General features: G+C 72.4%; 104 protein-coding genes, 1 tRNA gene and 1 pseudogene (2 of these 106 running past the window's edge). 65 read left to right on the forward strand and 41 right to left on the reverse strand.

Annotated elements, in window-relative coordinates; translation table 11 throughout:
* The 3 genes from GA0070608_RS18870 to GA0070608_RS18880 form a co-directional block, all read right to left on the reverse strand.
* A protein-coding gene (locus GA0070608_RS18870) for a pyridoxal-dependent decarboxylase (RefSeq protein ID WP_245715832.1) crosses the window boundary here: on the reverse strand, nt 1-258 show its 5' end (the start). The gene continues 1176 nt to the left of window position 1, outside the view; only the first 258 of its 1434 coding nucleotides appear in the window; it begins with the start codon at nt 256-258; its stop codon lies off the left edge, out of view.
* A 200-nt stretch (nt 259-458) separates the two neighbouring features.
* Nucleotides 459-1469: an LLM class flavin-dependent oxidoreductase gene (locus GA0070608_RS18875; RefSeq protein ID WP_411970840.1), complete on the reverse strand. Its 1011-nt coding sequence runs from the start codon at nt 1467-1469 to the stop codon at nt 459-461.
* Nucleotides 1470-1647: 178 nt separating this feature from the next.
* Nucleotides 1648-2127: an Lrp/AsnC family transcriptional regulator gene (locus GA0070608_RS18880; RefSeq protein ID WP_091629876.1), complete on the reverse strand. Its 480-nt coding sequence runs from the start codon at nt 2125-2127 to the stop codon at nt 1648-1650.
* A gap of 82 nt (nt 2128-2209) precedes the next feature.
* Here GA0070608_RS18880 and GA0070608_RS18885 point away from each other — a divergent pair, with 82 nt between their 5' ends.
* Nucleotides 2210-3388: a trans-sulfuration enzyme family protein gene (locus tag GA0070608_RS18885; protein WP_091629878.1), complete on the forward strand. Its 1179-nt coding sequence runs from the start codon at nt 2210-2212 to the stop codon at nt 3386-3388.
* A gap of 22 nt (nt 3389-3410) precedes the next feature.
* Here GA0070608_RS18885 and GA0070608_RS33510 read toward each other — a convergent pair whose 3' ends face one another.
* The 3 genes from GA0070608_RS33510 to GA0070608_RS18895 all read right to left on the reverse strand — a co-directional run bounded on the left by GA0070608_RS33510 (nt 3411) and on the right by GA0070608_RS18895 (nt 4282).
* Nucleotides 3411-3605, reverse strand: a complete 195-nt coding sequence (locus GA0070608_RS33510; protein WP_245715833.1) for a hypothetical protein — start codon at nt 3603-3605, stop codon at nt 3411-3413.
* A 106-nt stretch (nt 3606-3711) separates the two neighbouring features.
* On the reverse strand, nt 3712-4026 hold the full coding sequence (locus GA0070608_RS33515; RefSeq protein ID WP_245715834.1) for a hypothetical protein: 315 nt from the start codon (nt 4024-4026) through the stop codon (nt 3712-3714).
* Between the two features lie 173 nt (nt 4027-4199).
* Nucleotides 4200-4282, reverse strand: a tRNA-Leu gene (locus GA0070608_RS18895).
* Nucleotides 4283-4363: 81 nt separating this feature from the next.
* On the opposite strand from GA0070608_RS18895, the gene GA0070608_RS18900 reads away from it, so the two are divergent.
* The 11 genes from GA0070608_RS18900 to polA all read left to right on the forward strand — a co-directional run bounded on the left by GA0070608_RS18900 (nt 4364) and on the right by polA (nt 16908).
* Nucleotides 4364-4984, forward strand: a complete 621-nt coding sequence (locus GA0070608_RS18900) for an ANTAR domain-containing response regulator (protein ID WP_091629880.1) — start codon at nt 4364-4366, stop codon at nt 4982-4984.
* Nucleotides 4985-5065: 81 nt separating this feature from the next.
* Nucleotides 5066-6232 (forward strand): hypothetical protein, encoded by a 1167-nt coding sequence (locus tag GA0070608_RS18905; protein WP_091629882.1) that lies wholly within the window; start codon nt 5066-5068, stop codon nt 6230-6232.
* A gap of 260 nt (nt 6233-6492) precedes the next feature.
* Complete coding sequence (locus tag GA0070608_RS18910; RefSeq protein WP_091629885.1) at nt 6493-7650, forward strand: branched-chain amino acid ABC transporter substrate-binding protein; 1158 nt, start codon at nt 6493-6495, stop codon at nt 7648-7650.
* Nucleotides 7651-7758: 108 nt separating this feature from the next.
* Nucleotides 7759-8709 (forward strand): branched-chain amino acid ABC transporter permease, encoded by a 951-nt coding sequence (locus GA0070608_RS18915; protein WP_091629888.1) that lies wholly within the window; start codon nt 7759-7761, stop codon nt 8707-8709.
* Complete coding sequence (locus tag GA0070608_RS18920) at nt 8706-9815, forward strand: branched-chain amino acid ABC transporter permease (RefSeq protein WP_091629891.1); 1110 nt, start codon at nt 8706-8708, stop codon at nt 9813-9815. The genes GA0070608_RS18915 and GA0070608_RS18920 overlap by 4 nt, the downstream gene beginning before the upstream one ends.
* On the forward strand, nt 9808-10653 hold the full coding sequence (locus GA0070608_RS18925) for an ABC transporter ATP-binding protein (RefSeq protein WP_091629893.1): 846 nt from the start codon (nt 9808-9810) through the stop codon (nt 10651-10653). Before GA0070608_RS18920 ends, GA0070608_RS18925 begins: the two co-directional genes overlap by 8 nt.
* Nucleotides 10643-11353, forward strand: coding sequence for an ABC transporter ATP-binding protein (locus GA0070608_RS18930; protein WP_091629896.1), 711 nt, complete (start codon nt 10643-10645; stop codon nt 11351-11353). Before GA0070608_RS18925 ends, GA0070608_RS18930 begins: the two co-directional genes overlap by 11 nt.
* A 33-nt stretch (nt 11354-11386) precedes the next feature.
* Nucleotides 11387-12298: an ABC transporter substrate-binding protein gene (locus tag GA0070608_RS18935; RefSeq protein ID WP_091629899.1), complete on the forward strand. Its 912-nt coding sequence runs from the start codon at nt 11387-11389 to the stop codon at nt 12296-12298.
* A gap of 2 nt (nt 12299-12300) precedes the next feature.
* Nucleotides 12301-13281 (forward strand): amino acid ABC transporter permease, encoded by a 981-nt coding sequence (locus tag GA0070608_RS18940; protein WP_091629901.1) that lies wholly within the window; start codon nt 12301-12303, stop codon nt 13279-13281.
* Nucleotides 13278-14087 (forward strand): amino acid ABC transporter ATP-binding protein, encoded by an 810-nt coding sequence (locus GA0070608_RS18945; RefSeq protein WP_091629903.1) that lies wholly within the window; start codon nt 13278-13280, stop codon nt 14085-14087. The genes GA0070608_RS18940 and GA0070608_RS18945 overlap by 4 nt, the downstream gene beginning before the upstream one ends.
* Nucleotides 14088-14208: 121 nt before the next feature.
* A complete protein-coding gene (gene polA / locus GA0070608_RS18950; protein WP_091629906.1) occupies nt 14209-16908 on the forward strand; it encodes a DNA polymerase I in 2700 nt (899 codons plus the stop codon).
* A gap of 205 nt (nt 16909-17113) precedes the next feature.
* Here the strand turns inward: polA and GA0070608_RS18955 are convergent.
* From GA0070608_RS18955 to GA0070608_RS18965, 3 genes and pseudogenes are all read right to left on the reverse strand, one after another.
* Nucleotides 17114-17458, reverse strand: a pseudogene (locus GA0070608_RS18955) (DUF3140 domain-containing protein); the annotation flags it as partial.
* On the reverse strand, nt 17445-17666 hold the full coding sequence (locus GA0070608_RS18960; protein WP_091629910.1) for a hypervirulence associated TUDOR domain-containing protein: 222 nt from the start codon (nt 17664-17666) through the stop codon (nt 17445-17447). The gene GA0070608_RS18960 and the pseudogene GA0070608_RS18955, both read right to left, overlap by 14 nt.
* A 57-nt stretch (nt 17667-17723) precedes the next feature.
* Nucleotides 17724-18527 (reverse strand): class I SAM-dependent methyltransferase, encoded by an 804-nt coding sequence (locus GA0070608_RS18965; protein ID WP_091629913.1) that lies wholly within the window; start codon nt 18525-18527, stop codon nt 17724-17726.
* A gap of 402 nt (nt 18528-18929) precedes the next feature.
* On the opposite strand from GA0070608_RS18965, the gene rpsA reads away from it, so the two are divergent.
* Nucleotides 18930-20423, forward strand: a complete 1494-nt coding sequence (gene rpsA, locus GA0070608_RS18970) for a 30S ribosomal protein S1 (RefSeq protein WP_091629915.1) — start codon at nt 18930-18932, stop codon at nt 20421-20423.
* 88 nt (nt 20424-20511) lie between these two features.
* On the opposite strand, the gene GA0070608_RS18975 is transcribed toward rpsA, so the two are convergent.
* Both GA0070608_RS18975 and GA0070608_RS18980 read right to left on the reverse strand, forming a co-directional pair.
* Nucleotides 20512-21147 (reverse strand): GyrI-like domain-containing protein, encoded by a 636-nt coding sequence (locus GA0070608_RS18975; protein WP_091629919.1) that lies wholly within the window; start codon nt 21145-21147, stop codon nt 20512-20514.
* Nucleotides 21131-21664, reverse strand: coding sequence for a PadR family transcriptional regulator (locus GA0070608_RS18980; protein ID WP_091629922.1), 534 nt, complete (start codon nt 21662-21664; stop codon nt 21131-21133). Before GA0070608_RS18980 ends, GA0070608_RS18975 begins: the two co-directional genes overlap by 17 nt.
* Before the next feature lie 235 nt (nt 21665-21899).
* Here GA0070608_RS18980 and coaE point away from each other — a divergent pair, with 235 nt between their 5' ends.
* Nucleotides 21900-23081: a dephospho-CoA kinase gene (coaE, locus tag GA0070608_RS18985; RefSeq protein ID WP_091635490.1), complete on the forward strand. Its 1182-nt coding sequence runs from the start codon at nt 21900-21902 to the stop codon at nt 23079-23081.
* Nucleotides 23082-23085: 4 nt separating this feature from the next.
* Here coaE and GA0070608_RS18990 read toward each other — a convergent pair whose 3' ends face one another.
* Nucleotides 23086-24546 (reverse strand): hypothetical protein, encoded by a 1461-nt coding sequence (locus GA0070608_RS18990; RefSeq protein ID WP_245715835.1) that lies wholly within the window; start codon nt 24544-24546, stop codon nt 23086-23088.
* Between the two features lie 299 nt (nt 24547-24845).
* Between GA0070608_RS18990 and uvrB the strand changes: the two genes are divergently transcribed.
* Nucleotides 24846-26954: an excinuclease ABC subunit UvrB gene (uvrB, locus tag GA0070608_RS18995; protein WP_091629924.1), complete on the forward strand. Its 2109-nt coding sequence runs from the start codon at nt 24846-24848 to the stop codon at nt 26952-26954.
* Between the two features lie 143 nt (nt 26955-27097).
* Nucleotides 27098-27961 carry a helix-turn-helix domain-containing protein gene (locus GA0070608_RS19000; RefSeq protein WP_091629926.1) on the forward strand — a complete coding sequence of 288 codons (864 nt, stop codon included), beginning with the start codon at nt 27098-27100 and terminating at the stop codon, nt 27959-27961.
* A gap of 256 nt (nt 27962-28217) precedes the next feature.
* Here the strand turns inward: GA0070608_RS19000 and GA0070608_RS19005 are convergent, their stop codons facing one another.
* Complete coding sequence (locus tag GA0070608_RS19005; RefSeq protein ID WP_091629929.1) at nt 28218-28511, reverse strand: antibiotic biosynthesis monooxygenase family protein; 294 nt, start codon at nt 28509-28511, stop codon at nt 28218-28220.
* 390 nt (nt 28512-28901) lie between these two features.
* On the opposite strand from GA0070608_RS19005, the gene GA0070608_RS19010 reads away from it, so the two are divergent.
* Nucleotides 28902-29903: a TerC family protein gene (locus tag GA0070608_RS19010; RefSeq protein ID WP_091629931.1), complete on the forward strand. Its 1002-nt coding sequence runs from the start codon at nt 28902-28904 to the stop codon at nt 29901-29903.
* A gap of 63 nt (nt 29904-29966) precedes the next feature.
* Here GA0070608_RS19010 and GA0070608_RS19015 read toward each other — a convergent pair whose 3' ends face one another.
* Nucleotides 29967-30941: a C40 family peptidase gene (locus tag GA0070608_RS19015; protein ID WP_245715836.1), complete on the reverse strand. Its 975-nt coding sequence runs from the start codon at nt 30939-30941 to the stop codon at nt 29967-29969.
* Nucleotides 30941-32038, reverse strand: coding sequence for a mandelate racemase/muconate lactonizing enzyme family protein (locus tag GA0070608_RS19020; RefSeq protein ID WP_091629933.1), 1098 nt, complete (start codon nt 32036-32038; stop codon nt 30941-30943). Before GA0070608_RS19020 ends, GA0070608_RS19015 begins: the two co-directional genes overlap by 1 nt.
* 119 nt (nt 32039-32157) lie before the next feature.
* On the opposite strand from GA0070608_RS19020, the gene GA0070608_RS19025 reads away from it, so the two are divergent.
* The gene (locus tag GA0070608_RS19025) at nt 32158-32955 is read left to right on the forward strand and encodes a tyrosine-protein phosphatase (RefSeq protein WP_091629934.1); all 798 of its coding nucleotides are present in this window, start codon (nt 32158-32160) and stop codon (nt 32953-32955) included.
* A 12-nt stretch (nt 32956-32967) separates the two neighbouring features.
* Here the strand turns inward: GA0070608_RS19025 and GA0070608_RS19030 are convergent, their stop codons facing one another.
* On the reverse strand, nt 32968-33825 hold the full coding sequence (locus GA0070608_RS19030; protein ID WP_091629935.1) for a serine hydrolase: 858 nt from the start codon (nt 33823-33825) through the stop codon (nt 32968-32970).
* A 65-nt stretch (nt 33826-33890) separates the two neighbouring features.
* Here GA0070608_RS19030 and GA0070608_RS19035 point away from each other — a divergent pair, with 65 nt between their 5' ends.
* Nucleotides 33891-34556, forward strand: coding sequence for a class I SAM-dependent methyltransferase (locus GA0070608_RS19035; RefSeq protein WP_091629936.1), 666 nt, complete (start codon nt 33891-33893; stop codon nt 34554-34556).
* Nucleotides 34557-34627: 71 nt separating this feature from the next.
* Here GA0070608_RS19035 and typA read toward each other — a convergent pair whose 3' ends face one another.
* The gene (gene typA, locus GA0070608_RS19040) at nt 34628-36496 is read right to left on the reverse strand and encodes a translational GTPase TypA (protein WP_091629937.1); all 1869 of its coding nucleotides are present in this window, start codon (nt 36494-36496) and stop codon (nt 34628-34630) included.
* Nucleotides 36497-36631: 135 nt separating this feature from the next.
* Here typA and GA0070608_RS19045 point away from each other — a divergent pair, with 135 nt between their 5' ends.
* The gene (locus GA0070608_RS19045) at nt 36632-38029 is read left to right on the forward strand and encodes a DedA family protein (protein WP_091629938.1); all 1398 of its coding nucleotides are present in this window, start codon (nt 36632-36634) and stop codon (nt 38027-38029) included.
* A gap of 225 nt (nt 38030-38254) precedes the next feature.
* Here the strand turns inward: GA0070608_RS19045 and GA0070608_RS19050 are convergent, their stop codons facing one another.
* Nucleotides 38255-40390, reverse strand: a complete 2136-nt coding sequence (locus GA0070608_RS19050) for an MMPL family transporter (RefSeq protein ID WP_091629939.1) — start codon at nt 40388-40390, stop codon at nt 38255-38257.
* 166 nt (nt 40391-40556) lie between these two features.
* Between GA0070608_RS19050 and GA0070608_RS19055 the strand changes: the two genes are divergently transcribed.
* The 5 genes from GA0070608_RS19055 (at nt 40557) to GA0070608_RS19075 (ending at nt 45758) form a co-directional block, all read left to right on the forward strand.
* Nucleotides 40557-41072 (forward strand): MarR family winged helix-turn-helix transcriptional regulator, encoded by a 516-nt coding sequence (locus tag GA0070608_RS19055; protein WP_091629940.1) that lies wholly within the window; start codon nt 40557-40559, stop codon nt 41070-41072.
* A gap of 4 nt (nt 41073-41076) precedes the next feature.
* Nucleotides 41077-42771 (forward strand): CocE/NonD family hydrolase, encoded by a 1695-nt coding sequence (locus GA0070608_RS19060; protein WP_091635499.1) that lies wholly within the window; start codon nt 41077-41079, stop codon nt 42769-42771.
* 146 nt (nt 42772-42917) lie between these two features.
* Nucleotides 42918-43784 carry a hypothetical protein gene (locus tag GA0070608_RS19065; RefSeq protein WP_091629941.1) on the forward strand — a complete coding sequence of 289 codons (867 nt, stop codon included), beginning with the start codon at nt 42918-42920 and terminating at the stop codon, nt 43782-43784.
* Nucleotides 43785-43875: 91 nt separating this feature from the next.
* Nucleotides 43876-44451 carry an ArsR/SmtB family transcription factor gene (locus GA0070608_RS19070; RefSeq protein ID WP_091629942.1) on the forward strand — a complete coding sequence of 192 codons (576 nt, stop codon included), beginning with the start codon at nt 43876-43878 and terminating at the stop codon, nt 44449-44451.
* The gene (locus GA0070608_RS19075) at nt 44448-45758 is read left to right on the forward strand and encodes an MFS transporter (protein WP_218107526.1); all 1311 of its coding nucleotides are present in this window, start codon (nt 44448-44450) and stop codon (nt 45756-45758) included. Before GA0070608_RS19070 ends, GA0070608_RS19075 begins: the two co-directional genes overlap by 4 nt.
* A 49-nt stretch (nt 45759-45807) precedes the next feature.
* Here the strand turns inward: GA0070608_RS19075 and GA0070608_RS19080 are convergent, their stop codons facing one another.
* Entirely contained in the window at nt 45808-46011 is a 204-nt protein-coding gene (locus GA0070608_RS19080; protein ID WP_088961229.1) for a cold-shock protein, read from the reverse strand.
* A gap of 186 nt (nt 46012-46197) precedes the next feature.
* On the opposite strand from GA0070608_RS19080, the gene GA0070608_RS19085 reads away from it, so the two are divergent.
* Both GA0070608_RS19085 and GA0070608_RS19090 read left to right on the forward strand, forming a co-directional pair.
* On the forward strand, nt 46198-46881 hold the full coding sequence (locus GA0070608_RS19085) for a class I SAM-dependent methyltransferase (RefSeq protein WP_411970717.1): 684 nt from the start codon (nt 46198-46200) through the stop codon (nt 46879-46881).
* A 99-nt stretch (nt 46882-46980) separates the two neighbouring features.
* Nucleotides 46981-47592: a DedA family protein gene (locus GA0070608_RS19090; RefSeq protein ID WP_091629944.1), complete on the forward strand. Its 612-nt coding sequence runs from the start codon at nt 46981-46983 to the stop codon at nt 47590-47592.
* 68 nt (nt 47593-47660) lie between these two features.
* Here GA0070608_RS19090 and GA0070608_RS19095 read toward each other — a convergent pair whose 3' ends face one another.
* Both GA0070608_RS19095 and GA0070608_RS19100 read right to left on the reverse strand, forming a co-directional pair.
* Nucleotides 47661-48314 (reverse strand): MBL fold metallo-hydrolase, encoded by a 654-nt coding sequence (locus GA0070608_RS19095; protein ID WP_091629945.1) that lies wholly within the window; start codon nt 48312-48314, stop codon nt 47661-47663.
* 8 nt (nt 48315-48322) lie between these two features.
* On the reverse strand, nt 48323-49039 hold the full coding sequence (locus GA0070608_RS19100) for a maleylpyruvate isomerase family mycothiol-dependent enzyme (RefSeq protein ID WP_091629946.1): 717 nt from the start codon (nt 49037-49039) through the stop codon (nt 48323-48325).
* 171 nt (nt 49040-49210) lie between these two features.
* Here GA0070608_RS19100 and rsgA point away from each other — a divergent pair, with 171 nt between their 5' ends.
* The 3 genes from rsgA (at nt 49211) to GA0070608_RS19115 (ending at nt 54120) form a co-directional block, all read left to right on the forward strand.
* Complete coding sequence (gene rsgA / locus GA0070608_RS19105; protein WP_091629947.1) at nt 49211-50263, forward strand: ribosome small subunit-dependent GTPase A; 1053 nt, start codon at nt 49211-49213, stop codon at nt 50261-50263.
* Nucleotides 50264-50514: 251 nt separating this feature from the next.
* A complete protein-coding gene (gene uvrA / locus GA0070608_RS19110) occupies nt 50515-53454 on the forward strand; it encodes an excinuclease ABC subunit UvrA (protein WP_091629948.1) in 2940 nt (979 codons plus the stop codon).
* 183 nt (nt 53455-53637) lie between these two features.
* Nucleotides 53638-54120 (forward strand): Rieske (2Fe-2S) protein, encoded by a 483-nt coding sequence (locus tag GA0070608_RS19115; protein WP_091629949.1) that lies wholly within the window; start codon nt 53638-53640, stop codon nt 54118-54120.
* A gap of 74 nt (nt 54121-54194) precedes the next feature.
* On the opposite strand, the gene GA0070608_RS19120 is transcribed toward GA0070608_RS19115, so the two are convergent.
* Complete coding sequence (locus GA0070608_RS19120) at nt 54195-55472, reverse strand: MFS transporter (protein ID WP_218107527.1); 1278 nt, start codon at nt 55470-55472, stop codon at nt 54195-54197.
* A gap of 152 nt (nt 55473-55624) precedes the next feature.
* Between GA0070608_RS19120 and uvrC the strand changes: the two genes are divergently transcribed.
* Nucleotides 55625-57703 (forward strand): excinuclease ABC subunit UvrC, encoded by a 2079-nt coding sequence (gene uvrC / locus GA0070608_RS19125; RefSeq protein WP_091629950.1) that lies wholly within the window; start codon nt 55625-55627, stop codon nt 57701-57703.
* Between the two features lie 48 nt (nt 57704-57751).
* On the opposite strand, the gene recQ is transcribed toward uvrC, so the two are convergent.
* Nucleotides 57752-59590 carry a DNA helicase RecQ gene (recQ, locus tag GA0070608_RS19130; RefSeq protein WP_091629951.1) on the reverse strand — a complete coding sequence of 613 codons (1839 nt, stop codon included), beginning with the start codon at nt 59588-59590 and terminating at the stop codon, nt 57752-57754.
* A gap of 135 nt (nt 59591-59725) precedes the next feature.
* Here recQ and GA0070608_RS19135 point away from each other — a divergent pair, with 135 nt between their 5' ends.
* The 9 genes from GA0070608_RS19135 (at nt 59726) to GA0070608_RS19175 (ending at nt 67892) form a co-directional block, all read left to right on the forward strand.
* Nucleotides 59726-60541: an inositol monophosphatase family protein gene (locus tag GA0070608_RS19135; protein WP_091629952.1), complete on the forward strand. Its 816-nt coding sequence runs from the start codon at nt 59726-59728 to the stop codon at nt 60539-60541.
* A gap of 160 nt (nt 60542-60701) precedes the next feature.
* Nucleotides 60702-61619, forward strand: coding sequence for an RNase adapter RapZ (gene rapZ / locus GA0070608_RS19140; protein WP_091629953.1), 918 nt, complete (start codon nt 60702-60704; stop codon nt 61617-61619).
* Nucleotides 61616-62722 carry a gluconeogenesis factor YvcK family protein gene (locus GA0070608_RS19145; protein WP_091629954.1) on the forward strand — a complete coding sequence of 369 codons (1107 nt, stop codon included), beginning with the start codon at nt 61616-61618 and terminating at the stop codon, nt 62720-62722. Before rapZ ends, GA0070608_RS19145 begins: the two co-directional genes overlap by 4 nt.
* A gap of 54 nt (nt 62723-62776) precedes the next feature.
* Entirely contained in the window at nt 62777-63757 is a 981-nt protein-coding gene (gene whiA, locus GA0070608_RS19150; RefSeq protein WP_088999356.1) for a DNA-binding protein WhiA, read from the forward strand.
* Between the two features lie 264 nt (nt 63758-64021).
* Nucleotides 64022-65026 (forward strand): type I glyceraldehyde-3-phosphate dehydrogenase, encoded by a 1005-nt coding sequence (gap, locus tag GA0070608_RS19155; RefSeq protein WP_091629955.1) that lies wholly within the window; start codon nt 64022-64024, stop codon nt 65024-65026.
* A 35-nt stretch (nt 65027-65061) separates the two neighbouring features.
* Nucleotides 65062-66261, forward strand: a complete 1200-nt coding sequence (locus GA0070608_RS19160) for a phosphoglycerate kinase (protein WP_091629956.1) — start codon at nt 65062-65064, stop codon at nt 66259-66261.
* Nucleotides 66261-67052: a triose-phosphate isomerase gene (gene tpiA / locus GA0070608_RS19165; RefSeq protein ID WP_091629957.1), complete on the forward strand. Its 792-nt coding sequence runs from the start codon at nt 66261-66263 to the stop codon at nt 67050-67052. Before GA0070608_RS19160 ends, tpiA begins: the two co-directional genes overlap by 1 nt.
* Before the next feature lie 95 nt (nt 67053-67147).
* Complete coding sequence (gene secG, locus GA0070608_RS19170; RefSeq protein WP_091629958.1) at nt 67148-67411, forward strand: preprotein translocase subunit SecG; 264 nt, start codon at nt 67148-67150, stop codon at nt 67409-67411.
* A 130-nt stretch (nt 67412-67541) separates the two neighbouring features.
* Complete coding sequence (locus GA0070608_RS19175) at nt 67542-67892, forward strand: RNA polymerase-binding protein RbpA (protein ID WP_091629959.1); 351 nt, start codon at nt 67542-67544, stop codon at nt 67890-67892.
* A gap of 70 nt (nt 67893-67962) precedes the next feature.
* Here GA0070608_RS19175 and pgl read toward each other — a convergent pair whose 3' ends face one another.
* The 6 genes from pgl to tkt all read right to left on the reverse strand — a co-directional run bounded on the left by pgl (nt 67963) and on the right by tkt (nt 76460).
* Nucleotides 67963-68733 (reverse strand): 6-phosphogluconolactonase, encoded by a 771-nt coding sequence (pgl, locus tag GA0070608_RS19180; protein ID WP_091629960.1) that lies wholly within the window; start codon nt 68731-68733, stop codon nt 67963-67965.
* Between the two features lie 69 nt (nt 68734-68802).
* Nucleotides 68803-69819: a glucose-6-phosphate dehydrogenase assembly protein OpcA gene (locus GA0070608_RS19185; protein WP_091629961.1), complete on the reverse strand. Its 1017-nt coding sequence runs from the start codon at nt 69817-69819 to the stop codon at nt 68803-68805.
* A 31-nt stretch (nt 69820-69850) separates the two neighbouring features.
* Nucleotides 69851-71392, reverse strand: a complete 1542-nt coding sequence (zwf, locus tag GA0070608_RS19190) for a glucose-6-phosphate dehydrogenase (protein WP_411970718.1) — start codon at nt 71390-71392, stop codon at nt 69851-69853.
* Between the two features lie 11 nt (nt 71393-71403).
* The gene (locus tag GA0070608_RS19195) at nt 71404-73053 is read right to left on the reverse strand and encodes a glucose-6-phosphate isomerase (RefSeq protein ID WP_091629963.1); all 1650 of its coding nucleotides are present in this window, start codon (nt 73051-73053) and stop codon (nt 71404-71406) included.
* 73 nt (nt 73054-73126) lie between these two features.
* On the reverse strand, nt 73127-74305 hold the full coding sequence (gene tal, locus GA0070608_RS19200; RefSeq protein WP_091629964.1) for a transaldolase: 1179 nt from the start codon (nt 74303-74305) through the stop codon (nt 73127-73129).
* Nucleotides 74306-74321: 16 nt separating this feature from the next.
* Complete coding sequence (gene tkt, locus GA0070608_RS19205; RefSeq protein WP_091629965.1) at nt 74322-76460, reverse strand: transketolase; 2139 nt, start codon at nt 76458-76460, stop codon at nt 74322-74324.
* Nucleotides 76461-76725: 265 nt separating this feature from the next.
* On the opposite strand from tkt, the gene GA0070608_RS19210 reads away from it, so the two are divergent.
* The 3 genes from GA0070608_RS19210 to GA0070608_RS19220 all read left to right on the forward strand — a co-directional run bounded on the left by GA0070608_RS19210 (nt 76726) and on the right by GA0070608_RS19220 (nt 79247).
* On the forward strand, nt 76726-77682 hold the full coding sequence (locus tag GA0070608_RS19210; RefSeq protein WP_091629966.1) for a heme o synthase: 957 nt from the start codon (nt 76726-76728) through the stop codon (nt 77680-77682).
* Between the two features lie 302 nt (nt 77683-77984).
* Nucleotides 77985-78317 (forward strand): hypothetical protein, encoded by a 333-nt coding sequence (locus GA0070608_RS19215; protein WP_091629967.1) that lies wholly within the window; start codon nt 77985-77987, stop codon nt 78315-78317.
* A gap of 6 nt (nt 78318-78323) precedes the next feature.
* Entirely contained in the window at nt 78324-79247 is a 924-nt protein-coding gene (locus GA0070608_RS19220) for an ATP-grasp domain-containing protein (RefSeq protein WP_091629968.1), read from the forward strand.
* 89 nt (nt 79248-79336) lie between these two features.
* On the opposite strand, the gene GA0070608_RS19225 is transcribed toward GA0070608_RS19220, so the two are convergent.
* A complete protein-coding gene (locus GA0070608_RS19225; RefSeq protein WP_091629969.1) occupies nt 79337-80299 on the reverse strand; it encodes a COX15/CtaA family protein in 963 nt (320 codons plus the stop codon).
* 98 nt (nt 80300-80397) lie between these two features.
* On the opposite strand from GA0070608_RS19225, the gene GA0070608_RS19230 reads away from it, so the two are divergent.
* From GA0070608_RS19230 to GA0070608_RS19280, 11 genes are all read left to right on the forward strand, one after another.
* Nucleotides 80398-81156 carry a helix-turn-helix transcriptional regulator gene (locus GA0070608_RS19230; RefSeq protein ID WP_091629970.1) on the forward strand — a complete coding sequence of 253 codons (759 nt, stop codon included), beginning with the start codon at nt 80398-80400 and terminating at the stop codon, nt 81154-81156.
* Entirely contained in the window at nt 81153-82583 is a 1431-nt protein-coding gene (sufB, locus tag GA0070608_RS19235) for a Fe-S cluster assembly protein SufB (protein ID WP_091629971.1), read from the forward strand. Before GA0070608_RS19230 ends, sufB begins: the two co-directional genes overlap by 4 nt.
* Before the next feature lie 95 nt (nt 82584-82678).
* Complete coding sequence (gene sufD, locus GA0070608_RS19240) at nt 82679-83827, forward strand: Fe-S cluster assembly protein SufD (protein ID WP_091629972.1); 1149 nt, start codon at nt 82679-82681, stop codon at nt 83825-83827.
* Entirely contained in the window at nt 83827-84171 is a 345-nt protein-coding gene (locus GA0070608_RS19245; protein WP_091629973.1) for a non-heme iron oxygenase ferredoxin subunit, read from the forward strand. Before sufD ends, GA0070608_RS19245 begins: the two co-directional genes overlap by 1 nt.
* Nucleotides 84171-84944, forward strand: coding sequence for a Fe-S cluster assembly ATPase SufC (gene sufC / locus GA0070608_RS19250; protein ID WP_091629974.1), 774 nt, complete (start codon nt 84171-84173; stop codon nt 84942-84944). The genes GA0070608_RS19245 and sufC overlap by 1 nt, the downstream gene beginning before the upstream one ends.
* Nucleotides 84945-84975: 31 nt before the next feature.
* Nucleotides 84976-86310 carry a cysteine desulfurase gene (locus GA0070608_RS19255; RefSeq protein ID WP_091635509.1) on the forward strand — a complete coding sequence of 445 codons (1335 nt, stop codon included), beginning with the start codon at nt 84976-84978 and terminating at the stop codon, nt 86308-86310.
* 42 nt (nt 86311-86352) lie between these two features.
* Nucleotides 86353-86829, forward strand: coding sequence for a Fe-S cluster assembly sulfur transfer protein SufU (sufU, locus tag GA0070608_RS19260; protein WP_091629975.1), 477 nt, complete (start codon nt 86353-86355; stop codon nt 86827-86829).
* Nucleotides 86826-87290, forward strand: coding sequence for a metal-sulfur cluster assembly factor (locus GA0070608_RS19265; RefSeq protein ID WP_091629976.1), 465 nt, complete (start codon nt 86826-86828; stop codon nt 87288-87290). Before sufU ends, GA0070608_RS19265 begins: the two co-directional genes overlap by 4 nt.
* 255 nt (nt 87291-87545) lie before the next feature.
* Entirely contained in the window at nt 87546-88199 is a 654-nt protein-coding gene (locus tag GA0070608_RS19270) for an acVLRF1 family peptidyl-tRNA hydrolase (RefSeq protein WP_091629977.1), read from the forward strand.
* Nucleotides 88200-88298: 99 nt separating this feature from the next.
* Nucleotides 88299-89687: a helix-turn-helix domain-containing protein gene (locus GA0070608_RS19275; RefSeq protein WP_176733760.1), complete on the forward strand. Its 1389-nt coding sequence runs from the start codon at nt 88299-88301 to the stop codon at nt 89685-89687.
* Nucleotides 89684-91042 carry a helix-turn-helix domain-containing protein gene (locus tag GA0070608_RS19280; RefSeq protein WP_091629979.1) on the forward strand — a complete coding sequence of 453 codons (1359 nt, stop codon included), beginning with the start codon at nt 89684-89686 and terminating at the stop codon, nt 91040-91042. Before GA0070608_RS19275 ends, GA0070608_RS19280 begins: the two co-directional genes overlap by 4 nt.
* Nucleotides 91043-91184: 142 nt before the next feature.
* On the opposite strand, the gene GA0070608_RS19285 is transcribed toward GA0070608_RS19280, so the two are convergent.
* A complete protein-coding gene (locus tag GA0070608_RS19285) occupies nt 91185-92024 on the reverse strand; it encodes a dioxygenase family protein (protein WP_091629980.1) in 840 nt (279 codons plus the stop codon).
* 100 nt (nt 92025-92124) lie between these two features.
* Nucleotides 92125-93105: a helix-turn-helix domain-containing protein gene (locus GA0070608_RS19290; RefSeq protein WP_218107528.1), complete on the reverse strand. Its 981-nt coding sequence runs from the start codon at nt 93103-93105 to the stop codon at nt 92125-92127.
* Between the two features lie 215 nt (nt 93106-93320).
* Between GA0070608_RS19290 and GA0070608_RS19295 the strand changes: the two genes are divergently transcribed.
* Entirely contained in the window at nt 93321-94661 is a 1341-nt protein-coding gene (locus tag GA0070608_RS19295) for a carbohydrate-binding protein (RefSeq protein WP_091629981.1), read from the forward strand.
* A 105-nt stretch (nt 94662-94766) separates the two neighbouring features.
* Here the strand turns inward: GA0070608_RS19295 and ypfJ are convergent, their stop codons facing one another.
* Entirely contained in the window at nt 94767-95684 is a 918-nt protein-coding gene (gene ypfJ, locus GA0070608_RS19300) for a KPN_02809 family neutral zinc metallopeptidase (RefSeq protein ID WP_091635517.1), read from the reverse strand.
* Between the two features lie 244 nt (nt 95685-95928).
* On the opposite strand from ypfJ, the gene GA0070608_RS19305 reads away from it, so the two are divergent.
* Complete coding sequence (locus GA0070608_RS19305) at nt 95929-97533, forward strand: ABC-F family ATP-binding cassette domain-containing protein (RefSeq protein ID WP_091629982.1); 1605 nt, start codon at nt 95929-95931, stop codon at nt 97531-97533.
* A gap of 70 nt (nt 97534-97603) precedes the next feature.
* Here the strand turns inward: GA0070608_RS19305 and GA0070608_RS19310 are convergent, their stop codons facing one another.
* Nucleotides 97604-98203, reverse strand: coding sequence for a cadmium resistance transporter (locus tag GA0070608_RS19310; protein ID WP_091629983.1), 600 nt, complete (start codon nt 98201-98203; stop codon nt 97604-97606).
* Between the two features lie 210 nt (nt 98204-98413).
* On the opposite strand from GA0070608_RS19310, the gene GA0070608_RS19315 reads away from it, so the two are divergent.
* The 3 genes from GA0070608_RS19315 to GA0070608_RS19325 all read left to right on the forward strand — a co-directional run bounded on the left by GA0070608_RS19315 (nt 98414) and on the right by GA0070608_RS19325 (nt 101547).
* Nucleotides 98414-98641: a helix-turn-helix domain-containing protein gene (locus tag GA0070608_RS19315; protein WP_007462679.1), complete on the forward strand. Its 228-nt coding sequence runs from the start codon at nt 98414-98416 to the stop codon at nt 98639-98641.
* Between the two features lie 46 nt (nt 98642-98687).
* The gene (locus GA0070608_RS19320) at nt 98688-99455 is read left to right on the forward strand and encodes an enoyl-CoA hydratase/isomerase family protein (RefSeq protein ID WP_091629984.1); all 768 of its coding nucleotides are present in this window, start codon (nt 98688-98690) and stop codon (nt 99453-99455) included.
* A gap of 112 nt (nt 99456-99567) precedes the next feature.
* Complete coding sequence (locus tag GA0070608_RS19325) at nt 99568-101547, forward strand: ABC transporter ATP-binding protein (RefSeq protein ID WP_091635521.1); 1980 nt, start codon at nt 99568-99570, stop codon at nt 101545-101547.
* Nucleotides 101548-101551: 4 nt separating this feature from the next.
* Here GA0070608_RS19325 and mug read toward each other — a convergent pair whose 3' ends face one another.
* The 6 genes from mug to GA0070608_RS19355 form a co-directional block, all read right to left on the reverse strand.
* Nucleotides 101552-102148, reverse strand: a complete 597-nt coding sequence (gene mug, locus GA0070608_RS19330) for a G/U mismatch-specific DNA glycosylase (protein ID WP_091629985.1) — start codon at nt 102146-102148, stop codon at nt 101552-101554.
* Nucleotides 102149-102231: 83 nt separating this feature from the next.
* On the reverse strand, nt 102232-102999 hold the full coding sequence (locus GA0070608_RS19335) for an SDR family oxidoreductase (protein ID WP_091629986.1): 768 nt from the start codon (nt 102997-102999) through the stop codon (nt 102232-102234).
* Nucleotides 103000-103170: 171 nt separating this feature from the next.
* Nucleotides 103171-103617, reverse strand: a complete 447-nt coding sequence (locus GA0070608_RS19340; RefSeq protein ID WP_091629987.1) for an SCO6045 C-terminal-like domain-containing protein — start codon at nt 103615-103617, stop codon at nt 103171-103173.
* The gene (locus GA0070608_RS19345; protein ID WP_091635524.1) at nt 103614-104432 is read right to left on the reverse strand and encodes an MbnB/TglH/ChrH family RiPP precursor modification enzyme; all 819 of its coding nucleotides are present in this window, start codon (nt 104430-104432) and stop codon (nt 103614-103616) included. Before GA0070608_RS19345 ends, GA0070608_RS19340 begins: the two co-directional genes overlap by 4 nt.
* The gene (locus GA0070608_RS19350; protein WP_091629988.1) at nt 104429-105358 is read right to left on the reverse strand and encodes a TIGR04222 domain-containing membrane protein; all 930 of its coding nucleotides are present in this window, start codon (nt 105356-105358) and stop codon (nt 104429-104431) included. Before GA0070608_RS19350 ends, GA0070608_RS19345 begins: the two co-directional genes overlap by 4 nt.
* 99 nt (nt 105359-105457) lie before the next feature.
* Nucleotides 105458-106030 (reverse strand): TetR/AcrR family transcriptional regulator, encoded by a 573-nt coding sequence (locus GA0070608_RS19355; RefSeq protein WP_091629989.1) that lies wholly within the window; start codon nt 106028-106030, stop codon nt 105458-105460.
* A 106-nt stretch (nt 106031-106136) separates the two neighbouring features.
* On the opposite strand from GA0070608_RS19355, the gene GA0070608_RS19360 reads away from it, so the two are divergent.
* The 3 genes from GA0070608_RS19360 (at nt 106137) to GA0070608_RS19370 (ending at nt 109015) form a co-directional block, all read left to right on the forward strand.
* On the forward strand, nt 106137-107006 hold the full coding sequence (locus GA0070608_RS19360; protein ID WP_091629990.1) for a carbon-nitrogen hydrolase family protein: 870 nt from the start codon (nt 106137-106139) through the stop codon (nt 107004-107006).
* 61 nt (nt 107007-107067) lie between these two features.
* Nucleotides 107068-107712 carry an HAD family hydrolase gene (locus GA0070608_RS19365; RefSeq protein ID WP_091629991.1) on the forward strand — a complete coding sequence of 215 codons (645 nt, stop codon included), beginning with the start codon at nt 107068-107070 and terminating at the stop codon, nt 107710-107712.
* A gap of 367 nt (nt 107713-108079) precedes the next feature.
* Complete coding sequence (locus tag GA0070608_RS19370) at nt 108080-109015, forward strand: serine protein kinase RIO (protein WP_091629992.1); 936 nt, start codon at nt 108080-108082, stop codon at nt 109013-109015.
* 45 nt (nt 109016-109060) lie between these two features.
* On the opposite strand, the gene GA0070608_RS19375 is transcribed toward GA0070608_RS19370, so the two are convergent.
* The gene (locus tag GA0070608_RS19375; protein WP_091629993.1) at nt 109061-109309 is read right to left on the reverse strand and encodes a DUF2630 family protein; all 249 of its coding nucleotides are present in this window, start codon (nt 109307-109309) and stop codon (nt 109061-109063) included.
* Nucleotides 109310-109410: 101 nt separating this feature from the next.
* Here GA0070608_RS19375 and GA0070608_RS34330 point away from each other — a divergent pair, with 101 nt between their 5' ends.
* From GA0070608_RS34330 to GA0070608_RS19390, 3 genes are all read left to right on the forward strand, one after another.
* Nucleotides 109411-109842 (forward strand): GNAT family N-acetyltransferase, encoded by a 432-nt coding sequence (locus tag GA0070608_RS34330; RefSeq protein ID WP_425413253.1) that lies wholly within the window; start codon nt 109411-109413, stop codon nt 109840-109842.
* A gap of 141 nt (nt 109843-109983) precedes the next feature.
* Nucleotides 109984-111372 carry a cytochrome P450 gene (locus tag GA0070608_RS19385; protein WP_091629994.1) on the forward strand — a complete coding sequence of 463 codons (1389 nt, stop codon included), beginning with the start codon at nt 109984-109986 and terminating at the stop codon, nt 111370-111372.
* A protein-coding gene (locus tag GA0070608_RS19390) for a terpene synthase family protein (RefSeq protein ID WP_245715837.1) crosses the window boundary here: on the forward strand, nt 111369-112271 show its 5' portion. The gene runs 45 nt beyond the window's last position; only the first 903 of its 948 coding nucleotides appear in the window; its start codon is at nt 111369-111371; its stop codon lies off the right edge, out of view. Before GA0070608_RS19385 ends, GA0070608_RS19390 begins: the two co-directional genes overlap by 4 nt.

Raw genomic sequence — 112271 nt, forward strand, 5'->3', positions numbered from 1 at the left:
GGCCGGAAAGAACCCGAAGAAGCCCGGATGCTGCCAGTGGGTCAGCCCCGGGGTGATCAGGGTGTCCAGGTCGGCGAGGACCGCCTCCACCGGCTCGCCGTGCTCCGGTGGGCCGGCCGGCAGCCTGGCGGCCACCGCCCCGGGCGGATCCTGCGAGGTCACCGGTCGCTGCCCCACCGTCGCCCAGTAGTCGGCGATCCAGTCCACCACGGCGTGCCCGGCGCGTCGGAACTCGTCGGGGGTCATGTGCTCAGCCACGCCCAGAGTCGATCAAGAATCCGGGTGGGGGGCAAGGGGACAGGCACCGGGCCGCAGCCGCGGAATCCGCACAGCTCCGGCCCGGTGCCCCACACCGCGGCATCCCCGACCCGTCCCGACCGGGAATGCCGTACCACCACCGAGGACAAAACTAGGCGGGCCACGCGTCGCCCCGGTGACGCCGACGTGAAGATCGTGTTTCAGCTCTTCCGGTGCAGGCCACCGACCACCTGATCGGCGATCAGCTCGTACGAGCGCACCCGGTCGGCCACGTCGTACACCAGCGTGGTCAGCATCAGCTCGTCCGCGCCGGTACGCGCCAGCAGCTCGCCGAGCTGCCGCCGTACCGTCTCCGGTGAGCCCGTCGCCTGCCCGTCCCGGCGCTGCCGCACGAACTCCCGCTCGGCTTCCGTGTACGGATACGCCGCCGCCTCGTCCGGCGTCGCCAGGGGCTCCGGCCGACCCGAGCGCAGCCGCAGGAACGACAGCGCCGCCGGCCCCGCCAGCCACTCCGCCCGCTCGTCGGTGTCCGCACAGACGGCGTTGACGGCCACCATCGCGTACGGCTCGTCCAGCCACTTCGACGGCCGGAAGTGCTGCCGGTACAGCGCCAGCGCGGGCACCGTGTTCTGCGAGCTGAAGTGGTGCGCGAAGGAGAACGGCAGGCCCAGCAGCCCGGCCAGTTGGGCGCTGAACCCGCTGGAGCCGAGCAGCCAGACCGCCGGCTGCTCGCCGAGACCGGGAGTGGCCGTGATCGGCCCCGGCCGCTCGCCGCTGAAGAAGTTCATCAGGTCCGCCAGCTCCCGGGGGAAGCCCTCCGCCGACAGCCCTTCCATCGTCCGGCGCAGGGCCAGCGCGGTCACCTGGTCGGTGCCCGGGGCGCGGCCGATGCCCAGGTCGATCCGGCCCGGGTGCAGCGCCTCCAGCGTGCCGAACTGCTCGGCCACCACCAGTGGAGCGTGGTTGGGCAGCATCACCCCGCCCGAGCCCAGCCGGATCGTCGACGTGTGCGCCGCCAGGTGCGCGAGCAGCACGGCCGGAGCGGAACTCGCGATCGCCGGCATGTTGTGGTGCTCGGCCACCCAGAACCGGCGGTACCCGAGTTCCTCGGTGCGCCGGGCCAGCTCGGTGGTGTGCCGCAGGGCCGCGCCGGCGGTGGCGCCGGCCGCGACCGGGGCAAGATCGAGAACAGACAGCGGTACGTTGATCACACGGTTGACCAACCCCGCCCACCTCGGGTTTGTTCCCCTGGAGCACCGTGCGGTCGACCTCATCGCCCGGCGGTCCCGGCTACGTGAGGTGATCGAGCTACTGCGGGCGAGCGCACGCCGGGCCGCGACCGGCCGCACGGTGCGCCCACCCCGTGCCGGCTGCCGTGGCCTGCCGGGCTCAGCCCATGCCGCGCGCCTGCTCGAAGATCAGACTCGTCTGGGTGTGCAGCACGGCCGGGTCCACGGCCAGGTGGTCCAGCACGAAGTCCCGCAGCGCGTCCGCCGAGGCGGCCCGTACGTGCAACACGTAGTCCTCCGCGCCCGCCACGTGGAACACCGCCACCACCCCCGGCAGCCGCACCGACCGGGCCCGGAACGCGTCCACCGCCGCCCGCTCGTGCGCGGTCAACCGCACCGACACCAGCGCCTGCAACGGCAGCCCCACCGCAGCCGGATCCACCTCCGCGTGGAACCCGCGGATCGCCCCGCACTCGCGCAGGGCCCGGGTGCGGGTCAGGCATGTCGAGGGGGCCACGCCGACCCGCTCGGCGAGGGCGTTGTTCGGCAGCCGCCCGTCGGCGGTCAGTTCCGACAGGATCGCCCGGTCGGTGTCGTCCAGCTCGGCGAACCGCCGCACATTCTTCGTCGCAAGGGGCATGGAGGCATCCTCCACCGAATTGTTCGCGTTGCAAAGGGTATTGTCCGAATTATCTTCGGAACTATTGCTTGAGGGCCGCGCTATGTTCGATCCTTCCCGCATGACGACCGTGGACACCAGAGCCGTGCACGCCGGCCGCGCCGACCTCGCCGCCCTCGGCGTCCACGTGCCGCCGATCGACTTCTCCACCACCAACCCGCTGCCGTCGGTCGACGCCGGCGGCGACGCGTACGAGACCCTGGCCACCGGAGGCACCCTCCCCGCCGGCGGCAGCGCCGTCTACCAGCGCCTGTGGAACCCCACCGTGGCCCGCTTCGAGACCGCCCTCGCCGACCTCGAAGACACCACCGACGCCGTCGCCTTCGCCAGCGGCATGGCCGCCCTCACCGCCGTCCTGCTCGCCGCCACCCGGGACGGCAAGCGGCACCTCGTCGCCGTCCGCCCGCTCTACGGCGGCACCGACCACGTGCTCGCCACCGGCCTGCTCGGCACCACCGTCACCTGGGCCCGAGCCGACGAGGTCGCCGCCGCCGTCCGACCCGACACCGCCCTGGTGATCGCCGAGACCCCGGCCAACCCCACCCTCGACCTGGTCGACATCGCCGCCCTCGCCCGGGCCGCCGGCGAGGTGCCGCTGCTCGTCGACAACACCGTCGCCACCCCCGTGCTCCAACAGCCCACCCGGCACGGCGCCGCACTCGTCCTGCACAGCGCCACCAAGAGCATCGGCGGGCACGGCGACGTCCTCGCCGGCGTCATCGCCTGCGACGCCGACTGGGCCGCCCGACTGCGCCAGGTCCGCGCGCTCACCGGTGCGATCCTGCACCCCCTCGGCGCGTACCTGCTGCACCGCGGCCTGCAGACCCTGCCGGTGCGGGTCCGTGCCCAGCAGGCCGGCGCCGAGAAGCTCGCCGGCTGGCTCGCCACCCACCCGGCCGTCGCGCGGGTGCACCACCCGTCGCTGCACGATCCCGCCGGGCTCGTCGGACGGCAGATGAGCGGCCCCGGCAGCCTTCTCGCCTTCGAGGTACGCGGCGGCGCGTCTGCCGCGGCCGCCGTGGCGAACGCCTGCCGGCTGATCACCCACGCGGTCTCGCTGGGCGGCGTCGACACCCTCATCCAGCACCCCGCCTCGCTGACCCACCGGCCCGTCGAGGGGGAAGCCAAGCCGTGCGGCGGCCTGCTGCGCGTCTCCGTCGGTCTGGAGGACCCGGAGGACCTACGCGCGGACCTGGCCCAGGCCCTCGCCGAACTCGGCTGATCTGGCAGTTCCACCCGTCGGGTCAGGATTTCGGGCCGACGTGGCGGTCGAGAGCGAGGACGGCTTCCCGGCGGGCCACCGAGAGGGAGTTGCGGCGGTTCATCCGCCAGGCGATGCCGAGCAGGTCCAGCGCCCACTGGCAGAGCCCCATGATGTCAGCCGACTCGTTGACGAACATGTAGCGCGGGTAGCCGTACTTCCTGCCGCGGACAGTCACCCGGTTGGTGACCCGACACCCGTCGGAGTGGAACAGGCCCCGCAGCAGGCCGCCGGGGTGCGATGTGACGATCTTTCTCTGCCAGTCGGAGAGGACGATCGGCCGCTCATGCTTCTTGCCCGGCCCGTGCTGCGGAAGCAGAGCACGGCCAATGCTTGCCCGTGCTCTGCACCGCCACGCAGCCCTTCTTCTGTATCCGCTGGACCTTGTTCGGGAGCACGGCCTTCATCGCGGCGTCGCAGAGGTCAACCAGATGAGGCCACGCATCGGAGCAGTAGATCCGCAGGACCGGCACCCTGTCGGTGGTGACCAGATGCCCGTCGCCGAGGTAGAGGCCCAGCAGGTAGGAGTAGGCCGCCGGATCGGTCGGATAGTCGACATCGGGCGAGCAGCGGAAGCAGCGTGCGGCGGTGCCGGTCATCAGCGGTTCGGGCCGGTCGACGCACCAGTGCCAGACGGTGGTGTAGGGCAGTCACAGCGCGCGGGCAACCGACCGGATGTCGTTGCCTCGGGCGCGCAGGGCGCGGGCACGGGCACGGGCACGCATCTCGGGTGGGTGCACCCGTACATCATGGAACAGGTGTATGACAGGGGTGCCGGGAGCGGGATTCGAACCCGCAAGCCCTTTCGGGCAGAAGTGTTTGAGACTTCCGTGTATGCCGTTCCACCATCCCGGCGAGTGCGGCTTACTGTACCCGACTACGCTCGTGCGGGAGCATGGGTGGTAGCCGTGCCGGGAACAATGGTGGGAGTGGCTCGTGGCCGAGACGCAGACGGACGTCGAGCGCAGGCGCGTTCTGATCGCCGAGGACGAGGCGCTCATCCGGCTGGACCTCGCCGAGATGCTCGTCGAGGAGGGGTACGAGGTCGTCGGGGAGGCCGGTGACGGGGAGACCGCCGTCCGGCTCGCCGAGGAGCTCAAACCGGACCTGGTCATCCTCGACATCAAGATGCCGATCATGGACGGGCTGGCCGCCGCTGAGCGGATCGCGGGGGCCCGGATCGCCCCGGTGATCATCCTGACCGCGTTCAGCCAACGTGACCTGGTGGAGCGGGCCCGGGCGGCCGGCGCGATGGCGTACCTCGTGAAGCCCTTCCAGAAGAGCGACCTGGTGCCGGCGGTGGAGATCGCGCTGTCGCGCTACTCGGAGATCGCCGCCCTGGAGGCGGAGGTCGCGGGGCTGACCGACCGGCTGGAGATCCGCAAGACGGTCGAGCGCGCCAAGGGCGCGCTGATGATGACGTACGGGATGACCGAGCCGCAGGCGTTCAAGTGGATCCAGCGCACGGCGATGGACCACCGGATGACCATGAAGGAGGTCGCCGAGCGGATCCTCGCCGAGACCGCCGGCGGCGAGGTGGCGCAGCCCGCCTCCTGACGCGCCACCGGGACGACGCGACACGCCGGAGACCGCTGGCGGGGCTCCACGCGGGACCAGTTGATCGATAACATCTGATCCATGTGGACCCGGCGGCTGGGGGCGGTGCTCGGGGTCCTCGCGGTGCTGGCGGCCGGCTGTGATCGGGTCCCGGCGGAGCCCGCCGACAAGCCGCTGCGTCCGCGGTGGCAGTCGCTGACCCTGCCGGCGCCGCCGGGAGTCCCCGGCCGGCCGCTGCTGCGCGCCGCCGTGGCCTGTGCCGGGCGGTGGTACGTGGTCGGCGGGCTCGCCGACGCGGCGGGGGAGACCCGTCCGGCGGCCTGGGGCAGTGGGGACGGCGTGTCGTGGGCGGCGCTGCCGGTGTCGCCGTCGAGCTTCTACGGCCGCCAGCACGTGCTCTACGCGGCGGCCTGCCGGGACGGCCGGCTGGCGGCGCTCGGGGCGAAGAACGGCGGCGCGCACGGCAACCCCCGCACGGGCACCTGGTCGCAGTCGCCGGGCGGGGAGCTCCGGGAGGCGCCGGCGCCCTTCGAGCTGTACGCCGGGCCGCGCGCGGTGAGCGTGGCGCGGCTGGCGGCGGGCCCGGCCGGTTGGCTGGTCGCGGGGGCGCGGGTTGACGGGGCGGCGGTCTGGACGTCGCCGGACGGTGAGCGGTTCACGATCCGGGAGGGTGCGCCGGAACTCGCCGGTGACGGGCGCGGCCGGACGGTCGCGTACGACGCGGTGGCCGCGCCGACCGGCTGGTGGGTGGTGGGGGCGGTGCTGCCGCCCGGCACGACGGCGCTGGCGCCCCTGGCCTGGAGTTCCGCCGACGGGCGGGCCTGGCGGCGGGTGGCGCTGCCGGCGCCGGACGGGCGTGGCCAGGCGCAGCGGGTGGCGTCGGTCGACGGCGCGGTGGTGGCGGTCGGGCCGGTGCGCGACGGTTTCGGGGCCTGGCGGCTGGCGGGCGACGAGTGGCGGCGGGTCGGTGGGTTCGGCGCGGCCGGCCCGGGGGTGTCCTCGGTCGACGGTCTGGTGCCGGCCGGGCGGGAGTTGGTCGCGGTCACGGCGGACGGCGGCGGTCACGGACTGTGGCTCTCGGTCGATTCGGGAGATTCATGGCGGGTGATGGCAATGCCGGGTGCCGTGCCGGATGGTGGGAACACCGCCGTGGCGGTGGCGTCGCAGGGTGATCGACTGCTGTTGGTGTCGGACGACGGTGAGACGTCCCGTGCCTGGTCAGTCGGGTTGCCGGCCGTCGGTCGGTAGGGGGTAGATGGCCTTCGACCCGTTACCGACGAAACGAAGGTGAAAAGGTTTCGTGGCCGACGGTTCTTACAGCGATCGTTTCCAATCCGCCACGGCGTGTAACGGTTCGGTCAACCCGCTCCCCTGGGGCTTTCGTCACAGCTCAAAGGTGGGATAGCGTCCGGCCCCAGACCGGCGACGACGGTCTGGTTCGTCCGCCCCCGCAAGGGCCAATCGGCAGCGGGTGGTTCGGACCATGGGACGGAGGAGGGGTTCGGGCCTTGAGGCAGAAGCTCGCGCGCGTTATCGGTGGGGTTGCCATGCTGGCGCTCGTCGCCGGCGGCACCGCATGCTCCAGCAGCGACGACACGGCGTCCGGTGGTGACGCCTGCGGCAACAAGATCGCATTCTTCGGCGCGCTGACCGGTCCCTCGGCGGCGCTCGGCATCAACGAGAACAACGGCGTCAAGCTGGCCGTCGACAAGTACAACAAGGAGAACACCGACTGCAAGGTCGAGTTGGTTCCCCTGGACTCGCAGGGCAGCCCGGACCAGGCCCCGCAGCTGGCCCAGAAGGCCATCGACGACACCAAGATCCTCGGCATCATCGGCCCGGCCTACTCGGGTGAGTCGGAGGCCGCCGGACCGCTGTTCAACGAGGCCGGCCTGGTGACCATCACCCCCTCCGCGACCCGCCCGAGCCTCTCGGAGCAGAAGTGGAAGACCTTCTTCCGCGCGGTCGGCAACGACTTCAGCCAGGGCCCGGCGGCCGGCAACTACATCAAGAACGTGCTGAAGGCCGACACGGTCTTCGTCATCGACGACCAGTCCGCGTACGGCGCCGGCCTGGCTGACGAGGTCAAGAAGGTGCTCGGCCCGTCGGTCGTCGGCTCGGACAAGGTCCAGGGCGATGGCAAGCAGGTCGAGTTCTCCGCCGTCGTCACCAAGGTCAAGGCCGCGAACGCCAAGGCGATCTTCTACGGCGGCTACTACCAGGAGGCCGGCCTGATCCGCAAGCAGCTCACCGCTGCCGGGATCACCGCTCCGTTGGTCGCCGGCGACGGCGTCAACGACGGCGCCTACATCACCTCCGCGGGTGCGGCGGCGGCCGAGGGCACCATCCTCACCTGCCCGTGCCAGCCGGCCGCCGAGGCGCGCGGCACCTTCGTCCAGGAGTACAAGGCCCTCAACGGCACTGACCCGGGCACCTACAGCGACACCGCCTACGACGCGGCGAACATCCTGCTCGCCGGCATCAAGGCGGGCAAGACCAGCCGCGAGGGCCTGCTGGAGTTCGTGAAGGGCTACAGCGGCGAGGGCGTCGCGGCGAAGTACAAGTTCGTCGAGGGTGGCGAGCTCGACCCGGCGGAGGTCAAGGTCTGGGCCTTCAAGGTCGTCGGCGGCAAGGTCGTTCCGGACCAGGAGATCCCCAAGTCCTGACGTCAGTCGCTGCTACGGCGATTGAGTGGTGATCGCGGGCGCGGCCGGGAGCTGTGCTCCCGGCCGCGCCCCACTTTTCTCTCCAGACCCTGATGGAGTGTCCCTTCATTGAACTTCGACGACCTGTTCTCCAACTTCGGGACATACACGACGACCGGCCTGACCCAGGGTGCGATCTACGCCCTGGTCGCGCTCGGCTACACGCTGGTCTACGGCGTGCTGAGACTCATCAACTTCGCCCACTCCGAGGTCTTCATCGCCGGCGCGTTCGCGGCGATCTGGACCTGGAACGGCTTCGGGCTCGACCAGAACTCGCAGGTCAGCGGCATCGGGTCGATCATGTTCTACCTGCTGGTTGCGATGATCGTCGCGGCGATCGCCTCCGCCGGCACGGCCACCGTGATCGAGCGGGTGGCGTACCGGCCGCTGCGTAGGCGAAACGCGCCGCCGCTGGCCTTCCTCATCACCGCGATCGGCGCGTCCATCGCCATCTCCGAGGCGTTCGGCATCTGGACCCGCCGCCGCCCCGAGGGCGCCCCGATCCTGGTCAGCCAGGATCCGCTGTTCCACATCTTCGGCGTGCCGATCGACGCGGTGCAGCTGCTCACCCTCGGCTCCGCGCTGGTGATGATGATCGCGCTGGACCTGTTCATCAACCGCAGCCGGGTCGGCCGCGGCATCCGGGCGGTCGCCCAGGACTCCAACACCGCCGCGCTGATGGGCGTGAACAAGGACCGGATCATCCTGATCGTCTTCATCGCCGGCGGCAGCATGGCCGGTGTCGCCGGCCTGCTCTACGACGTGCGGATCCAGACCCTCACCTACAGCGTCGGCTTCCTGCTCGGCCTCAAGGCGTTCACCGCCGCCGTGCTCGGCGGCATCGGCAACCTGCGGGGCGCGCTGGTCGGCGGCCTGTTGCTGGGCTTGATCGAGAACTACGCCTCCGGCCTGTTCGGCAGCCAGTGGAAGGACTTTGCCGCCTTCGCGCTGCTGGTGGTGCTGCTGATGTTCCGGCCGACTGGTCTGCTGGGTGAGTCGCTGGGGAGGGCACGGGCATGACGAACGTCCTGGAGAAGGTGCGCTCCGGCCGCGAGGCGGCCGGGGAACGGTGGCGCGGTGCCCCGCGCTGGGTGCGTTGGGCGCTGCTGATCGCGGTGATCGCGTTCTTCTACGCGCTGCCGAACAAGGAGTTCTACCAGTACCTCGGGCCGATCCCGACCCCCGGTGCGAACTTCACCCAGGTGATGTTCACCGTCTCGATCTACGTGCTGCTGGCCGTCGGTCTGAACATCGTGGTCGGCTTTGCCGGCCTGCTCGACCTCGGCTACTTCGGCTTCTTCGCCGTCGGCGCGTACACCGTGGCGGTGCTGACCTCGCCGAGCAGTGACCTCAAGACGCTGTGGCCGTGGCTGCTGGCGGTGCCGGTGGCGATCGCCCTGACGATGGTCTCCGGCGTGATGCTCGGTACGCCGACCCTGCGGCTGCGGGGCGACTACCTGGCGCTGGTGACGCTCGGCTTCGCCGAGATGATCCGGATCGGTGCGGTCAGCTCGGAGTTCCTCAAGGGCCAGCGCGGCTTCAACCAGATCCCGCACCCGCCGGGCGAGTACGCCGACGGCAAGCCGTTCTTCGGCGTGCTCGACGCCCGGCCGTACTACTGGCTGGTGCTCACGGTGATCATCCTGGTGGTGATCGGGGTGCGGAACCTGACCAACAGCCGGGTCGGGCGGGCCTGGATCTCCATCCGGGAGGACGAGGACGCCGCGCAGCTGATGGGCGTGCCGACGTTCAAGTTCAAGTTGTGGGCGTTCGCCGCGGGCGCCGCGATCGCCGGCCTGGCCGGCGCGTTGTTCGCGGGCAAGCAGAACTTCGTCAACTCGCAGAACTTCGAGCTGCTGAACTCGATCATCATCCTGGCCGCGGTCATCTTCGGTGGCTCCGGCAACATCGTCGGCGCGATCGTCGGCGGCGGCCTGGTGGCGTACATGATCGAGCGGTTCCGTGGCATCGAGCTGCTCGGCGTCGAGCTGTACGAGTACCGGTTCCTGTTCTTCGGCCTGGTGCTGGTGGTCATGATGATCTTCCGGCCGGAGGGTCTGATACCCAACCGACGACGTGCGGCGGAGTTCAAGGATCGCCGCAAGGAGGTGACCGTCGGTGAGTGACACCGAACAGACGCCGGCCATTCCGGCGCAGGCCGGCGCGCCGGCCGTGGAGGCGGTGCCCACCCGGGAGCCGCTGCTGGAGGTCGACAAGGTCACGCTGCGCTTCGGCGGCGTGGTCGCGCTGAACGAGGTGGACTTCACCCTCTACAAGGGGGAGATCCTCGGTCTGATCGGCCCGAACGGTGCCGGCAAGACCACCTGCTTCAACGCCATGACCGGCATCTACCAGCCCACCGAGGGGCAGATCCGGTTCCGCGGCCAGAAGATCAGCGGCAAGAAGCGGCACCAGATCACCAAGATGGGCATGGCGCGGACGTTCCAGAACATCCGCCTCTTCCCTGAGATGACGGCGCTGGAGAACGTCCTGGTCGGCACGGACGCGCACAACAAGACCAGCGTCATCTCCGCGCTGTTCCGCCTGCCGCGGTACTGGAAGGAAGAGCGCGAGAGCCGGGAGAAGGCCGAGCGCCTGCTGGAGTTCGTCGGCATCCGCGGGCGGCTGCACGAGTTCGCCCGCAACCTCTCCTACGGCGAGCAGCGGCGGCTGGAGATCGCCCGCGCGCTGGCCACCGACCCTGCGCTGCTCTGCCTGGACGAGCCGGCTGCCGGCTTCAACCCGGCGGAGAAGGAGGAACTGCTCCAGCTCATCCGGCAGATCCGGGACACCGGCGTGACCGTGCTGCTCATCGAGCACGACATGCGCCTGGTCATGGGGGTCACCGACCGGATCGTGGTGCTGGAGTTCGGAAAGAAGATCGCCGAAGGGCTGCCCGCCGAGGTGCGGGACAACCCGAAGGTGATCGCGGCGTACCTGGGGGTGCCGGACGATGCTGCTTGAGATCGACGATGTGAGCCTGCTCTACGGGCGGATCCAGGCGCTGCACGGCATCAGCCTGACGGTGGACGAGGGCGAGATCGTCGCCCTGATCGGTGCCAACGGCGCCGGCAAGTCGACGACGATGCGGGCGATCTCCGGCATTCGGCCGGTCGCCAGCGGCAGCATCCGGTTCAACGGCGAGGACATCACCAAGCTCCGGGCGGACCTGCGGGTCCGGCGCGGGCTGTGCCAGGCACCCGAGGGCCGCGGGATCTTCCCGGGCATGACGGTGCTGGACAACCTGGACATGGGCGCGTACACCCGGCGTGACCGGGCCGGCATCGCCCAGGACCTCGACCGGGTGCTGAACCTCTTCCCGCGCCTGGCCGAGCGGCGCAAGCAGGCCGGTGGCACCCTCTCCGGCGGTGAGCAGCAGATGCTGGCCGTCGGGCGGGCGCTGATGAGCCGGCCGAAGCTGCTGCTGCTCGACGAGCCCTCGATGGGGCTGGCGCCGATGCTGATCCAGCAGATCTTCGACATCATCGTCGAGATCAACCAACAGGGCACCACCATCCTGCTGGTCGAACAGAACGCCCAGCAGGCGCTGGCCCGGGCCCACCGGGCGTACGTGCTGGAGACCGGCCGGATCGTCAAGAGCGGCACCGGTGCGGAACTATTGCACGACCCGGCGGTCAAAGAGGCCTACCTCGGCGTGGCCTGACCAGCCGCCACCCCTCATCGCAAGGAGTACCCCATGTTCCACATCAGTGGTGGCCGCCGGGCCGCCCTCGGCGTCACGAGCGCCGCGCTGCTGGCCCTCTCGCTGGCCGGCTGCGGCGAGAAGGAGAACACCGAGCAGCCCGGCGCCGGCCCCAGCGTCACCGCCGCCGCCGACTCGGCGCTGGCCGGGAAGGTGCCCGACGCCATCAAGGCCGACGGCGTGATCAAGGTCGGCACCGACTCGACGTACGCCCCGGCGGAGTTCCTCGACGCCGACGGCAAGACGGTCGTCGGCTTCGACATCGAGCTGTTCAACGCGGTCGCGCAGAAGCTCGGCCTGAAGGCCGAGTACGAGTCGGCGCCGTTCGACGCGATCCTGCCCGGCGTCGACTCCGGCAAGTACGAGGTCGGTGTCTCCTCGTTCACCATCAACGCCGAGCGGATGAAGACCGTCAACATGGTCAGCTACTACTCGGCCGGCACCCAGTGGGCGACCAAGGCCGGCAACCCGGCCAAGGTCGACACCGAGAACGCCTGCGGCAAGAAGATCGCCGTGCAGGTCGGCACCGTGCAGCTCGACGACATCACCGCCCGGTCGAAGAAGTGCACCGACGCCGGCAAGCCGGCGATCACCATCGACCAGTACCAGGCGCAGAGCGACGCCACCGCCGCCGTGGTCAGCGGCAAGGACGACGCCATGCTGGCCGACTCCCCGGTCGGCGCGTACGCGGTGAAGCAGAGCAACGGCCAGCTGGAGCTGCTCGGCGACATCTACGAGTCGGCCCCGTACGGCTACGCGGTGAAGAAGGACCAGGCCGCGTTCGCCGAGGTGCTGAAGGAGGCCGTCGCGGCGGTCATCGCCGACGGCTCGTACGAGGGCGCGCTGAAGAAGTGGGGCGTCGAGGGCGGCGCCATCACGACCCCGGCACTGAACCCGACCAGCTGACCATGTCGGTCGAGTCAGACACATCCGAACGGGCACGGCCGGAACCCATCCAGGCCGTGCCCGTGCGGCATCCCGGGCGGTGGGTCGCCGTCGCCGTGATCGGGGTGCTGGTGGCCATGTTCGTTCACCTGCTGGTGACGAACAAGGCGTTCAACTGGTCGTTCATGGTCGACGAGATGTTCCGCCCGCCGATCATGGAGGGCGTACGCGGAAGCATCGCGCTGCTGCTGACCGCCATGTTGATCGGCATCGGGCTGGGCGTCGTCATCGCCATCATGCGGCTGTCGGAGAACCCGGTCCTGCGCGGCGTCGCCTGGGCGTACACCTGGTTCTTCCGGGCGGTGCCCCGGCTGGTGCTGGCGATCCTCTTCGGCAACCTGGGCATCCTCTGGGCGCGCATCGAGTTCGGGCTGCCCTTCGACCGGCAGATCGGCGCCCTGTTCGGGGTCGACGACTTCGAGGCGCGGCTGTTCGGCTTCTCGGCGGTGGACATCCTCACCGGCTTCGTGGCCGGCATGCTGGCGCTGGGCCTGTCGGAGGCCGCCTACATGGCGGAGATCGTCCGGGCCGGCATCCAGTCGGTCGACGAGGGGCAGACCGAGGCCGCACAGGCGCTCGGTCTGAAGCGTGGGCAGATCCTGCGCCGCATCGTGCTGCCGCAGGCCATGCGGGTGATCGTCCCGCCGACCGGCAACGAGACCATCGCGATGCTCAAGGACACCTCGCTGGTCGCCTTCGTGCCGGTATCGATGGAGCTGTTCTTCCAGCTCAGGGCCGTCGGCAGCCGCACCTTCCAGGTCTTCCCGATGCTGGTCGCGGCGACCATCTGGTACCTGCTGCTGACCAGCGTGCTGCTGGTCGGGCAGTACTACCTGGAGCGGCACTTCTCCAAGGGCGTCGGGCGCAGCGTACGGGCGAAGACCAAGCTGCGGGGGATCGCCGCAGAGAGCGGCGGAACGACCGGGAAGGTGGACGGCGCATGACCGAGCTGACAGTGCCGGCCCAGGCCGGCGCGCCCGCGACGGAGTCCGGGCCGATGGTCCGGGCCGAGCAGGTACACAAGTCGTTCGGGCCGATCGAGGTGCTCAAGGGCATCGACCTGGAGGTCCGCAGCGGCGAGGTGTGCTGCCTGCTGGGTCCCTCGGGCTCCGGCAAGTCGACGTTCCTGCGCTGCATCAACCACCTGGAGAAGATCAACGCCGGTCGGATCTGGGTGGACGGCGACCTGATCGGCTACCGCGAGCGCGGCGGGAAGCTGCACGAGATGCGGGAGTCCGACGTCGCCGCCCAGCGCCGGGCGATCGGCATGGTGTTCCAGCGGTTCAACCTCTTCCCGCACATGACCGCCCTGCAGAACGTCGCCGAGGCGCCGGTACTGGTGGGCCGGGAGAAGAAGGCCGCCGCCCGGGACCGGGCCGCCGCCCTGCTGGAGCGGGTGGGGCTGGGCGACAAGCTCGGCAACTACCCGAGCCAGCTCTCCGGCGGGCAGCAGCAGCGGGTGGCGATCGCCCGGGCGCTGGCCATGCAGCCGAAGCTGATGCTCTTCGACGAGCCGACCAGCGCGCTCGACCCGGAGCTGGTCGGCGAGGTGCTCGACGTGATGAAGGACCTGGCCCGCGACGGCATGACGATGATCGTGGTCACCCACGAGATCGGCTTCGCCCGCGAGGTCGGCGACTCGCTGGTCTTCATGGACGACGGCGTCGTGGTCGAGTCCGGCGCGCCCCGCGAGGTGATCGCCAACCCCCGGCACGACCGGACGAAGGCGTTCCTGGCGAAGGTGCTCTGAGACGGTACGCCGGCGAGGCCCGACCCCCGGGCCGCGCCGGCGTCCGTGCCGGTGACGTCCGTCGCGGTCGCGCCCGTGCCGGTGTCCCGGAGTGTCGGAGCGGACGACTAGAGTCGCTGCCGTGACAGCTACGACGCCGCGCCTGCTCCTCGTCGACGGACACTCCATGGCATATCGGGCCTTCTTCGCCCTGCCGGTGGAAAACTTCTCCACCACGACGGGGCAGCCGACCAACGCGGTCTACGGCTTCACGTCCATGCTGATCAACGTGCTGCGCGACGAGCGGCCCACCCACATCGTGGTCACCTTCGACGTCTCCCGCCGTTCCTTCCGTACGGAGAAATACGCGGAGTACAAGGCCGGCCGCAGCGAGACCCCGACCGACTTCAAGGGCCAGGTCAGCCTGGTCAAGGAGGTCCTCGCGGCGCTGCGCATCCCGGTGGTGGAGAAGGAGGGCTTCGAGGCCGACGACCTCATCGCCACCCTCGCCTGCCAGGCCCGCGACCAGGGCATGTCGGTGCTGATCAGCAGCGGCGACCGGGACGCGTTCCAGCTCGTCGACGACCAGATCACCGTGCTCTACCCGCGTAAGGGCGTCTCCGACCTGGCCCGGATGGACCCGGCGGCGATCGAGGCGAAGTACGGCGTCGCCCCGGACCGCTACCGCGACCTGGCCGCCCTGGTCGGCGAGACCAGCGACAACCTGCCCGGCGTCCCGGGCGTCGGCCCGAAGACCGCCGCGAAGTGGATCAATTTGTACGGCGGAGTCGACGGGGTCATCGCGCGGGCCGACGAGATCAAGGGCAAGGCCGGTGACAGCCTGCGCGAACGGCTCGCCGACGTGATCCGCAACTACGAGATCAACTGTCTCGTCTCCGACCTGGAGCTGCCGCTGCGCCCCGAGGACGCGCGTTGGGAGGGATGGGACCGCGAGGCGGTCCACCAGGTCTTCGACACCCTTGAGTTCCGCATCCTGCGCGACCGGCTCTACCAGTACCTGGAGGCGGTGGAGCCGGAGGCCGAGTCCGGCTTCGACCTGACCGGCGAGGTGCTCACCACCCCCGGGGCGCTCGCCGGGTGGCTGGAGACGCACGCGTCGGCCGGCACCCCGGTGGGCGTGGCGGCGAAACTCGACACCGGCCCCAACCGGCGGCACACCGCCTCGGTGACCGGGATGGCGCTGGCCACCGCCGGCGGCGCGGCGGCCTGGTTCGACCCCGCCACGTTGGAGCCGGCCGACGAGACGGCCCTGGCGACCTGGCTGGCCGACGCCGGGCGGCCCAAGGTGCTGCACGACAGCAAGCCGGCGGTGCTGGCGTTCGGCGCGCACGGCTGGAGCCTGGAGGGCATCCTCCGCGACACCCAGATCGCCGCCTACCTGGCCCGCCCCGACCAGCGGTCCTACGACCTGACCGACCTGGCCCTGCGCTACCTGCACCGCGAGCTGCGGGTCGACGCGCCGGAGACCGGCCAGCTCACCCTCGACGGGCTCGGCGACGACGGCGAGGTGGAGCAGAACCTCATGCTCCAGGCCCGGGCCACCCTCGACCTGGCCGACGCGATCGACGCCGAGCTGTCCCGCGACGGCGAGCAGTCGGCGCGGCTGATGGCCGGGGTGGAGCTGCCGCTGATGCGGGTGCTCGCCGGGATGGAAAACACCGGCATCGCCGCCGACACGCACTACCTCTCCGAGCTGGAGGCGCACTTCGCCGCCGAGGTGAAGGCCGCCGCCCAGGGGGCGTACGCGGCGGTCGGCCGGGAGTTCAACCTCGGCTCGCCGAAGCAGTTGCAGGAGATCCTCTTCGGCGAGCTGGGCCTGCCCAAGACCAAGAAGATCAAGACCGGCTACACCACCGACGCCGACGCCCTCCAGTGGCTGCACGCACAGAACCCGCACCCGGTGCTGGCCCACCTGCTGCGCCACCGGGACGTGGCCAAGCTCAAGACGACCGTCGACGGCCTGCTCAAGTCGGTCTCCGACGACGGCCGGATCCACACCACGTTCAACCAGACGGTGGCGGCCACCGGCCGGCTCTCCTCGACCGAGCCCAACCTGCAGAACATCCCGATCCGCACCGAGGAGGGGCGCCGGATCCGCCGCGCCTTCGTGGTGGGGGAGGGCTACGAGTGCCTGCTCACCGCCGACTACAGCCAGATCGAAATGCGGATCATGGCGCACCTGTCGTCGGACGACGCGCTCATCGAGGCGTTCAACTCCGGCGCCGACTTCCACGCCGTCACCGCCTCGTCGGTCTTCGGGGTGCCGGTCGGCGAGGTCACCGCCGACCAGCGGCGCAAGATCAAGGCAATGAACTACGGCCTGGCGTACGGGCTGAGCGCGTTCGGCCTCTCCCAGCAGCTCGGGATCACCGCCGAGGAGGCGCGTGGGCTGATGGAGGACTACTTCGCCGGGTTCGGCGGGGTACGCGACTACCTCCAGGAGGTCGTCGACCGGGCCCGGCGCGACGGCTACACCTCGACCATCCTGGGCCGTCGGCGTTACCTGCCCGACCTGGTCAGCGACAACCGGCAGCGCCGGGAGATGGCCGAACGGATGGCGCTCAACGCCCCCATCCAGGGCTCGGCGGCCGACATCATCAAGGTCGCCATGCTGCACGTCGACACCGCGCTGCGCGAGGCGGGCCTGCGCTCGCGGATGCTGCTCCAGGTGCACGACGAGCTGGTCTTCGAGGTCGCCCCGGGAGAGCGGGAGACGCTGGAGGCGCTGGTGCGGCGGGAGATGGGCGGGGCACACCCGCTGTCGGTGCCGCTGGAGGTCTCGGTCGGCGAGGGGCGGGACTGGAACAGCGCCGACCACTGAGTCTTCTTCGTGGGTGGGGTTCCGGGGCAGCCCGACCCGCTCCGGGCGGTCAGGCTTGATCCCTGCGCGGGTCGGGCTGCCCCGGAACCCCGTCGTGGGCATGGTCGTCGGCGCTGTTGCGGGGAGAGTGGGTCAGAGGGCTGGTCGGATCGGCGGGGCCGTCGGGTGACTGCGGCTCCCCGTCACTGCTCGCCGGGTTCGGTTACTTGAGGGGGTCGTGGCCCCAGTTCATCAGGGACCAGCGCCACTTCGTGTCGCGTACGTCGCCGGAGGGGCGCTGGGCCAGGTGCCGGCGGACGTAGCCGACGACCTTGCGCATGTGCCGGTAGTCGCCCTCGGAGAGTTCACCGCGTTTACGTCGCAGCAGGTTGATGATCTTCCGGCCGGAGTCGTGTCCGACGGACTCGCCGCCGCCGGAACGTCCACCCTTGTGCCAGCCGACCCGCTTCGACTCGTCGGTCTCCAGCCACGTCGACAGCTCGGCGGGCTTCATGTTCACCGCCCCGGTGAACTCCCGGTAGGTGTCCCGGCCCTCGTCAGCCCCGCTCATGGCGCAGCGCCTCCGGTCGGTGCGCGACGTCCCGGCCCGAGTCGTCGTTTCGGATCCGGTACTGCGGGTCGCCCGGGGACGCGTTCACGGTGTGCCCGCGTACGTGCGTCCGTTCGGTGATCTTCTCCTTGACCACGCCGTACGCCCGGCCGCTGTGGCTGGCCCAGGAGACGTGGTCACCCCTGCGGAAGTCGCTCTGCTCGGCCATGCGACGCGGGTACCCGTCGTCGATGCCCCGAAACGACGGGCGGCCCTGGCGGAGCGTTCAGGCGGGCTTCTCGGCGACGAAGATGGCGGTGCCGGGGAAGAGGCGGCCGCGCAGCGGGCTCCACTGCCCCCAGATCCCCTCGTGCCCCTCGGGCCACTCCGGCTCCACCAGGTCGGCCAGCCGGAACCCGGCGCCCACCAGCTCCCGGACCCGGTCGCCGAGCGTGCGGTGCTGCTCGACGTAGGTGGCCTCGCCGGCCTCGTCCTGCTCGACGTAGGGGGAGCGGTCGAAGTACGAGTGCACGGCGGTCAGCCCGCCCTCGCCGGGATCGTCGAGGAAGATCCACCGCATCGGGTGGGTCACCGAGAACACCCACCGGCCGCCGGGGCGCAGCACCCGGAACACCTCGCGCATGACCGCCGCCGAGTCGGCCACGAAGGGGACCGCCCCGAACGCCGTGCAGGCCGTGTCGAACGCGGCGTCGGCGAAGGGCAGCGCCAGCGCGTCGGCCTGCACCAGCGGCACGCGTACGCCGGTGCGGTCGGCTGCCAGCGCGGCGTGCCGCAGCATCCCGGCGGAGAGGTCCAGGGCGACCGGCCGGGCGCCCCGGGTGGCCAGCCACCGCGCGGCGGCGGCGGCACCGCAGCCGAGCTCCAGCACCCGCCGCCCGGCCAGTTCGCCCAGCAGCCGTACGTCGGCCTCCCGCACGCCCTCCGGACACCAGACGAAGTCCAGGTCGCCGAGGAAGCGACCGTGTTCGGCCTGGTAGTCGTCGGCGTCGGTGTCCCACCAGCGGCGGTTGGCCCGGCGGGCCTCGGCGTTGCCGACCCGGCGCCGGGTCACCCGGCTGTCGTCATCCACCCGCTCACGCTAGGCCCATGTCGCGCGCGCGGCCGGCTGGCCCCCGGAGTGCGCAGGTGCGGTGTCCGGCGCTACCGTTCACGATGGTGCCCGTGTGACGGAGGCGACACCTGCGACGTCTTCCTGCCGATATCTCCGCTTTAGCAGCTGACGGGGCGGCGAGAGGACGGGAGGGCTTGCACGCTGTGGTAATGCAGCGGGTAGGCTAGACGATGCGCTCGCGGATCGTGTGCCTCGGCAGGGAGCAGGTGCGCGGTCTCCGGGACCACTGGCGGAGCCACATCCATGATCTTCTCACGCGATGATCTCTCAGTGTGCCCGGCGACGGATCCGCTGGCGCGAACAGGTCACCGCGACACTCAGCCTGCTGTGACACACCATCCGACCGGAGCAACCGCCCACATGACGAGCAGCATCGAGGCCCCCTCGAGCGCCACCCGGGTCACCCACGACGATCTCGGTTCCGAGGAGGCTTTCCTCGCCGCGATCGACGAGACCATCAAGTACTTCAACGACGGCGACATTGTCGAAGGCACCGTCGTCAAGGTCGATCGGGACGAGGTCCTGCTCGACATCGGCTACAAGACCGAGGGTGTCATCCCCTCTCGTGAGTTGTCGATCAAGCACGACGTGGACCCGGCCGAGGTCGTTTCGGTTGGAGACCACATCGAGGCCCTGGTCCTCCAGAAGGAGGACAAGGAGGGTCGTCTGATCCTCTCCAAGAAGCGGGCGCAGTACGAGCGGGCCTGGGGCACCATCGAGAAGATCAAGGACGAGGACGGTGTCGTCCGCGGCTCGGTCATCGAGGTGGTCAAGGGTGGTCTCATCCTCGACATCGGGCTGCGGGGCTTCCTGCCCGCCTCCCTGGTCGAGATGCGTCGGGTGCGCGACCTGCAGCCGTACGTCGGCCGCGAGCTCGAAGCCAAGATCATCGAGCTGGACAAGAACCGCAACAACGTGGTCCTGTCCCGCCGGGCCTGGCTGGAGCAGACGCAGTCCGAGGTGCGCACCGAGTTCCTCAACAAGCTGCAGAAGGGCCAGGTCCGCAAGGGCGTCGTGTCCTCGATCGTCAACTTCGGCGCGTTCGTCGACCTGGGCGGCGTGGACGGCCTGGTGCACGTCTCCGAGCTGTCCTGGAAGCACATCGACCACCCGTCCGAGGTCGTCGAGGTGGGCCAGGAGGTCGAGGTCGAGGTCCTGGACGTCGACCTGGACCGCGAGCGGGTCTCGCTGTCGCTGAAGGCGACCCAGGAGGACCCGTGGCGTCAGTTCGCCCGCACCCACGCGATCCAGCAGATCGTGCCGGGTAAGGTCACCAAGCTGGTGCCGTTCGGCGCCTTCGTCCGGGTGGACGACGGCATCGAGGGCCTGGTCCACATCTCCGAGCTGGCCGAGCGCCACGTGGAGATTCCGGAGCAGGTCGTCCAGGTCGGCTCCGAGGTCATGGTCAAGGTCATCGACATCGACCTGGAGCGTCGCCGGATCTCGCTGTCGCTCAAGCAGGCCAACGAGGGCTTCGTCGAGGGCGAGGAGCACTTCGACCCGACCCTCTACGGCATGGCCGCGACGTACGACACCGAGGGCAACTACATCTACCCGGACGGCTTCGACCCGGAGACGGGCGAGTGGCTCGAGGGGTACGACAAGCAGCGCGAGACCTGGGAGAACCAGTACGCCGAGGCTCGTACCCGCTGGGAGGCCCACACCAAGCAGGTGCAGACCTCCCGGGCTGCCGACGCCGAGGCCGCTGCCAACCCGGCTCCGCCGGTCACCGGCGGTGGCACCACCACCTCGACGAGCGCGGCCCCGAGCCGCCAGGCCGAGGAGCCGGCCGGCACCCTGGCCACCGACGAGGCGCTCGCCGCTCTGCGGGAGAAGCTCGCCGGCGGCAAGTGACCCGCTGAACGACGACGGCCCCGTCCCCGCGATCGAGAGATCGCCGGGGGCGGGGCTCCGTCGTCTCGGCTCGCGTCGGTCGTTTCAGCTACGCGCTCGACGCGGCGGCGATGGTGACCGGTTGCCTCAGGATGGTGCGTTGCTTCCCGGGTGTGACCCTGCGGGAGTCGCTGAGGTAGATCTCGTGGTGTCTGCCGACCATCCGCAACCCGTTGCCCGGCACGAACTCGTGGTGCAGGTACGCCAGCACCTCGGCCTCGTCGTCGAAGGACCCGACGTGCAGCGTCTGCACGCACCGCCCCTCGGACAGTGTCCCCAGGCGGGTGTCGTCGAGACGCGCCGGGCGATTCCTGGCTCCGGCCTGCTCCACGGCGGCGGTGAACATGTCCTGGTCGATCCAGTCCGGAACCATGATCATCATGGTCCAGGACCACCGTGACTTGTCGCGTTGCACGGTGAAGGAGTCCATGTCCTCGGCCCACCACAGGCCCTCCAGGGGCGGGACGACGTAGTCACGTCCGAGGTCTCGTCTGCTGGCGAACTTCAGTTTGTAGGCCACCGGGTAGAGGGCTTCGACGGCGTCGGTGAACGCCGGTGAGGTGTTCGGGTCGCCGTGGCCGTCGATCATGAGGTACTGCATGTCGCGTACGTCCACGATCCGGAACTGGCCCCGCTTGGCCTGGTAGGCGTCGAGGGTCTTCTTGAAGTCAGTCTTGTCCGTCATCGGGCACCTGGGCTCGGGTGGCGAGCCACTGCCTTTCCGCCTCAAGGAGGCTCAGCGAGTACGAGAACACCTCACGCGCCGGTCGTGGGAGGAGGGCTTGCGCCTGTTGCGCCACCTGGACCGCCTCGATGCGGGCTTCGACCCGTGTCAAGCGGGTGCGTAGCGCCTGTGCGTACTCCCGATCGGAGAGCAGGGGCAGGTTGGCGATCCCGACGAGAAGCGGGTGCGGGACCGGCCGTGGTTGCTCGATGAGAGCCAGCGCGGTGCGCGCCGCAACCTCCCGGCCCTCGGCGGTGGCGTGGTGCACACGGCGGGACTTCGGGGCGGCGGGAGCCTCGGGAACGTGGACCAGGCCACGCTTCTCCAGCTTGGCGAGCAGGTAGTAGATCGAGGAGAACCCGACATCGGACCACTGCCGGATGCCGCGTTGCTCGATCACCTGCTCCAGGTCGTAGCCGTGCCGGGCGCGTTCGATGACCAAGCCCAGCACGGTCAGCTCAGCGGAAGTCAGCTCCACGTTCCTATTCTATTACTAGAATAGGAACGCTGGCAGGCTCCGTAGTGTCCCTTCAAGGGATTGGCAGGGGCCCGGCCTGCCCCGCCCCGGCGATCTTGCACTTTCTGCCTCGGCAAAGGGGACATTGCTCGCGATTCGCGGGCGCAAAGTGCAAGATCGCGGGGGCTGTGCGGCTGGGGGCTGATGAGCGGCCCCGGTGCTGGCGGTGCGGTGGTGATCCGGTTGACTGGTGCCCGTGCTGAAGGTGGGACTGACCGGGGGAATCGGGTCCGGCAAGAGTGCCGTGGCGAGTCGACTGGCCGGGTGCGGTGCGTTGGTGATCGACTCCGACCGGGTGGCCCGGGAGGTGGTCGCGCCGGGCACGCAGGGGCTGGCCGAGATCGTCGCGGCCTTCTCCGACCGGGTCCTCGACGCCGACGGTGCCCTCGACCGGGCGGCGCTGGGCGCGCTGGTCTTCGCCGACGAGACGGCGCGCCGCCGGTTGGAGGCGATCACCCACCCGCGGGTACGGGCCCGGAGCGCCGAGCTGGCCGCCGCGGCGGCACCCGACGCGATCGTGGTCAACGACGTGCCGCTGCTGGTGGAGGTGGGGCTCGCGCCCACGTACCACCTGGTGGTCGTGGTGCAGACGGAGGTCGCCACCCGGCTGGCGCGGCTGGCCCGTGACCGGGGGATGGACCGGGCGGAGGCCGAGCGGCGGATCGCCGCGCAGGCCGACGACACCCAGCGCCGGGCCACGGCGGACGTGCTGCTGACCAACGACGGCAGCCTCGCCGACCTGCACGCGGCGGTCGACGTCCTGTGGCGCGAACGGCTGCGGCCCTACGAGGCGAACCTGCGCGAGCGGCGGCCGGCGCGGTCGGACCACGTCGTGCTGGCGGAGGCCGACCCGACCTGGCCGCAGCAGTACGCGCGGCTGGCGGCCCGGATCCGGCACGCGGTCGCCCCCGCTGACCTGCGCATCGACCACATCGGCTCGACCGCGGTCCCCGGGCTCGCCGCCAAGGACGTGATCGACATCCAGCTCACCGTACCCACCCTCGCCGACGCGGACGGCCCGCTGGCCGAACGCCTCGCGGCGGCGGGGTTCCCGCGCCTGCCCGGCGAGTGGTGGGACAACCCCCGCCCGCCCGGCAGCGGCCGGTGGGAGAAGCGGCTGCACGGCAGCGCCGACCCGGGCCGACCCGTGCACCTGCACGTCCGCCCGGCGGACTCGCCCGGCCGGCGGTATGCGCTGCTGATCCGCGACCACCTGCGCGCCGACCCGGACCAGCGGGCGGCCTACCTGATGCTGAAGCGGGAACTGGCGGCCTCCGCCCCGGACAGCGCCACCTGGAGCACCGCGAAGGACCCGTGGTTCGACGAGGAGCACCTGCGCGCCGAGCAGTGGGCGGCGCAGACGAACTGGCGTCCCTGACCGGTCAGCGACCCCCGGCCGGACGACCGGGCACCGGGGCGAGCCGGGGCACCGTGGCGGGCGTCAGGTCGAGCTGGGCCCAGGCACCGGTGCGGGTACGCAGCTCCAGCCGGCTCAGCGTGCCGGACCGGTCGATCCAGTAGCGCAGCGGTCCTCCGGAGCCGGGCAGCTCGACGACGTCGACAGCCTTCCCGGCGACGCTGTCGCCACGTACCCGCAGGGCGGCGTCCCGTCCGCCGGGCGACCTGGCGGCCCGCAGCGCCGCGTCGAGCAGCAGGCCCAACTCCCCGGCGCGTCGCGGGTCGGCGAGCCAGCCCTGGGCGGGCGGCGGCAGCGGCGGCCGGCCGGGTGACTCCACGGTGCCCGGGACCGTCGTGGCCGGTACCTCCGCCCGGGTCACGCCGGCGCTGTCGACGCGCAGCAGCGTCCGGCGGTCCGGCACGCCGAGGTCGGCGACGGCCACGTACGCGGCCCGACCGCTCCAGCTCACCCAGCCGGATCCGCGCAGGTTCGTGGCGGCGACGGGTGCGGTCAGGGTCACGGCGGCGCCGCCCCGGGCGCGAAGCCGGGCGGGCAGCCGGTCCAGCCGGTCCCGCTCGGCGGCGGTCAGGGCGCGGGGCTGACCGGGACGGCCGCCGAGGGCGTCGACCGGCCGAAGCGTGGGCCGGTCGGCCCGGTTCAGTTGTACGGTCACCGGTCCGACGCCGGCCAGCCCGGTCTCCAGCCGGTGCAGCCGGGCGTCGTGGTCGAGCCAGTAGCGCGGGTGTCCGCCCGGCGGGGTGGGCGGCACGGACGCGCCGGGGGCGGGCGGCGGTGCCTGGAGGATGTCGACCGGGACCGCGCCGACCATGGCGCCGCCGACCCGGCGGGCGGCATCGGCCGGTGGCTCCGGGCGGTCCGCGGCGAGGCGGAAGAGCAGGTCGAGCACGGCGGCCAGCCCCTGCCCCGCGGGCGGGTCGTGCCGCAGCCAGCGGTCCGCCGGCGGCACCAGCGGGGGCGGCGCGGGGGTGGGCACCGCCGTCGGGTCGGGGCGCAGCAGGGCCACCGTCGGGGTGGCCTGGAGCAGCCCGCGCTCGGCGCCCGCGCCGGGCCCGCCGACGTCGAGGTAGACCAGCGGCCGGGACCAGTCGACCCAGCCGACCAGTTCGGTACGCGTCGCGCCGGTACCCGCCGTCACACGCACCCCGGCGCGCAGGTCGCGGTAGTTGGTGACCCGCATCGCGGCCAGTCGCTCGCGTTCGTCGCCGGTCAGCGCCCTGGGTTGCGCCGGCCGGTCGGGCGCCCAGCTCAGCAGGCCCGCCACCAGCGCGGCGGCGGAGAGCACCGCCGCGGCCGCGAGCACCAGCAGGACGGTGCGTCGCCGGCCGGTCACCACCCGGGGGATGCCCCCGGTGTGGGCGTCGTCGGGCGGCGGGCGGTCCTGCGGCGGGTGCGTCGGGCCGGGACGGGCGGCGGAGGTCTCCACGGGAGGTTGAACGGGATTCACCCCCGCGGGGTGACGAGCAAGGGGCGCTCGCGGCGGCCGGTCAGCGCATCGCGCGCGACCACATCGGGTGCGCACGCCGGGAATGCCGGGTGCTGCGACCTTCTGCGCCGGGGGCGGCCGGCCGTGACGGCCTGGCCACCTGCCCGGGCGGCCGCCGCGAGCGGCCTACTCGCAGAGGGTAGTCCGGTGAGATGCGCCACACAATGCGAATATTGAAGCCGATCACGGACCGGACGTAGTCGTCTCGTGGTGTCGGACCCCCGGCGTACCGTTGGGTCATGGCGCTCGACATTCCTCGGCTCGACGGTCGTTTCCAGGTCGTCAGCGATTTCCAGCCGGCCGGCGACCAGCCGGCGGCCATCGACGACCTGGAGCGTCGGGTCCGACGCGGCGACCGCAACACGGTGCTGCTCGGCGCGACCGGCACCGGCAAGAGCGCCACCACCGCGTGGCTGATCGAGCGGGTGCAACGCCCGACGCTGGTGCTGGCGCCCAACAAGACGCTCTGCGCGCAGCTGGCCAAGGAGTTCAGTGAGCTGCTGCCGCACAACGCGGTCGAATACTTCGTCTCCTACTACGACTACTACCAGCCCGAGGCCTACATCCCGCAGACCGACACCTACATCGAGAAGGACTCCTCGATCAACGAGGAGGTGGAGCGGCTGCGGCACTCGGCCACCATGTCGCTGCTCACCCGCCGCGACGTGATCGTGGTGGCCACCGTCTCGGCGATCTACGGCCTGGGCACCCCGGAGGAATACCTCGACCGCGCCGTGCGGGTCGCGGTCGGGCAGGAGCTCGACCGCGACCAGCTGCTGCGCCGGCTGGTCGACATCCAGTACACGCGCAACGACATGGCCTTCAACCGGGGCACCTTCCGGGTCCGTGGCGACACGCTGGAGATCATCCCGGCCTACGAGGAGCTCGCCGTCCGGATCGAGCTCTTCGGTGACGAGGTGGAGAAGCTCTACTACCTCAACCCGCTCACCGGCGACGTGGTCAGGGAGGTCGACGGGCTGGTGATCTTCCCGGCCACCCATTACGCGGCCGGCCCGGAGCGGATGGAACGGGCGATCCGCGACATCGAGGTGGAGCTGGCCGAGCGGCTGGCCGAGCTGGAGCGGCAGGGCAAGCTGCTGGAGGCGCAGCGGCTGCGGATGCGCACCACCTACGACATCGAGATGATGCGCCAGGTCGGGTTCTGCTCCGGCATCGAGAACTACTCGATGCACATGGACGGGCGGCTGCCGGGCAGCCCGCCGCACTGCCTGCTCGACTACTTCCCCGACGACTTCCTCACCGTCGTCGACGAGTCGCACGTGACCATCCCGCAGATCGGCGGCATGTACGAGGGCGACGCGTCGCGCAAGCGGATGCTGATCGACCACGGCTTCCGGTTGCCCAGCGCCGCCGACAACCGGCCGCTGCGCTTCGACGAGTTCCTGGAGCGGGTCGGCCAGCTGGTCTTCCTCTCCGCCACGCCCGGCCCGTGGGAGCTGGAGCAGGCCCAGGGCGAGTTCGTCGAGCAGGTGATCCGGCCCACCGGCCTGATCGACCCGGAGGTCGTCATCAAGCCCACCAAGGGCCAGATCGACGACCTGATGCACGAGATCAAGCTACGCACCGAGCGCGACGAGCGGGTACTGGTCACCACGCTGACCAAGAAGATGGCCGAGGACCTGTCCGACTACCTCCTGGAGAACGGCATCCGGGTGCGCTACCTGCACTCCGAGGTCGACACGCTGCGCCGGGTGGAGCTGCTGCGGGAGCTGCGCAAGGGCGACTACGACGTGCTGGTCGGCATCAACCTGCTCCGGGAGGGTCTCGACCTGCCGGAGGTGTCGCTGGTCGCCATCCTCGACGCCGACAAGGAGGGCTTCCTGCGTAGCGGCCGGTCGCTGATCCAGACCATCGGCCGGGCGGCCCGGAACGTCTCCGGCCAGGTGCACATGTACGCCGACAAGATCACTCCCTCGATGGCCCAGGCGATCGAGGAGACGGACCGGCGGCGGGCCAAGCAGATCGCGCACAACGAGGCGCACGGCATCAGCCCCGAGCCGCTGCGCAAGAAGATCCACGACATTCTCGACGACATCTACCGCGAGGCGGAGGACACCGAGAACAGTCGGGTCGGCGGCGCGGCGCGGCAGCTCTCCCGGGGGAAGGCACCGGTCAAGGAGACCCGCAGCCGTAGTCGGGCTGGCGGCGCCGGGCCCGCGCGGGAGGGGATGGCCCAGGCCGAGCTGGCCCAGCTCATCCAGGAGCTCAACGACCAGATGCTGGCCGCGGCCCGGGAGCTTCAGTTCGAGCTGGCGGCCCGGATCCGCGACGAGGTCTCCGACCTCAAGAAGGAGTTGCGCGGCATGGAGGCCGCGGGCGTGAAGTGACGGCGGGGCAGGACGGTGGCGCCCGGGCGACGGGAACTGGTCAGCGTGACCGGGGGCGCTCAAGGTCAGTGATTGCGTTAAGCGAGCAGGCTATTGCGCTCAGTGATCGCCCTGCGTAGTCTGCCTCGATGGGGAGGCTGGGGATGCCGTTGCCAACGAGTCCGGTCATTCGTCGCGCCCGGCTGGGCGCCGAGCTGCGCCAGCTGCGACGGCGGGAGGCACTGACCCTGGAGCAGGTCTGTGACCGGCTGGGTTGGGCCTCCACATCGAAGCTGTCCCGCATCGAGCTGGGGCAGAGCCGGCCGGACCTGGCCGACGTGCTCGACCTGCTCGACGTCTACGAGGTGCCGCCGCCGCAACGCGACGCACTCATCGTCATCGCCCGTGACGCCGCCACCAGCCGGGGCTGGTGGAAGTCGTTGGGGGAGATGGGCGAGCGGCAGCGCACCTATGCCGAGTTGGAGGCGGGGGCGGCGAGCATCGTCGACTGGCAGCCCGCCGTCGTGCCGGGGTTGCTCCAGACCCCGGCGTACGCCCGGCTGCGGATCGCCGCCGGCCGGCTGTTCGACCCGGCCCTCGACGTGGACGCCGACGTGCGCGCCCGGGCGCTGCGGCACGAGGTGCTGCGGCGGGTCGACCCGCCCCGCTACACGGCGGTGCTCGCCGAGCCGGCCTGCGAGGCCGGCGCCGACATCTCGCCGAAGGTGTGGCGGGAGCAGTTGCGGCACCTGGTCGACCTGGCCGGCCTGCCGCACGTGACGATCCGGATGCTGCCCAGGGGAGTCACCGCGCGGGGCGGGGCGCAGCCGCTCACGCCATACTCCTGCTACTCGTTTCCGGATCCGGCCGACCCGCGCACGGTGATGCTGGAAGCGCTGACCACCGACGTGCGTCTGGTGACGGCGGCCGACGTCGACCGCTACGAGCAGCTCACGGGCTGGCTGCTGGACGCGGCCCTCGGCCCGGACGAGACGGTCGCGGTGCTGGACCGGCTCGCCGCCGACTGACCCGGGTCACAGGTGGCGGCGGAAACCGCCCGCCGGGCCGATCACGGCTGGGCGGTCGACCGGCGCTGCGGCCCAGTGCGATCCGCACGGTCTTCACCGCCGCCCCGTCACCCGGCTCCGCCGGGCCCGGGCGCGCGCACGGTGACCGGAGGGCAGCGGACATCGCCGCGCGGCAACCGGGCCCGGCGCCCCCGAGCCCGTCGGGACCGGCGGCCGACGCGTGCACGGCGCACCATAGAGCAGGCGTACGACAGACTCAGGCCGGCACGTCCACGAAGTGCTCGACCAGTGGCGGGTTGGCGAAGTGCGGGCCGATCAGCGCCCGCCACCGCGCGAAGCGTTCGGTGCCCCGGAAGTTGTCGTTGTGCGCCTCGACGGAGTCCCACTCGACCAGCAGCACGAACCGGCTCGGGGACTCGACGCCCCGGGTCATCCGTACCGACCGGCAGCCGGGCGTCCCGGCGAGCACCGGATGCCCCTCGGCGTACGCGGCGGCGAACTCGTCCTCGTGGCCCGGCAGTACGTCGATGAGCGCGACCTCAAGCACCATGCCGGAAGCCTTTCACGCCGCCGCGCGGGCCGGATACCGCGGGCCCCACCTGGAACACCTAGCCTCCTAGGAAGCTAACCGGTGGTGTGCCCCGTCACGGCACACGTCGATAGACGTTCGCGAGTGGGGAAGGACACCGGCCGCCCGGGCTGCGGGCGCTCGCCGCGATGGGCAACAATGACGGTCGAGGAGGGGAGTATTCCCTCGCGACGGAGTCGTCAGCACGGTCGATCAGCCATCCTGGACGCTCGACCCGGCCCGTCGGTCACCGCCCTCGGGCGGTGGTGGAAGAGACCTCCGACAGTCACCACAGTCAGCGTCGCGGCACACCGCGCCCGCCAAGGGCGTACGGTGTGCCCGTCGTTGCGTGTCTGCCGGAGGAAAAGAGCCTTGGACGTGTCCGGACTGGTCTGGGCGGGAACGCTCGTCGCCCTGACGGGGATCCTGCTCGTGGATCTGCTGATCGTCGGTCGGCGACCGCACGAGCCCAGCGTGCGCGAGTCGAGCCTCTGGGTCGGTTTCTACGTGGCCCTGGCCCTTCTCTTCGGTGCCGGCCTCTGGCTGGCCTCCGGAGCCAGCGTGGCCGGGCAGTTCTACACCGGCTGGCTGACGGAGTACAGCCTCTCGGTCGACAACCTGTTCGTCTTCGTGATCATCATGGCCCGGTTCGGGGTGCCCCGGCAGTACCAGCAGAAGGTGCTGCTCATCGGCATCGTGCTGGCGCTGGTCATGCGGGGCGGTTTCATCGCCGCCGGCGCGGCGCTGATCTCCCAGTTCTCCTGGGTGTTCTACATCTTCGGCGCGTTCCTGATCTACACCGCGATCAACCTCGCCCGGCAGGGTGAGCCGGACGAGGACGAGTTCTCCGAGAACATGTTGATCCGGTGGAGCCGCAAGGCACTGCCGATCTCCCGGGACTACGACGGCGCCAGGATGACCACCCACACGGAGACCGGCAAGCGGATCTTCACCCCGATGCTGATCGTCATGATCGCCATCGGCACCACCGATCTGATCTTCGCGCTCGACTCGATTCCGGCGATCTTCGGCATCACCCAGGAGCCGTACCTGGTCTTCACCGCCAACGTCTTCGCGCTGATGGGCCTGCGGCAGCTCTACTTCCTGCTCGGCGGCCTGCTGAACCGTCTGATCTACCTCAGCTACGGCCTGGCCGTGGTGCTCGGCTTCATCGGCGTCAAGCTGGTGCTGGAGGCCCTCGCCGACAACCGCCTGTCGTTCGTCAACGGCGGCGAGCACGTCTCCTGGGCCCCGCACATCCCGATCTGGCTCTCGCTGACGATCATCCTCGGCACTCTCGCGGTGGCCACCGTGGCCAGCCTGGTCAAGTCCTCCCGGGACCGGCGGCGGGTGCTGACCGACGCCCGCCACTGAGGCGTACGCGACACGACGAGGGGGCGCTCCCGGACCGGGAGCGCCCCCTCGTGTCGTGTGTGGTCAGAACCGGTGCACGCCGACCAGGGTGGCGGTGCGTTCGTCGGGCAGTCGCTCCTCCAGCACCCGGCGTTGCAGGTAACAGGCGTGCAGCATCCGCCGGTCGTCGTCGGGGCGCGGGTCGGCGGTGACGATGCCGATGTGGTGGATCCGGCGTCCGGGCCGGGCGAAGAAGTAGAGGTCGCCGGGGCGTTCCGCGCCCAGCGGCACCGGCGTGGTGGCCGTCGCCTGGTCGCTGGCGTCGCGCGGCAGCAGTACGCCGAGCCGCCGCCCGGCCAGGTGGACGAGGCCGGAGCAGTCGATGCCGTACGCCGACACCCCACCCCAGATGTAGACGACGTCGACCAGCCGCTGGGCCACGGCCAGCATCTCGTCGGCCGACGGCGGTGTGGTGGGCACCGGTACGGCATCGTCGCTGGGCAGCCAGAGCGGCTCGGCGTGGCCCGGCGCGTGCACGGGAAGCCAGCCGTCGACCGCCGGCCCGGCGGGGGTCAGCCGGGTGCCGAGCACGACTCCGGGGAGCACCTCGGCGCCGCCCGGGGCGGCGCGCAGGGCGGTGACGGTGGCGTCGACCACGAGCGGGTCGGCGTCGGCGGTGCCGGCGGCCGGGGCGAGCTGCTCGACGGGCAGCCAGCCGGGGTAGCCGTCCGGGTGCAGCCGGGGGGCCGGCTGCTCGACCGCCACCACGTGCGCCCAGCCGTCGGGGCGCAACTCGGTGACGAGCACCCGCTCGCCGAGCAGCAGCTGGGTCAGCACGCAGTCGCCGACCTGCTGGTCGATGTCCATGCCGGAGATCCAGGCGGCGATGTCGGTACGCGTGGCCAGGGCGGGGCCGTCGACGGGTCGTACCGCCTCGGGGCCGCTCCAGAGGGTCGCGACGGCGACCCGGATCACGGCCTCCCGGCCCGGTTGCAGCTCCACGTCCACCCCCAGCTCGCGCCGAATGCCCTCGACCCTATGAAAGTTTTCGACAGGCATCAACTATGAGCCTGCATTTTTACTTCAGTCACGGAGCTGATGCCGAGGCCGGGCGCGTCCGGCAGCACGACGGTCGCACCCTCGTAGCGCAGGCCGCCGCGCACCGGCGACCAGGCCAGCCACCAGGCGGCGTCCAGGTCGGCCACGGCCGTGGTGCCGTAGGCGCCGACCAGGCTCGCGGCGGCGCCGATGCCCACCTGGCTCTCCATCATCGACCCGACGACGGTGCCGAGGCCGTGCGCGGCGGCCAGGTCGAGCAGGGTCCGGGCCGGGTGCAGGCCGCCGCACTTGGCGAGCTTGACGTTGACCATGTCGGCGGCCCGGCGGCGGATCACCTCGACCAGGTCACGGACGCCGAAGACCGACTCGTCGGCGAGGATCGGCACGTCCACCCGGTCGCTGACCCAGGCCAACCCGTCCAGGTCCCAGCGGGCGACCGGCTGTTCGACCAGTTCCACGTCCAGCCCGGCGTCCTCGACGCCCCGGATCACCCGGACCGCCTCGCGCGGAGTCCAGCCCTGGTTGGCGTCGAGCCGGATCCGCACCCCGTTGCCGACGGCGGAGCGCACCGCGCGGACCCGCTCCAGGTCGCCGGCGGCGTCGGTGCCCACCTTCAGCTTGAGCACGCCGAAGCCCTCCGCCCGCCGCTGCCGGGCCGCCGCCGCCAGGTCCACCGCCTCGCCCGCGGCGAGCGTGACGTCCGTGGGCACCCGCAGGGCGGTGCCTCCGAGCAGCCGGACCAGCGGTACGCCGAGCCGCCGAGCCGCCAGGTCGTGCAGCGCGACGTCGACGGCCGCCTTGGCCGCCTCGTTGCCGACGACCACCCGTTGCACCTCCGTGCAGCGGGCCACCAGGTCGTCGGCATCGCGGCCGGTGACCGCCGGGCCGATCAGTTCGCGGACGCACGCCTCGGAACCGGCGACCGACGCCCCGGTCACCTGCCACACCTGTGGCGCCTCGCCGTAGCCGGACCGGCCGTCGGCATCGACCACCTCCACCACCAGGGTCTCCACAGTGGTGGTACGGCGCAGCGCGGTGACGAACGGCGTGTGTAAGGGGGCGGAAAGCCGATGCGTGCGTACCGCGGCGATCGTCATGTGGGGCACCCTATACGGACGCGAGCAGGCGAAGGGGAGGCCGGCATGAGCGAGCGTGGTGAGCGAATCGGCGGGCGCGGGGTGTCTCATGGCGGTACGGAGCGGAGCGGAGGACCGGCATGAGCGAACGGGACTGGGAACTGGTGGGCGCGCCGAACGCGCGGGACCTCGGCGGCCTGGTCGGCGCCGATGGCCGGAAGGTGCGTCCGGGAGTGCTGATCCGCACTCCGGCGCTGGGTCGGCTGATCGACGAGGATCTGCCGGTGCTGGCCAAGCTCGGCCCGGCCTGCGTGGTGGACCTGCGGGACCAGTCGGAGATGGTGGTCGCCCCGCCGGACCGGCTGGCCGGGGAACCGAGGGTGGTGCACCTGCCGGTGCACGACGCCGAGCACCCCGTCTTCACGTACGTCTCGGCGGTGCTGCTCGGGCACGACCTGGGCGCGTACGCGGCGTTGGCGGAGCAGGGCACCCCGGCGGCGATGGCGTCGATCTACCGGTGGTTCGTCAGCGGGGAGTCGGCGCGGGCGAGCTTCGGTGCGGCGGTGCGGTTGGCGGCGGAGGCGGAGAACCTGCCGTTGGTCTACCACTGTTCGGCGGGGAAGGACCGGACCGGCTGGTTGACGGCGTTGCTGCTCGGCGCGCTGGGGGTGGACGAGGCCGCGATCCGGGCGGACTACCTGGCGAACAACCGGCTGACCGAGAGCCTGCGGGAGGTCATCCTGGAGGCGATGCGGCGCCGGATGCCGGGGCTGGACGCCGAGGCGGTGCGGCCGGTGCTGGAGGTGCGTCCGGAGTACCTGGACGCCGCGTACGCGGAGGTGTACCGGGTGCACGGGTCGTTCGGGGCGTACCTGCGCGACGGGCTCGGGGTGACCGACGACGTCCGGGCGGCGCTGCGGGCGCACCTGCTGGAGTGACGGCTCCGACCGTCACAGGTCGTGTCGGGCGGCCCAGGCCGCGGCGGAGACGCCCGCGATCAGCCGGCAGGCGTCGTCCTCGTCCTCGCCGGAGGGGCCGCCGTCGGCGAGGTCGGTGGTGGTGCAGACGACGATCGCGTACGGCGGCGCGTCGCCGGGGAAGACCACCCCCGCGCCGTGCCGCACGCCGCGCACCCAGCCGTTCTTGTGCGCGATGCGGGTGCCCTCGGGCAGCCCGGCGGCCAGGTCCTCGCGGTGTTCCTGGGCGAACAGCACGTCGAGCATGGCGGCGCAGCCGGCGGGCGAGGCGAGCGGGCCCGGGGCGTGTGCGCCGGCGGCCAGCGCGCCGAGCAGCGCGGCCAGGTCGGCGGCGGTGACGAGATTGGTGACGCCCGCCTCGCGGGCGGAGAAGTCCTCGATGCCCCGGCCGGTGACGCTGTGCCGGGCACCGGCGAGCTCCCACACCCGGGCCACGGCGGGCAGTCCGACGTGGTCGATGACCAGGTTGGTGGCGAGGTTGCTGGAGCGGACGATCATCCGGTGGGCGAGCCAGCGCAGCGGCGCTTCGCCGCCGACCCGCTCCCAGACGGCCTCGTCGTTGTCGTAGTGCCGGGCGCAGGAGAACCGGGGCGCGCCGGGCAGCGCCGAGTCGAACTCGTTGCGTACCGGCGCCGGGGTGTCCAGGTCGAGGGTGCCGGCCTCGGCGGCGCGGTGCAGCGCGACGAGCACCGCGGCTTTCATCGTGCTGGCCGCGTAGTGGGACTCGTCGGCGTGCCGGGTCCAGGCGGGGGCGGCGCCGACCCGCCCCAGGTACGCCGACACGGTGCCGGGCACCCCGTCCAGGCGGGCGTCGAGCTGGTCCCAGGTCATGCGGCTGACCGTAGCGGATCGCCGACGGGGCGGCGGGGCGGGGCGATCGGTCATATCGTGCGGGGATGACGGTTGCCGCCTACGACGCGTACGCAGACTGGTACGAGGCGTTCGCCACCGACACCTCCAACGACTACATGACCCAGGTCCGTAGCCGGCTGCGTGACCTGCTGGGCGCGGGCTCCGGCCGCTGCCTCGACCTGTGCTGCGGCACCGGGCTCCAGGCGGCGGAGCTGCGCGCGCTGGGCTGGCATCCGGTCGGGGTCGACCTGTCCGCCGGGCAGCTACGGCACGCCCGGCCACGCCTGCCGGTTGCCCGCGCCGACGCGGCGGCGTTGCCGGTGGCCGACGCCTCGGTGCCGGCGGTGGCGTGTGTGCTGGCCCACACCGACGTGCCGGACTACCCGGCGGTGATCGCCGAGGCCGCGCGGGTGCTCGCGCCCGGCGGGCGGTTCGTCCACGTGGGAGTGCACCCGTGTTTCACCGGGGCGTTCGCCGACCGTTCCGACCGGGAGCGGATCGTGATCGACGGCGGGTACGCCGAGCGGGAGCGCAGCTTCCGGGCCTGGTCGCCGCACGGGGTGCGGGTGCGGGTCGGCGCGTGGCACGTCCCGCTGGCCGACCTGCTCAACGCGGTCACCGACGCCGGCCTGACCTTGGTCCGCACGGCCGAGGCCGGTCTCGGCCCGGTGCCCGACCTGTTCGCCTTCCTCGCCATCCGTCCCGCCTGAACTCCGCGGCACAGCGGCCGGAGCCCGGACCGCGCGGGGCGGTCCGGGCTCCGGGTGGCTGTCGTCGTACGTCAGCCGGCGTGCTTGCGGCGGGCGGCGGCCCGACCACGGGTGGTCTGGTCGAGCACCAGCTTGCGGATCCGGATGGTGGCCGGGGTGACCTCGACGCACTCGTCCTCGCGGCAGAACTCGAGAGCCTGCTCCAGCGACAGCTTGCGCGGCGGGATCAGCTTCTCGGTCTCGTCGGACGAGGACGCCCGCATGTTGGTGAGCTTCTTCTCCTTGGTGATGTTGACGTCCATGTCGTCGGAGCGGGAGTTCTCCCCGACGATCATGCCCTCGTACACCTCGGTGGTCGGCTCGACGAAGAGCTGGCCGCGCTCCTGAAGGTTGATCATGGCGAACGAGGTGACCGCGCCCGACCGGTCGGCGACCAGCGAGCCGTTCTGCCGCGTGCGCAGCTCGCCGAACCACGGCTCGTACGACTCGAAGACGTGGTGCAGGATGCCGGTGCCCCGGGTGTCGGTGAGGAACTCGGTGCGGAAGCCGATCAGGCCCCGGGCCGGGACCAGCCACTCCATCCGGATCCAGCCGGTGCCGTGGTTGACCAGCTGTTCCATCCGGCCCTTGCGGGTGGCGAGGAGCTGGGTGATCGCGCCGAGGTACTCCTCGGGAGAGTCGATGGTGAGCCGCTCGACCGGCTCGCAGGTCTTGCCGTCGATCTCCCGGGTGACGACCTGCGGCTTGCCGACGGTCAGCTCGAAGGACTCGCGGCGCATCTGCTCGACCAGGATGGCCAGCGCCAGCTCGCCACGGCCCTGCACCTCCCAGGCGTCGGGGCGCTCGGTGGGCAGCACCCGCAGCGACACGTTGCCGACCAGTTCCTTGTCGAGCCGGTCCTTGACCATCCGCGCGGTGACCTTGGCGCCCTTGACCCGGCCGACCAGCGGCGAGGTGTTGGTGCCGATGGTCATCGAGATGGCCGGCTCGTCGACGGTGATCAGCGGCAACGGCCGCGGGTCCTCCGCGTCGGCCAACGTCTCACCGATCATGATCTCGGGAATGCCGGCGACGGCGATGATGTCGCCAGGACCCGCCGAGTCGGCCGGCTTGCGCTCCAGGCCCTCGGTCATCAGCAGCTCGGAGATGCGGACCCGCTGGGTGTTGCCGTCGGTGCGGCACCAGGCCACCGTCTGGCCCTTGCTGATGGTGCCCTGCCGCACCCGGCACAGCGCCAGCCGGCCGAGGAACGGGGAGGCGTCGAGGTTGGTGACGTGCGCCTGCAACGGCGCCCCCTCCTCGTACGCGGGCGGCGGGATGGTGTCCAGCAGGGTGCGGAACAGCGGCTCCAGGCTGTTGCTGTCGTCGGGAATGGCGCCGTCGGCGGGCTGGGTCAGCGAGGCGATGCCGTCGCGGGCGCAGGCGTAGACGATCGGGAAGTCGATCTGCGCCTCGTCGGCGTCCAGGTCGAGGAAGAGCTCGTAGGCCTCGTCCACGACCTCCTTGATCCGGGCGTCGGGACGGTCCACCTTGTTGATCACCAGGATGATCGGCATGCGCGCCTTGAGCGCCTTGCGGAGCACGAACCGGGTCTGCGGCAGCGGGCCCTCGCTGGCGTCCACCAGCAGCACCACACCGTCGACCATGGTCAGGCCGCGCTCCACCTCGCCGCCGAAGTCGGCGTGGCCGGGAGTGTCGATGATGTTGATGGTCACCGGGTCGGAGCCGTCGGCCGGCATGTACCGCACGCCGGTGTTCTTGGCCAGGATGGTGATGCCCTTTTCCCGTTCGAGGTCCATCGAGTCCATGACCCGTTCGGTTACCTCGCCGCGGGCGCCGTAGGCGCCGGCCTGCCGCAACATGGCGTCGACCAGGGTCGTCTTACCGTGGTCGACGTGGGCGATGATGGCGACGTTGCGGAGGTCGGTGCGAAGCTGCATACCCTCCATACTCCTGTCTACGGTTGCCGGGGCATGCGTCGGGGTCTCCCCCCAGATGGCCCGGATCTCTGCCGAAACTGATGTTCCGACCGTTTCAGCGCCTGGCATGCTGACCCCCGTGGGAATGGGGGCCCGATGCACGACCTGCTGACCTCGCTACAGGGCCTGCCGCCCCTGCTGATCTATGTGATCGCCGCGATGATCGTCGCGGGGGAGACCGCCGTGATCTTCGGTCTGCTGGTGCCGGGCGAGGCGACCCTGCTGCTGGTCGGTTTCCTAGCGTACGCGGGGACGCTGCGGCTCGCGCCGGCACTGGCAGTGATGATCGTTGCAGCAGTGATCGGCGACACACTGGCGTACCGGTCGGGCCGGCGGCACGGGCCCCGGCTGCGCGCCGGCCGACTGGGCGCCCGGGTGGGTCACGAACGGTGGGGCCGGGCCGACGCGATGCTGGGCCGGCTGGGCGGGCGCGGGGTGTTCACCGCCCGCTGGGTGGCCTTCGCCCGCACCCTGGTGCCTCGGCTGGCGGGGGCGGCCGGCATGCCGTACCGGCGGTTCGCGCCGTGGAACCTGGCCGGGGTGGTGACCTGGGTGGGCGGCTCGGTGCTCGTCGGCAACCTGGCCGGCGAGTCGTACGAGACGGTCTCCCGGCTGCTCGGGCGGGCCACCGGCGCGGTGCTGGTGCTGGTGGTCGCGTTGGTCGCCGTGGTGCTGGCGGGGCGGTGGTTGGGCCGTAACCCGGACCCGGCCAGGGCGCTGGCGGCCCGCGCCGCGGGGCTTCGGCCGGTGCGCTGGCTCAGCGGCCGGTACGGGGTGCTGTTCTTCCTGCTTGCCATGTACGTCGGGCCGGCGTGGACGCTGTTGATCAACCTGGTCGCCGGTCTGCTGCTGCTCTTCGTGGCCGGGCTCGCCATCGCCTGGGTGCTCGGGGCGGTGGTCCGGCACAGCGGGCTGGCGGTGCTCGACGGCGTGATCGCCGACTGGTTCGCCGACCGGCGTACGCCCGGGGCGGTCGACGTCACGCTCGCGGTGGTCTCGGCGCTGCGCGGGTCGTCCCTGATCGTGCTGGTGGCCGTCGTCGCGGCGGTGCTGGCCTGGCGGAACCGGCCCTGGCGGGCGGACCTGCTCAGCGTGGTCGGCACGGTCGGGGCGTTCGTGCCGCTGGTGGTCCTGGCCGTGGTGGTCGACCTGGCCGGGCCGACGGCCGGCGGGCCGGAGGGCCGGGACGCCGCCCTGTTCCCGACGCAGAACGCCGTGGTGGCGGCGAGCCTCTGCACCCTCGCCTGGCTGTTGTCCCGCAGGGCGCGCTGGCCGGTGGCGGTGGCCGCCTGGACCGCCGCGGCGGCCGGGGTGGTCGGCATCGCCGGCGCCCGCCTCTACCTGGGGCTGAGCACCGCCAGCGGCAGTGTCACGGCGGTGCTGCTCGGGGTGGCCTGGACGGCGTTGTTCGTGGTCGCCTGGGCCACCCGCGACAAGGCGGTGGGCGACGACCGGGCGGAGCCCGGCCCGGTGGCGGTCCGCGCCGACGCGTGAGCCGCGGCGTGATCCTGGGCGTCCCGTGTGACCCTGGCGTCCCGCGTGGCCCTGGCCGTCCCGCGTGGGCTGGTGTCCGGCGTGCTCCTGGGCCGTCCCGCGTGGGCCTGGCTGTCCGGCGTAGTCCGGGGCCGCCCGGCGTGATCTTGGGCGTGCGGGATGGTCGTGCGCTGACGGAACTGGGGCCGTGGCGGTGACGCCACGGCCCCAGTTCCGGCGGCCCGGTCAGTCCCGGGCGGTCACCGCCTCGTGTCCCGCCGACGCGTCGGCGTCGCCCTCGGCGGGCTGACGCGCGATCCGTCCGGGCCACCAGAAGCGGTCGCCGAGCGTGAACGCCAGCGCCGGCACCAGGACCGTCCGGACGAGCAGGGTGTCCAGCAGCACGCCGATGCAGACGATGATCCCGATCTGGGTCAGCAGGATCAACGGCAGGACGCCCAGGACGGCGAAGACCGCGGCGAGCAGGACGCCGGCGCTCGTGATGACGCCGCCGGTGACCCGCAGGGCCGAGAGCATGCCGGCCCGGGTGCCGGTGCGCCGGGCGTCCTCGCGGGCCCGGGTGACGAGGAAGATGTTGTAGTCCACGCCGAGCGCCACCAGGAACACGAAGGCGAGCAGCAGGACGCCGCTGTCGAGCGCCGGCATGTCGAGCACGTGGTCGAAGAGCAGCCACGACGCGCCGATGCTGGCGAAGAACGACGCGATCACGGTGAGCACCAGCAGCAGCGGGGCGACCAGGCCGCGCAGCAGCAGCACCAGGACCGCGCCGACGAGCAGCAGGATGATCGGCAGGATCAGCCGCAGGTCCTTGCCGTTGGCCTCGTTCTCGTCGTAGGTGGCCGCGACGGCGCCACCCACCACCGCGCCGTCGAACGCGGGTGCGCCGTCGACCGCGGGCGGCGCGGAACCGGGGATCGCCGCGACCGCGTCCCGCAGCGCCTCGACGGCCCGGTTCGCGGCGTCGGTGCCGGGCTCGGCCTCCAGCACGACGTCGACCTGGGCGACCTGGGCGCCCGCCTCACCGGGACGTGCGGAGGCGACGCCGGGGACGGCCGCGACGGCGTCCGTGACGGCCCGTACCGCCGAGGGCGTGGTGAGCACGGCGACCGGTTGGGTCGTGCCAGCGGGGAAGGACCGGGCGAGGGTCTCCGCGCCGGCGACCGCTTCCGGCTTGACCCGGAACTGCTCGGTCTCGGACAGGCCGGTGCGGATGCCGAGCCCACCGAGGGCGAGCCCGGCGAGCAGCAGCGTCGCGAGCAGCGCGACCGGTGCGGGACGGCGCTCGACGGCGGCACCGAGCCGGCCCCACAGCCGGCCCTCGCGGACCTCGCCGCCGACCCGGGGCACGAACGGCCAGAACAGGCCGCGACCGAAGGTCACCAGTACCGCCGGGAGGACGAACAGCGCCGAGAGCATGGCGAGGATGACGCCCGTCGCGCAGGCGATGGCGAGGGCGCGGTTGAGCTCCTGCTCGGACAGCAGCAGGGTGAGCACGCCGAGGACGACGGTGGAGCCGCTGGCGAGGATGGGCTCGGCGGTACGGCGCAGCGCGGCGCGCATCGCCACGAAGCGGTCCTCCTCGCGGCGCAGTTCCTCGCGGTAGCGGGCGATGATCAGCAGGGCGTAGTTGGTGGCGGCGCCGAAGACGAGGACGCTGGCGATGCCGGTGACGGCGCCGCCGGGCAGGTTGATGCCGAACGCCGGGACGACCGTTTCGAGGGCCCGTAGGGTGAGCTGCTCCGTCGCCGCGACGACGACGAGCGGCACGATCCAGAGGAACGGGCTGCGGTAGGTGATGAGCAGCAGCAGCGCCACGACCGCGGCGGTGACGGCGAGCAGCGTGGTGTCGGCGCCGTCGAAGACCTTGGTCAGGTCGGTGGCGAACGCGGGCCCGCCGGTCACCTCCACGGTGAGGGTGCCGGGCGTGTCGTCCAGGGACGCGCGGAGCTGGTCGATCCGGCCCGCGATCTCTTCCTGCCCGCCGCCGGTGGAGAGCGGTACGGCGACGAGCGCGACGGCACCGTCGGGGGAGACCTGCGGCGGGCTGACCCGTCCGCCGACGGCGAACTGGCCGAGGTCGCCGGACCGGTCGGTGACCGCCTGGCGGTCGGCCTCGGTGAGCGGGCCGCCGTCGGTGCGGCTGACGACGACGATCGCGGCCTGGACGTCGCGGGAGGGCAGTTGATCCTGGAGGCGCTCCACCTGGGTCGACTGCCACTGCGCGGACAGGCCGGTGGAGGACACGGGCGCCGGGTTGTCGGGCTTGGGTAGCCCGAAGACGGCCGCGCCGAAGACGATCGCGGCGACCACGGTGAGCCACGCGGCGAGCCGTCCGCGTGCCACGCGGGTGAACACTGACATCGGTTGCCTCACGGTCTCTCGACGGGATTCCTTCGACGTTCAGACCTCGCGAACGACGCAACATGACGAACGTCGAGTATCTCGATAAACGAGATTATCGACTGCTGAGTTATGCTGCAACCGGAACGGACGGCAGGAGGAAGCGACCGACGTGACAGGTCACGGCATGTACCGGCGGCGCGACACGCACCGCGATCGGCTGGTCGCCCAGATCACGGCCGAGCTGCGGCGCTACTCGGTCGACGCGCAGCACATCGGGCACGCCTTCGCCGGCCTGCACGGGCTCAACGCCACCGACCTACAGGCGCTGATCGCGGTGATGGACGCCGAGCTGTTCGGCCAGCCGATCACCCCCGGCCGCCTCGGCGAGCAGCTCAACCTCTCCTCCGGTTCGGTCACCGCCCTGATCGATCGACTGGAGCGCGCCGGGCACATCCGCCGTGACCGCGACACCGCCGACCGGCGGAAGGTCTTCCTGCACTACGCCGAGCGGGGCGCCGCGCTGGCCGTGGAGTTCTTCCGCCCCCTGGGCCGGCGCACCGACGAGGTGATGGCCGGCTTCAGCGACGATGAGCTGGAGGTGGTGCAGCGGTTCATGGCCGCGATGACCACCTCGATGGGGGAGCACCGCGACGCGGTGCGCGCCGCCCGGGACGAGCCGGCCCGGCGCGCGAACGGGTGACGTGGTGATCGACCGGTTGGCGACCCGCCTCGCCACCGCCGCGCTGCGGTTGCCGCCCGCACGCACCCGTCGGGTCACCCTCAGCCGGGACATCCCGGTGCGGGTGCGCGACGGCGTGCCGCTGCGTACCGACCACTACGCCCCGGACCTGCCCGACACGCCCACCGTGCTGATCCGCACCCCGTACGGGCGGGGCGGGCCGATGCGGCTGCTCGGCCGGATCGTGGCCGAACGCGGTTACCACGTGGTGATCCAGTCCTGCCGCGGCACGTTCGGCTCGGGCGGCACGTTCGCCCCGCTGGTGCACGAGCGCGAGGACGGCTTCGACACTCTCGACTGGCTGCGCCGCCAGCCCTGGTGGTCCGGCGCGTTCGGCATGTTCGGCGCCAGCTACCAGGGCTTCGTGCAGTGGGCCCTCGCCGCCGACGCCGGAGAGGAACTGCGCGCGATGGTCGCGGTGGCGACCGCCTCGGGCACCCGCGACTCGACGTACGCCGGAGAGTCCTTCGCCCTGGACACCGTGCTCACCTGGGCCGAGCTGCTCCAGGCGCAGACCGTGCCGTGGCTGGCCCGGCAGTGGGAACTCAAGCGCGGCCAGCCCCGGCTGGTCGCGGCGCTGGCCCACCTGCCGCTGGCCGAGGCGGACCGGGTGGCCACCGGCGTCACCGTGCCGTTCTTCCAGGAGTGGCTGCGCCACCACACCCCGGACGCCGACTACTGGCGTACGCGCGTCTTCGGCGACCGGATCGCCGAGGTCCACGCGCCGGTGGCGATGGTGAGCGGCTGGCACGACATCTTCCTGCCGGCCCAGTTGCGTGACTTCGTGGCGCTGCGCGCGGCCGGGGCCCGTCCCCGGCTGACCGTCGGGCCGTGGACCCATGGCAGCCCCGGGCTCCTCCTCGCCGCGCTACGCGACGGGCTGGACCACCTCGACGAGCACCTCGCCGGGCGGCGCCCGGGGCTGCGGACCGGCACCGGTCCGACCACCCCGGTGCGGGTGCACGTCGGCGGCGCGGGCGGCGGCTGGCGGGACCTGCCCGACTGGCCGCCCCCGTCGGTGCCGACCCCGTGGCACCTGCACCCGGACGGCGGGCTGAGCCCCGCCGCGCCGGTCCCGTCGGCGCCGGACGGCTTCCACTACGACCCGGCTGACCCGACGCCCTCGCTCGGTGGCCCGCTGCTCGTCGCCCAGCGGGCCGGGCCGGTGGACAACCGCCCGGTCGAGGCCCGGCCCGACGTGCTCACCTTCACCAGCATCCCGCTCGATGTGCCCGTCGAGGTGATCGGCCCGGTACGCGCCGAGATCCATCTGCGCAGCGAGCTGTCCCACCTGGACGTCTTCGTGCGACTGTGCGACGTGGACCGGCGCGGCCGGTCCTGGAACGTCTGCGACGGGCTGGTCCGGGTCGCGCCCGACCGGTTCCCCGCCGACGCCACGGGCGTGGTGCGCGTACCGGTGGAGACCTGGCCCACGGCACACCGGTTCGCGGCGGGGCACCGGCTGCGGGTGCAGGTCTCCGGCGGCGCCCATCCCCGCTACGCGCGCAACCCCGGCACCGGCGAACCTCTCGGCGCAGCCGTTACCCTGCGTGCCGGATGGCGGGAGGTCCTGCATGATCCGCAGTGTCCGTCCGCAGTGGTCCTGCCGATCATGCCACCTGTCACGCAGCTTTCCGTTGGCCGAAAAAACCCCTCCTGAGCTGGGCATTCATTCATCGATGGGGTTATCGTTGGGCCAACGCCCGACGCTGTGCACCACTCGGTCGGGCCTGCGTGTGAGGCTCCCACATCGCCTACGCGGTGTCACCGTCATGCCCGGCCCCCGACCCATACAAGGGGGAACCCATGACGCGGGCACCGGGAAACCTGCTGACCGTCCGCCGCCTGCTGCTCGACCACCTCAACGTCGACCCCGACACCTCGCGCGATCAGGACCTCGAACCCGCCGAGGTCGGCATCGTCGGCGACCCCGCCCACCGGGGCGGCTACCACTGCGGTTCCGACCGGGTGGTGACCAGGGACTACTCCGTCGTCGAGTCGACTCGGGACTCCGCCGGGCTGACCCTCGACGCGGCCGCTCTCGACGTCGGCTTCTTCGAGGTCCGCGCCGCGGGTGGAAGACACGACCTTCGCAGCTTCTCCGCCTGGTGTGTCGCGCAGTGCGTCGCCGGCACCTCGGACAGCCGAGACATTCGGGAGATCATCTACTCCCCGGACGGCAGGGTGGTCCGGCGGTGGGACCGCCTGCGCAAACGCACGAGCGGCGACAACTCCCACCTGTGGCACACCCACTTCAGCTTCTTCCGTGACTCGATCAAGGCGAACCGGGACCAGACCCCGCTGTTCCGCCGTTACCTGAGCACCATCGGACTCCTGGAGGACGGCATGGACCGTAGTGAGTTCCTCGGACACTTCAAGGCCGCACTGGCCGACCCGAACATCGCCCCCCTGCTGCGGGCGATCCCCTGGCAGTACGTCGGCGGTGGCATCCCCAGGGACATGTCCACCCTCAACGTGCTGAACGAGATGCTCACGCTGAGCCGGACGACCGCGGCGCAGGTCGGCGGCGACCTTGTCGACGAGGACGCGATCGTCACCGGGGTGGTCGCCGGCCTGGACCCGGCGGGCCTGGCCGAGCGGATCGCCGCCGCGCTCCCCGCCGACCAGGCCAAACAGGTCGCCGACGAGCTGGCCCGCCGCCTGGTCGACTGACCAGCCCGCACCCGGCGGCCGACAGATCCGGCAACGACAGTTGCGCAATACCTGTTGCGCAACTGTCGTTGCCGATGTCACGCTGTCCGGTATGACGAATCCCGACGTACGCCACGTGACCGACTCGCGGGTGCTCGCCGCGTTGTCCCATCCGCTGCGCCGCCGGTTGATGGACGTGCTCAAGGTGCACGGCCCGTCGACCGTCGGCCAGCTCGCCGAGCGGACCGGTCAGGCGCCGGCGAACACCAGCCACCACCTCAAGGTGCTGGCCGGCGCCGAACTGGTCGAGGAAGCGCCCGAACTGGCCCGTGACCGGCGGGAACGGTGGTGGCGCCTGGTCACCCGCGGGGTCCGGTGGTCCCAGTCCGACTTCGACGCCGACCCCGCCGCACGGGCCGTAGCCGACGCTGCCACCTCGCTCAACCTGGACCGGCACGTCGCCCTCGCCCGGGCCTGGCAGGCCACCGACGACCCCAGCCGGGCCGCCTGGGGGGAGGGCCCGTTCTCCACCGACCGGTGGCTGCGCCTGACGCCGGAGGAACTGGCCGAGCTGGGCAGCGAGATGAACGACCTGCTCGCCCGGTGGGCCGAGCGGGACGTGCCCGACGACGGGCGGCAGCGCGAGCCGGTCTTCCTGTTCGCCTACGGCGTCCCGGCCACGCCGTGACGCCGCCCGCCCGCGCAACCCCGTCGACGCGGACCGCCCACGCCACGCCCGCGCCGACCGCCACGCCCCGTGGCGGGCTGCTGCGGCACCGGGACTTCCGGCTGCTCTGGGCCGGCCAGACCGCCAGCGCCGTCGGTAGCAATGTCACCGCCGTCGCGCTGCCCCTGGTCGCGGTGACCGTGCTCGACGCCAGCACCTTCGTCGTCGCGGTGCTGACCGCCGCAGCCTGGCTGCCGTGGCTGCTCGTCGGTCTGCCGGCCGGCGCCTGGGTGGACCGGCTGCCGCGTCGGCCCGTGATGATCGTCTGCGACCTGGCTTCCGCGCTGCTGTTCCTCAGCGTGCCCGTCGCCGCCGCGATCGGCGCGCTCACCGTGACGCAGTTGCTCGTGGTGGCGCTGGGCGCCGGCCTGGCCCGGGTCTTCTTCGAGACGGCCGACCAGGTCTACCTGCCCGTGCTGCTGCGCCGCGAGCAGGTGCCCGAGGGCAACGCGAAACTCCAGGCCACCCAGACGGCGAGTTATGTGCTCGGCCCCGGTCTCGCCGGTGTGACCGCGCAGCTCGCCGGCGCCGTCACCGCGCTGCTGCTCGACGCGCTGAGTTTCCTCTTCTCCGCCGCGTGTCTGCTCCGCATCCGCACCGTCGAACCCCGTCCCGAGCACGCGGGGCGCTCCCGGTCGCTGCGACGGGAGATCGGCGAGGGGCTCCGGTTCGTCGCCCGGGACCCGTACCTGCGGGTGCTCACCGCCTTCGGGGCGGCCAGCAACGTCGGGCTGGTCGGCTACCAGGCGGTCCTGGTGGTCTTCCTGGTCCGGGAGGCGCGACTCGCGCCGGCCTCGGTGGGCGCGCTGGTCGCGGCGATGAGTCTCGGCGGCATCGTCGGCGCGCTGCTGGCCACCACACTCGGCCGGCGACTCGGCTCCGCCCGGGCCATGTTCCTGGCGGCGGCGTTCACCGGACCGCCGGCGTTGCTCATCCCGCTCGCCGGGCCCGGCGAGCAGCTCGCCCTGCCGGCGATCGGGGGGATGCTGGTCAGCTTCGGGGTGGCCGTCGGGAACGTGCTCAAGGGCAGCTTCCGGCAGACCTACACCCCGCACCAACTGCTGGGCCGCGTCACGGTGAGCATGCACATGCTCAACTACGGCACGATCCCGCTGGCTGCGGTGCTGGCCGGGGCGGTCGGCTCGGCGTACGGAGCCGGCACCGCGATCGCGGTGATGACAGGCTGGCTGGCGCTCACCCCGGCGATCCTGCTGATCGGGCCGCTACGGCAGCGACGGGACCTGCCCGTCGCGCCGAAGCTGCCCTGAGACGCGCTGCGGCGGCGGCCGTCAACCGGCCGCCGCCACCGGCACGGATCTACAGAGGACGGACGTTGTCCGCCTGCGGACCCTTCTGCCCCTGGGTCACCTCGAACTCGACCTTCTGGCCCTCGTTCAGCTCCCGGTAACCACTCGACGCGATGGCCGAGTAGTGGACGAATACGTCCGGCCCTCCGCCGTCCTGCTCGATGAAGCCGAAGCCCTTTTCCGAGTTGAACCACTTAACCGTGCCGGTTGCCATGCATCTCTCCCTGTTCCAAAGCGGGTGACCCTCGGTCTTCGACCGATGATCGCCCGGTGCTACCCCGAGAGTAGCTGGCCAAACCCGGATCCGCTGGCCGAAGTGCCGCAGGTAATGCGGTGAACTCTCGGCGCGGGCGACGCGAATGCCGGGCGGTGCCCACCGACCTGCGGCATGCTTGCCCCGATGAGGGGTGCCACAGCCGACGCGCTGACCGAGCTGGAGCAGGAAATCGACGCTCCGGGCGGCGGGCTGGACCGGCTCCGGCTGGTGCCGATCCCGTTCGTCCCCGAGGTCCGGCTACACCTGGCCGAGGACGCCATCGTCTGGTGGGCCCGGATGGAGGCGTACGCCGGGCACGCCCTGCCCGCGCCGTACTGGGCCTCGGTCTGGGCCGGCGGCCAGGCCCTCGCCCGTCACCTGCTGGACCACCCCGAACTCGCGGCCGGACGCCGGGTGCTCGACCTCGCCGCCGGGTCCGGCCTGGTGGCGGTCGCCGCCGCGCTCGCCGGCGCCGAGCGGGTGGTCGCCAACGACATCGATCCGTACGCGGTCGCGGCGGTGACCGTCAACGCCCGGGCCAACCGTGTGACGGTGGCGGCCACCGGCGGCGACCTGCTCGACTCCGACCCAGACGAGGTGGACCTGCTGGTGGCCGGGGACGTGCTCTACGACCCGATGATGGCCGCGCGGGTGCTGCCCTTCCTGCAACGTGCCGCCGCCACGGGCGCCGACGTGCTGATCGGCGACCCCGGGCGGGGCCACCTGCCGCCGGGCGTGTTGACGGCGGTGGCGAGCTACCCCGTGCCGACCACCGAGCCCTCCGTCGACTCGTCCATGCGCCGGGTACAGGTGCTGCGCCCCCGGTGACCACGGGGCTCTCAGGGTCGACCCCGAGACCGATACCAGGGGGCGGTGGGGGAACGGACCCGATGCCCGGGGTGGCCGGGCGGCCATAGCGTACGGGGCATGTCGGATTGGCTGACCCAGCTCGGAGAGCTCCCCACCACCCTGCTCATGGGGGTGCTCGGGGTGGTGATGCTCTTCGACGCCGTACCACTGCTCGGGGTGTTGGTCCCCGGCGACGTGGCGATCCTGGCCGCGATGGGGGTCGGCGGCCCGACCACCGGCGTCGTCACCTTCGCGGTCGTGGTGGCCGGCTGCCTCGCCGGCTGGTCGCTGAGCTTCCTCGCCGGCCGCCGCTTCGGCGACCGCCTGCGGCGCAGCCGCTTCGGCGACTGGATCGGCGAGGAGCGCTGGGCGGCGGCGGAGGGAATCCTCCAGCGCGGGGGCGGCCGGATGGTGGTGGTCGCGCCCTTCCTACCGGTGTTCAACGCGCTGCTGCCGCTGGCGGCGGGCGGGCTGCGGATGTCGTACCCGCGCTTCCTCGGCTGCGCGACGCTCGGCGCGGCTGCCTGGGCCGGTCTCTACCTGGCGCTGGGCACCGCCTCGCGGTCGCTGACCGGGCTGCTGCCGGGGGAGTCCAGCCCGATGCTGGTCACCATGGCGGTCGGCGTGCTGCTGGCGGGTGTGGTGCTGATGGGCACCCGGCGCCGACTGCGCGCGGTCACCGGGGCCTGACCTGAGCCAGAGGGGGGCCGACGGGGGGAGCGGGGCCGGGCGCGGATCGCGCCCGGCCCCGCTGACGGTCACCAGCCGCGGGCGCGCCACTGGGGCAACGCGGGGCGTTCCGCGCCGAGCGTGCTGTCCTTGCCGTGACCCGGGTAGAACCAGGTCTCGTCGGGCAACCGGTCGAAGAGCTTGTGCTCGACGTCGTCGATGAGCGCGGCGAACCGATCCGGGTCCTTGTCGGTGTTGCCAATTCCACCCGGAAAGAGGCTGTCGCCGGTGAACAGGTGCGGGGTGCCCGCCGGGTCGCGGTAGAGCAGCGCGATCGAGCCGGGGGTGTGCCCCTTGACGTGGATGACCTCCAGCGCGCACCCGCCGACCGGCACGCTGTCACCGTCGGCGAGTGTCCCGGCCTCGATCGGCAGACCGGCCGCGTCGTCGGCGTGCACCAGCGGGCGGGCGCCCGTCTTGGCGACCACCTCCTCCAGCGCCACCCAGTGGTCCATGTGCTGGTGGGTGGTGACCACGGTGGTCAGCCCCGCGTCGCCCACCAGTTCGAGCAGCCGGGGCGCCTCGTTGGCGGCGTCGATCAGCACCTGCTCGCCGGTGGCCCGGCAACGCAGCAGGTAGGCGTTGTTGTCCATCGGGCCCACCGACACCTTGGTGATGGTGAGCTGGTCGAGCTCGCGTACGGCCGGCGTACCGCCGGGCGTGACGTCTCCGCTGTAGGTCATGAGGTCGTCTATATCCATTCCGGTGGTTGCGGCAGGGAGCCGTCGGGGGTGACGGCCAGCACGGTGCCGGGGCTGCGGCCGATCAGCCAGGCGGCGAGTTCGGGGGCGGCGCCGGTGACCGTGGGCGCGGCGGTCCGGTCGCCGACGACCAGTTCGTGTCTGCTGCCGTCGAAGCGCAGCACCATCGGCGGTACGTCGGAGCGGTCGGCGAGGTCGGCGGCCACCTCGTGCAGCAGCCGGTGGCCGAACGCCTCGGTCCAGTCGTTCGGCCGGTAGCCGGCGTCGAGGTCCACGTGGTGCACCTCGATCTCGCGCAGCCGGCCCCAGACCAGCATGGCCGCCGGCCAGGGGCCGCGCCGCGTCTGAACCGTGGCCGCCCAGGCCTCGACCGGCATCGCGGCGACCGCCTCGGCGAACCGGTCGGCTGAGCGGCGTAGGTCGTCCAGGTGGGCGTCGGGCGGTCGGGCGGCGCCGGCCTCGATGTCGGCGTCCCGGGCGGTGGCTGAGGCGTACATCGGGATCGGCTCGCCGGTGCGGGCCGCGGTGAGCAGATTGACGAAGCCGTCGGCGTTGCGGGCCAGATGAGCCAGGACGTGCCCCCGGCTCCAGGCTGGCAGCAGCGACGCGGCGGCGAGGCCGGTGTCGTCGAGGGCGGCCGTGGTCCGCAGCAGACGGTCCGTGGCCGCGTCCACCTCGCCCGTCAGCAGAAGCGGATCCATGGTCACCCACCGACCCTATCCGCCGGTCGGCCCCGCGTCGCCGGGGAAATCGCTTTCGGCGCGTCGCGGCGCGTCCTACCGTCGGCATCGAACGCGGCACCGGGACGACGGGGAGGTGGTGGTGACCATGCCGGTAGCAGCACGTGCGTCAACCGCTCCGACACCGATGAGGATGCCATGACCATCGACCTGACCGCCCTCGGCTGGGACGCCGACCGGGCGGCACACGCACGACGACGCGGCGGGCACCGGCCGGGCCGGGTGGCCCGGGTGGACCGCGGGGTCTGCACCGTGCTCTGCGCGGACGGCCCGGTCCGCGCCACCCTGGGCGGGGCGGTCCTGGCCGCCGCCGCCCGCGACCTGACCCGGCTGCCCTGCGCGGGGGACTGGGTGCTGCTGGGCACCTGGCCCGACCGCAACGTCACCGTGGAGGCGGTGCTGCCACGGCGCACCGCCCTCGTCCGGCGGACCGCCGGCAAGGATGCCAGCGGCCAGGTGCTGGCCGCCAACCTCGACGCCGCCGCCGTGGTGGAGCCGGTGCACCCCGAGCCGGACGTGGGCCGGATCGAGCGGCTGCTCTCCCTGGCGCACGAGTCCGGCGCCCGGCCGCTGGTCGTGCTCACCAAGGCCGACCTGGCGGCCGACCCGGAGGCCGTCGCGCGCCAGCTCGCCGGGGTCGCCCCGGGAGTGCCGGTGCTGGCCGTCAGCGCCGAGCGCGGCACCGGGCTCGACCCGCTGCGCGCCGAAGTGGCGCCCGGCCGCACGCTCGGCCTGCTCGGCCCGTCCGGCGCCGGCAAGTCGAGCCTGGTCAACGCGCTGGCCGGGGCGGCGCTGATGCCCACCCAGGCGATCCGGCGGGTCGACGGCAAGGGCCGGCACACCACCACCTGGCGGGCGCTGCTCCCGGTGCCCGGTGGTGGCGCGGTGCTGGACACCCCGGGGGTGCGGGCGGTCGGCCTGCTGGACGGCTCGGCGGGGCTGGACCGGGCGTTCGCCGACATCGCCGAGCTGGCCACCGGCTGCCGGTACGCCGACTGCGGGCACGACGGTGAACCGGCCTGCGCGGTACGTGAGGCACTGGAGAGCGGCGAGCTGCCGGCACGTCGCTGGGAGAGCTGGCGGCGGTTGCAGCGGGAGGTGGCGTACGAGAGCCGACGCAGGGAGACACGGCTGGCCGCGGCGCGGCGTGGCGGCTGGCGCTCCGGCCGGCGGCGGACCGCCCGCCCCTGACGGGTACGCGCGGGCGGGGTCGGCCAAGGCCGGCTCCGCCCGCTTCTGTGCGTGCCGCCCTCTGCGTGCGGCGGACCGGCCTGAGCTGGGGGAACGTGCCGGCGGGGGAAAGTGTCGTACCTCGGGGCTAGAGTTGCCGAGGCGCCTTTCTGCGTGCCCACAACCACTCAAACAGCCGCTCAGACACCGCTCAGAACAGCTTTGGAGCGGACATTTCTTCCTCATCTTCTTCACCCGGGAGTACACGGACAGTGGCCGACCGACTGATCATCCGTGGCGCGCGCGAGCACAACCTGCGTGACGTCAGTCTCGACCTGCCCCGGGACGCCCTGATCGTGTTCACGGGCCTCTCCGGGTCGGGCAAGTCGAGCCTGGCCTTCGACACGATCTTCGCCGAGGGGCAGCGCCGCTACGTCGAGTCGCTGTCGTCGTACGCGCGGCAGTTCCTCGGCCAGATGGACAAGCCGGACGTCGACTTCATCGAGGGCCTGAGCCCGGCGGTCTCCATCGACCAGAAGTCCACCTCGCGCAACCCGCGCTCGACGGTGGGCACCATCACCGAGGTCTACGACTACCTCCGGCTGCTCTTCGCCCGCATCGGCGAGCCGCACTGCCCGGTCTGTGGCGAGCGGATCTCCCGGCAGACCCCGCAGCAGATCGTCGACCGGCTCCTCGCGATGACCGAGGGCACCCGGTTCATGGTGCTATCGCCGGTGGTGCGCGGTCGCAAGGGTGAGTACGTCGACCTCTTCGCCGAGCTCCAGGCCAAGGGCTACGCCCGGGCCCGGGTCGACGGCGTGGTGCACCCGCTGACCGAGCCGCCGAAGCTGAAGAAGCAGGAGAAGCACACCATCGAGGTGGTGATCGACCGGCTCGCCGTCAAGCCGAGCGCCAAGCAGCGGCTGACCGACTCGGTCGAGGCCGCCCTGGGCCTGTCCAACGGCCTGGTCCTGCTCGACTTCGTCGACCTGGCCGAGGACGATCCGGAGCGCGAGCGGCGCTACTCGGAGCACCTGGCCTGCCCCAACGACCACCCGCTCGCGATCGAGGACCTGGAGCCCCGGGTCTTCTCCTTCAACGCGCCCTACGGCGCGTGCCCCGAGTGCACCGGCCTGGGCACCAAGAAGGAGGTCGACCCCGAGCTGCTCGTCCCCGACCCGGAGCGTTCCCTGCGCGAGGGCGCGATCCTGCCCTGGTCGACCGGGCACAACCTGGAATATTTCCTGCGCCTGCTGGAAGCTCTCGGCGAGGCCGAGCACTTCGACGTCGACACGCCCTGGCGGGCCCTGCCGTCGCGGGCACAGAAGACGATCCTGCACGGCTCCGGCGACCAGGTGCACGTGCGCTACCGCAACAAGTTCGGCCGCGAGCGCTCCTACTACACCGGCTTCGAGGGCGTGGTGCAGTGGATCGAGCGTCGGCACACCGACACCGAGTCGGAGTGGTCGCGGGAGAAGTACGAGGGCTACATGCGCGACGTGCCCTGCGCGGCCTGCGGGGGCACCCGGCTCAAGCCCGAGGTGCTCGCGGTCACCCTGGCCGGCAGGAGCATCGCCGAGGTCTGCAACCTGTCCGTCGGCGAGGCCGCCGACCTGCTCGCCGGCATCGAGTTGACCGACCGGCAGAAGATGATCGCCGAGCGGGTGCTGAAGGAGATCAACGCCCGGCTGAGGTTCCTGCTCGACGTCGGTCTCGACTACCTCTCCCTGGACCGCCCGGCCGGCACCCTCTCCGGCGGCGAGGCGCAGCGCATCCGGCTGGCCACCCAGATCGGCTCCGGCCTGGTCGGCGTGCTCTACGTGCTCGACGAGCCGTCGATCGGGCTGCACCAGCGGGACAACCACCGGCTGATCGAGACCCTGGTCCGGCTGCGTGGCCTGGGCAACACGCTGATCGTGGTCGAGCACGACGAGGACACCATCCGCACCGCCGACTGGATCGTCGACATCGGCCCGGGTGCGGGCGAGCACGGTGGCAGGATCGTGCACAGCGGTTCCGTGCCGGCGCTGCTGGAGAACCCGGAGTCGGTGACCGGGGCATACCTCTCGGGCCGCCGGTCGATCCCGACGCCCCAGGGGCGCCGTCCGCAGACCCCGGACCGGGAGCTGGTGGTGCACGGCGCGCGCGAGCACAACCTGCGCAACCTGACCGTCCCGTTCCCGCTCGGCCAGCTCATCGCCGTCACCGGGCTCAGCGGCTCCGGCAAGTCCACGCTGGTCAACGACATCCTCTACGCGGTGCTGGCCAACCAGATCAACGGGGCCCGGCTGGTCCCCGGCCGGCACACCCGGGTCTCCGGGCTGGAGCACGTCGACAAGGTGGTCGGCGTCGACCAGTCGCCGATCGGCCGCACGCCGCGGTCCAACCCGGCCACCTACACGGGGGTCTGGGACCACGTCCGCAAGCTCTTCGCCGAGACCACCGAGGCCAAGGTCCGGGGGTACGGCCCCGGCCGGTTCTCGTTCAACGTCAAGGGTGGTCGCTGCGAGGCGTGCTCCGGCGACGGCACCATCAAGATCGAGATGAACTTCCTGCCCGACGTGTACGTCCCGTGTGAGGTCTGCAAGGGCGCCCGCTACAACCGGGAGACCCTGGAGGTGCACTACAAGGGCAAGACCGTCTCCGACGTGCTGGAGATGCCGATCGAGGAGGCGGCCGAGTTCTTCTCCGCCATCCCGGCCATCCACCGGCACCTCAGGACACTGGTCGACGTCGGCCTCGGCTACGTACGGCTCGGCCAGCCCGCGCCGACGCTGTCCGGCGGCGAGGCGCAGCGGGTCAAGCTCGCCTCCGAGTTGCAGAAGCGCTCCACCGGGCGGACGGTCTACGTACTCGACGAGCCGACCACCGGCCTGCACTTCGAGGACATCCGCAAGCTGCTGATGGTGCTGGAGGGGCTGGTCGACAAGGGCAACACGGTGATCACCATCGAGCACAACCTCGATGTGATCAAGTCGGCCGACTGGCTGATCGACATGGGCCCCGAGGGCGGTCACCGGGGCGGCACGGTGCTTGCCACCGGCACCCCCGAGGAGGTCGCCGAGGTGGCCGAGAGCCACACCGGTCACTTCCTGCGGCAGGTGCTCAGGCTCGACGGCGAGGCGAAGGGCGCGGCGGCGGCCACCTCCCGGGCGGCCAAGGCCAACGGCACGAAGTCCCGCGCCCGGAAGGTGCCGGCCGGGGCGCGCTGACGGCGCGTCTCCCGACCGCCGGCCCGGGCGAATCGCTGACCCCGGCTGTCCGGGCGGCCTGTACGGCCCGTCCGGACAGCCCCGCGGTCGCCGATCGGGTGAACCGTCGGGCAGAGTTCTCCGTGTACCCGAATGTGGCCGCAGATCATGACCAGGCGGCGGCAGCCGAGAGAAGGGCGAGGCATGAGTGACGATCAGGAGCTGACCGGGCCGGCGACACGGACGCGACGTACCCTGCTCGCGGGCGCGGGCGCCGTCGGCGCGGCGGTGGTCCTGGCCGCCTGCGGCAGCGACGACTCCGGCGACCCGGCAGCCCCGACCAGCGGCGGCCCGGCGGTGCCCAGCACCGGAGACGCCGGCGGCGGCGACCGCGAGGGCGCGCAGTCGCTGGCCCGTACGGCCGACATCCCGGTCGGCGGCGGCGCCGTCTACCCCGCCCAGGGTGTGGTGATCACCCAACCGCGTGCGGGCGAGTTCAAGGGGTTCGACTCGATCTGCACCCACCAGGGCTGCCCGGTGACGAACGTCGACGGCGGCACCATCAACTGCACCTGCCACTTCAGCAAGTTCTCGATCGAGGACGGCTCGGTGAAGGGCGGCCCGGCCACCAAGCCTCTCCCGGCGAAGAACGTCAAGGTCACCGGCGACCAGATCTCGCTGGCCTGACCGGTCGGGTGGGGCCGGCGATCCGACCTGGCCGCCGGCCCCGCTCAGCCCGCCGACCGGGCAGTCAGCCGCGCTCAGTCCGCTGCGGCGCTCGCCCCGACCGCCGACGGACGGTCCGCCGGCGTCGGCTCCCGCAGGGAGTTCGGTGGCAGAACCCGTTCCAGCCGCAGGATGCCGGCGACGCCGACGGCGTTGAGCAGCGCCAGCGCCAGCCAGGGCGCGGCGGTGTCGACCTCGTACAGGGTGCCGAAGAAGGCCGGCGCGACCATCGAGGCGATGACGAAGGAATACTGGAAGGCCGCCAGGTAGCGGCCCCGGGCGGCGACCGGTGCGGCAGCCGCGGCCAGCGCGGCGGACGCCGGCGCGTGCACCAGTTCCGCCACGGTGAACAGCAGCGTCGCCGTGACGAGCAGTGCGGCGACCACGCCGAGGCGCCCCGGGCCGAGGGCGGCCATGGCGATGCCCCAGGCCGTCCACAGGGCCGCGGCCAGCGCGATCGTTCGGGTGCGGCGGTGGCGTGGCAGGCGGGTGCCGACGGGCGCGGACAGCAGGGCGACGAGGAACGCGTTGCCGGCCAGGATGCCGGAGGTCAGCCACGCGGGTCCCCGCAGGTCCGTGAGCATCACCGTGGGCAGGGCCAGGCCGAGCATCATGCTGCTCAGCGCGAAGACGGTGTTCAGGCCGATGAGGGCGAGGAACGGCCGGTCCCGGACCAGGGTCGCGTACCCGCCCCGCCCCTTGTCCGCCGGGCGGACGGCGGCCGGCGGGATCCGCACGCACGCGGCGATGAGCACCGCGGCGAGGGCGAAGCAGGCCGCCGCCACGTAGGCCACCGCGCGGTAGGTGCCCGCCCGCCCGTCGGCCACCACCACCCCGGTGGTCAGACCCCCCACCGCCAACCCGGCGGTACGGGCGCCGTTGCTGATCGCGTACCAGGTGTCCCGGGTCCAGCCGCCCGGACTGCCGTCGGCGTAGTCGGCGACCGCGGTGAAGACGGCGGACCAGAAGAACCGCACCCCGACGGCGACCAGCGCCGCCGCCGCGAAGACGCCGACCGGGCTCCGCACCCAGGCGTACGCCAGGTAGCCGGCCGCCTGGAGCAGTTGGGCGGCGACGACCACGGGCAGCGCGCCCACCCGGTCGGCCAGCGCCCCCGCCCAGAGCGGCACCGGGAGGGTGAGCACGGTCGCCGCGCTGAGCAGCACCCCGAGCAGCGCCAGCGGCACGTCGGTCAGCCGCAGGAAGTACACCAGCGACAGGGGTAGGAACAGCCCGTTGCCGACTGAGTCGACGGTGAGCGCCGCCACGAGGATCGCACCCCCTCGGCTGCGTCCCGCGCGGTTCGTACCCATCTGCTGCGCCCCCCTCGTGTCGCCTCCTCGGCCAGGGGCGGATGCTAGCCGGGGGCGTTTCCGGCGGGCACCGGATTTGACCGGGCCGCCGGGGCGGCCCGGCCGGATTCGGCGTTCCGGGGCTGTCGGGGGCGCGGACTAGGCTTGCTGCCGTGGCTGACCCCTCGACCTACCGCCCCGCGCCCGGCACGATCCCGGAGGCACCGGGGGTCTACCGCTTCCGCGACGGCACCGGCCGGGTGATCTACGTCGGCAAGGCGAAGAGCCTGCGCAGCCGGCTCAACTCCTACTTCGCCGACCTGTGGGGCCTGCACCAGCGCACCCAGCAGATGGTCACCACCGCCGAGTCGGTGGACTGGGTCACCGTGGGCACCGAGGTCGAGGCGCTCCAGCTCGAATACACCTGGATCAAGCAGTACGACCCGCGCTTCAACGTTCGCTACCGCGACGACAAGTCCTACCCCTACCTGGCGGTCACCCTCAACGAGGAGTTCCCCCGGTTGCAGGTGATGCGTGGTGCCAAGCGCAAGGGGGTGCGCTACTTCGGTCCCTACTCGCATGCCTGGGCGATCCGCGAGACGCTCGACCTGCTGCTGCGGGTCTTTCCGGCGCGCACCTGCTCGGCCGGAGTCTTCAAGCGCGCCGGCCAGGTCGGCCGCCCCTGCCTGCTGGGCTACATCGACAAGTGTTCGGCCCCCTGCGTCGGCAGCGTCACCCCCGAGCAGCACCGGGAGATCGTCGACGGCTTCTGCGACTTCATGGCCGGCCGCACCGACACGATGGTGCGCGGGCTGGAACGGGAGATGACCGAGGCCAGCGAGCAGTTGGAGTTCGAGCGGGCGGCCCGGCTACGCGACGACGTGGCCGCGCTGCGCCGGGCGATGGAGAAGCAGACCGTCGTGCTCGGTGACGGCACCGACGCCGACGTGGTCGCGTTCGCCGACGACCTTCTCGAAGCGGCCGTCCAGGTCTTCCACGTGCGCGACGGCCGGGTCCGTGGCCAGCGCGGCTGGGTGGTGGAGAAGACCGAGGAGTTGAGCACGGGCGACCTGGTGCACCACTTCTGCACCCAGGTCTACGGCGACGAGCAGGGCGAAGCCGACGTGCCCCGCGAGCTGCTCGTGCCGGCGTTGCCCGCCGACGCCGACGCACTGGCCGACTGGCTCTCCGGCCGTCGGGGCAGTCGGGTGACCCTGCGGGTGCCGCAGCGTGGCGACAAGCGGTCCCTGCTGGAGACGGTCGAGCGCAACGCGAAGGACGCCCTCACCCGGCACAAGCTGCGCCGGGCCGGCGACCTGACCACCCGGAGCAAGGCGCTCGACGAGATCAGCGAGGCGCTCGACATGCGCACCTCGCCGCTGCGCATCGAGTGTTTCGACATCTCCCAGATGCAGGGCACCGACGTGGTGGCGAGCATGGTCGTCTTCGAGGACGGGCTGCCCCGCAAGAGCGAATACCGGCGTTTCATCATCCGTGGCGCCACCGACGACCTCTCCGCCATGTCGGAGGTGCTGCGCCGCCGCTTCGCCCGCTACCTCGACGCCCGCGCCGAGACCGGCGAGGCGGGCGTCGAGCCGGCCGACGACTCCGCCGTCCCGGTCGCGCCTGACGACCTCACCGCCCCGGTCGGGCCGCAGGCCAGCACAGACCCGGTCGCGCCTGACGACCTCACCGCCCCGGTCGGGCCGGAGGCCAGCACGGTCCCGGCCGGGACCGACGAGCCTCGGGTGGGTGCCCTGATCGACCCGACCACCGGACGGCCGCGCCGGTTCGCGTACCCGCCGCAGCTGGTGGTGGTCGACGGCGGCGCGCCGCAGGTCGCGGCAGCGGCCCAGGCCCTCGCGGAGCTGGGCATCGACGACGTCGCGCTGTGCGGCCTGGCCAAGCGGCTGGAGGAGGTCTGGCTGCCCGACGACGAGTTCCCGGTCATTCTGCCGCGCACCTCGGAAGGGCTCTACCTGCTGCAACGGGTGCGCGACGAGGCGCACCGCTTCGCCATCACCTTCCACCGGCAGCGGCGCTCCAAGCGGATGACCGAGTCGGCGCTGGACAGGGTGCCCGGCCTGGGGGAGGTGCGCCGCAAGGCGCTGCTGCGCCACTTCGGCTCGCTCAAGCGGCTCTCCGCCGCCACCGTGGAGGAGATCACCGAGGTGCCCGGCGTCGGCCGGCGCACTGCCGAGGCGATCCTGGCCGCGCTGGGTGGCGAGGCGAAGGCGCCGACAGCGGACTGACCGCGCCGCCGGCTCGGCTCGTGCGCCGAGCACCCACCCGGCCGACGGTCACTCGGCCAGGACGGTCAGGATCTGCTCGCCGTACTTGGCGAGCTTGTTCTCGCCGACCCCGCTGACCTGGGACAGCTCCGCCAGCGAGGTGGGCGCGTCGGTGGCGATCTGTCGCAGCGTGGCGTCGTGGAAGATCACGTAGGCCGGGACGCCCTGCTCCTTGGCGGCGGCCCCCCGCCACGCGCGCAGCCGCTCGAAGACCCCGGCGGCGGTCGGGGACAACTCGGCGACGACGGTGGCCGCCCCGCGCGGCTTGGCAGCCCGGGACGAGGCGACCTTCTCCGGCTCGCGGCGCATCATCACCGTGCGGCGGCGGCCCAGCACCTCCGCGCTGGCCTCGGTGAGGGCCAGCGTGCCGTAGTCGCCCTCGACGGCCAGCAGCCCCTCGGCCAGCAGTTGCCGCACCACGCCGCGCCACTCGGCCTCGCGCAGCTCGACGCCGATGCCGAACACGGTCAGCGAGTCGTGACCGTACTGGGTGACCTTGTCGGTCGCGCGGCCGAGCAGGATGTCGACGCAGTGCCCCGCACCGAAGCGCTGGTTGCGTTCCCGGTCGAGCCGGAAGATCGTGGAGAGCAGCTTCTGCGCCGCGACGGTGCCGTCCCAGGACTCCGGCGGGCTGAGGCAGGTGTCGCAGTTGCCGCAGGCGGCGGTGGCCTTCTCGCCGAAGTAGTCGAGCAGTTGCCCGCGCCGGCAGCGGACCGTCTCGCAGAGAGCGAGCATCGCGTCGAGGTGGGCGGCGAGGTTGCGCCGGTGGGTGAGGTCACCGTCGGAGGTCTCGATCATCTTGCGCTGCTGGACCACGTCCTGGAGCCCGTACGCCAGCCAGGCGGTCGACGGTAGGCCGTCGCGCCCGGCGCGCCCGGTCTCCTGGTAGTAGCCCTCGACCGACTTGGGCAGGTCGAGGTGGGCGACGAAGCGGACGTCGGGCTTGTCGATGCCCATGCCGAAGGCGATGGTCGCCACCATCACCAGGCCGTCCTCGCGAAGGAAACGCTGCTGGTTGCGCGCGCGGGTGCCCGCGTCCAGGCCGGCGTGGTAAGGCAGTGCGGCGACGCCGTTGGCGGTGAGGAGCTCCGCCGTCTTGTCCACCGAGGCGCGGGACAGGCAGTAGACGATGCCGGCGTCGCCGGGGTGCTCGTCGCGCAGCAGACTCAGCAGCTGCTTGCGCGGCTCGCGCTTGGGCACGATGCGGTACTGGATGTTGGGCCGGTCGAAGCTGGCCACGAAGTGCCGGGCGTCGGTCAGCTTCAGCCGGGTGGCGATCTCGTCCCGGGTCGCGCTGGTCGCGGTGGCGGTGAGCGCGATCCGGGGTACGTCCGGCCAGCGCTCGTGCAACATCGACAGGGCGAGGTAGTCGGGGCGGAAGTCGTGCCCCCACTGCGACACGCAGTGTGCCTCGTCGATGGCGAACAGGGCGATCCTGCCCCGGTCGAGCAACTGCTGCACCCCTCGGGTGCCCAGCGCCTCCGGGGCGAGATAGAGCAGGTCCAGTTCGCCGGCGACGAACGCCCGCTCCACCACGCGGCGGGCGTCGAGATCCTGGGTCGAGTTGAGGAAGCCGGCGCGGACACCGACCGCCGTCAGCGCGTCGACCTGGTCCTGCATCAGCGCGATCAGCGGGGAGACCACCACCGCCACGCCGTCGCGGACCAGCGCCGGGATCTGGTAGCACAGTGACTTGCCGCCACCGGTGGGCATCAGGACCAGCGCGTCGCCGCCGGCCACCACGTGGTCGATCACCTCCTGCTGGAAGCCGCGGAAGGCGTCGTAGCCGAACACCCGGCGCAGCACCTCCAGGGCGTCGGAGGACCGCAGGTCGGTGGGGGAAGCCATCCGGAGATTCTACGAACCCGCCCCGACAGCCGGGTGACCCGAGTGGGCGGGGCACGCCGTGCCGTGTTGCCATGGCGTGCCACAGGGCCGGCCGGTGGCTTCGGCACGCGGGCCCGTACCAGGAGAATCAATCCCATGGAAAGCGACCTTCTCCTCGCTCGCCGCGCCGCCCTCGCCGGTGCCACGGTCGGCATGCGGTACTTCGTGGCCCTCGCTCAGCTTCCTCAGCAGCTGAAACCGGATGGCAGCGTGGTGACAGCGGCCGACCGGGCGGTGGAAGCCGCCATCCGGGAGGTTCTGGCCGCCGCGCGCCCAGGCGACGCCGTCCTGGGCGAGGAGGAGGGGCAGACCGGGCACGGCGGCCGGCGCTGGATCGTCGACCCGATCGACGGTACCGCTCTGTTCGTCGCCGGCGACAACCGCTGGTTGGTGCTCGTCGCGTTGGAGGAGGCTGGCGAAATCGTCGTCGGGGTGGCTGCGGTTCCCGCTCAGGGCAGGATCTGGTGGGCGCAGCGAGGCGACGGCGCGTTCGAGGCGGACATCTCCGGTTCGAGCCTGACCAACGAACGGCGGATCGCGGTCGACCGGGACAGCCCGGACGAGCTGCCCGGGAGCCGGCTCAGCGTGATCCCCACCGACCCTGAGCTCTCCCAGGCCGAACGTGAGTTCGTCGCGCCGCTGGGGGCGGTGACGCTGGCCGTTCCGTGGAGCACCCATGCCGCGCTGCTCGTCGCCCGTGGACAACTGGACCTCGTCGTCCAGACCCGGGGGCAGGTGTGGGACTACGCGGCGACATCGCTGATCGTCGAAGAGGCTGGCGGGTGTTTCGGCGGGCTCGACGGGCAGGTCCGGCCGACGCCCGGGCCGGCGCTGTTCGCACGCAGCGCCGCCCTGCACGCCTCCGCGTTGCGGATCCTCAACCCCGGCGGCGACCGCCCGACGACCACCTGATCGGTACGCCAGGCGACGATCCACCGACCAGCCCGCGGCCGGGCCTCGGTGCCCAGGCCGGTCCGACCGTGGCCTTGGCGGTCGATGCGTCCGGCGAGGGATAGAGTCGCAGATCGACCAGTCGCGGTCAGCCGACCGCGCCACCCGTGGGGAGCAGGCAGTGAACGAGGCGTGGACGCCCGAGGCTCGGGTCAGCGAGGACCCGACACCGACGGAGTCGGACACCACCCTGGTGGTGGTCACCGGGCTTTCCGGCGGTGGCCGCAGCACGGTGGCCCGGGCACTGGAGAACGTCGGTTTCTACGTGGTGGACAACCTTCCCCAGGCGCTCATGCTCGACATGGCCGAGCTGGCGTTCAAGGCGGGCGGGGCCGCCCGGCGTACGGCGATGGTGCTGGACGTGCGCTCGCGCGCCTTCTCCACCGACCTGGCCGGTGCGATCCGGGAGCTGAAGGAGCGTGGCTTCTCGCCCCGGGTGGTCTTCGTCGACGCCGACGACGAGGTGCTGATCCGGCGGTTCGAGAGCGTCCGGCGCTCGCACCCGTTGCAGGGCGACGGGCGGCTCGCCGACGGCATCGCGGTCGAGCGCGGCCTGCTGGAGGAGGCCCGCGACCAGGCCGACGTGATCATCGACACCAGCCACCTGAACGTCAACCAGCTGCGCCGCCGCGTCGAGGAGCTCTTCGGCGGGGAGGACGCCCGTCGGCTGCGGGTCACCGTGCTCTCCTTCGGCTTCAAGTACGGACTGCCGCCGGACGCCGACTTCGTGCTCGACGCCCGTTTCCTGCCCAATCCGTACTGGGTGCCCGAGCTGCGCGAGCACACCGGCCGGGAGGAGGCGGTCAGCTCGTACGTGCTGGGGCAGGAGGGCGCGGACGCGTTCGTCACGTCGTACGCCGACCTGGTCAACGCCACCACCGTCGGCTTCGAGCGGGAGGGCAAGCGCTACCTGACCGTGGCGGTCGGCTGCACCGGTGGCAAGCACCGCAGTGTGGCCATCGCCGAGGAGTTGGCCGCCCGGCTGCGCCACTCCGGTCTGGCCGCCAACGCCCAGCACCGTGACCTGGGGCGCGAATGACGGCGACGCGGGTGGTCGCCTTCGGCGGCGGGCACGGCCTGTCCGCCTCGCTGCGCGCACTGCGCCGGTGCGCACCGGAGCTGGACCTGGACATCACGGCGGTGGTCACCGTCGGCGACGACGGTGGCTCCAGCGGCCGGCTGCGGGCCGAGCGGGGCGGCCTGCCCCCGGGCGACCTGCGGCAGGCACTGGTCGCGCTGGCCGGGGACCATCCGGCCACCCGGCGCAGTGCCGGGCTCTTCCAGCACCGCTTCGCCAAGGTGCCGGCGTCCGGCGTCGACGACGCGGCCCGTGCGGGGAGCGGTTTGGAAGGGCATCTTCCTGACGTTTCCGGTAGCGGAAGGGCCCACTCCAATCCGAATCCGGTCGGGGTCGACCCGGGCGCGGGCGGCGGGCGGGGGAGTACCGGTGTCGACGGGCTGGCCGGGCACGCGGTGGGCAACCTGGTGCTCTGTGGGCTGATGGAGCTGCTCGGCGACCCGGTGGCGGCCCTGGAACATGCCGGCGCGATGCTCGGCTCGGTGGGCCGGGTGCTGCCGATGTCGTGCGAGCCGGTGGGGATCGAGGCACGGGTACGCGGTGCCGACCCGCGCCGGCCGGACGAGGTGGGCACGATCACCGGCCAGCACCAGGTCGCGGTGACCACCGGGCGGGTCGAGTCGCTGCGGCTCACTCCGGCCGCGCCGAAGGCCTGCCCGCAGGCGGTCGCCGCGATCGGCGCGGCCGACTGGCTGATCTTCGGGCCGGGTAGCTGGTACACGAGCCTGCTGCCGCACCTGCTGGTGCCGGAACTGGCCGCCGCGATCGTCGCAAGCCCGGCGCGGCGGCTCGTCACCCTGAACCTCGCAGCCGAGAAGGAGACCTCGGGGCTCTCCCAGGCCGACCACCTGGCCGCGCTGCGCTGGTACCTGCCGGAGCTGAAGGTCGACCGTGTGGTCGCCGATTCCAAGGCGGCGGGTGACCCCGAACCGGTCGAGCGTGCGGCAGAATCGCTGGGTGCCCGACTGGTCCTCGCTCCCGTCGCGGTCACCGACGGCACTCCCCGTCATGATCCGGCCGCCCTGGGCGCCGCACTGGTGCCTGTCCTGGGCTCCGATCGTTAGACACGTACGTAATCTCCGGCGACACGCCGGAACAGGTCGGTGAGGGGACGCACTATGGCGATGACGGCTGCGGTCAAGGACGAGCTGAGTCGGGTCGACGTGCCCAAGCCCTGCTGCCGTCGGGCGGAGATGGCGGCGCTGCTGCGCTTCGCCGGCGGGCTGCACATCGTCTCCGGCCGGGTCGTGGTGGAGGCTGAACTCGACACCGGGGCGGTGGCCCGGCGGCTGCGGCGGGAGATCGCCGAGGTCTACGGATATCCGAGCGAGATCCACGTGCTCGCCTCCGGTGGCCTGCGTAAGGGCAGCCACTTCATTGTCCGGGTGGTCAAGGACGGTGAGGCCCTCGCGCGGCAGACCGGGCTACTCGACGTCCGGGGGCGCCCGGTTCGGGGCCTGCCGCCGCACGTCGTCGCCGCGAACGTCTGCTGCGCGGTGTCGGCCTGGCGGGGCGCGTTCATGGCGCACGGCTCGCTGACCGAGCCTGGCCGCTCCAGCGCGCTGGAGATCACCTGCCCCGGCCCGGAATCCGCACTGGCCCTGGTGGGCGCGGCCCGCCGCATCGGCATCACCGCGAAGAACCGTGAGGTGCGCGGCGTGGACCGGGTGGTGGTCAAGGACGGCGACGCGATCGCCGCACTGCTCACCCGGATCGGCGCCCACTCCAGCGTGCTGGCCTGGGAGGAGCGCCGGGTGCGCCGCGAGGTGCGGGCCACGGCGAACCGGCTGGCCAACTTCGACGACGCCAACCTGCGCCGCTCGGCGCGGGCCGCGGTCGCCGCCGCCGCCCGGGTGACCCGGGCCCTGGAGATCCTCGCCGAGGACGCGCCCAACCACCTCACCTCGGCCGGCCGGCTGCGCCTGGAGCACCGGCAGGCCTCGCTGGAGGAGTTGGGCGCGCTGGCCGATCCGCCGTTGACCAAGGACGCGATCGCCGGCCGGATCCGCCGGTTGCTGGCGCTGGCCGACAAGCGGGCCCGGGACCTGGGCATCCCGGATACGGAAGCGGCCGTCACACCCGACATGCTCGTGGTCTGATAGGACGGTGGGGGTCGGCGGTGCCGCTGGGATCACCACCCGGCGCTGCGCGGCCCCGCACGCTCGGATAGGGTCGCTGCGTACGGCAAGGAGGCCGGCACAGGCACTCCTCGCCGTGCACACCGCCTCGGGCGGTCGGGTCCTTCGAGACCGCGGCGGGGTGGCCGAGATGAAACGTCAACGGCCGGCTCCACCGGTCGGCGCACACACCTCCGCCGGCCCGGATCTCATGCCGGCGGACCAGAACGCAAGGAGATGGGACCTGTGACCATCCGGGTTGGCATCAACGGCTTCGGCCGGATCGGCCGCAACTTCTTCCGGGCAGTGCTGGCGTCCGGCGCTGACATCGAGGTCGTGGCGGTCAACGACCTGACCGACAACGCGACGCTCGCCCACCTGCTCAAGTACGACAGCATCCTGGGCCGCCTGCCGCACGAGGTGAAGGCCACCGCCGACGAGATCATCGTGGGCGGCAAGGCCATCAAGGCGTACGCGGAGAAGGACCCGGCGGCGCTGCCGTGGGGCGACGCCGGCGTGGACGTGGTCATCGAGTCCACCGGCTTCTTCACCGACGCCAACAAGGCGAAGGCACACGTCGCCGGCGGGGCCAAGAAGGTCATCATCTCCGCCCCGGCGAAGAACGAGGACGTCACGGTCGTCATGGGCGTCAACAGCGACCAGTACGACCCGGCCAAGCACACCATCATCTCGAACGCCTCCTGCACCACCAACTGCCTCGCGCCGATGGCGAAGGTCCTGCAGGACACCTTCGGCATCCAGCACGGCCTGATGACGACGATCCACGCGTACACCCAGGACCAGAACCTCCAGGATGCGCCGCACTCCGACCTGCGCCGGGCCCGCGCCGCCGCGCTGAACATCGTGCCGACCTCGACCGGCGCGGCGAAGGCGATCGGCCTGGTGCTGCCGGAGCTGAAGGGCAAGCTGGACGGCTACGCGCTGCGGGTGCCGATCCCGACCGGCTCGGCCACCGACCTCACCGTCAACGTCAACCGTGAGACCACGGTGGACGAGGTCAACGCCGCGATGAAGGCCGCCGCCGAGGGTCCGCTCAAGGGCATCCTGGTCTACAACGAGGACCCGATCGTCTCCTCGGACATCGTCACCGACCCGGCGTCGTGCATCTTCGACGCGCCGTTGACCAAGGTCGTCGGCAACCAGGTCAAGGTCGTCGGCTGGTACGACAACGAGTGGGGCTACTCGAACCGCCTGGTCGACCTGGTCAAGCTCGTCGGTAAGTCCCTGTGAGGAAGTTGGCGGTCACGAACGGAGGGCTGGCGTAAGTGAGCATCCGTACCCTCGACGACCTGCTCGCCGAGGGGGTGTCGGGTCGGCGCGTGCTGGTACGCGCCGACCTGAACGTCCCACTCGACAAGCAGTCCGGCGACATCAGTGACGACGGCCGTATCCGGGCCGTGCTGCCCACCCTGAGCGCCCTCACCGCTGCCGGCGCCAAGGTGGTCGTCTGCTCGCACCTGGGCCGCCCGAAGGGCGCCCCGGATCCGCAGTTCAGCCTGCGCCCGGTCGCCGGGCGCCTCGGCGAGCTGCTCGGCGCGCCGGTGCACTTCGCCACCGACACCGTCGGTGAGTCCGCCAGCGCCACGGTGGACACGCTCGCCGACGGCGAGGTCGCGGTGCTGGAGAACCTGCGGTTCAACAAGGGCGAGACCAGCAAGGACGACGCCGAGCGGGGCGCCTTCGCCGACCAGCTCGCCGGGTTCGGCGACGCCTACGTCGACGACGCGTTCGGCGCGGTGCACCGCAGGCACGCCAGCGTCCACGACGTGCCGGCCCGGCTGCCGCACGTCGCCGGCCGGCTGGTGCTGCGCGAGGTGGAGGTCCTGTCCCGGCTGACCGGCGAGCCGGAGCGCCCGTACGTCGTGGTGCTCGGCGGTTCGAAGGTCTCCGACAAGCTCGCGGTCATCGAGGCGCTGCTGCCGACGGTCGACCGGCTGCTCATCGGCGGCGGGATGTGCTTCACCTTCCTCAAGGCCCAGGGCCACGAGGTGGGCTCCTCGCTGCTGGAGGAGGAGATGGTCGAGACCTGCCGCAACCTGCTGGAGCGCTCCGAGGGCAAGATCATGCTCCCGGTCGACGTGGTGGCCGCGGACGCGTTCGCCCCGGATGCCGCGCACGACACCGTGCCGGCCGACGGCATCCCGAGCAGGCGGGTCGGGCTGGACATCGGGCCGGAGACGGTCGCCGGGTTCTCCGCCGCCCTCAAGGGCGCGCGGACGATCTTCTGGAACGGCCCGATGGGCGTGTTCGAGATGCCGGCGTTCGCCCACGGCACCCGCGGGATCGCCGAGACGATCGCGAAGACCGACGCGTTCACCGTCGTCGGTGGCGGTGACTCGGCGGCGGCGGTCCGTGCCCTCGGGCTGGACGAGTCGTCCTTCGGGCACATCTCCACCGGCGGTGGCGCCTCCCTGGAATACCTGGAGGGCAAGACCCTCCCCGGCATCGCGGCCCTGGAGAACTGATGGCGAGCGTCACCCGCCGGCCCCTGATGGCCGGCAACTGGAAGATGAACTGCAACCACCTCGAGGCCAACCTGCTGGTGCAGAAGCTGGCGGCCAGCCTCACCGAGAAGCAGCTCACCGACGTCGAGACGGTGGTCCTGCCGCCGTTCACCGACCTGCGTACGGTGCAGACCGCCGTCGACGGCGACAAGCTGCTCATCGGCTACGGCGGGCAGGACCTCTCGCCGCACGCGTCGGGGGCCTACACCGGGGACATCTCCGGCCCGATGCTGGCGAAGCTGGGCTGCACCTACGTGACGATCGGGCACTCGGAGCGGCGGGCCTACCACCACGAGGACGACGCGATCGTCAACGCCAAGGTGCAGGCGGCGCTGACCCACGGGCTCACCCCGATCCTCTGCGTGGGCGAGGGGCTCGACGTCCGGGAGAACGGCACCCATGTGGCGCACTGCAGCGACCAGCTCGACGGCGCGCTGAAGGGGCTGACCGCCGAGCAGGTGGCGAAGGTCGTGGTGGCGTACGAGCCGGTCTGGGCGATCGGCACGGGCCGGACGGCCACCCCGGAGGACGCCCAGGAAGTGTGCGGCGCGGTCCGGCAGCGCCTGGCCGAGTCCTTCGGCCAGGACACCGCCGACAAGGTCCGGGTGCTCTACGGCGGGTCGGTCAAGTCCTCAAACGTCGCGGCGATCATGGCTCAGCCTGACGTCGACGGGGCACTCGTGGGCGGCGCGAGCCTGGACGCCGAGGAGTTCGCGAAGATCTGCCGGTTCCCGGAGCACATCACCCGCTGATCGCTCGCTATCCTTGACTCCGCCCGTCCGTCGGTCGGTGCCACCGTGCCCGATCTGTCCGGGCGAGGATCGTAACGAGAGGACTGACCCCAGCCATGCCGATCTGGTTCGCATACACGTTGATCGTGTTGCTGGTCATCACGAGCGTTCTGTTGACCCTGCTGATCCTGCTGCACCGCGGTAAGGGCGGCGGGATGTCGAGCATGTTCGGCGGTGGCGTCAGCTCCAGCCTCGCCGGTTCCTCGGTGGCGGAGAAGAACCTCGACCGCTACACCGTCCTGGTGGGCATCGTCTGGTTCGCCTCCATCGTCGGGCTGGGCCTCTGGCTCCGCCTCCAGCAGGCCAGCGGCGTAGTCTGAGCCCACCGAGTCGTACAATTTGCGCGCGGTCCGTCATCGACGGACCGCGCGCAGTTCGTTTCACCCGCTGCACCGCGTCGCCCGTCGCCCCTCCGCGGCGGTCCCCCTCCGACGACAGGAGCGAGCAGCCGTGCCCATTGGCAACGTCATCCGGGGCACCCGGGCCGGATCTCTGCCCGCCCACCGCGCCGAGCGCCACCAGCCGGCCCCGTGCCGGACGGTCACCTACTGGTGCCGCAACGACCATCACACGAACATCCGACTCGCCGCCGAGGTGGAGGTGCCGGAGGTGTGGGACTGTCCGCGCTGCGGCCTCCCTGCCGGCCAGGACGCGCAGAACCCGCCGGGCCGCGCCCGGCTCGAGCCCTACAAGACCCACCTGGCGTACGTGAAGGAGCGGCGCACCGCCGAGGAGGGGGAGGCGATCCTGGCCGAGGCCCTCGCCGCCCTGCGCCGCCGACGCGGCCGTGCCGCCACCTAGGCCGCCGAAGGTGTAAGGAAAGGGCCCTGGTTGACGCACAGCGTCAACCAGGGCCCTTTCTACTCACTTGTCAGCGCAGGCTGCGTAGGCGGGTCGGCACGTCGGCCGCCGCCGCCCGGTCCAACAGCCAGAGCGTACGGCCCGTGCCCCGAACGCCGGCCGCCGGCAGTTGCACCGGGCCCGCACCGGCCAGCGCCATGCCGACCGCCCGTGCCTTGTCGGCCCCGCTGGCCATCAGCCAGACCTCCTCGGCCGTGTTGATCGTCGGAAGGGTCAGCGTCGTACGCACCGGCGGGGGCTTCGGGCTGCCCCGCACCGCGCTGACCGGGCGGCTGTCGTGGTGCACCGGGTGCCCGGGGAAGACCGAGGCGACGTGCCCGTCCTCGCCGACGCCCAGCATCAGCACGTCGAAGTGGGGGAGAGCGGCGTGCCCCGGACGCGCCGCGCGGGCCAGTTCCTCGGCGTACCGGGCCGCAGCCTCCTCCGGGTCCGACCCGGCCGGGCCGTCGGAGGCGGGCATCGGGTGGACCCGGGCCGGATCCAGCGGCACCGCGTCCAGCAGCGTCGCGCGGGCCTGGGTCTCGTTGCGCTCGGGGTCGCCGGCGGGCAGGAACCGCTCGTCGCCCCACCAGACATCCACCCGGGACCAGTCCACGGCGTCCCGGGCCGGCAACCCCGCCACCGCCCGGTGCACCGCAGCGGCCATCCGCCCGCCGGTCAGCACCACCGACGCATGGCCCCGCTCGGCCTGCGCGTCGAGCAGCTTCACCACCAGCCGGGCGGCCACTGTCTGGGCCAGCAGGTCGGCGTCGGCATGGACGGCGACACTCGCCTCACTCATCTGATGTGCCTTCGTTTCTCCGGCCGCCGCGCGGCCGGTGTTCCGTCGGGCCGCCGGCAGTCGGGGCGCTCACTGCTCGGCGGTCGTTCCGGCGTGTGCGGTGACCCCCGCCTCGGCCCGCTGGGCAGTGGCCGGGTCCTTCCAGACGTGCACCCGCTGTGGCGGTCGCTGATCCAGGTCGGCCAGCCCGGCCGTCGTGCCCAGCGCCTCCGCGTAGACCTGGTCGGCGTCGAGCCGGCGCAACTCCTCGGCCAGTTCGTCGCCGAGCGGCCGGCGGACGAGCGGCAGCTGCCGCTCGTCCTGGCCGGTACGCCGGAACGTCGCCACGCTGTCGTCCCGGGTCAGGGTCAACGTGTCGTCGTTGGCGCAGCGGAGCTGCACCTCCCGCATCCGGGGCGACTCGTCGCTGTGTTCCCAGGTCGGCACGATGCCGAGCCGTGCGGCCAGCCAGCCCTGCATCAGCGCGGCGGTCGGGTCGGTGCGCGGGGCCACCACGGTCGCCTCGGTCACCCTGGCCTGGGTGGTGTCGAACGCCCCCGCCACCAGGGTGCGCCACGGGGTGATCCGGGTCCACGCCAGGTCGGTGTCGCCGGGCGCGTAGTCGCGGGCCCGTTGGCGCAGCGCCTCGATCGGGTCGGGGGCCTGCGCGGAGTCGGTGATCCGCCGGTCGGCCACCACGCCGAGGAAGTCGGTGGCGATCTCGGCCGGCGGCTCGCCGTGCCACCACGTCACCACCGGCACGTCCGGCACCAGCAGCGGCATCACCACCGACTCGGCGTGCAGGGCCAGCCGCCCGTACATCCGGGTGACCACCGCCTCGCACGGGCCGAGCCGGCCGCCGACGACGATTTCCGCGTCCAGCCGGTTGCGTTCGCGCTCCACGTCGGCGCGGACCACCACCACCAGCCGGCAGGGGTGGGCGGCGGCGGCTATCGTGGCCGCCGCCTCCGCCTCGCGGACCCGCTTCTCGTCCACCACCACGATCAGGGTGAGCGCCATGCCGCTGGCCACGCCGCCGGCGCTGCGCCGCTCGGCGGCCAGCGCCTTGACCACCTCGTTGCCGGTGGTGTCCCACAGGCCGATCAATGGAGCCTCCTGGTTTGCTCGCTGCGGCTGCTCACGCTCTCCGCCAGGCCCGGCCCTCGCGGGCCAGCATCTCGTCGGCGGCCCGGGGGCCCCACTCACCGGCCCGGTACTGCTCCGGCGTGGTGCCCGCCCAGGCGTGCTCCAGCGGGTCCACCACCTGCCAGCTCTGCTCGACCTCGGCGGCGTCCGGGAAGAGGGTGCGGTCGCCGATGAGCACGTCCAGCACGAGCCGCTCGTACGCCTCGGGGCTGGACTCGGTGAACGCCTCGCCGTACTGGAAGTCCATCGCGATGTCGCGGACCTCCATCGTGGTGCCGGGCACCTTGGAGCCGAACTTGAGCACGACGCCCTCGTCCGGCTGCACCCGGATCACGAGCTGGTTGTTGCCCAGCGACTCCATGTCGGCTTCGTTGAACGGCAGGTGCGGCGCCCGCTTGAACATGATGGCGACCTCGGTGACGCGGCGCGGCAGCCGCTTGCCGGCCCGGATGTAGAACGGCACCTCCGCCCAGCGGCGGTTCTGGATGCCGAGCCGGACGGCCACGTAGGTCTCCGTGGTGGAGTCCGCCGGGACACCCTCCTCCTCCAGGTATCCGACGGCACGCTCGCCACCCACCCAGCCGGGCAGGTACTGGCCGCGTACGGTGCCCTCGGCGACGTCCTTCGGCAGGGTGATCGCCCGGAGCACCTTGAGCTTCTCGGTGCGGATCTCGTCGGCGTCGAAGCTCGTCGGCTCCTCCATCGCCACCAGCGCCAGCAGTTGGAGCAGGTGGTTCTGGAACACGTCGCGGGCCGCGCCGGCCGAGTCGTAGAAGCCGGCGCGGGTGCCGATGCCGACGTCCTCGGCCATCGTGATCTGCACGGAGTCGACGTACTTGGAGTTCCACAGCGGCTCGAACAGGTTGTTGGCGAACCGCAGGGCGAGGATGTTCTGGACGGTTTCCTTGCCCAGGTAGTGGTCGATGCGGAAGACGTCCTTGCGGGTGAAGACGTCGTCGACCAGGTCGTTGAGCGCCTTCGCCGAGGGCAGGTCGTGCCCGAAGGGCTTCTCCACCACCACCCGGCGCCAGCCGCCGGACCTGGCGTTGTCGGCCATCCCGGTGCGGGCCAGCTGCTTGAGGACCACGGGGAACGCCGCCGGGGGGATGGAGAAGTAGAAGGCGGCGTTGCCCGGGATGCCGTGCGTCTGGCGCAGCTCGTCCAGCATTTCGGAGAGGTGGTCGAACGCGGCGTCGTCGTCGAACGAGCCGCCGACGAACTTGATGCTGCCGGCCAGCCGCGCCCACACCTCCTCCCGCCAGGGGGTGCGGGCGTGCTTCTTGGCGGCATCGTGGGCCAGTGACTCGAAGTCCCCGTCGCCCCAGTCCCGGCGGGCGAAACCGAGCACGACGAAGCCCGGGGGCAGCAGCCCCCGGTTCGCCAGGTCGTACACGGCCGGCAGGAGCTTCTTGCGGGCCAGGTCGCCGGTGACGCCGAAGATCACCAGAGCGCACGACTCCGGGATCCTCGGCAGCCGGCGGTCCTGCGGGTCGCGCAGCGGGTTCACGCCGCCTTCTCGCTCCGCGTCGTCCATGGTCCTCATCGTCACGCCCGCAACGCCCCGACGACATCGAGCAGCTGGGTCACGCCCGCCGACCGGTCGGTCAGGTGCAGCCGCAGCACCGGACGTTCCCGCTCGGCCAGGGCCTGCCGGTCGCCGGCGGCCTGCGCCGCCTGCAACTCCCCGAAGGTGTACGGCCGCCCCGGCACCGGCAGGTCGTCGACGACCGCCCCGGTGAGCTGGAGGTAGCTTCCGACCTGCGGGCCGCCCTTGTGGTACTGGCCGGTGGAGTGCAGGAACCGCGGCGCCCAACCGAAGGTGACCGGCCGTCCGGCGGCACCGGCCAGCAGCGGCCGCAGCCGGGCCGCGTCGGCGTCGGCGAACCGGTCGAGGTACGCCATCACCGCGAGGTATCCGTCGTCGCCGGTCCCGTCGACCAACTGGCGGAGCACGCCGGCCAGGTCACCCGGGGCGCCCTGCGGCGCGTACACCTCGATCGCACCCTCGGTGAACGACGGCGTCTCAGCCGGCGGACCCGAGGCGAGGATCCGGTTGGTGTTCTCCTTCGACTCGGTGACGTTGGGCTGGTTGAACGGGTCGATGCCGAGCACCACGCCGGCGATGGCGGTGGCGTACTCCCAGGCCAGGAAGTGCGCGCCGAGCGGGCCGTTGACCGCCACGTCGGCGTCGACGCCGCCACCGGGGACGGCACCGGCGGTCAGCGCGCCGCCGTAGGTCACGGTGAGCACGTCGTCGCCGGCGGCGCCGGGGCTCTGCGGCGACTCCACGACGACCGGCAGGATGCCGACGCCGGCCTTGCCGGTGGACTCGGCGATCAGCTGCTCGGCCCAGTCGCCGAGGCCCTCGATACCGGTGCCGTCGGAGATCAGGGCGACCTTGTCCCGGCCCATGGTGGCCGCCGCCCCGAGGGCCGCGCCGAGCGCCAGGGCCGGATTGTCGCGGTCCCCGCCCAGCGACCGCGCCAGCCCCTCCGCCTCGTCGATCAGCTCGGCCACCTCGACGCCGGCCAGCGCCGACGGGACCAGCCCGAACGCGGTCAGCGCCGAGTAACGACCGCCCACGTTCGGGTCGGCGAGCACCGTGAAAGCGCCCATCTCGGCGGCGGTGGCCTCCAGCGGCGAGCCCGGGTCGGTGACGACGACGAAGTGCCGACCGGCCTCCGCCTCGGTCATCCCCGCGTCGAGGAACGCCTGCCAGTAGGCCCGGCGGTGGCTGTCGGTCTCGACCGTCGAGCCGGACTTGCTGGCCACCACGACCACGGTGCGCTCCAGCCGGTCGGCCAGCGCCGCCCGGACCTGCCCCGGGTCGGTGGTGTCGAGCACGGTCAGCTGCTTGCCGAGGGTGCGGGCGATGACCTCGGGGGCCAGCGAGGAGCCGCCCATCCCGGCGAGCACCACGTGGTCCAGGTCGGCCAGCTCCGCCCTCAGCTCGGCGAGCTGGGGGAGCAGATCGCGGCTGCGCAGGTGGGTGTCCACCCAGCCGAGGCGGATCTTCGCCTCGGCCTCGGCGTCCGGACCCCACAGGGTCGGGTCCTTCGCGGCCAGCTTGCCCGGCACGCCGGCGTTGACCAGCGCGTCCCGGGTGGAGGCGGGAGCTGCCTTGTCGACCGTGTCGGCCCCGTGCACGGAGAGCCCGGCGGCGGCCTCGACCGCCCCGGCGAGCAGGTCGCTCACGCCTCGACCTCGCTTCGCTCTGCGGCGGCGCGAGGCGCCGCACTGCACCCGATGGTTCGCTCGCTCCGCTCGCTCACGCGTTGCCTCCCGCCTGCTGGGCGGCCCGCGCGTTGCCCTTTGCTGCGTCGCCCGGGTGGCCGGTGCCCCGGCCCGCGGCTGACAGCGACTTGCGGACGCCGTCGAGCAGCTCCAGCCAGCTCGCCTCGAACTTCTCCACGCCCTCGCGCTCCAGGGTCTCGATCACGCCGGCCATGTCGACCCCGACCGACTCCAGGTCCGCGAAGACCTTGCGGGCCTCGTCGTACGAGCCGGTGATGGTGTCGCCGCGGGTCTCGCCGTGGTCGGCGTACGCGTGCACGACGGGCTCCGGCATGGTGTTGACCGTGCCGGGGGCGACCAGTTCCTCGACGTAGATGACGTCCCGGTAGTCCGGGTTCTTGGTCGAGGTGGAGGCCCACAGCGGCCGCTGCGGGTGGGCGCCGGCGTCCGCGAGGGCCTGCCAGCGGTCGGAGGAGAACACCTCGCCGTAGCGCTCGTACGCCAGCTTGGCGTTGGCGACGGCGGCCTTGCCGCGCAGCGCCTTGGCCTCGGCGGAGCCGATCTTCTCCAGTTGCTTGTCGACCTCGCTGTCGACCCGGGAGACGAAGAACGAGGCGACCGAGCCGATCTTGGACAGGTCGTGCCCGTTCGCCTTCGCCTGCTCCAGGCCGGCCAGGAACGCCTCCATCACCTGGGAGTAGCGGTCCAGCCCGAAGATCAGCGTGACGTTGACGCTGATCCCTTCCGCCAGGGTGGCGGTGATGGCCGGCAGGCCCGCCTCGGTGGCCGGGATCTTGATGAAGAGGTTCGGCCGGTCGACCAGCCACCACAGGGCCTTGGCCTCGGCGACGGTCTTGTCGCTCTCGTGGGCCAGCCGCGGGTCCACCTCGATGGAGACCCGGCCGTCGACCCCGGCGCTGCGCTCGTACGACGGGTGCATCACGTCGCAGGCCCACCGCACGTCGTAGGTGGTGAGCATCCGCACGGCCTCTTCGACCTCCACCCCACGGGTGGCGAGGTCGCGCAGTTGCCAGTCGTACTCGTCGGCGTCGCCCAGTGCCTTGGCGAAGATCGTCGGGTTGGTGGTCACCCCGGCCACGTGCTTCTCCCGGCGGAGCTGGTCCAGCCCGCCGGAGGACAGCCGTACCCGGGAAAGGTCGTCGAGCCAGACCGCCACGCCCGCGGCGGTGAGTTCACTCAGCCTGTCCGTCATACCGTCCACGCTCCCCTCAGTTGCCGGTCGTGAAACCGGTGATGTCGCCCATCCGGGTCAACGCCGCGTGCGCGGCGGCCACGATCCGGTCGGGGGTGAATCCGAACTGCTCGAAGAGCACGGAGTGCGGGGCACTCGCGCCGTAGTGCTCCAGGCTGACGCTCTCGCCGCAGTCGCCGACGATGCCGCGCCACGACATGGCGATGCCCGCCTCCACGCTCACCCGTGCCTTTACCCCACGGGGCAGCACCGACTCCCGGTACGCCTCGTCCTGCTCGAAGAACCACTCCTGGCAGGGCATCGAGACGACCCGGGTCGGGGTGCCGTCGGCCTCCAGCCGCTCGCGCGCGGTCAGGCAGAGCTGCACCTCGGAGCCGGTGCCGACGATGATCACCTGTGGCTTGCCGTTGGACGCCTCGGCCAGCACGTAGCCGCCCTTCGCCACGCCCTCGGCGCCGGCCAGGGTCGACCGGTCCAGCGTCGGCAGCGCCTGCCGGCTCAGCGCCAGCGCGGTCGGCCGGTCGGTGTGCTCCAGGGCCTGCCGCCAGGCCCAGACCGTCTCGTTGGCGTCGGCCGGACGGACCACGTCCAGGCCCGGGATGGCGCGCAGCGCGGTCAGGTGTTCCACCGGCTGGTGGGTGGGGCCGTCCTCGCCGAGGCCGATCGAGTCGTGCGTCCAGACGTAGACCACCGGCAGCTTCATCAGCGCGGCGAGCCGCACCGACGGACGCATGTAGTCGCTGAACACCAGGAAGGTGCCGCCGTACGGGCGGGTGCCGCCGTGCAGGGTGATGCCGTTGAGGATCGCGCCCATGGCGTGCTCGCGGATGCCGAAGTGCAGCGTGCGGCCGTACTCGTGGCCCGGGAAGTCCTTGGTGGCGTGGACGGCGGGGACGAACGACGGCTCGCCCTTCATGGTGGTGTTGTTGCTCTCCGCCAGGTCGGCCGAGCCGCCCCACAGCTCCGGCAGCACCGGGGCGAGCGCCTCCAGGACCTTGCCGGAGGCGGCCCGGGTGGCGATGCCCTTGGCGTCGGCCGGGAACTGCGGCAGCGCCTCGGTCCAGCCGGTCGGCAGGACCCGTCCGGCCATCCGGTCGTACAGCGCCGCGCGCTCCGGGTTGGCCTTCGCCCAGCCGTCGAACGCCGTGGTCCACTCCTGCTCGGCCCGGGCGCCGCGCTCCATCACCAGGCGGGCGTGCCCGAGCACCTCCTCGTCGACCTCGAAGGACCGGGCCGGGTCGAAGCCGAGGAGCTGCTTGGTGGCGGCCACCTCGTCGCCGCCCAGCGCCGAACCGTGGATCTTGCCGGTGTTCTTCTTGTTGGGCGCGGGCCAGCCGATGATGGTGCGCAGGGCGATGAAGGAGGGGCGGCCGGTCTCGGCCTTCGCCGCCAGCAGCGCCCGGTGCAGGGCCTCGACGTCCTCGTGGTAGTCGCCCTGGTCGGCGTCACCGGCGCGCCAGTCGACCGTCTGCACGTGCCAGCCGTACGCCTCGTAGCGGGCCGCCACGTCCTCGCTCTTGGCGATCCGGGTGTCGTCCTCGATGGAGATCTCGTTGTCGTCGTAGATCACCGTGAGGTTGCCGAGCTGCTGGTGCCCGGCGAGCGCGCTGACCTCGTGGCTGATGCCCTCCTCGATGTCGCCGTCGGAGGCGATGCACCAGATGTCGTGGTCGAAGACCGACCGCCCCGGCTCGGCCTCCGGGTCGAACAGACCGCGCTCGCGGCGGGCCGCCATCGCCATGCCGACCGCGTTGCCGAGGCCCTGCCCGAGCGGCCCGGTGGTGGTCTCCACGCCGGGCGTGTGCCCGTGCTCGGGGTGGCCGGGGGTCAGCGAGCCCCACTGCCGCAGCGACTTCAGGTCCTCTAGGGCGAGCGGGTAGCCGGAGAGGAAGAGCTGGATGTAGAGGGTGAGGCTGGAGTGGCCCGCGGAGAGCACGAAGCGGTCCCGGCCGGGCCAGTTCGGGTCGGCCGGGTTGTGCCGGATCACCCGGTTGAAGAGCAGGTAGGCCGCGGGCGCCAGGCTCATCGCGGTGCCCGGGTGGCCGTTGCCGGATTTCTCCACGGCATCCATGGCCAGCACGCGGACGGTGTCGACGGCCCGGCGGTCGAGGTCGGACCAGTTGAGTGCGGGGTGCTCGGGTCGGTTGGCAGCCACGATGGTTGTGCTCCTCGGCAGATGGGCGGAACCCTCACTGATGACCCTATCGAGCGGTCCTAAACGTCCGCCCAGGGATCTCTGCATGCAGGTCTGTACCGGTCCGCGCTGGTCGGCGGTCCGCCACGACGGTGTGACGGCCCGCACCGTTGTCGGGTCGCCCGGGCAGCCAAAACGACAACGCGTAGTGTGTGGTGCGGTGTGTGGCCCGTGCCGGGCCCGACCCGATCTGACCTCCCCTGCCGACGCCGGAAGGTGGCAATCCGTGAGCATGATCACCGAGCGCCCCGTGAGCAACTCTGCCGGGCAGCCGCCGGTGCCGGCCGCGGAGACGTCGGCGGTCGCCCGCCGGGACATCCGCGCGGTGGTCGCGGCGTACGTGACGCTGACCAAGCCGCGGATCGTGGAACTGCTCCTCGTCACCACGGTGCCGGCGATGATGCTCGCGGACGGCGGCATGCCGTCGCTCTGGCTGGTGGCCGTGGTGCTGGTCGGCGGTTCACTCGCCGCCGGCGCGGCCAGCGTCATCAACTGTTACATCGACCGGGACATCGACCAGTTGATGCGGCGCACCAAGCGCCGCCCGCTGCCGACGCACACCGTGACGCCGCGCAACGCGCTGATCTTCGGGCTGGTGCTGGCGACGGTGTCGGTCGCGTTGATGGCGGCGTTCACCAACCTGCTGGCCGCCGGGCTCACGCTGGCCGCGATCCTCTACTACGACGTCGTCTACACCCTCTGGCTCAAGCGCACCACGACGGCGAACACGTTCTGGGGCGGGGCCTGCGGGGCGGCGCCGGTGCTGATCGGCTGGGCGGCGGTGACCGGGACGCTCTCCCCGGCCGCGTGGGCGCTCTTCGCGGTGGTCTTCTTCTGGCAGATGCCGCACTTCTACCCGCTGGCGATGAAGTACAAGGACGACTACGCCCGCGCCGGCATCCCGATGCTGCCGGTGGTGGCCTCCACCCGGCGGGTGAACGCCGAGATCATCGGCTTCGCCTGGCTGACTGTGGCGTCCTCGCTGGCCGTGTGGCCGCTGGGGATGAGCCTGATCTACGGCGTGCCCGCAGCGGTGGTCGGCGCCATCTTCGTGGTGGAGGCGCACAAGCTCGCCCGGCGGGTGGCGCGGGGGCAGGCCGTCAAGCCGATGCGGCTGTTCCACTGGTCGACGACCTACCTGACCATCCTCTTCGCCGCCGTCGCGCTTGACGCACTGATCTGATTCCGGTGCGGCTCGGCTCGGTTGACCCGCCCGGTCCGGCCCTGGCCGGCTGTCGTGCCGGAAAATCAGCATCGTGTATGGCTTGTCCGGGTTTCTTGTTACATCGGTGACACCATCAGCATGGGTCCGGAACCGCTCGGATGCCCCGAGCGGGACCGGTTCGGGACGAGGTTTTGGACTCATAAGTCCGGATGAAACTGGGCAAATTGCCTTTGGTCTTCCTTAAACCCGCAGGTAATCGGTATCACAAAAGGTTCATGGTTCTCGCCCGCCCGGGTGGAAGTCTGCTTACGCTTCGCGTCATGGCAGATGGTTCCGATACGACGCTGACCGCCGAGCAGGCCGCCGCTCAGGCCCCGCAGGGCCTGGTCGCGGGCATCAAGTCGTTCGCCGCCGGTCACGGCGGGGCGAAGGCGGTCATCGAGTACGTCGGCAAGCGTGGCGCGCGCATCGTCCTCGTGGGCGAGGACGGAGTGTGGGGCGACCAGTTCGCCGACGACACCGGCGTGGCGCGGCAGGCCTGCGCGAAGGCGGGAGTCACCGTCGAGAACGCCTGGGAGCGTGAACTGATGGACCAGATGCGTCCGAGCAACGACCTCTGGCGGTCGATGGCCCGGCGCACGATGGCCCGTTGACATAAGTTGACCCACCACCACCAGCCGACCCGGGGGAAACCCCGGGTCGCTCTCGTAACCTGTGCCGAACTGCCCGACCTCGATCCCGACGACCGGCTGCTGCTCGACCCGCTGGCGCGCCGGGGCGTGACCGTCGAGGTGGTGGACTGGGCCGAGCCGACCGCCGACTGGCGGGCGTACGACCTGGCGGTGCTCCGCTCACCGTGGGACTACGCGCTGCGGCGCGACGAGTTCGTCGCCTGGGCGTCGGAAGTCCCCGCCCTGGCCAACCCGGCCGACGTGGTGCGCTGGAACACCGACAAGCGCTACCTGGGCGAGCTGTCCACGGCCGGGGTGCCCACCGTGCCGACGTCCTGGATCGCACCGGGGGAGAGCTGGCGACCGCCCGCCACCCGTGGCGAGTACGTCGTCAAGCCGGCCGTCAGCGCGGGCAGCCAGGACACCGGCCGCTACGACCTGGCCGACCCGGAACACCGGGAACTGGCCAGGGCGCACGTGCGGCGGCTGTCGGCCGCGGGCCGGCTGGCCATGGTGCAGCCGTACCTCGACGCGGTCGACACGGCCGGCGAGACGGCGCTGCTCTTCGTGGCCGGGCCGGACGGCCCGACGTTCAGCCACGCCATCCGCAAGGGCCCGATGCTGACCGGCCCGGACCTCGGCCTCGACGGGCTGCACAGGCCCGAGGAGGTCACCGCCCGCACCGCCACCCCGGCGCAGCTGGCGGTGGCGGACCGGGCCCTCGCGGCGGTGCCCGGCGGGCCAGGGCGGCTGCTCTACGCCCGGGTGGACCTGATCCCGGGCCCGGACGGCGCGCCGGTCCTGGTGGAGCTGGAACTCACCGAGCCGTCGCTGTTCCTCGCCCACGCCACCGGAGCCGCCGACCGCCTGGCCGACGCGATCCTCGCCCAGCTGGGCCGCGCTGCCGGCTGACCGGCTCCGGGGCCTGCCGCCGTCGGGCTGCGGGGCTGAATGCCCTCAGGGTGGGCAGGCTGCGGGGCCGGCGGCCGGCGGGACCGTCGTCAGGCGGCGACCGGGACGGCGCGGTCGACGGGGTACGGAGTCGGGGTCGACCCGACCGGGTGCCGCTCGCGGGTGGACCACTGCATCGAGAGGGTGGCCAGCAGCACCAGGCAGGAACCCAGCATGTGCGCGCCCACCAGCAGCGCCGGCAGGTTCGTGAAGTACTGCACGAAGCCGATCAGGCCCTGACCCAGCTCCACCGCGACCAGCACCACCGCGGCCCGGGCGGCCCGCTGCGCGCCGACCGCGCGGAAGGCGAAGACCAGCGCCACGGAGAGGCCGATCAGCAGGAAGACGCTGTCGGCGTGCACCTGGGAGATCGTCTCCGGGTCGAGCCCGTTGCGGGCGGCGCCGTGGTCGCCCGCGTGCGGGCCGCTGCCGGTGACCCAGGTGCCGATCACCAGTACGGCCGCGCTGACCACGGTGGTGAGCGCGGCCAGGGTCCGCAGCGGGGCCGGCACGACGGCCACCGCCGGGCCCGCCGGATCCTTGATCCGCCGCCACAGCGCGTACGCGGCGGCGATCACCAGCATCGAGGCGAGGAAGTGCAGGCCGACCACCCACGGGTTGAGGTTGGTGAGCACGGTGATGCCGCCGACGACCGCCTGGGCCGGGATGCCGAAGAGCACGGCGACCGCGAGCGGGACCAGTTCCCGGCGCCGGGGGCGGTGCAGCAGCACGGCCACCAGCACCGCCAGCGCGATGATGCCGACCGCGAAGGTGAGCAGGCGGTTGCCGAACTCGATCGCCCCGTTGATGCCCATCTCGGCGGTCGCCACGTACGACTCGTCGGTGCACCGGGGCCAGGTGGGGCAGCCGAGGCCGGAGCTGGTGAGGCGGACGGCCCCGCCGGTGACGACGATGCCCACGTTCGCGATGATCGAGGCGAGCGCGAGACGGCGCAGCAGAGCGGTGGAGACCGGGAACCGGACGGATCGCATCACGGCGCAAATCCTACGCATCGTAGTTGAGCGCGATCGGGTGACTCCGTCCGTGCGGTGGTTCGGATCACCGGGCCCCGGGTTTGCGGGTCCCGGGTGAATTACGTAACGTTGGCGTTGTGAAAAACGCGGCGGCGCTCTCCAGGCTCCAGCCGGCGGTCGCCCCGGCCGCCGGTCAGTCCGCGTCCGTCGCGGATCTCTCCACCCGTGACCGGGTCACCCAGCTGCTGCTGGAGCGGGGTGCGACCACCGCCGGGCAGCTCGGTTCGGCGCTCGGGCTCAGCCCGGCCGCGATCCGCCGGCACCTCGACGCGATGCTCGCCGACGGTGACGTGCTCGCCCGCGACCAGACCATCCGCGGCCACCGGGGTCGGGGCCGGCCGGCGAAGGTGTTCGTGCTGACCGACGCGGCCCGGGGCCGCTGCGGCACCCACCACTACGACAACATGGCCACCGCCGCGCTGCGTTGGATCGCGCGCAACGGCGGCTCGACGGCGGTGGAGGCGTTCGCCACCGATCAGGTCGCCGCCCTGGAGACCCGCTGCCAGGCCGCCATGGAGGACGCCGGCGACGACCCGCTCGCGCGGGCCGAGGCGCTCGCCGGGGCGCTGACCGCCGAGGGTTACGCTGCGAACGCGTCTACGATCGCCTCCGGCGGCCAGCTCTGCCAGCACCACTGCCCGGTGGCGCACGTGGCCGCCGAGTTTCCCCAGCTGTGCGAGGCCGAGACCGCGGTGATCTCCCGCCTGGTCGGCACCCACGTGCAGCGCCTGGCCACCATCGCGCACGGCGACGGGGTGTGCACCACGCACATCCCGACCCAGCCGAGGCGCGTCCAGTCCGCCAAGACCGTCACCACTGTGAGGACAGATAGATGACCGAGCAGATCGTCCAGCCCCTGACCCAGGAAGAGCAGCTTGCCGCCCTGGGCCGTTACGAGTACGGCTGGGCCGACTCCGACGTCGCCGGGTCGGTTGCCCAGCGTGGCCTCAACGAGGCGGTGGTACGGGACATCTCGGCCAAGAAGAGCGAGCCGGCCTGGATGCTCGACCTGCGGCTCAAGGGCCTGCGGCTGTTCGGTCGTAAGCCGATGCCGGCCTGGGGCGCCGACCTCACCGGGATCGACTTCGACAACATCAAGTACTTCGTGCGGTCCACGGAGAAGCAGGCCACCAGCTGGGAGGACCTGCCCGAGGACATCAAGAACACCTACGACCGGCTGGGCATCCCCGAGGCGGAGAAGCAGCGGCTGGTCGCCGGTGTCGCGGCGCAGTACGAGTCCGAGGTCGTCTACCACAAGATCCGTGAGGACCTTGAGGAGCAGGGTGTCATCTTCCTGGACACCGACACCGCGCTGCGCGAGCACGAGGACGTCTTCAAGGAGTACTTCGGCACGGTGATCCCGGTCGGCGACAACAAGTTCGCCGCGCTGAACACCTCCGTGTGGTCCGGCGGCTCGTTCATCTACGTGCCGAAGGGCGTGCAGGTGGAGATCCCGTTGCAGGCCTACTTCCGGATCAACACCGAGAACATGGGCCAGTTCGAGCGGACGCTGATCATCGTCGACGAGGGCGCGTACGTGCACTACGTCGAGGGCTGCACCGCGCCGCTGTACTCCTCCGACTCGCTGCACAGCGCGGTCGTGGAGATCATCGTCAAGAAGAACGCCCGGTGTCGCTACACGACCATCCAGAACTGGTCGAACAACGTCTACAACCTGGTCACCAAGCGCGCCGTGTGCCACGAGGGCGCGACCATGGAGTGGGTCGACGGCAACATCGGCTCCAAGGTCACCATGAAGTACCCGGCGGTCTACATGACCGGCGAGCACGCCAAGGGCGAGGTGCTCTCGGTGGCCATGGCCGGCGAGGGCCAGCACCAGGACGCGGGCGCCAAGATGGTGCACGCCGCGCCGCACACCTCCTCCACCATCATCTCCAAGTCGATCGCCCGGGGCGGCGGACGCACGTCCTACCGCGGCCTGGTCCAGGTGCTGGAGGGTTCGCACAGCAGCCGGAGCACGGTCAAGTGCGACGCGCTGCTGGTCGACACCATCTCCCGCTCGGACACCTACCCGTACGTCGACATCCGCGAGGACGACGTGTCGATGGGGCACGAGGCCACCGTCTCCAAGATCAGCGACGACCAGCTCTTCTACCTGATGAGCCGGGGCCTGAGCGAGGACGAGGCGATGGCGATGATCGTGCGCGGCTTCATCGAGCCGATCGCCAAGGAGCTTCCGATGGAGTACGCCCTGGAGCTCAACCGCCTGATCGAGCTCCAGATGGAGGGCGCGGTCGGCTGACCCCGCCCGGTCCCCGCGCGGCCCGGACCCGTCGCGCCGCGTTGTGACCAGCCCGACCGACCCTCCGACCAATCGCAGACCAGACCAAGGAAGAGATGACTACCCAGGCTTCCGCGCCGCCCAGCACCAAGTCGCAGGCGCTCCGCTCGTACGACGTCGCCGACTTCCCGGCCCTCACCGGCCTGGAGGAGGAGTGGCGTTTCACCCCGCTGAAGCGGCTGCGCGGCCTGCTCGACGGCGCAGTCTCCGACGAGTCGGCCCACTGGCCCGCCCACGAGTACGGGCAGCTGCCCGAGGGCGTCCGTATCGGGAGCCTGGCGAAGGACGACCCGCGCCGGGGCAGCGTCCTGACCCCGGTCGACCGGATCAGCGCGCGCGCCTACGGCGAGTCGGATCTCGGCCTGCTGGTCGAGGTGGCCCGGGAGGCGGTGGTCGCCGAGCCGGTGATCGTCACCGTGCACGGCGGGCCGTCGGAGGTGGTGGCCTTCGCGCACACCTTCGTCGACGTCGGCGCGCTCTCCGAGTCGGTCCTCGTGCTGCGGTACGTGGACAGCGGCACCCTGGCCGACAACGTCGAGGTGAACGTGGCCGACGGGGCGAAGCTGACCCTGGTCACCCTCGCCGAGTGGGACGACGACGCGGTGCAGGCCCAGCACCTGAAGATCAAGCTGGGCCGGGACGCCAAGGTGGTGCACGTCCAGGTCTCCCTCGGCGGCGACCTGGTCCGGCAGTACACCTCGGTGGAGTACACGGCCCGGGGCGGCGAGGCCGAGCTGTACGGCCTCTACTTCGCCGACTCGGGTCAGCACCTGGAGCACCGCCAGTTGGTCGACCACACCGTGCCGGACTGCCGCAGCTACGTCGGCTACCGGGGTGCCCTACAGGGCGAGAGCGCGCGTACCGTCTGGGTGGGCGACGTGCTGATCCGCGCCGAGGCGACCGGCACCGACACGTACGAGATCAACCGGAACCTGCTGTTGACCGACGGCGCGCGGGCGGACTCCGTACCCAATCTGGAGATCGAGACCGGCGAGATCGCCGGCGCCGGGCACGCGAGTGCGACCGGCCGCTTCGACGACGAGCAGCTGTTCTACCTGATGGCCCGGGGGATCCCGGAGGCCGAGGCGCGGCGCCTGGTGGTCCGCGGCTTCTTCGCCGAGCTGATCAACAAGATCCCGGTCGAGTCGCTGCGTGAGCGCCTGGGGGACGCCATCGAGGCCCGACTCACCAAGGCCGGCGCCTGATGATCCGCCTCTGCTCCACCGAGGACGTGCCGAAGGGCACCGTGGTCAGCGCGGACGTCGACGGCACCCCGATCGCACTGGTGCACGGCGAGGACGGCGCCTTCTACGCCATCTACGACGAGTGCTCGCACGCCGCGGTCCCCCTCTCCGAGGGTGAGGTCGAGGGCTGCACGCTGGAATGCTGGCTGCACGGATCCCGTTTCGACCTGAGGACCGGCGAGCCGACCGGGCTGCCCGCCACCGAACCCGTTCCCGTCTATCCCGTCGAAGTCCGCGACGGCGACATCTACCTTCCCGTGGGCGCCGACGGCCGCCCGACGTCGAGCAATGGAGTGACCCGATAATGAGCACCCTGGAGATCCGTGACCTGAAGGTGTCGGTCAAGCTGCCCGAGGGTGAGCTCAAGCCGATCCTCGATGGGGTGAACCTGACGGTTAAGTCGGGGGAGACCCACGCGATCATGGGACCGAACGGCTCGGGCAAGTCCACCCTGGCCTACTCGATCGCCGGCCATCCCAAGTACGAGATCACCGGCGGCACGGTGACCCTCGACGGCGAGGACGTGCTGGCCCTGTCCGTCGACGAGCGGGCCCGCGCCGGCCTCTTCCTGGCCATGCAGTACCCGGTCGAGGTCCCCGGCGTCTCGGTGGCGAACTTCCTGCGGACCGCCAAGACCGCCATCGACGGCGAGGCGCCCAAGCTGCGCACCTGGGGTGGCGAACTGCGCGGGGCCATGCAGCGCCTCCAGATGGACCCGGCGTTCGCCCAGCGCAACGTCAACGAGGGCTTCTCCGGCGGCGAGAAGAAGCGGCACGAGATCGTGCAGCTGGAGCTGCTCAAGCCGAAGATCGCCATCCTCGACGAGACCGACTCCGGCCTCGACGTGGACGCGCTGCGGGTGGTCAGCGAGGGCGTGAACCGGGTCCGCGACACCGGCGACACCGGGCTGCTGCTGATCACCCACTACACCCGGATCCTGCGCTACATCAAGCCGGACTTCGTGCACGTCTTCGTCGCCGGCCGGATCGTCGAGCAGGGCGGCCGGGAGCTGGCCGACAAGCTCGAGGAAGAGGGCTACGAGCGGTACGTCGCCGGAGCCGGCGCTGCACGGGCCTGAGTCCTTTCGGAGAATGGGTGGGCCGGCCGACATGACTTCCATCGCGATCCCGTCGGGGATGCCGCAGTACGACGACGTGCCGCGTTACGACGTGGCGCAGGTGCGCGCCGACTTCCCGATCCTCGACCGGGAGATCAACGGGCACCGGCTGGTCTACCTCGACAGCGCCAACACCTCGCACAAGCCGCGGCAGGTGCTCGACGTGCTCGGCGAGCACTACGCGATGCACAACGCCAACGTGTCCCGCTCGGTGCACACCCTGGGCACCGAGGCCACCGAGGCGTACGAGGGCGCGCGGGCGAAGATCGCCGCGTTCATCAACGCGCCCAGCGTGGACGAGGTGGTGTTCACGAAGAACTCCACCGAGGCGATCAACATCGTCGCGTACGCGTTCTCCAACGCCTCGCTGCGACCCGACGCCTCCGCGCCGGGTGCTCCGTCCCACGGGACGGACGACCGGTTCCGGCTCGGCCCCGGTGACGAGGTGGTGATCTCCGAGATGGAGCACCACTCGAACATCGTCCCGTGGCAGCTGCTCTGCGAGCGTACCGGCGCGACCCTGCGCTGGTTCCCGGTCACCGACCAGGGGCGGCTGGACGAGTCGGGGCTGGAGGACCTGGTCACCGAGCGGACGAAGATCGTTTCGCTGGTGCACATGTCCAACATCCTGGGCACGGTCAACGCCACCGCGCGGATCACCGCGCGGGTCCGCGAGGTGGGGGCGCTGCTGCTGCTCGACTGCTCCCAGTCGGTGCCGCACATGCCGATGGACGTGGTCGACTACGACGCCGACTTCATCGTCTTCACCGGGCACAAGATGTGTGCCCCGACCGGCATCGGCGTGCTCTGGGGCCGCTCGGAGCTGCTCGCGGCGATGCCCCCGGTGTTCGGCGGCGGGTCGATGATCGAGACGGTCAGCATGGCACGGTCGACGTTCGCCGCGCCGCCGGCCCGGTTCGAGGCGGGCACTCCGCCGATCGCCGAGGCGGTCGCGCTCGGTGCGGCCGTCGACTACCTCACCGGCATCGGGATGCGGGCCATCCAGTGGCACGAGAAGGAGCTGACGGCGTACGCGCTGGACGCCCTCGCCACGGTGCCCGGCCTGCGGATCTTCGGGCCGACCGTGCCGGTGGGCCGGGGCGGCACCATCTCGTTCGCCCTCGGCGACATCCACCCGCACGACGTCGGGCAGGTGCTCGACTCGCTCGGCGTGCAGGTGCGGGTCGGCCACCACTGCGCCAAGCCGGTGTGCACCCGGTACGGCGTGCCGGCCATGACGCGGGCCTCGTTCTACCTCTACACCACCACCGAGGAGATCGACGCCCTGGTGGTGGGCCTGGAGCAGGTGCGGAAGGTGTTCGAGTGAGCGGCGACGCAGGAGCCCGCGGATCGACGGGAGTTCAGCCTGATGCAGCTTGAATCTCTTTACCAGGAGATCATCCTGGACCACTACAAGCACCCGCACGGCCGCGGCCTGCGCGACCCGGACGCCACGGGCACCCGGGTCGCCGAGGCGCACCACGTCAACCCGACCTGTGGTGACGAGGTGACCGTCCGGGTGGCGACCGACGGCGAGGTGCTGCACGACGTCTCGTACGACGGCATGGGCTGTTCGATCAGCCAGGCGTCGGCGAGCGTGCTGCACGAGCTGCTGGTGGGCCGGGGCGCGGGTGACGCGTTCCGGGTGCACGAGGCGTTCGTCGAGTTGATGTCCGGCCGTGGCCAGGTCACGCCGGACGAGGACGTGCTCGGTGACGGGGTCGCGTTCGCGGGCGTCGCCCGCTACCCCGCCCGGGTCAAGTGTGCGCTGTTGCCGTGGATGGCGTTCAAGGACGCCGCGGCACGCGCCGGCGTGGGCGTGAGCCCTTCGGAGGTTGAGGCATGAGTAGCGAGGACACCGCCACCGAGGCGACCCCGGCGACCGAGGGCGTGACCGCCCCGGCCGAGAACGCCGCGCCGGCCGCCGCCGCGTCGGCCGAGAACGGTGCGTCGGCCGAGAACGCCGCGCCGGCCGCCAGGGGTAAGGCCGCCGTCGCCGACGTCGAGGAGGCGATGAAGGACGTCGTCGACCCCGAGTTGGGTATCAACGTGGTCGACCTCGGTCTGGTGTACGGCGTACACGTCGGCGACGACAACGTCGCCACCCTGGACATGACGCTGACCTCGGCGGCGTGCCCGCTGACCGACGTGATCGAGGACCAGGCCCGGCAGGCGCTGACCACCGGCCCGGGTGGCGGCCTGGTCGACGACATGCGGATCAACTGGGTGTGGCTCCCACCGTGGGGACCGGACAAGATCACCGATGAGGGACGCGACCAGCTCCGTTCCCTCGGTTTCAACGTCTGACCCGATCCCGGTCAGGTCCTCGTCGAGCGCGGTACCCGTACGGGTACCGCGCTCGATTCTGCCCGGCCCCACCTCCCCACCCACTGGCGTTCCCAAGGGGCTACCCATGATCGTTTGATGCCCCACCGGGCTTCGGACCGCGTCTCGGCCGGGCCGACGTCAACAGATCGTGGGCGTACGATCAGCGCGGCGTTCGCGGTGGCGATGCTGCTGCCCGGCTGAGCCGCAGGAGGTCCGGTGCCGTAGGTTCGGCGTATGAGCAGCCGACCCGCAGCCGGGGGCGGCCGGTGGGTCGAGGTCGACCCGGGTCGGGTCGCCCGGTGGGTCGAGGGCTTCGCCGACCGGCACGGCCCGCCCACCACCACCGTCCAGGGGTACGGGCTGCTGCTCGCCGCCCCGGACGGCGCGACCGTCGAGCTGCACACCCCGCCCGGCGCACCGGCCACCTCGGACGTGCCCGACTTCGTGACCGCCGCGACCACGCCACGCCGGATCGGCCTGCTGCTCGCCCGCAAGGGTGCGGTGGCGGTGGGCGTCGCGGCGGGGGCGGAGCTGGTGGTCTCCAAGGTGGACACCCGCTACGTGCAGGGGCGTACCGCCGCCGGTGGCTGGTCCCAGCAGCGCTTCGCCCGGCGGCGCCACAACCAGGCGAAGGCGGCGCTGGGCGACGCGGCCGAGCTGGCCGTACGACTGCTGCTGCCGGAGGTGTCGTCGTTGGACGCGCTGGTCTGCGGCGGCGACCGGCGGGCGGTGGACACCGTGCTCGCCGACCGGCGGCTCGCCCCACTGGCGGCGCTGCGCGCCGACCGGCTGCTGGACGTGCCCGAGCCCCGGCGCGCCGTGCTGGTCGACGCGATCGCCGGGGCCCGCGCGGTCCGGGTCCTGGTGCGTGATCCCGTGCCGTCCTGACCACGGGGCACGGCGATGCCGGCGGGGTACGGCACCGATCGGGTCCGGTCGTCGTCCGGCGGACGCACTAGGCTGGGCGCGAGGGTGGAAGGAGCCAGGATGGCGGAGACGGCCGCGGCCGACGTCACCGTGTCTGGCGCCAGGGGCGACGGAATCCCGCCGTACCCCGGTCCCACCGGCGCGCAGGCCGTCGACGATCTGGCCGCGGAGAGCCTGGGCCACCGGATCCGGCGGCTGCGCGTGGCCCGGGGCCTGACCCAGCAGCAGATCGTCGGTTCCCGCTACACCCGGGCGTTCCTGGGCGCCGTGGAGTCGGGCGCCCGCGCGCCCAGCCCCGAGGCACTGGCCTACTTCGCCGACCGGCTCGGGCTGCCGGTCGACGACCTGCGCCACGGCCGGCCGGCGAACGCGACCGCTCAGCTCGCCGCCGAACTGGCAGCGGCCCGCCGGGACCTCTCGGCGGGCCGGTTGGACGCCGCCGAGCGGGCGCTGACCGGGATACGCGGCCGGGCGGATCGCTACCGACTGTCCGAACTGGCCGGTTGGGCCGGGTATCAACTGGCGGAGGCCCAACTGCACCGTGGCCTGACCGAGGATGCCGCCGCCCGGTACGACGAGCTGGCCGAGGGGCTGCCCGACGGGTGCCCGGCGCTGCACGCGGCGGTGCTGGCCCGGCAGGCGTACTGCCTGCTGGTCGCCGGGGACGCGCCGCGGGCGGTGGCGATCCTGGAGGGCGGGCTGCGTGCCCTGCGGGCGGCCCCGCCGGCCGACGCCGACGCCGAGCTGCGGCTGACCAACGCGTTGATGTACACGTTCCTCGAACTGAGCTGGCGCGATCGGGCCCGGCGGTTGGAGCGGGAGGTGTCACCCCTGCTCACCCGGGTGACCAACCGGGAGTGGGTGGCGCAGTTCCACGCCACCGTCGGGCAGTTGCGCCGCGACGGCGAGCTGGACGAGGCGGACCGGCACCTGAGGGAGGCCGGTCGCCGCTACACCGAGCTGGGGCTCACCCGTGAGGTGGCCCTGTGCCAGTGGGCCCGTGGTTACGTGTTGCTGCGGGCCGGGCGGCCGGGGGAGGCGGGGACGGAGTTGCGGCGCGCCCGGGAGACGTTGGGCGCCGTCGGCGCGGTGCTCGACCACGCCGGGGCGACCCTGGAACTGGCCGAGGCCCGCCGGCGGGAGGGTGCCCTGGCCGAGGCGGGTGAGCTGGCCGAGGAGGCGGCCCGGACGGCGGCCGCCAGCGACCACCGGGAGATCATGGCCGAGGCCGACCGGGTACGCGGGCTGGTGCGGGCCGCCCAGGGCGACGACGACCAGGCCCGGCGGCTGCTGCTGCGGGCGGTCGACCGGTACGAGCGGGCCGGCCTGATGGGGGACGTGGTGATCACCTGCCGCCATCTCGCCGAGCTGTTGCTGGCCCGGGCGGAGCGGGCCGAGGCGGCGGCGGTGCTCCGTCGTGGCCTGCGTGCGGCGGAGCGCCTGTCGTGACCCGACCGGAGCGTGTCGTGGCGGGGGCCGGCGGGTTGGGCGTACGCCTTCAGCGGCTGCGGGCGGCACGAGGGCTCACCCAGCGCGCCCTGGCCGAGCCCCGGTACACGGCGGCCTACGTCTCCGCGGTGGAGGGTGGTCGCCGGGTGCCCTCCGCCGACGCCGTCGCCCACTTCGCCGAGCGGCTCGGGGTCACGTCGGCTGACCTGACCACCGGCCGTTCACCGGCCGACGTGGTGCGCCTGCGACTCAGGCTGGTCGGCGCGGATCTGGCCGGGTCCACCGACGAGGCGTCCGCCGTCTGCCGGGAGGTGGCCGAGGCCGCCGCCGAGCTGGACGAACGGGTCCTGGAGGCGCGTGCCCGGCTCGGTCTGGCCGGTGTCGCGTTGCGTCGCGACGATCCCGACGTCGCGTCGGCCGAGGTGGACCGGGCGGAGGCACTGCTGGCCGGGGCGCCGGGGCACGTACGCGCCGAGGCGGCGGCCGGCCGTGCCGCGGTGGTGTACCACGCGGGTGATCCCCGGTACGCCCGCTACCTGCTCACCGAGGCGCGGGACGCGTTGGCGCGGGACGGCTATCCGGATCCGTCGACCCTGTTGATCCTGCACGCGGAGTTGGCGCTCTGCCATGTCGCGCTCGGCGAGGAGGAGGCGGCGGCGGAGGCCGCCGGGCAGTCCCTGGCGCTGGCGGTGCTGGCCGCGCCGGCCCGGGTGGCCGATCTGCACCTGACCGTCGCGGGCTCGTTGCTCGCCTCGGGACGGACGGCGGAGGCCGCCGTCGCCGCGGAACAGGCCCGTCAGGCGGCCCGGCAGGTCGCCATGAGGGTGCAGTTGGCGTGCTGCCACCGGGCCCGGGGCCAGGGGCGACGGGCGGCCGGCGACCTGGCCGGTGCTCTCGCCGACCTGGCGACGGCGCACGCGGCGCTGGCGGATGCCGGGCAGCCGACGCCGGCCCGGGAGATCGGCGTGGAACTGGCCGAGGTCTACCACGCGCTGGGGCAGCCGGAGCGTGCGGAGGCGCTGCTGTGCGACGCCGCCGATTCTCACCGAGCGGTGCCGGCACGACCACCGGCTCTGGGCGGCGACGCGGTGGTGGCGGCCCGCGCCGACCGGGTGCGTGGCCTGCTGCGGGCTGACGCCGACGACCGGCCCGGCGCCGAGCGGCACCTGCGGGCGGCGGCCGAGGGTTATCGGGCGGCCGGGCGACGCCGCGAGCTGGCGGCGGTGGTGCTGCTGCTGGCGGACCGGTTGGATCAGTGGGGCCGGCCCGGGGACGCGCTCGACCTGCTCCGCGACGGGCTGCACCAGGTGGAGCGGCTCGGTGAGCGGGTCGCCGTACTCCGCGCCACGGGCTGAGCCGCGAGCAAAGGCGTCGCCGTGGGCCCGTACGGCCGGATCTGTCGTGGCCGCCGCCCCACGCCCCCGTCGCGGACCCGGTCGCCGGTCGCCCGTCCGCCTCCCGTGAGAGGACGGGCGACCGGTCCGTCGCGGTCTCGCGTCAGTCCCGGGCCCAGAGCGCCGGCGTGTTCGGCGGTTCCCAGCCCGGCTGGGCGGTGTGTGCCTGGAGGCAGCGGTATCCGACGCCGCCGTAGGTGACCCGGGCACCGGCGGGGTAGACGGTGCCGGGCGCCCAGGTTCCGCCGGGGGCGGTGCCGGTCGGGGTGGGCGTGGGACCGGAGGTCACGTTGAGGACGAAGTCGAAGGTCGCCTCCCGGCCGCCGCTCACCGTGCGTACCGTCATCAGCAGTTCGGGGTCGAAGATCGGATCGGTGTTGTTGCGGGGTTCGCCGGGGAAGTACAGCTGGGTGGTGAGCACCGGCCGGTTCGGTGCCTGCGCCTTGACGTGGATGTGCCGGGTCCGCCCGGGATAGAGACCCGGCACGATCGTGCTGAGCCGGTACGCGCCCGAGGCGTCGGTGAACTGGTGGCCGCGCATGCGGTAGCCGGTGTTGTCGTATCCGCCGTTGGCGTCCGCCTGCCAGAAGTCCAGCAGCACGTTGGGGATCGGCCGGCAGTCCAGCCCGAACACGTGGCCGGCGACGGTGAGCCGGGTGCCGACGGTGCCGGCCTCGACGAGCGAGGCGCGCCGCGGTGAGTTCGGCTTGAAGTAGGGGCCCTCCATCTGCGGCGGCGTCGGGTCGTCGCCGTCGTCGCAGTACGGGGTGAGCGGTGGCGTCGATGCCGGGGCGCCCGCCGCCGCACCCACCGCCTGCGCGGCCCCGGCGACGAGGAACGGGGCGGGCAGAGCCAGCGCCGCCGCCCTCAGCACGCTCTTGCGTGTCACGCCGCTTTGCGGACGGTCGCCCAGCTCCTGCGCGTCGCTGTCTGCACCGTTCATGACGTTCCTCCTCGTGGGGGCGGATGTCCTGGCCCAGTCGGCCGTGCGGTCCCGGAGCTCCGGGCCGGCGCGGCTGGCGACTCGACGCTATTGACAGGCATCAGGGCGTGTCGATGTGCGGAAGGGCGGGATCGTGGTGTTTTCCACCGTGCCGCCGGAACGCGCCGGGGGAGTCACCGGCCTCGCGACGGAAGAAACGGCAGAAGTACGCGGGGTCGGCGAAGCCGAGCCGGTCGGCGATCGTGGCCACGGTGAGGTCGGTCCCGGTGAGCAGGCGTTTCGCCTCCAGTACCCGGGCGCGGCGGATCAGCCGGGCCGGGGTGGTTCCGGTGGCCAGCGGCACCGCGTCGTTGAGGTGGCGCACCGACACGCCCATCCGGCGGGCGTACGCGCGGGGCGGCTCGCCGACCAGGTCCGGCTCGGCGAGCAGTTCCTCGAAGCGACGGGCCGTCTCGGCGGCCCGGTGGTGGCAGGTGCCGGCGTCGGGGGCGGGGCCGGGGGCCGGCAGTGTCGGGCGGGACCGGAGCACCTCGGTGAGCAGGAGGTGCAGGTAGGCCCGCAGGGTGCTCTCCCGGCCCGGTCCGCCCCGGCGGTACTCGGTGGTCGTCCAGCGCAGCAGGGTGGCGATCCTCCTCGCCTGGGCGGTGTCGCGGGGGCGCCAGGAGCGGTGGCCCGAGCGGTGCAGCGCGTCGCGGTCCGCCGGGAAGGTCAGCAGGAACTCGGCGTCGCAGAGCAGCACGTGCCCCCGCAGGTCGTGCTGGTCCCGCCAGTGGTGCACCTGGCCGGGCGTGACGACGAACAGGTGCGGCGGCCGGACGTGGTGGGTTTCGAGGTCGATGACGTGCGCCGCCCGGCCGTGGGTCACGTACACCAGCTCGTAGAAGGTGTGCCGGTGCGGGAAGCCGGCGCGGGACAGCGGGCCGATCTCGTCGAAGCTGCCGACGGCGAAGGGCAGCTTGTCCGGCGTGGGCACCGCCAGGTTGTGCCGGGGCAGCGCCGGCGACCGACCGTCGACGGTCTGTCGTGATCGGACCGACGGGGTCCGGTGGACGGCCGGGTCGGGCTTGCGCGACGGGGACACGGGCAGCTCCCTGCGCTGACGAGGGCGGACTCTGATCGACCGACACCTGTATTGACGGCGTCGTATGTCTAACCTACGGTGATGGCAACAGAGTTAACAACAATTGTTTTCTCTCTAGTAGCGCACCGCCGGGGCGGCTGTCGCACGGCACTGCGTGCCTGCTCGTGCCCGGTCGCTTCGATCTCCCACATTGTCCTGACCGCGAGGAGACCCCCATGCTCCGACGAACAGTCACCGTGGCGGCAACTACCCTGAGTGCCGCCGCCCTGGTGCTGACCGTGGCCCTGACCGCCCAGGCCAGTGCCGAACCCGCCCCCGCGTCCACCGCCCCGCTCGCCGCCCCCGACGGCGTCGCCCCCGAGATGTTCGCCGCCCTGCAACGGGATCTGCGGCTGACCCCGGCCCAGGCCCGCGCCCGCCTCGACGTCGACGACCGGGCCGGCCGGGTGCAGCAGGTGCTGCGGGCGACCCTCGGCGCCCGCTACGGCGGCACCTGGGTCGCCGACGGTGGCGCCACCGTCTCGGTCGGCGTCACCAGCGCCGCCGACGCAGATTCGGTGCGTAACCTCGGCGCGGTCCCGGTCCCGGTGACGTACACCGAGCGTGCCCTGGACGGGGCTGTCGACCGGCTGAACCGCAGGGCCGCCGCCGCGCCGGCCGCCGTCGTCGGCTGGTACGCCGACCTTCCCGGCAACGCCGTCGTGGTCCTCGCCCGGGACGGCGGCACGGCTGCGGCCCGGTCCTTCGCCACCGCCGCCGGGCTGCCGGGCGGTGCGCTGCGGGTCCAGGTCAGCACGGAGGCCCCGAAGCCGTACGCCGACGTGATCGGCGGCAACGCCTACTACACCGGCAGCAGCCGGTGCTCGATCGGGTTCTCGGTGAACGGCGGTTTCGTCACCGCCGGACACTGCGGACGGGTCGGGGCCCGCACCTCGCAACCGGGCGGCACGGTACGCGGCTCCACGTTCCCCGGCCGGGACTACGCCTGGGTGCAGGTGGACGCCGGGAACACCCCGCGCGGACTGGTGAACGACTACCGCGGCGGAACGGTGGCGGTGGCCGGCAGCACCGAGGCCGCCGTGGGCGCTGCGGTCTGCCGGTCCGGTTCCACCACCGGGTGGCGCTGCGGCACCATCCAGCAGAAGAACGCCTCGGTGACCTATCCGGAGGGCACGGTGAGCGGGCTCACCCGGAGCAACGCCTGTGCCGAGCCCGGCGACTCCGGCGGTTCGTGGCTCTCCGGCGCCCAGGCCCAGGGGGTCACCTCGGGTGGCTCCGGCAACTGCAGCACCGGCGGGACGATGTACTTCCAGCCGGTCAACGCGATCCTGGCGGCGTACGGGCTGAGCCTGGTCACCACCGGCGGCCCCGGGCCGACCCCCACGCCCACCCCGACCGGCAACCCGCCGGGCGGCACGACCTGGCAGGTCGGCACCGCGTACGCGGCGGGGGCGACGGTGAGCTACGCCGGGGTGTCCTACCGCTGCCTCCAGGGCCACACCGCGCAGTCGGGTTGGGAGCCGCCCACCGTGCCGGCGCTCTGGCAGCGGGTCTGAACACCGCTCCTGCGTAACGCGCTACGGGCCCGGTCGCCGAAACGACCGGGCCCGTAGCGTGCCTGTTGCGGAGGAACAGGGGTCAGACCGCCCCACCCGCCGTCGTCACAGCGGCGCGCTGAAGGTGTCGCAGGACTTCGGGTCGCCGGTGGAGTAGCCCCGGGTGAACCACTCCTTGCGCTGCGCGGACGAGCCGTGGGTGAACTCGTCCGGGTTCACCGGCCGGTTGGCCCGATCGGAGATGGCGTCGTCACCGATCTTCTCGGCGGTGTCGATTGCCTGCTGGATGTCCTGCTCGCTGATGCTGGTGAAGATCTTCTGGCCGCCGGAGTCGGCGGTGCCGGTGGCGTTCTTCGCCCAGGCGCCGGCGTAGCAGTCGGCCTGCAACTCCAGCTTCACCGAGAGCGCGTTCGCGTTGTCCGGGTCGCGCTGCTGCTGGCGACGCATCTGGGCCTCGGTGCCGAGCAGGTCCTGCACGTGGTGGCCGTACTCGTGGGCGAGCACGTACGGCTGGGCGAACTCACCTTCGGCCCCGAGTTGCCGGGCGAGCACCTGGTAGAAGGTGAGGTCGATGTAGACCAGGTCGTCGGCGGGGCAGTAGAACGGGCCGACGCCGGAGTCGGCCTGCCCGCAGGCGGTGTTGACGCCCTGGCTGAAGAACACCGTCCGGGACGGGCGGTACTGCTCGCCGAACGCCTCGGGCAGGGCCTTCTGCCAGTACGCCTGGATGGAGTTGACGTAGAGCGCGTTGCGGCAGTCGAGCTGCTGGAGCGCGTCGTCGGCCGAGCACTTCTGCTCCAGCGACGTGTTGTCACCCTGCGGCTCGTCGCCGCCGCTGGTGGCCGCGTTCAGGCCGAAGCCGCCGCCGACGAGCGCGACGAGCACGGCGATGACGAGGCCGACGATGCCGCCCCGGCCGCCGCCGATCGGGATGGGGATGCCGCCCCGCCCGCCGCCCCCGCCGGATCCTCGCCGGTCGTCCACCTGGCTGGTGTCGATCCGTGCGTTCTCGTTCAGCTCCATGTCTACCCCGATCACCGTCTGATCCGTTTTGGTGGTTGCGGTACCGGACCGGGTCCGGACGGCGTTTCGGTACCCGATGATCTTGATCGGTAATCCGGCGGGGCGGCCGGGCGGCGCCCGGTACACTTGACCCGTGCTGCTCTGCGAAGGCTGAACCGCCCCGCGCCGACGGGCCTCGTGCTCGCCGGCGCTTTCGCGTGCCCTGAGTCAGCCCTTCCAGACCCCGAGAGCGAGTTTCTCCGACATGATCACTGCCACCGGCCTGGAGTTGCGCGCCGGCGCCCGGATCCTGCTGTCCGACACCACCCTGCGGGTGCAGCCGGGTGACCGGATCGGCCTGGTCGGCCGCAACGGCGCCGGCAAGACCACCACGCTCAAGGTGCTCGCCGGCGAAGGCCAGCCGTACTCCGGGCAGATCGACCGGCGCAGCGCCATCGGCTACCTCCCGCAGGACCCGCGCACCGGCGACCTGGAGGTCACCGGCCGCGACCGGGTGCTCTCCGCCCGGGGCCTGGACGTGCTGATGGCCCAGATGAAGGAGATCGAGGAGAAGCTCGCCGACGGCGCCGACGACCGGATGGTCCGTCGCTACGGCGCGCTGGAGGACCAGTTCGCCTCGCTCGGCGGGTACGCGGCCGAGGCCGAGGCCGCCCGGATCTGCGCCAACCTCGGCCTGCCGGACCGGGCGCTCGCCCAGACCATCGGCACGCTCTCCGGCGGTCAGCGCCGTCGCATCGAACTGGCCCGGATCCTGTTCCGCGACGCGGGCGAGAACGGCGGCGGCATCCTGCTGCTCGACGAACCGACCAACCACCTCGACGCCGACTCGATCACCTGGCTGCGCAGCTTCCTCGCCAACCACAAGGGCGGCCTGATCGTGATCTCCCACGACGGCTCGCTGCTGGAGTCGGTGGTCAACAAGGTGTGGTTCCTCGACGCCACCCGCTCCGTGGTCGACGTCTACAACCTGGGCTGGAAGGCGTACCTGGAGGCCCGCGAGACCGACGAGCGGCGCCGCCGCCGGGAGCGGGCCAACGCCGAGAAGAAGGCCGGCGCGCTGATGGCGCAGGCCGACAAGATGCGGGCCAAGGCCACCAAGACCGTCGCCGCGCAGAACATGGCCCGGCGGGCCGAGAAGCTGATCTCCGGCCTGGAGGAGGTACGCGTCTCCGACCGGGTGGCGAAGGTGCGCTTCCCGAACCCGGCCCCGTGCGGCAAGACCCCGCTCACCGCGACCGGCCTGTCGAAGTCGTACGGCTCGCTGGAGATCTTCACCGACGTGAACGTGGCGGTCGACCGGGGCTCCCGGGTGGCCATCCTGGGGCTCAACGGCGCCGGCAAGACCACCCTGCTGCGGATGCTCGGCGGCCTGCTGGAGCCGGACACCGGCGGGGTGCACGCCGGCCACGGCCTGCGGCTCGGCTACTACGCGCAGGAGCACGAGACGCTCGACGTGGAGCGGACGGTGCTGGAGCACATGCGCAGCGCCGCCATCGAGCAGACCGACACCGACCTGCGGAAGATCCTCGGGGCGTTCCTGTTCTCCGGCGACGACGTGGACAAGCCGGCCGGAGTGCTCTCCGGCGGCGAGAAGACCCGGCTCGCGCTGGCCACCCTGGTCTGCTCCGGGGCGAACGTGCTGCTGCTCGACGAGCCGACGAACAACCTCGACCCGGTCAGCCGGGAACAGGTGCTCGACGCCATCGCCCGCTATCCGGGCGCGATCGTGCTGGTCACCCACGACCCCGGCGCGGTCATGGCGCTGAAGCCCGACCGCGCCATCCTGCTCCCCGACGGCGACGAGGACGCCTGGAGCGACGACCTGCTCGAGTTGGTCGAGCTGGCCTGAGCGGACCGCGGCGGCTGCGCCGCCGGTTTCCGGCCCCGCGGGGTGGCGACGCGCGTCGGCGGCGGCCCGGTCAGCGCAGCAGGCCGAGCAGGTGGGGCAGGACGCCCGAGGTGGCCAGGATGACCACGCCGATGGCGATGAAGATGGCCGGGACAAGCCGGTGGCCGACGCGCCCGACCAGCCGGACCACCCGGGGATGGCCGCCCAGCCAGGCCCCGGCGGCGCACCACAGCGCGATGAGCACCACGAAGACCAGCAGGAAGACCGCGCTGTCGGCCGGGCCGAGGGCGCGGAACACCGGCACGTAGACGGCGATGTTGTCGGCACCGTTGGCGATCGTCACCCCGGCCACGCCGAGCGTCGAGCCGACCACCGCCGGGGCGTCGTCGGTGTCGCGGTCGAGCAGCGCGCGGACGCCGAGGGCGACCGGCAGCAGGCCGAGCAGCCCGGTCCACGGCTCGGGCACCACCAGCAGCCCGGCCGCGACCACCGCGCTGGCCAGCACGAGTGCGCCGATGCCCAGGTACTGCCCGGCGACGATCTGCCAGGTGCGGGGCCGGCCGGTGGTGCGGGCGGCGACGAAGAACAGCGTCAGGATGACGATGTCGTCGATGTCGGTGGCGGCGAACACCACGGCGGCACCGGCCGCCGTGCCCAGCAGGTCGATCACGTCAGCAGGGTACGGCCCGGCCGCCCACGCCGACCGGCGCCGATCGTCGGACGGACCCTCGGCGCCGTCGGGAGGATCACTCTATCGGGAACCTGACAACGCATAGCGTGTCGGTTGGCGAAGAGTTGATATCTGGCGCATGATCGTTCGAGGCGGTCTAATAGGTGGGACCGTATCCGAACCGCACAGTCTGGGACGTGAGGACACAGTATGGCAGCCACTGGCACAGCCACCAGCACTGAGAAGGGTCGCCGGATCGTCGGAGCCGAGCGTCAGACGCTCGCCAAGGACCTGGTAAAGCGGTACACCTCGGGTGAGAGCATCCGCGCGCTCGCGGCCTCGACCGGCCGTTCCTACGGATTCATCCACCGGGTGCTCACCGAGTCCGGGGTCCAGCTGCGGCAGCGTGGCGGCGCCCGACGCCGCAAGAAGGCGTGACCCGCGCACCAGCGTCGTCCATCAGCGCCGCTCCCCGAGCCGCTCGGTGACCGCCGAGGCGGCCGGGGTCCGGCTGGAATGCGACGGGCCGGTCGCGACGGTCACGTTGTGCCGGCCCGACGTGCTCAACGCCCAGACCCCGACGATGTGGCGCGCGATGAGCGACTTCTCCCGGGATCTTCCCGGCGACGTACGCGTCGTGGTTCTCCGCGGCGAGGGACGGGCGTTCTCCGCCGGCCTCGACCTGTCGGTGGCCGGCGCCTCCGGCCCGGGGTCGTTCGCCGAGCTGGCCACCCTGCCCGAGCAGGAGTGCGCCGACCGGATCGCGGAATACCAGGGTGGCTTCACCTGGCTGCACCGTCCGGACGTCGTCACCGTCGCCGCCGTGCAGGGGCACGCGATCGGCGCCGGGTTCCAACTGGCGCTCGCCTGCGACCTGCGGGTGCTCGCCGAGGACGCGAAGCTCTCCATGGCCGAGGTGACGCTCGGCCTGGTCCCGGATCTCGCCGGCACCGGCCGCCTGGTCGACCTGGTCGGCTACAGCCGCGCGCTGGAGATCTGCGCGACCGGCCGGCGGATGGACGCCGCCGAGGCGGACCGGATCGGCCTGGCCACCCTGGTGGTGCCGAACGCCGACCTGGACGCCGCGGTGCGTGACCTGACCGCCGGGCTGCTGGCCAACAACCGCAACGCGGTGGTGGAGATCAAGGCCCTGCTGGCCGGGGCCACCGGCCGGTCCGCCGCCGACCAGCAGCGGGCCGAGCGGGAGGCACAGACCCGCCGACTGCGCGACCTCGCCGGCCGGGGAGAGTAGTAAGGACCGTTCGGGAAGATCCGGATCACGAACGAGGTTGTCAGAGCCGTCGGGAGAATTGACCTGACGGTGCGGTCAGCCCGACGACCCGGAGGTGAACGTGTCCAACTCGATGCCCGGCGGCGGCATGGCCGGCTGGAGCATGCTCCGGTCGATGCGCAAGCGCGACGAGATCTCCACCCACCGGCTCAAGCACGGCGTGGCCCGCCGGATCGTGGCCTTCGCCCGGCCCTACCGCCGGGACATCGTCGTCTTCCTGGTCACCGTGGTGCTGGCCGCAGTCATCGGGGTCGCCACCCCGGTGCTCGCCGGCGACGTGATCGACACGATCAGCCGGGGCGGTGCCGACGCCGGTAGCGTCGTGGTCCGGCTGGCGTTCGTCATCGCCGGGCTCGCGGTGGTCGACGCGCTGTTCTCCCTCGCCCAGCGGTGGTATTCGGCCCGCATCGGCGAGGGCATCATCCTCGACCTGCGCACCCGGGTCTACGACCACGTCCAGCGGATGCCGCTGCAGTTCTTCACCCGCACCCAGACCGGCGCGCTGGTCAGCCGGCTCAACAACGACGTGCTCGGCGCGCAGCGGGCGTTCACCTCGACGCTTTCCGGGGTGGTCAGCAACGTCATCCAGCTCGTGCTCACCGCCGCGGTGATGTTCACCCTCTCCTGGCAGATCACCGCACTCTCACTGGTGCTGCTGCCGGTCTTCATCATCCCGGCCCGCCGGGTCGGCAAGCGGCTCGCCGAGATCACCCGGGAGTCCTACGACCTCGACGCCAAGATGAACGCGACGATGACCGAGCGGTTCGGGGTGTCGGGCGCGTTGCTGGTGAAGCTCTTCGGCCAGCCCGAGGTGGAGGCGCGCCGGTTCGCCGCACGGGCCGAGCGGGTCCGCGACATCGGCATCCAGTCCGCGATGTACTCGCGGACCTTCTTCGTGGCGATGCTGCTGGTCGCCTCGCTGGCCCAGGCACTCACCTACGGTCTCGGCGGCTGGCTGGCGGTCACCGGAAACGTCAGCGCCGGCACCGTGGTGACCCTCGCCCTGCTGCTCACCCGCCTCTACGGTCCGCTGACCGCGCTGTCCAACGTTCGGGTCGACGTGATGAGCGCGCTGGTCTCCTTCGACCGGGTCTTCGAGGTGCTCGACCTGAAGCCGACGATCGAGGAGAAGCCCGACGCCGTGCCGGTGCCCCGGGCCAGCGGCCGGGTCGAGTTCCGCGGTGTCCGGTTCCGCTACCCCAGCGCCGCCGAGATCTCGCTCGCCTCTCTGGAAGAGGTCGCCGCGCTCGACCGTACGGTCAACGAGCCCGTGCTCAAGGGCGTCTCGTTCGCGGTCGAGCCGGGGCAGATGGTGGCGCTGGTCGGCCCCTCCGGCGCCGGAAAGTCGACGCTGTCCATGCTGATCTCCCGCATCTACGACGTCACCGACGGGCGGGTGCTGGTCGGCGGGGTGGACGTCCGCGACGCCACGCTCGACTCGCTGCGCGACGAGATCGGCGTGGTCACCCAGGACTCGCATCTGTTCCACGAGACCATCGCCGAGAACCTGCGCTACGCGAGCCCGGACGCCACCGATGACGAGATCTGGGCGGCCCTGGCCGGGGCACAGGTCGCCGACCTGGTCCGGTCACTGCCGGACGGGCTGGACACCCTCGTCGGCGAGCGCGGCTACCGCTTCTCCGGCGGCGAGAAGCAGCGCATCGCCATCGCCCGGCTGCTGCTCAAGGCCCCGTCGATCGTGATCCTCGACGAGGCGACCGCGCACCTCGACTCGGAGAGCGAGGCCGCCGTGCAGCGGGCGCTGTCGGTGGCGCTGACCGGGCGTACCGCGCTGGTGATCGCGCACCGGCTCTCGACCGTCCGCGACGCCGACCAGATCCTGGTGCTCGACGACGGGCGGATCGTCGAGCGGGGGCGGCACGAGGAACTGGTGGCCGTGGGCGGGCTCTACGCCGAGCTCTACCGCACCCAGTTCGCGGTCGCCGCCTCGCCCACCCCGTACGCCGACGCCACCGGCCCCGAGCCGGTGGCCGTGCCGCCGCTTCGGCCCTACCTCGCCGACGAGGCGCTGCCGCCGGCCGCGGCCAACTGACGCCTCAGCTCGCGCCGACCGCCGCCCGCAGCTCGGCGAACGCGGCCCCGAGCGTCTCGGGCGTGAAGTGCGCGTTCAGACCGCTGGGGTTGGGCAGCACCCAGAGCCGGGCGCCGGCCAGCCGTTCCGGCTGCGGGCCGAAGGCCGCCTTCGGCCGGGCGAACCCGATCCGGTACGCGGTCACCCCCACCACGGCGACCCACCGGGGGCGGTACCGCTCGACCTTGTCGGTGAGGGTCTCCGTTCCCTCGACCAGCTCGGCCGGGGTCAGCTCGTCGGCCCGGGCGCTGGCCCGCGCGACCATGTTGGTGATGCCCAGGCCATACCCCGGCAGCTCGTCCTGCTCGCTGGGGTGCAGCAACCGGGGCGTGAACCCGCCCCGGTGCAGCGCCGGCCAGAACCGGTTGCCCGGCCGGGCGAAGTGCCACCCGGTCGCGGCCGACCACAGGCCCGGGTTGATCCCGACGAACAACACGGCCAGGCCGGGGGCGACGACGTCGGGGATGGTGCGTTCCGCCGCCGCGGCGAGTTCCTCCCGCGTGGGCCGCGAATACCGTCCGCCGGCCTGTGCCGCCTGTGTCGCTTGCGTCGGCGGTGTCATCTGTGTCGTCTGTGCCGCCGGTGCGGGCTGCGTCCGTCCTCGGGCGGGGGAGCCGGGGCCCGACCCGTCGGCGGGCGTGGCCATCAGAGGCTCCGCAGCACGCCGCCGTCGACCGGCACGGTGACCCCGGTCAGGTAGCTCGCGGCGGGGGAGAGCACGAAGGTGGCCACCCGGCCGAACTCGGCCGGCGCGCCGATCCGGCGCAGCGGGATGGCCGCCTCGGCCTCCGCCCGTGCCCGCTCGGGGTCGCCGGTGGCGGCGAAGAGCTCCACGTTGCGGTCGGTCATGATCCGCCCGGGCAGCAGGCCGACCACCCGCACGCCCCGGGGCCCGTACTCGTCGGCGACGTCCTTGGCCATGCCCGCCAGGCCGGGCCGCAGGCCGTTGGAGATGCCCAGGCCGGGCACCGGCCCGCGCGCCGAGGTCGACAGAACCAGCCCGATCGCGCCACCCGCGCTCTCGGCCAGGGCGGCGGCGACGGTACGCACCATGCGGACGGTGCCGAGGAAGACGGTCTCGAAGGAACGGCGCCACTGCTCGTCGCTGACCGACGCGGCGCTGCCCGGCGGTGGCCCGCCGACCGAGACCAGCGCCCCGTCCAGCCGCCCGAAGTGCTCCCGAGCCGCCGCCAGGAGGCGGTCCGGCGTCTCCGCGTCGGCCAGGTCGGCGGTCAACCCGACCGCCCGCTGCGGCCCGCCGAGGCGCTGCGCGGCGGCGGCCACCGCGTCGGTGTCGCGGGCGGAGAGCACGACGCGGGCACCGTCGGCGACGAGACACTCCGCGGTCGCGTAGCCCAGCCCCCGGGAGGCGCCGGTGAGTACGTACACCCGATCGGTCAGTCCGAGATCCATGCCGTCGATCCTGCCGCACCCGGCCGGATCTGCCGGCGGGGCCCTCGTGCCCCGCTCGCGGGACAGCCGCGCCTAAGGCCCGAGCGGATGGGCGAAGGCAATGCCCGGCCAGGGGCGGGTCGGCGAAGGCAATGGGCCGGTCAGCGGTGGGTCGGGGGAGGCATCGGCCGGTCAGTGGCGGGCGGGGCGCAGCAGGCGTACCCGACCGGCGACCTGGACCGCGACGGCCCCGTCGGCCTGCCCCCATCCGGGCAGCCGGCGTGGGCGCGGCGGCCGGTGCCCGTCGTAGCGGCCGGTGGCCTCGCGGGTGGCCAGTTCCTCCGCGCCCAGCGGTGGCAGCGAGCCCTGGTCGCGCAGGTCGCGGGCCAGATCCCAGCCGTCGCGCAGCGAGCCGGCGGTTGGCCGGCCCGCCGCCCACCGGGCGAAGATCGCCGGCCACTGCGGGCCGAGACCGGCGGCGAGCAGCGGCCAGTGCCGGGCCACCTCCCCGGCGCGTTTGCGCAGCAGCGCGGTCCCGGCGGTGGCGAGTGCCGCCGGGTCGAAGCCGGGCGGTACCGGGCCGCCTGCCACCAGCGCCGCCACCAGGGCCGCCTGCCGCTCGGCCAGGTCGCCGCTCACGTCACCACCGGGAAACCGGACGCGGCGGCGAGGGCGTCCAGCTCGGCGCGGAGCACCGGGGCGGGCGGGTAGTGCCCGTCGCGTTCCAGCAGGAGAGCCGGCGGCCGGTGGCGGGCACACAACTCGCGCAGCAGGTCGAGCACCGCCGGGGGCACCGGATCGGTGTGCGTGTCGTGGTAGTAGCCGCCGTGGTCGGTGCCGCCAGCGACGTGCACGTAGGACACCCGGTCCAGCGGCAGCCGGTCGAGCAGCGCGACCGGGTCGGCGCTCCGGTTGCGGGCGTTGGCGTACACGTTGGCGATGTCGAGCAGCAGGAACGCGCCGGTGCGGTCCAGGATCTCGGTGAGGAAGTCGGCCTCGTCCAGCTCGTCGTCTGGCCAGTCGAACAGGGCCGCGATCGGTTCCAGCGCGATCGGCACCGGCAGCTCCGCCTGCGCGCGGGCGACGTTGGCGCAGACCGCGTCGACCGCCTCCCGGCTGCGGGGCAGCGGCAGCAGGTGGCCGGCCTCGACGCCACCGGCCCGGACGAAGGCGATGTGCTCGCTGACCAGCGGCGCCCCGACCAGCTCCGCCACCGCGCCCAGGTGGGCGACCCGCGCCGGGTCGACCGGTTCCGCGCCGCCGAGGGAGAGCCGCACGCCGTGTGGTACGACCGTCACGCCGCGCTCCCGCAGCGTGGCGAGCCCCGCCGGCAGCGGCCCCGTGGCGGTGACGCCCTCCGCGACCACCTCCACGAAGCGCAGCCCGGGCAGGTCGGCGACGAACCCGGCGATCTCCGGCCGCCAGCCGATGCCGACGCCGTGTGGCCCGGTCATCCGCCGCACCCGCCTCCGCATCCTCCGCCACAGCCGCCACCGCCACCGCCACCGCCACCGCCGCACGAGCCGCCGTCACCGCCGGAGGAACTGCCGCCGTCGCCGCCGGATGAACTGCCGGTGCCGCTGATCGCCTGCCGCTGGATCTCGGCCTGGGCGGCGAAACCGGGGTCCATCGCCCACAGCGAGGCGGTGCCGAACAACGCGACCCCCATCGCGGCGCCTGCCGCGCCGTAGGTGGCGTAGGCGGGGGCCGAGGCGGGCGCGAGGTAGGTGTGCTGCTTGCGCAGGCTCCGCAGCGTCAGGGTGGCGGCGCGGGTGCGCCAGGGCACCCGGTGCAGGAGGACGGCGGCCACGATCAGCGGAATCTGGCTCAGCACCAGCCAGCCCACCGGTCGGTCGTTCGCCAGGCCCGCGAAGATCCGCAAGATGCCGACCAGCAGCAGGGCGGAGAGCAGGAACGCACCGCGGCGCAGCGCGGTCCGGCGGGCCGGTGCGACCGCGAGCCCGAGCTGCTCCAGACTGGTCCTGAGCTGCTCGAGCGCCCGGCGGACCCACTCGTCGCGGCGCAGTTCCCGGGTGGTGGCGTTCCGGCTGGCGGCGAAGTGGATCGCCTGGTCCAGGGGCGTGGTCCCGGCCGGCCGCGGACCGCCGGTGGCCAGTCGCCGGTCCGGCCGTACGCCGATCGCCCCGCTGCTGCGCAGCCCGCCGAGCGAGGCCCAGATCGCCAACTGCTCCCCGCCGTTGAGATAGGCGACCTGCTGCGGGCCGAGCTGGCCCACGTCGTTCACCGATGGGCCGGAGAGGACCGTGAGCCGGTGCACGACCGTACCGACGATGATCACGACGGCCGCGAGGAGATAGACCCCGAGGAAGGCGGGACCGGAGATGCCCCAGGTGTCACCAGGTGCGGCGAGGACGGTCATGGGCTGCTCCTGTCGGGCGAGGGGGATCGCCGCCCAATTGTGGAGCAGACCCGCCAACCGCGCGAGGACTCCCCATCGGCCGCACGCCGACCGGGCGGGTCACCGGCGGCGGACGGCCTCCTCGACCAGATCGAGCACCGGGCCGAGGTCGCCGGCGGGGCGGCCCATCGCCAGGTGTAGCACCAGGCCGTCGTAGGCGAGTTCGAGGAACTGGGCCAGCACGTCGATGGGTACGTCCTCGCGGAGCACGCCCGCCTCCCGCTGCCGGGCCAGCCGGTCCCGGGTCGCCTCGGCGATGGCGGCGGCCCGCTCCGCCCACCGCTTGGCGAACGCCGGGTCGGTCCGCAGCCGCCGGGACACCTCCAGCTGGCTGCCGAGCCAGCCGGTGGTGTCGGGGGAGACCGCGCCAGCCAGCAGGTCCCGCATGACCTGGACCAGGCCGTTGCGGGCCACCGTCTCCACCATGGCCGCGGCGTCGTCCTCGGCGACCGCCAGGAAGAGGGAGTCCTTGTCGCGGAAGTGGTGGAAGATCGCACCCCGGGACAGTCGGGTGGCCTCTTCGAGCCTGCGTACGGTGGCGCCCTCGTAGCCGTGCCGGGCGAAACACGCCCGCGCGGCGGCGAGGATCTCCTGCCGGCGCGCGTCGAGCTGGTCCTGGCTTACTCTGGGCACGGGTCGATCGTGTCAGCTCACCCCTGACCATGCAAACCGTACGTACGGCTTGGTTTGGCCAGACGCATGATCATCTACTTCACGCGCCCCCGGTTAGGATCAGCCGGTGACGCCACTCCCCACCGCCGTCGCGGTCCCCGCCGCACCGCTGACCGTCGCGGCCGTGCAGGCCGAGCCCGTCCCCGGCGACGTGGCCGGCAACGCGGCGAGCGCCGCCCTGCTGGTCCGCCGGGCCACGGAGCGGGGTGCCAGGGTGACCGTGTTGCCCGAGCTCTTCCTGCCGGCGTACCACCTGCCGACACTCGCCGCCGATCCGGCCGGCACCGACGTCGCGGCCGACCTCGCTGCGGGGGTCGACGACCCGCGGCTGGACCCGCTGCGCGAGGCGGCCCGCGACGGCGGCGGCGCCGTGGTGGTCGGCGCGGCCGTCCGGCACCCCGACGGCCGGCGGACGATCTCCGCCCTGCTGGTCGACCGCAGCGGCGAAGTCCGCGTCGGGTACGACAAGCAGCAGCTGTGGAGCGGCGAGCGGGAGCTGTTCGTCGCCGGTGACCGGGGCAGCACCCTGCTCGTCGACGACTGGCGGCTCGGGCTCGGCATCTGCTACGACGGGTGCTTCCCGGAGCACGGCCGGGCGGCGGCGGCCGACGGGGCGCACGGGTACCTCTGCCCGAGCGGCTACCTGGCAGGCTCGGAGCACCGCCGTGACCTCTACTACGCCGCCCGCGCGCTGGACAACACGATGTACGTGGTGTTCGCCAACCTCGTCGGCGGCGCCGACCCGTGGCGGTTCAACGGCGGGGCGGCGGTCTACGACCCGGAGGGCCGGGCACTGGCCCGGGGCGCGGACATCGGTGAGGCCGTGCTGGTCGTCGCGCTCGCCCCGGAGACCCTGGCGGCGACCCGGGCGGCCCACTGCATGCTGCTCGACCGCCTGCCCGACCAGGGGCGCACCCGGTCGGCGCTGCCAGCCTGACGGGCGCCGAGAGGGGGCTCGGCACTGTTGGCGGGCGGTCACGGTCCCGTAGGGTGCCTGAGTGGCGCTGCTCCTGCTGGACCTGGACAACACGCTGCTCGACCGGGCCGGTCCGTTTCGCGCCTGGGGGGAGCGTTTCCTGGCTGGTATCGGCGCGCCGCCGGCCGACATCGACTGGCTGTTGTCGATCGACGCCGACGGGCTGACCGACCGGTGGGACGTGGCCGACGCCGTGCGTGACCGGTACGGGCTGCGGGTCCCGTCCATCGACCTGGTCGAGGAACTGCACGACGGCGTGGTGGCGAACATCCGGCTCGATCCGCTGGTCGCCTGCGCGCTGCGGATCGCCGACGAGGCCGGCTGGACCCCCGTGGTGGTCAGCAACGGCGGGGCTCGGCAGCAGGAGGCCATGATCCGGCGTACCGGGCTGGACCGCGTCGTCGCCGACTGGGTGATCTCCGAGGAGGCCGGCGTCAGCAAGCCCAATCCGAGGATCTTCGCGCTGGCCGCCCGGCGGGCACGACTGCCCCTGCGCGGAGCCTGGGTGATCGGCGACGGCCCGGAGGTGGACATCGGGGGCGCCGCCGCAGTGGGCCTGCCCAGCGTCTGGTTGCACCGGGGACGGAGCTGGGTCGACAGCCGGTTCGCGCCCACCCGCACGGTGGACGGCGTGATCGCCGCCGTCGCGGCGGTGCTCGCCGCCTGAGCGGGCGGTGCTCGCCGCCTGAGCGGGCGGTGCTCGCCGCCTGAGCGGGCGGTGCTCGCCGCCTGAGCGGGCGGTGCTCGCCGCCTGAGCGGGCGGTGCTCGCCGCCTGAGCGGGCGGTGCTCGCCGCCTGAGCGGGCGGTGCTCGCCGCCTGAGCGGGCGGTGCTCGTCGGTCGAACTGGGCGGCGGCCGGAGGAGGGGTGGTGGGCGTAATTCGGTTGACCCGGTCGGCGTCGGCCGGTGAGCATGGTCGGCGCATCGTGCACCCGGGCCCGCGCCCGGTCGAGGAAGAGGGGGTCGGTCATGGCCGTCTTCGCAGGGCACTTCCACCTGCCTCCACCAGCCTCGATCAAGGGATCACCACCGCAGTGCGCGATCATGACCTTCCGGCGCCCGAGCGCCGTACCCGCGGCAAACGCCGCTTCGACGACGACGAACAGCACTTCCTGAAGCGCGGGCGGGCAGCCGAACCCGCCCCCGCCGACCCCGACGTCGAGCCGGACCCCGACACGGGGGAGCGCTGGTCCTCCTGGGACGACGCCGTGCACGGCCCGCAGCCCCACCCGGACTGGCTGGTCACCGAACTGGCCGCCAAGGACACCGAACTGGGCGTGCTCAAGACCGGCAAGGAGGCGGACGTCCACCTGGTCCGTCGGGCGGTGCCCGGCACCGACCGGTCCTGCCTGCTGGCGGTCAAGCGGTACCGCGACGCCCAGCACCGGCTCTTCCACCGTGACGCCGGCTACCTGGAGGGACGCCGGGTCCGCCGGTCCAGGGAGAACAGGGCGATGGCCGGCCGCACCTCCTTCGGCCGGCAGATGATCGCCGGGCAGTGGGCGGCGGCCGAGTTCGCCGCGCTGGCCCGGCTCTGGGAGGTCGGCGCCCGGTACGGCACGATCACCGTTCCCTACCCGGTGCAGGTGCGCGGCACCGAGCTGATGCTGGAGTTCCTCGGCGACCAGGAGGAGGGGCTGGCCGCGCCCCGGCTGGCCCAACTGCGGCCGGAGTCCCGGGAGCTGCGCGAACTGTGGGGGCAGCTCGTCGACGCCCTCGTGGTGCTCGCCCGCGCCGGCCTCGCGCACGGCGACCTGTCGCCGTACAACCTCTTGGTGCACGCGGGGCGGCTGGTGCTGATCGACCTGCCGCAGGTGGTCGACGTGGTGGCCAACCCGCAGGGGCCGGAGTTCCTGGCCCGCGACGTCCGGGTGGTCGCCACCTGGTTCGCGGCCCGGGGCCTGCCCGCGGCGGACGCCGACCCGGCCGTGCTGACCGCGCTGCTGCTCCGGGAGGCGGGGATCCGCTGACCGCGACGTCCCGGGCGGCCAGGCACCGGCCGCCCGGGACCCGGGTCACTGCAGGTAGCGCTCGACCTCCGGTTTGGGACGCGTCCCCTGGGCGTCCGGGTCGCCGTGGGCCTGCCGGGCGGCCCGCCGCCGGCGCAGCAGGTCCCAGCACTGGTCGAGGGACTCCTCCAGCGCGCGCAGCCGGGTGCGGGCGTCGTCGTCGGTGCCCGACTCGCCGGCCTGCGCGTCGGCACGCAACCGGTGCTCCTCGTCGACCAGCTCGGAGATCCGGTTCAGGATGGTCGTGTCGTCCATGCTCTGAGCCTGGCACAGGCGGCGCGGGCGCGCCCGGATTCCACCGCCGCCCGCCCCCGCCGCTGCACGAGAGCGCCGAGCCGGGGCTCGGCTTCGTCAACCTGGTCGTGCGCCCTGAGGGGCGGAGGCGGGGCGTCGGATCGGCGCTGCTCACCGCCGCCGAGGAACGGCTCGCCGGGCTCGGCGTGCACCGGGCGTACGCGCGGGTCGCCGACGAGCCGGCGCCGCTCGCCTTCGCCGAGCGGTGCGGCTACCGGCCCGGCCGACGTAACGTGAGCCTGGGCCTGGACCTGGCGACGGCGACGTTGCCGGCCGCACCCGCCCTGCCCGCCGGGGTGCGGCTGACCACGGCCGCCGACCTGCCCGACCCGCGCTGTACGAGGCGTCCACCCTCAACGATGCCGGCAACGACGCGATGCGGGCGGTCAACGGGTGGTTCGGGTACTGGCGGGTGGCCGCCAAGTGGCGCTACCTGGGCACCCTCCAGAAGTGAGTCCCGCCACGAAATCCTTCATGGACAAGCATTCCCATGAGCAAAATTCTCGTTCGGTGGCTAGCGGAGTCTCGACGGGTGATGGCATGCTTCCCGGGTCGTGACGCAAGGCAGCCGTCCGGATGACGTTCTGTCACAGCGGAGCGTTGACCGAGGGGAGGAGCCACGGGTGCGGGATGCCATGGCTGAGCGGGAAGTCGACGACTCACAGGGGCGGGCGGCGCGATCCGTTCCACTCTGGAAGATGCTGCCGGGCCTGATGCGTGACCCGCTGGGCCAGCTCGTCGCGCTGGCGGACTCCGCCGAGGGCGAGATCCTCCGGCTCAACCTCGGGACGGTCCGCCCCTACCTGGTGACCGAGCCGGCCCACGTGCAGCACATCCTGCGTGACAACGAGGCCAACTACACCCGTGGCGGCCAGAGCATGCTCTGGCGTCCGGTGCGGCGGTTCACCGGCGACGGCATCCTCTCCGACGGACCGGAGTGGCGGGCCAGCCGTGCTCGGATGCAGCCGCACTTCACCGCCAAGCGCATCGACCTCCTGGTGGACTCCATGAGCCGCGCGATCAGCGACGCGGTCGACGAGTTCGACGAGCCGGCCCGCACCGGCCGGTGGCTGGACGCCGGAACGGAACTGGGACGGGTCATCTGCCGGGCGATCAGCAGCGTCTTCTTCGCCGACCGGGTGAGTCTCGCCGACCAGCTGCGGATCGTCGCCGCCCAGGGCACGATCGTGACCGCGCTGCGCGCGCGTCTGCTGCTGCCGTTCGTGCCGGACGCCGTGCCGGTGCCCGGGGACCGTGCCCTGCGCCGCGCGATCGGTGTCGTCGACGACATCATGCTGCCGCTGGTACGGGCGGAGATCGCCAACCCGCGCGACGGTGACGACCTGCTCGCCGCCCTGGCCCGCGCCCGCGACGAGCACGGCCGTCCACTCGACGAACGGCAGGTCCGCGACGACGTCGTGGCGTCGTTCGCCACCGCGACCGAGACCACCTACGCCGTACTGACCTGGCTGTGGCCGATCCTGGACGCCCACCCCGAGATCGCCGAACGGCTCTACGCGGAGCTGGACGAGGTGGTGGGAACGGACCGGGTGATCAGCCGGGACCAGTTGAGCGCGCTCACCTACACCCGGTCGGTCGTGGACGAACTACTGCGGATGTACCCCGCGGGCTGGCTGGTGCCCCGTACGGCGCTCGCCGACGACGTCATCGGGGGCACCAGGATCAGGGCGGGCAGCCTCGTCGTCGTCAGCTCGTACATCACCCAGCGGCTGGCCCGGTTCTGGGACCGTCCGGACACCTTCGACCCCGAGCGCTTCCGTGGCGACCAGTCCCGCCGCAGCCACCGGTACGCGTACTTCCCGTTCGGCGGCGGCCCGCACCAGTGCCTGGGCATGTACCTGTTCAACCTGGAGGCTCCGCTGGTGGTGGCCACGGTCCTCAGCCGCTACCGCTTCCGGCTGAGGGAGCCCGGGATGCCACCCAGGCAGTTGGCGGCGGCCCTGCGCCCGGGCCGGCCGGTGGTCATGGCGCTGACCCCGGTCCGCGAGCGGAGGCCGGCATGACCGCGGTGCCGGCGGCGATCCCTGACCAGTCGCCGGGCGTGGCGACGGCGCCGGGCGAGCGGGACGCGCTGCGGGAGGCACAGGAGCAGGGCCGGATCTGCGGCCTGGCGGTACGCGGCCAACGCGATCTCCAGGCGTCGGCCGTGGCCCACCCCGAACTGTTTCCCGCCGACCCGTTCGACACCATGCTGTTCGCCAACATCTCGCTGGCCATCGCCTTCGGCGCCCCGTGGTGCAGGGCGGAGCAACTGCGCGCCGCGAACCGGACCGTGCTGTGGGGCTTCGCCCTCGACTGGCTGATCGACCACCGGGCGCGCTCGGGCGACGAGGTCGACGGGCTCGTCGCCCGCTGTCTCACGGTGGCCGCCGGCGAAGCGCCCGCCACCGACGACCATCTCGGCGCCTACCTGGCCGAGCTACAGGGGGAACTCGCGACGTCCCCCGCCTTCACGGCGCACCACCCACTGTGGCGCGACCGCCTGGCCGCGACGGTGCGGGCGATGGCCCGCGAGTGGGAGTGGAAGGCGGCCCGCCGGCCCGGTGACCGGACGTCCCTGCCGAGCCTCGACGAGTACCTCGACAACGCCGACAACCACGCCTGCACGATCGTCAACGTCGCGCACTGGATCTACACCGGGGACGAGGCCACCCTCGCCCGGCTGGACGAGTTGGTCGCGGTCAGCGACCAGGTGCAGCGCGCCCTGCGCCTCGTCAACGACCTCGGCACGTACGAGCGGGACCTGCGCTGGGGCGACCTGAACGCCCTGCTGCTGGTCGAGGACCGCGCCGAGGTGGAACAGCGGCTCGCCGCCCTGGTGGACACCTGCCGCCAGATGCTCGTCCCGCTCCGGTCGACCTGCCCGCGTGAGGCGGACTACCTGGCCCGGCAGGTCGGCTTC

Origin of the sequence: Micromonospora peucetia, assembly GCF_900091625.1 — a bacterium.
In the GTDB taxonomy this organism is placed as follows: domain Bacteria; phylum Actinomycetota; class Actinomycetes; order Mycobacteriales; family Micromonosporaceae; genus Micromonospora; species Micromonospora peucetia.

What these genes read in the sequence shown, in the direction of transcription:
- GA0070608_RS18880 (WP_091629876.1), bottom strand. Translation starts at nt 2,127, where the DNA reads ATGCCCCTTGCGACGAAGAATGTGCGGCGGTTCGCCGAGCTGGACGAC.
- GA0070608_RS18885 (WP_091629878.1), top strand. Translation starts at nt 2,210, where the DNA reads ATGTTCGATCCTTCCCGCATGACGACCGTGGACACCAGAGCCGTGCAC.
- GA0070608_RS33515 (WP_245715834.1), bottom strand. Translation starts at nt 4,026, where the DNA reads ATGACCGGCACCGCCGCACGCTGCTTCCGCTGCTCGCCCGATGTCGAC.
- GA0070608_RS18905 (WP_091629882.1), top strand. Translation starts at nt 5,066, where the DNA reads ATGTGGACCCGGCGGCTGGGGGCGGTGCTCGGGGTCCTCGCGGTGCTG.
- GA0070608_RS18920 (WP_091629891.1), top strand. Translation starts at nt 8,706, where the DNA reads ATGACGAACGTCCTGGAGAAGGTGCGCTCCGGCCGCGAGGCGGCCGGG.
- GA0070608_RS18930 (WP_091629896.1), top strand. Translation starts at nt 10,643, where the DNA reads ATGCTGCTTGAGATCGACGATGTGAGCCTGCTCTACGGGCGGATCCAG.
- GA0070608_RS18935 (WP_091629899.1), top strand. Translation starts at nt 11,387, where the DNA reads ATGTTCCACATCAGTGGTGGCCGCCGGGCCGCCCTCGGCGTCACGAGC.
- GA0070608_RS18940 (WP_091629901.1), top strand. Translation starts at nt 12,301, where the DNA reads ATGTCGGTCGAGTCAGACACATCCGAACGGGCACGGCCGGAACCCATC.
- GA0070608_RS18945 (WP_091629903.1), top strand. Translation starts at nt 13,278, where the DNA reads ATGACCGAGCTGACAGTGCCGGCCCAGGCCGGCGCGCCCGCGACGGAG.
- GA0070608_RS18960 (WP_091629910.1), bottom strand. Translation starts at nt 17,666, where the DNA reads ATGGCCGAGCAGAGCGACTTCCGCAGGGGTGACCACGTCTCCTGGGCC.
- rpsA (WP_091629915.1), top strand. Translation starts at nt 18,930, where the DNA reads ATGACGAGCAGCATCGAGGCCCCCTCGAGCGCCACCCGGGTCACCCAC.
- GA0070608_RS18975 (WP_091629919.1), bottom strand. Translation starts at nt 21,147, where the DNA reads ATGACGGACAAGACTGACTTCAAGAAGACCCTCGACGCCTACCAGGCC.
- uvrB (WP_091629924.1), top strand. Translation starts at nt 24,846, where the DNA reads ATGGCGCTCGACATTCCTCGGCTCGACGGTCGTTTCCAGGTCGTCAGC.
- GA0070608_RS19000 (WP_091629926.1), top strand. Translation starts at nt 27,098, where the DNA reads ATGCCGTTGCCAACGAGTCCGGTCATTCGTCGCGCCCGGCTGGGCGCC.
- GA0070608_RS19005 (WP_091629929.1), bottom strand. Translation starts at nt 28,511, where the DNA reads ATGGTGCTTGAGGTCGCGCTCATCGACGTACTGCCGGGCCACGAGGAC.
- GA0070608_RS19015 (WP_245715836.1), bottom strand. Translation starts at nt 30,941, where the DNA reads ATGCCTGTCGAAAACTTTCATAGGGTCGAGGGCATTCGGCGCGAGCTG.
- GA0070608_RS19020 (WP_091629933.1), bottom strand. Translation starts at nt 32,038, where the DNA reads ATGACGATCGCCGCGGTACGCACGCATCGGCTTTCCGCCCCCTTACAC.
- GA0070608_RS19025 (WP_091629934.1), top strand. Translation starts at nt 32,158, where the DNA reads ATGAGCGAACGGGACTGGGAACTGGTGGGCGCGCCGAACGCGCGGGAC.
- GA0070608_RS19030 (WP_091629935.1), bottom strand. Translation starts at nt 33,825, where the DNA reads ATGACCTGGGACCAGCTCGACGCCCGCCTGGACGGGGTGCCCGGCACC.
- GA0070608_RS19035 (WP_091629936.1), top strand. Translation starts at nt 33,891, where the DNA reads ATGACGGTTGCCGCCTACGACGCGTACGCAGACTGGTACGAGGCGTTC.
- typA (WP_091629937.1), bottom strand. Translation starts at nt 36,496, where the DNA reads ATGCAGCTTCGCACCGACCTCCGCAACGTCGCCATCATCGCCCACGTC.
- GA0070608_RS19045 (WP_091629938.1), top strand. Translation starts at nt 36,632, where the DNA reads ATGCACGACCTGCTGACCTCGCTACAGGGCCTGCCGCCCCTGCTGATC.
- GA0070608_RS19050 (WP_091629939.1), bottom strand. Translation starts at nt 40,390, where the DNA reads ATGTCAGTGTTCACCCGCGTGGCACGCGGACGGCTCGCCGCGTGGCTC.
- GA0070608_RS19055 (WP_091629940.1), top strand. Translation starts at nt 40,557, where the DNA reads ATGTACCGGCGGCGCGACACGCACCGCGATCGGCTGGTCGCCCAGATC.
- GA0070608_RS19065 (WP_091629941.1), top strand. Translation starts at nt 42,918, where the DNA reads ATGACGCGGGCACCGGGAAACCTGCTGACCGTCCGCCGCCTGCTGCTC.
- GA0070608_RS19070 (WP_091629942.1), top strand. Translation starts at nt 43,876, where the DNA reads ATGACGAATCCCGACGTACGCCACGTGACCGACTCGCGGGTGCTCGCC.
- GA0070608_RS19080 (WP_088961229.1), bottom strand. Translation starts at nt 46,011, where the DNA reads ATGGCAACCGGCACGGTTAAGTGGTTCAACTCGGAAAAGGGCTTCGGC.
- GA0070608_RS19085 (WP_411970717.1), top strand. Translation starts at nt 46,198, where the DNA reads ATGAGGGGTGCCACAGCCGACGCGCTGACCGAGCTGGAGCAGGAAATC.
- GA0070608_RS19090 (WP_091629944.1), top strand. Translation starts at nt 46,981, where the DNA reads ATGTCGGATTGGCTGACCCAGCTCGGAGAGCTCCCCACCACCCTGCTC.
- GA0070608_RS19095 (WP_091629945.1), bottom strand. Translation starts at nt 48,314, where the DNA reads ATGACCTACAGCGGAGACGTCACGCCCGGCGGTACGCCGGCCGTACGC.
- rsgA (WP_091629947.1), top strand. Translation starts at nt 49,211, where the DNA reads ATGACCATCGACCTGACCGCCCTCGGCTGGGACGCCGACCGGGCGGCA.
- GA0070608_RS19115 (WP_091629949.1), top strand. Translation starts at nt 53,638, where the DNA reads ATGAGTGACGATCAGGAGCTGACCGGGCCGGCGACACGGACGCGACGT.
- GA0070608_RS19120 (WP_218107527.1), bottom strand. Translation starts at nt 55,472, where the DNA reads ATGGGTACGAACCGCGCGGGACGCAGCCGAGGGGGTGCGATCCTCGTG.
- recQ (WP_091629951.1), bottom strand. Translation starts at nt 59,590, where the DNA reads ATGGCTTCCCCCACCGACCTGCGGTCCTCCGACGCCCTGGAGGTGCTG.
- GA0070608_RS19135 (WP_091629952.1), top strand. Translation starts at nt 59,726, where the DNA reads ATGGAAAGCGACCTTCTCCTCGCTCGCCGCGCCGCCCTCGCCGGTGCC.
- GA0070608_RS19145 (WP_091629954.1), top strand. Translation starts at nt 61,616, where the DNA reads ATGACGGCGACGCGGGTGGTCGCCTTCGGCGGCGGGCACGGCCTGTCC.
- whiA (WP_088999356.1), top strand. Translation starts at nt 62,777, where the DNA reads ATGGCGATGACGGCTGCGGTCAAGGACGAGCTGAGTCGGGTCGACGTG.
- tpiA (WP_091629957.1), top strand. Translation starts at nt 66,261, where the DNA reads ATGGCGAGCGTCACCCGCCGGCCCCTGATGGCCGGCAACTGGAAGATG.
- secG (WP_091629958.1), top strand. Translation starts at nt 67,148, where the DNA reads ATGCCGATCTGGTTCGCATACACGTTGATCGTGTTGCTGGTCATCACG.
- pgl (WP_091629960.1), bottom strand. Translation starts at nt 68,733, where the DNA reads ATGAGTGAGGCGAGTGTCGCCGTCCATGCCGACGCCGACCTGCTGGCC.
- zwf (WP_411970718.1), bottom strand. Translation starts at nt 71,392, where the DNA reads ATGGACGACGCGGAGCGAGAAGGCGGCGTGAACCCGCTGCGCGACCCG.
- tal (WP_091629964.1), bottom strand. Translation starts at nt 74,305, where the DNA reads ATGACGGACAGGCTGAGTGAACTCACCGCCGCGGGCGTGGCGGTCTGG.
- GA0070608_RS19215 (WP_091629967.1), top strand. Translation starts at nt 77,985, where the DNA reads ATGGCAGATGGTTCCGATACGACGCTGACCGCCGAGCAGGCCGCCGCT.
- GA0070608_RS19225 (WP_091629969.1), bottom strand. Translation starts at nt 80,299, where the DNA reads ATGCGTAGGATTTGCGCCGTGATGCGATCCGTCCGGTTCCCGGTCTCC.
- sufB (WP_091629971.1), top strand. Translation starts at nt 81,153, where the DNA reads ATGACCGAGCAGATCGTCCAGCCCCTGACCCAGGAAGAGCAGCTTGCC.
- sufD (WP_091629972.1), top strand. Translation starts at nt 82,679, where the DNA reads ATGACTACCCAGGCTTCCGCGCCGCCCAGCACCAAGTCGCAGGCGCTC.
- GA0070608_RS19245 (WP_091629973.1), top strand. Translation starts at nt 83,827, where the DNA reads ATGATCCGCCTCTGCTCCACCGAGGACGTGCCGAAGGGCACCGTGGTC.
- sufC (WP_091629974.1), top strand. Translation starts at nt 84,171, where the DNA reads ATGAGCACCCTGGAGATCCGTGACCTGAAGGTGTCGGTCAAGCTGCCC.
- GA0070608_RS19255 (WP_091635509.1), top strand. Translation starts at nt 84,976, where the DNA reads ATGACTTCCATCGCGATCCCGTCGGGGATGCCGCAGTACGACGACGTG.
- sufU (WP_091629975.1), top strand. Translation starts at nt 86,353, where the DNA reads ATGCAGCTTGAATCTCTTTACCAGGAGATCATCCTGGACCACTACAAG.
- GA0070608_RS19265 (WP_091629976.1), top strand. Translation starts at nt 86,826, where the DNA reads ATGAGTAGCGAGGACACCGCCACCGAGGCGACCCCGGCGACCGAGGGC.
- GA0070608_RS19270 (WP_091629977.1), top strand. Translation starts at nt 87,546, where the DNA reads ATGAGCAGCCGACCCGCAGCCGGGGGCGGCCGGTGGGTCGAGGTCGAC.
- GA0070608_RS19275 (WP_176733760.1), top strand. Translation starts at nt 88,299, where the DNA reads ATGGCGGAGACGGCCGCGGCCGACGTCACCGTGTCTGGCGCCAGGGGC.
- GA0070608_RS19285 (WP_091629980.1), bottom strand. Translation starts at nt 92,024, where the DNA reads ATGAACGGTGCAGACAGCGACGCGCAGGAGCTGGGCGACCGTCCGCAA.
- GA0070608_RS19295 (WP_091629981.1), top strand. Translation starts at nt 93,321, where the DNA reads ATGCTCCGACGAACAGTCACCGTGGCGGCAACTACCCTGAGTGCCGCC.
- ypfJ (WP_091635517.1), bottom strand. Translation starts at nt 95,684, where the DNA reads ATGGAGCTGAACGAGAACGCACGGATCGACACCAGCCAGGTGGACGAC.
- GA0070608_RS19305 (WP_091629982.1), top strand. Translation starts at nt 95,929, where the DNA reads ATGATCACTGCCACCGGCCTGGAGTTGCGCGCCGGCGCCCGGATCCTG.
- GA0070608_RS19315 (WP_007462679.1), top strand. Translation starts at nt 98,414, where the DNA reads ATGGCAGCCACTGGCACAGCCACCAGCACTGAGAAGGGTCGCCGGATC.
- GA0070608_RS19325 (WP_091635521.1), top strand. Translation starts at nt 99,568, where the DNA reads ATGCCCGGCGGCGGCATGGCCGGCTGGAGCATGCTCCGGTCGATGCGC.
- mug (WP_091629985.1), bottom strand. Translation starts at nt 102,148, where the DNA reads ATGACACCGCCGACGCAAGCGACACAGGCGGCACAGGCCGGCGGACGG.
- GA0070608_RS19335 (WP_091629986.1), bottom strand. Translation starts at nt 102,999, where the DNA reads ATGGATCTCGGACTGACCGATCGGGTGTACGTACTCACCGGCGCCTCC.
- GA0070608_RS19345 (WP_091635524.1), bottom strand. Translation starts at nt 104,432, where the DNA reads ATGACCGGGCCACACGGCGTCGGCATCGGCTGGCGGCCGGAGATCGCC.
- GA0070608_RS19350 (WP_091629988.1), bottom strand. Translation starts at nt 105,358, where the DNA reads ATGACCGTCCTCGCCGCACCTGGTGACACCTGGGGCATCTCCGGTCCC.
- GA0070608_RS19375 (WP_091629993.1), bottom strand. Translation starts at nt 109,309, where the DNA reads ATGGACGACACGACCATCCTGAACCGGATCTCCGAGCTGGTCGACGAG.
- GA0070608_RS19385 (WP_091629994.1), top strand. Translation starts at nt 109,984, where the DNA reads ATGGCTGAGCGGGAAGTCGACGACTCACAGGGGCGGGCGGCGCGATCC.